The organism is Stenotrophomonas sp. SAU14A_NAIMI4_5 (assembly GCF_003086795.1).
In the GTDB taxonomy this organism is placed as follows: domain Bacteria; phylum Pseudomonadota; class Gammaproteobacteria; order Xanthomonadales; family Xanthomonadaceae; genus Stenotrophomonas.
In genome coordinates this window covers 972,428-1,083,836 of record NZ_CP026003.1, presented here as the reverse complement: position 1 = coordinate 1,083,836, position 111,409 = coordinate 972,428, and the positions used below count along the sequence as shown (strand labels likewise).

Below are 111,409 nucleotides of genomic sequence, written 5' to 3'. Positions count from 1 at the left end.
TGGCGATGGTAGATCCACGCCATGCGTGGATGCGCAGCTGCGGCGGATCGCTGGACCGTAGGCAAGAAAAAAGCCACTTGGCGGACCAAGTGGCTTTCGTCTGGTGGGCTGTCAAGGATTCGAACCTTGGACCTATTGATTAAGAGTCAACTGCTCTACCAACTGAGCTAACAGCCCGAAATCGGGGCGCGAATTATGACCCCATCCGCCTGGGGGATGCAAGCACTTCGTTCAACTATCGTCGACGTCCGCGCTGCTCCGGGTACCGCACTAGCTGAAGAAAAAAGCCACCTAGCATACCAGGTGGCTTCCGTCTTGGTGGGCTGTCAAGGATTCGAACCTTGGACCTATTGATTAAGAGTCAACTGCTCTACCAACTGAGCTAACAGCCCGTGAAACTCAGACGCACATTGTAGCGTGCATTCTGTTTATTGCAATACCGTGTCGGCGTTGCCGATGCGGTTGAAACAGTGGGGTGGCTGAGGGGATTCGAACCCCCGACCACCGGAATCACAATCCGGTACTCTAACCAACTGAGCTACAGCCACCACTGAAACGTTTGCTTCATCGCCGATGTTGCCGGCGCTGGAGCCTGATGCGTTGCCTTGAGTGGGCGGAAGCAGAAGTTCCGTCCCCCGAAGCGAGTCCGGCATTTTCCGGGAGTCGCGCGGGAATTGCAAGCACTTCTTCACATTGATGTGCAGGGGCCTGCCAGGATCCGACAGCACCCACCACTCAGGGATCGCTGGCCGAGATGACCCGGGTGGTTTCGCCTGCTTCATCCAGGAACGCCAGCGTCGCCTCGCCCTTCGGCGTGACCTGCAACTGCAGGCGCGGATTGCCCTTGGCGTCCAGCAACTGCAGCATCGCGTTGCGCGCATCGGACCGGCCGAGGAACACGCGACGGGTGATCGCCTCTTCGCCCGCCTTTGCCAGCCGCTCGTCATCGGCCGAGAAGATCGGCCGCTTCAGGCCATCGGCCACGTCATTGAACATCAAGCCTGCGATATTCCCATCGGGGCCATCCAGACCCAGCAACTGCAGCTGCTGGTCCTGCTGGTACCGATCAAAGGTGAGGCTCATCCCGCTGTCCGGGCGCCCATCCTTGCCCAGCGCGCCATTGAAGATCAGGCCACCGTTCTCGGTGCCCTCGTCATTCAGGAACAGCATGCCGGCCATGGGTCGCTTGTGTGCGGTGATCTCCTCGCCCTTCATGAAGCCACCCGGGAAACGCGTGCGGTTGGACACAACCAAGCGCAGGGTGCCGTCGGGCTCGCGGATGTTGATGCGCTGCGCGTCGATGACATCGAACGATGCATCGCGATGGGCACTGGCGCCCATCAGCAGACCGGCCAGTGCCAGGAGGGTGACACCGCCGCAGTACAGCGAAAGCCGCCGCTGGCTGGCGCGCAGGCGCTGCACTTCCGCAACGAGGTCCCTGTCCTGGACTGCCTGCTCCGTCATGCGTCTCACTCCTTTGATGGGGCAGGAAAAGCGGACAACGCGCTGCCCCGGACGACCTTGTCCGAGCAATGACTGTAATGGGTGGAGACGAAGAGGCCATGCGCCGGAAGTCAGGGAGCTTTCCCTGCGATGGCGCGCCCGACAGGAATCGAACCTGTAACCGCCGGCTTAGAAGTCTGCCTGACTCTGGACGCGAATCAAAGACTTGCATTGAATTGATTTCTGGAACCCGCTGGCCAGAGCCCTTGCGGCGCAATGGGGGCATGCCGAGTTTTCTGGAAGCAAAGCCGTCAGACGCGGGGGTGTTGCCGCCCGCTCGCGCTCAGCCGCCCCTTCCACGGATCCTTCGCCCTGGGCTTGGTCTCCGCCGGCGGCCGGATCGGCTCCAGCGCCGCCATCACCCGGGCCGACGCAGCCGCAGCCGCCTCGTCCAGTCGCTGGGCCTGCTGCAGCTGCTCGCGTGTCGGGGGAAGGCCAGGCAGCGGTGGTGCCGGCGCGTGCGGCGTGCTGTCGGTCAGGCGGGCCACTGCCTCGCGCAGCGGCAGGTCCGGATAGAGCCTGGCCGCGCACCACCGCTCGGCGAAGCGCTTCCCTTGGCGCAGGCTGACCACCCTCACACTCTTGGTCTGCCACATCTTCAGCGCATTGAGCGTCATGCGCAGGCCGCCCGCAGGGTCAGGGGTGAGGCTGGCCACCTCCCGGCCGTTCCACCAAAGCGCCCAGCGCTCGCTCATCTGCACCCACCCGGACGGGATGGGGGCAGTGCGGAACCCTTGGTAGCCGATGGAAGGGAGCATGCCGAGCAGCTTACGCCTGGTCGTCGCATAGCCTGCGATTCGGCCAACTCGCAGCTTTAAACGGTCACATATTGATTCGTGTCACAGCCCACGCGGCGGTGGGAATTCACCTACAGCCCCTTGAGCAATTTTCCGATTGCTCCCATGGAGGCCTGCTGCGACGGTGCATGAGCAGTGCAGCACTACCCTAATCATGGAGGAATGGAAGTGAATTCAGTGCAGAACGATTACAGAACTGCCCGCTCTACCCCGCGCCGCCTCATGCTGACCGTGTCACTCGCTCTGTTATCGGTTGGCTTCGCCCAGAGCGCCTCGGCAGGTCAGTGGGTGCCAACGGGGCGCGTGCTGTGGGTCGACTCCGAAACCATCCAGCCTTACCCGGTTGCCTACACCAACTTCTGCCAAGGGGGAGTGGATGGCCCCAGCGGCGTCTACACGTATGGCGACTGGGGTCCGGAAGGCTTTGAGTCGTGCCCAACCGACGCCTACACCGGCTTTCAAGAAATGAAGGGCTATGGCGGCACCTGCAGGACCGACCCCCAAGGCGTTGGTGGCGGCTACTCCTGCGAAGAGAAACACTACACCTTCGGCGGTCAAACCTACGTAGGCCCTATGCCGACGACCTGCAGCTCGCCCGGCATTTATGGCGTAAGCCACCTCTACCGCAGGGAACTTGTCTACTTCGGCACCGGCGACATGCCCAATGACTTCTACGACAGGTTCTACGACAGCTCCGAAGAGTACGTCTGCCAGTAGCTGTAGCCCCGTACACCGTCCCCGCGAAAGCGGGGACACTGCTTTAGATCTTCCCCAAGTCCCTCACGACAGCTTCTCCCTGCCGAAGAATGGCAGCAACTAGTCTTCCTCCAGCAACCGGCCTGCCGCTTTGCTTGTTCAACCAAGCTGCCTGAATCCGGCCAGCAGCCAATACCTCCTCCGGCGCGAAACTGTCTCTCCTGCCCCGCAGCGGCTCTCCGGGGGAAGCCAGTCCGCCGGTCAGCGGCTGTACCCTGGTCGGCTCTGCGCTGCCGCTTTTCGCATAGGCCGTGGCCACCAATCGGCCGGCTTGGGGTGACCAACCGCCAAGCAGGAGCTCAGTCCCTATCATCTCCCGAGCAATCCCTGCCTCCAGCGCGGCCTTCTCGTACGCTGGCCACAACCGGTCAATCACCAGCCCAAGCTCCCTGCCAAGCTGCTCCATGGTGAAGTCCGCGCGGAAGCTTGCCTGCAGGGCCAGCTCGTAGATCCGTAGGAAGAACTGGGCGCTGCCGCGGCTGGCCAGCACCAGGTTGTGCTGAGGGATCAGAAGCAGCTTCGCGCCGGCCGACTTGGCACCCGTCCGCGAGTCCTCAGCCAAGGTGTCTACAGCAACCAATAGTTGATCTGGCGACAGCAGAACGTTGAGGATGCTCATTGTCCGGGGCCATGTGGAATGCCCTGACTATTACCCTCATTTAGCGAGCTGTCTACGAGCGCCCATGCCTACCACTTCCGAGCTTTTGCACCGCCTCGAGAACTGCACGACAGAACTTGAGGCCCATCGGGGCTATCTCAAAGCGATGGAGTACTGCATCCGCGCGATCATCATCAGCCACCCCGATCCGGCGTCATTGACGAAGGTATGGGAAGGTATGGTTCCAGGAATCTTCGACAATCACCTCGACGATTCCGCCCTATCCGCCGCAGCAATGCGCCAAGGGCTGGCCCTGCTCACGGAGCAGATCGAAGCGGCATCGCATCCTGAGCGGTAACCGGCATGCCTGCACGAACCTGGACCAGATGGAGCAAACGGTCCATCGCTGTAGCATTCATCGCCTCAGCATCGCCGCGCCGGTTAAAGCGCGTCCAGTCTGCATGGGCAACGCTGGCCAAATCCTGGCGCTCTACAGGCAGCCAGCGCATCGGCCAGAAAGGCAGACGACGTTGCCCAACGCGGCCACGCTGAAGCTCGACAACCCCGGTGTGGCTCTCCGAGCCCAACACCCGCGAGTAAGCGACGGCCAAGCCGTCTTCAGGACCCTCCAGATACTGAAGAAATCGGGTCCCATCGAACAGCAGCACCCCGGTGACACCGGCGTCCCTGTTGAAGCGCGCTGCGTCCTGCACCAGTTCCTCGAGCTTCTGGCTAGGCACGCCCGAGCCGCTATTAGCCACGCCTGGAACGGCCTCGCTTACATACACCACAGCCCTGATAGGCATAGAAAAACCTCCCGGTCAGCCCCCCCCGGCCGTGAGGCTAGCACCGAGCTGAACAGGTGGCGTCATGGAGTCGTGAAACAGAGGATTGCATCCCAAATATTTCAGGCGCGGCCTCACAGGTCCGCTGCGCTGGGCGTTCTATGGTTCGCCCATGTGCGGAAGATTCGTCCAGCTCCCCGTCGTCGACTTTGGCCTGCCCGGCCTGGCGGACCTTGCCCCGGGCCTGGCTGAGATCCAGCCGAGCTTCAACCTGGCCCCTACCCAGCGGGCGTCGGTCATCCTCGACCGCGGCGAAGGCCGACAGGTCACCCGGCTGGCGTGGGGCCTGCTGCCCTTCTGGGCCAAGGCCAAGGGCCTGCAGGGCTCGACCATCAATGCCCGCATCGAGACGGTGGCCACCAAGCCGGCATTCCGCACGGCCTTCAAGAAGCGCCGCTGCGTCATCCCCATGGCCGGGTACTACGAATGGTCGGTGAGCCCAGAGGACGGGAAAAAGGATCCGTGGTTCATCCACGCCGCCGGCCCGCTGCTGGCGGCCGGCCTGTGGGAAGACACCAGCCCGCTGCTGCCCGATGGCAACCTCGGCACCTTCACGATCATCACCGGCGACAGCAGCGGTGTGTCGGCTGATATCCACGACCGCATGCCGGTCTGGTTGCAGGCCGGCCAGATCGATGACTGGATGGCAGCCGGCGCCGACGATGCAATGGCAATGCTCCTGGCCAGCGAGCCGCCGGCCATGGAGGCCTACCGCGTCAGCCGCGCGGTGAACACCCCGCGAAACAACATCGAGGCGCTGCTGCAGGCTGTGGCTTAGACCTGCGGCTGGGCGACGATCTCCTCCGCCCCCAGGTCGTACTCGGCCGCGGTCACGTACGGGGCCGCGGCCTGCGGTGACACGAAGAAGTTGAACATGGCACCAGAGCCATCGGTGGCGCGGAAGATCAGCTGCACCTTCCCCGGGTTGTCTGCGTTCTCGATCTTCTGGTACAGCTGTGCACGTGCAAGCATGGTCAATCTCCTGTAGAAAAAGCGGGGCAAGAGCCAGCCCCGCATGGCTTACTGCTCGATAGACACAATCGACAGGCTCTGCGTGATCGTCTGGCTGTCGAAGCCGCCCGACTGGTGGGTTACGGTCTGTTCGGTGAAGGCTACGATCTCGGCACGGTAGCTACGCCGTGTCGTGCCGTTGGCGTTGTCGTTCAAGGTCAGCGACGCCGTCCAAACCGAGTCGGCAGAGTCGGGGCCATCTGCCTGATTGAAGATGTTCACGCTGCCGGCGATCGGGATTTGCTGCCACAGCGTTTCGGCCTGGCCATCCAGCTGTCGATACAGGTTGATGGTGCCGCCATTGGTGCCCGCACCTGCGACGAAGCCCTGCGCGTTCTGTGCGTTCTTGATCCGGCGATGCCGACGATTGAACCCCACCACCACCTGCTTGTTCCGGCCGTTGGTGTCGAACGGGCCGACCAACACGCTGTTCCCCGTGGTGATGGTCTGCGTGCTCTGTGCAGCATTGCGCAGGATACCGGCAGCGATAGAACCGCCCCAATACGCGTTGCCGTCTCGGTCCATCCACATAGTGGCGTTGGCTTTGTTCGCGTTGCCGGCACCGACGTTGGGACCAAAGTAGTCCACCAACCCATCAGCACCGAAATTGTTGCCGATGATCCGCTGCGAGTTGCCGGACCAGACGCGGAGATAGCCGTTCGTCAGCTCAAAGCCATCAGCCCCACCAGGCGACAGGATGTTGACCGCGTTGGCCAGGATGTTGAGCGCCGAGGTCTGGCCTGTGACGCCCAGCTGCAGGCCAGCACTGATACCGTTGGCCTGCACTGCCAAGTTCCACTGCGCAGATGCCTGGTCACCGGCTTCATACGGCGGCGGCTGTGTTGCACCCTCAGCCACTACTGAAAGCATCGGATAGAACATCCAGAAGTACGGGTCATTCTCCCCCGTGTTCTTCAGGTTGACAGCAACACGCATGGACACCGCGCCTGCGGGGGGCTTGGCAATAACGAACGGACGCGGGTACGCCCGCAAATCCTCGCGACCGATTGCCGAAACCCCAGAGAACGCCGAATAGGGCGAACCAGCAATGATTTGCCCGGCACTGTTGTAGAAGTCGATTCCGATACGCGCTTGCGTTCTATGCGTGTTGAAGTACGCAGACAAGCAGTAGGTTTTTCCCTGCTCCACTGGCATGCGTTGTTCTGTCACGTAGTAGAAGTCAGGATTGGTTCCTGTCGCGCCTGGGCGCATGCTGCCAATCGCGCTAGGCATGCCATACGGGATGAAATCGGCATTGCCGGTAGGGTTGCCCAGTTCCTGATAGCCGATGCTAGACGCCCAACCCCAGCCAGTGCGCTGCCAGTTGGGAAAGGTGCTGTTTGCGATCAGGTTACCGCCGCCCCCCTGGTTGTTCACCTGCACGCGCATTTCCTGCACGACAGATGCATCAGCCTTACCCGCGACTGATGCCTGCACGCCGCTGATCAAACTGGCCTGAGCATTGATCTGCTCACCCTGCTGAGTGACGGTGGCGGTCAAGGAGTTGACGCCACTTGCCGCCGCGTTAGCAGTCAGAGCAGCGTTGTATCCCTCAGTCGCGTCCTGCAACACGATGTCATCGAACTCAATGTTCGCGCCATTGTTGGCTGTGCTGGAGACTGCAACCTGTAGGACTGCCTGATTCTTGCCCTCGGGAACGGTCAAGTAACCCGAGATCCTGACGTAAGAGCCGAACGGAATGTTCGCAGCACTGATCGTGGCGAAGTTGGGATAGCTCAACCCGGTGTTGTTCAAGCTCTGCGCCATACGCAGCTGCGCGCTGCCTGCCGTGTCGTTCACGCCAGATCGAGTAACCCATGCCTCGGCGTAGTACACCCGACCAGGCGTAATGTCGAATGTCTGCAGCGGCGCGGACCGCGTCCCACCACCATCCAACTTCATGCGGAGAGAGCGTGATCCTGTCCGGCCATTGGCGACAACGACCGCATAGTTGCCGACCGAAAAGCCTTCCGCCTTCGCTTCAAAGCTGCCGTCAAGGAACATGTTGTTCCCAGCCCGATTGGCTTGCTCCAGGTTCGCAGCGACGGTCGTGACTGCTTGTCCCTGTGCGCTAACTACTCCCTGCAGGTTTGCGACGGTTCCAGTCAGCGTTGCAGTTGCGGATGCGTTGGAAGCCCCTTGCGCTTGAATTTCATCAATAGACGGCTTGTAGCCACTGGCAACACTACCCGCCTCCAACTGGACGTTGTCCCATTCGACCCACTGGTCCGGAGCGTTCGTGCCATACGCGCGGATGTATACACGGGCGCTCACGGCCGCCGCCGGGGCATTTGCGGTCGTGAACGTACGACGCATCCACCCGCCAGCGGTAATGGTCTGATTCCCTGGCGTTCCGGTATACGAAATGACAGCGCCACTGCTGTCGCGCCAAGCCACCTGAAGGAACCAGCGCGTACCAACCGTGCCGCGCAAGTACGCCGACAAGGTCACTGGCTGACCAGGAATAATCTTCGATGGCAGGATCGTCTGGTTGGTCTGGAACTCCCAGTAGCCAGTGGTCGGTACGTTGGCCATGTCCCAGCGAGCCGCCTTTGAACTGCTGGGAAGCGCCGAATCCACGTAAGTACGTGTCACCACCCCGCTGCCGAGCCCAGCGCTTGAGCCTGCCCACCCCGCAGCGCCGCCACCTCCGCTCTCAAAACCGCTGTTACCCAGCAAGTTGTCTCCGCCGACACTGGCCAGAGACGCCGACACGTTGGTGATCGCATGGCCCATGCTGGCAATGTCGTTGCCTTGCAGCGTGACCTGGGACTGCAGCAACTGCAGCGCCGAGTTGCTCGCCTTTCCCTCAACGTCCGTGCGCAGCGCACTGATCAGATTGGCCTGGGCGCTGATCTGACCACCTTGGATCTGAACGGTGTTGCTCAGGGCCTGCAGCCCATCCGCATTGGCAAGTACGTCCGTCACCTCCTCAACCATCACGTCGTCAACGCGCAGCACACCTGCGGTGTGGTCGCAGACGATGTTCAGCCGAAGTGCCGAGATGGTAGTGGCGGTTACCACCGACTCAACCCTTGTCCAGTCGGTGCGCCCCGCGGCAAACGCTAGGCCCGCGACCAGACCACCGTCCTGGTTTCCAATTCGCACCTTGCCGTTTCCGGAGCTGCCGTTGTAGTCGGCGTCTGTCTGGTAGTAGGCGCTCACGCGGTACTTCTTGCCGGTGAACACCGGCATGTTGGCACCACTATTTGCATTGATAGTGCGGGTGCCCGACGCGCCAAGCACCCGCAGGCACTTCCCGGTGCGACCCTCAGCCACCACGGCCACTGTAGGCGTATTGGGGAATGTCCAGCTGCCGTCGTGCTCGAAGCTGCCGTCGAGCACCAAATTGCTTCCCTGAGCAATCAGCCCTGGCAACTTCGCATTGACCGCCGTCACGGCCTGACTGAGGGCCGCAACGTCGCTCACCCTGGCCAGTGCCTCTTCGGTCACCGACGCCGCGGTGGCAAGGCCGCCGGCGCCGGCGGGCATGCGGGCCTCCATCAAGCTGATGCGCTGCACCTGCGCGCTGTCAGCGGCCACTCGCGCTTTCAACTCTTCATAGGCGAGGCCAGCCGTCAGCTGTAGCGGATCCGTGCCGGTGTAGTTGCCCCGCATCTGCACAGCCAGGGTGTTGCGCTGGCTCGCCTCCGCAGCGATCGCGTTGGTGCGAGCAACTGTCTCGGCCTGCACCAGCGCCACAGACGCGCCCGGCGTCGGGCGGCCGACCGCCACCCAGTCCACCAGGTAGTAATTCGCCACCGCCTGCGCCACACCAGCTGCAGGCGGATCCGGTCGACGGCGCCCGGCCACCAGGCAATGTCCTGCACGTCCACCGTGGCCACGCCGTTGGCGTCCCACGCCGGTTCAGCGATGGCCACGCGCTTCTGCGTGTTCCAGTTCTGGTCGGTCGGCGTGATCCACTGCAGGAAGCCGGCCCACGTCGGCGAGCCAACGCGCCTCACGCGCAGCTTCACGAAGCGATAGGCGCTGCCGTCCACCGCCAGCGCCGCCGGCGACTGCACCCACGGGGTCGCCGCGGCGTTGGCCGGCCGCAGCCAGCCGTCCACCAGCGTGGGCGTGCCGTTGCCGGTCCAGCCCTCCACCGTCTGGTCGAAGTACCAGATGGCGCGGCTGTCGAACTGCGTGCCGCTGCCGGCCGCCACCTCGGCCACCTGGCGCGCGAGGGATTCGACCGCGCTCTGCCGGGTCTGCTGCTCCAGGCTGATGGCGGCCTCGCGTGCCAGCTTCTCGTTGAGCACCGCGTCTGCCCGGGCACGCGCCTCGTCGGCGATGCCCTGCATGGCCTCGGCGTACTGCTGCTGGCGCAGCGTCGCCTCGGCCAGCAGATCCTGCGCAGCCTGCGCCATGGCCGCCGCGCGGGCGGCAGCTTCGGCGGCGTCGGCACGCATGCGTGCCAGAGTCTCGGCTGCCAGCTGCTCCTGCTGCTCCACCAGGTCGGCGGTGGTGGTCGGCGGCGTGGCCTCCACCGTGCTGCCGCCGCCGGGCTTGCCGCGCACGGTCGGGGTGATCCGGAACCACCACTTCTGGCCGCTGCCGTCGCTGTAGAGGTAGCGGGTTTCGGCGGTCCGGTGGATCTCGGTCCACGGACCTCGCTCGGAAGGCCCGCGCTCGATCACGTAGACCACCCCCTCCTGGTCCACTGCCGCCCACTCAAGCAGCACGCCATCGGCCACCGGGGTCGGGGTAACCCCGTCCACCGGCGGCACGGCGGCTGCCTTGTACGGCATCGGAAACCAGTTGGCGTAGCGCGGCGCGGCCGGCGATGGAGACGGCAAAGCGCTCCCGCCGATATCCACCAGCGTGAGTTTCCGTTGCAGCATGAGTTACCTCACATGGCGTTGAGCGATTGACGCAATGCAGAGCTGGCCGACGAGCGGACGCCCTGCGTGGTGGTGGAAAGCAGGTCTTGGAGCAGGCCCTTCACGTCGACCAGCAGAGCGTTGCTCTGCTGCACCGCAGTCGTGGTCGCGGCCTGGCCGTCGTTGTTCACGACCAGGTCGAACACGGCGCGGCTGAAGTTGTCCGGCAGGGCCTCGATTGCATCGGCCAGGGCGCCCATGCTGGTGCCGTCCTCCATATCGAGGTCGCCCACCTTCATGCCACCGATCAGGCCGGTGACCTGGTCGTAGAGGCCGTTGTAGTCATTGCCGCTGGCGTAGAGGTTCCGACCAAAGCCCAGGGCGGCCTGAGCGGCCGCCTGCGCCGCGCTGGTGTCGCCGCCGGACACGGCGCGCTCCAGCTCCTTCATCGCCTCGCTGAGCTTCTCCTGATCCGTCAGGGGCGATAGGTCGCTGATCGACAGGCCGTACTGCATGGCCTTCTTGTCCTTGTCGATCTGCGCCTGCAGCTTGCCCATGTTCGTGGCGCGCAACGCCTCGATCTTGGCCAGGTCCTCCGCGCGTGCGCCGGACAAGCCCAGCGCCTTGGCGTAGTCGTTGGCCGACTTCACCTGCTGGCGATAGGTCCGCTCGATGCTGAGCGCCTGCTGCTGATAGCTCGACAGATCGCCGGTCAGGAGCTGGGTCGACACGTCGGCCATCAGCGTGGCGTAGTTGCCCAGCAGCCCGGTCACCTTCTGCACCTGGGTGGCCAGGTCCGTGCCGGCCACGCCGGCCAGATCCTGGAAGTAGTCAACGGCCTTGTTGACCTTCTCGATCTCCAGCGTGTTCAACGCGCGCCCGAGCTCGTCCGCATTGCCCACGGCCAGCTCGATGGAAGCGCCCAACGCCGTGAACACATCGGACGCTTCAAAGTAGCCGTCCAGCTGCCCGCCGAAGCCCGCCGCCTTCACCGCCTCGGTGAACAGGCGATCAGTCATGTCGGCCAGATAGGCCTCCAGCTGCGCCTTCGCCTCGGCCGAGTCCGCGGACAGCTGCAGCTTGCCCAGCGACACCTTGACGCCGGCCAGCTGCCCGGACAGGTCCACGCCGAGCTGCTTGGCCAGGTCCGTGGCTGCGCCGCGCACCTGTCGCGCCGCCATGTCGAACGTGCGATCAATGCCAGGATCAAGGGCCGCGTACTGCGTCCACTTCTTGTCGCTGCGGAACAGTCCGCCCTTGGCCTTGATATCGGCGTAGGACTGGCCGCTGAAACCACCGAACCCGTAATCGCCCGTAATGCCCTGGCCGGTCACCTTGGGCGCGCTGCGGCCGAACAGCTTCGCGTGGATGCTCGACCCCGACAGGATCGACGCCACCTTGTCGTTGAACCCGAGGCCGCGGAACCCCTTGTCGGCCAGCCCCACAGCAGCGGCCGTGGCAATCTTGCCCGCCCAGCTTTCGCCATTGGCAATGTCCCAGCCCTGGTCGAACAGTTCGGCGTTCTTCATCATGCCCGCGACGATCCAGCCGATGATCGGGACCGCCGCAGCCGCAGACGATGCGGCACCGGCGCCGGCGGCAGCCGTACCACCGGCCGCCGATGCGCCACCGCCGGCGAACGCGGCGATGTTGTTGCCGAAGCCCATCAGGCTGCCGGCGCTGACACCGCTGCTCGCGGCGCCAGTCACTGCACCGAACAGGCCCTGCCCCTGCGAAAGCAGCCCCGCCACATTGCTCAGGTTCTGGCCACCTGCTGCAGATCCATTGCCGCCGAACAGGCCCATGATGCTCTGCAGGCTCAATCCGCCGTCCTGCCCGTTGATCCCGTTCATGATCTGCGTCTGGATCGGGATCACCAGCTTCTGGCGGAGAAGCTCGCGAGCAATGTCACGCAGGCCCTGCTTCGCTACATCCTTCAGGTCGTCCCACAGACCGTTGAAGTCCCGCAGCCCACTGGCCACGAAGTCGGCCATTGCGTCGGCAGCGCCATCCACGCCATCGAGAACGACGTTTGCCCACGCCTCAGCGTTGGCTGCAGCCTCCTCCACCTGGATCGAAAGCGCAGCGGATGCATCGGCGGCGGCCAGCAGCGACCGCTCATAGGCCTCGTAGCTGTCCACACCCTTGGCCAAAGCCAGGGCTTCCTTGCTCCCTGCTGCCTCCACGGCCCGCTGCAGCTCCTGCCGCATATCGCGCTCGTTCATCATCTGCCGGCGCGACAATTCCCGAGCCCTGCCCACCTTGCCCAACATGGCAACTTCGGCGTCCATCGTCGCAAGCAACGATTCCGGACTGGACAACGCCTTCTGGATCTCAGCGCTGGACTGCTGCAGCGCCTTCTGCGATTCCAGCACGAGCACGTTGTACGCCGATCGCTCGATGCGGCCCTCCTTGAGGGCCTCCTTCAGTTGGTCCTCAAGCTGTTTCTGGCGCTCGGTAGCCTCAGCCAGCGGGCCAGCCATGGTCGCGGCGGCCATTGCCGCTTGCTCGCCATAGCGCTTGACCGCCTCGGCATCGGCCTTGCGATCCTTCGCGCCGGCGCGTTCTGCAGCGGATGCGGCCTTGCGGGACTCGGTGAACTTCTCTTGGGCGGACGCCAGCTCTGACTGCAAGCGGATGTACTTGGCGCCCTGCTCTATGTACTGCTTGACCTTGGGGTCGTCACGCTTGGAAAAGTCGACGCCACTAGCCTGGGCTTCCTTGAACCAGTCGCCCACATCCAGCTTTGCAACCTCGGCCGCACTCTTACCCACCCGGGCCAGTTGCCCAGGAAGAGACTGCATCGCTGAGGAAATCCGCTTGCCGGCCGCGCCGGCCGATTCCCCCAGCACGTCGAACGACCCCGACAGCGCGTCGGTTGCTCCCTTTGCCTGAGTGCTGCTGCCTGTAAAAGCGTCCAGAATTGCGCGCTTGCGGTCGACTTCCCTTCCTGCTGTCGCTGCGGCGGCGGTCTCCTCGGTGAGAGCCTTCGCCACCGATGCGGCAGCAGGCGAACCGTCGAGCATTGCCTTCCAGGCTGCGTCGAGTCCGCTGGCGAAGTCATCTGCGCTGATTTTGCCGGTCTTGAACGCCGCGTCCAAGCGCTCCGTTTCTTTAATGAAAGCTGACGCCTGGCCCGCAGTGGAGAAGTTCGTAGCCGCCGCAACCATCTCGGTGATGGAACCGGTGATGGTGCGATAGTTTGCGTCGATCTCCTTCTGGAGCCGCAGAATCTCGCCCGCCTGCTGTTGCCGATTGAGCGCGCGGAACTTCTCAATAGCAATGTCTGCAGCGCCACCAAAATCGATAAGCGCGGCGGATGCTTTATTGGTGTTGTCGCGGAAGATCAGCCACCCAGCGGCGGCAGTAGCCAGCATCGTCACGATCCCGGCCGGCCCACCCAACAGAGCAAGAGTCGATGCTCCAGCGCGCGCCACCCAGCTGGCATTCGCAACCGTCGCCTGGCCCTGCGCCTGCGCAAGTAGGAGGACTGCCTGTCGGTGTTCCAACGTCGCAGCAGCGGCCTTGGAACTGACAGATACGCTGCCACCAATGGCCCCAGCTCGGCGCACTTCGGCCTGGGCATCCAACATCGCAGCGCGCGTGCGGAGTTCAAGCTGTTGAGCGGCCGCTACGTTCTGTGCTGCGGCTGCCCGGTCAGCGGCAACCCCAGCGCTTGCGGCAGCTACACGCGCGAGAAGACTCTTGAGCAGTGGTCCGGACGCAAATGCAGCGCTTGCCACAGCAACAGTTTGGAGATTGCTACCCACAAGACCGATTCCTGCGGCGAGCGATTGCGATGCTCCCGTGGCCTCATCGGCACGACCGACCATCTCCGAGAGGTTGGTGTTGAGTTGGGTCATCGACTGCCCGACTGTCGCAGTCATCTTGCCGAAATCGTCGTCCACCGCAGCGGCCTGCTGCTGCAGAGCCTTCACGACCTGATCGGCGCTCAACTGTCCCGCCTGACCCAGCTCACGCAGCTTACCAATCGGAACGTTCAGCCCCTTGGCAATAGCCTGAGCAAGCGCCGGCGCGCCATCCAATACGGAATTCAGCTCTTCGCCCCGCAACGTGCCTGAGGCAAACGCTTGCCCCAACTGGATCAGTGCACCTTCTGCTGCGGCGGCGCTGCTTCCACTGATCACCATGGTCTTACTGATCGTTTCGACCACACGCGCCAAGCCAGCTCCGGAAAGCCCCAGCGCCTCTTGATTCATCGCGATGCGCTGATAGAGCTCAGCGGTGGCACTCAGGGGCTGACGGGTCGCCTTGGCGATCTGCAGAACATCCTGCTGGGCGGCGACGAAGGCAGCTTGGTCCTTGGTTACGAGACGAAGACGGTTGTTGAGATTCGTCCATTCGTCTGCCTTTCCGATGACCGCCTTTGCGGCAGCCAGAGCCGAGGTCATACCCACAGCCTCGGACGCAACCCTGCGAAAGCCAGACGCAACCTGATCGGCGCCGCGCTGTGCCGCATCCGACATAGACGATTGGATCGTCGCCATGTCGCGCCTGACGATCCTAGCGGCCTTACCACTGTCGCGCTCGAAAGAGCCCGACTTAAGCAAGAGATCGACTGTGAGGGTATAGAGGCTCATGGCTTCCTCAAATGAAAAAGCCCGCACTAGGCGGGCTTTAGATAAACGCGGCGTGGTCCTGCGCTACACGAGCTAGCGGCTGACTGCCGACTTGCAGCTGTTCAGCTTTTCGACCAAACCGGCGAGATTAAATTCGCGGATAACTTCCCAGTCGTGTGGCCACTGATAGGCGCCTACTAGCAGGACTCGCCCTCCGGATCGGATCTGTCCGGCAAGTGCTTGAGCTCTGTTGCCGCTAAGACCATCGACCTCTGAAATTGCCCGATTCTTGTCCACGCGGAACGTTGTGCTTTTGCCAGGAAAATCACCACCAACTACTCCTACCGAAAAACCTTCTTTTGAGTGATAGAAGAACATCGGATATGGCATGCGATCGGTTCTAGGGGTCACATGGCAGGACTTGGCGTCCGTCATCCGATCGGTTTCATTCACTACCGCCCAATCTGTCGCTGGCGCGACGGCGAACTCGATGCCGAAAGCCTTTGCATCCTCCGCTTCTATCTCTCCGGCGTTTCGCAGATAGACGGATGAGCAGTCCTCAACCAGCACCGCCCTGGAGCGGGTTCCTGCATCCGGGCCGATCTTACCCTTCTTCCCCGCGTATTCATCAAATGGAATACTCTCAAATCCATTCACGGTGTTTGAAAAGTGCTGGAACCCGTATTTTCGATAGATATCATCGCTGGAAAATGTGAATTCCAAACCGCTAAACGACTGGTAGTCGCAGTATTTCCCCGTGTAGGGCGCTGGACCTTCGTTCTGACTCTGTGCGCGCTTCCAGATAGGCTGCAATGTGCTTTCCTGGGCTAGTAGAGGATCCACTGGCGCGAGGGCACACGCAATGAGGAGGGGGATGCGGTACTTGTTCATGAACCGTCCTTGATGAAAAGTGCCGTCATTCCATCATCCTGCCGGTACTTCTTCAAATTCCATCGTACCGGAGAAGTAGTTCCGGCTGATGTTCTCGGCGCTCGGCAGCTGTGTCGGGTAGCCATAGATGGCCGAACGCGCAGCCAACGCTGGGTTGAACGCCTTCGTAGCAATGTCCCTGTACTGGGGAACCACGCACGACCGACGACGCCCGGCCATCGCCGCAGCGACAGTCTCCCAGTCCACACCACCAGCCAGACCGGCGGCGCGGACAATCTCGGTAGCCCTTCCGGACAGGTTGCACGTCATGCGCCGATACAGCGCACCATCCACCGTGTTCAACTGCCCGCCCTTGGTCCTGATGTGGGCGCTGCTGTCGACCAGCACCACGCCCCAGCCGTCGCTGATTCCAACATCGACCGCGCGGAAGATTGCGATCTCCCCTATGTCGACGTTAGTGTCCGTCGAGACGATCTCGACCGACACCACCGACACCGCCGCTGTTCCTTGAGGAAAGAGCCAGGCGCAGACACTGCCATCCGGTAGCTTGATGGTCGTACCGACTGCGCCGGCGGCACGCACCTGCACGCCGGCCGGCACGCTCAAGCCGAGGACAGCCACGATGCCCGGCACGATGGCCTGCGCTAGCGTGACCGTGATCGCGAGGGAGCCGGAGCGCCGGATGCGCGATGCGCGCCCCGGCTTACCGTCGAACAGCGCCGAGCCCTGATCGGACGTGAGCCAGGTTCCGCCGGTGAGGGTGGCAGTCGTAACCGCCGGCATTCCAAATCCAATAAGCACGCTGCTACCCCCACACCGTCATCACCACATCACCCGTGGCAGGGTTCCGCTCCACGCGGCGCACCAGCACCGGCTTGCCGTCGGCCAAGCCGTATCGGCCGTACGTCAGGCGGCCGACCTGTCCAGGCAGCGGCGCCAACTGCTGGTCACCGCGCACGGTGAACTGGTAGAAGAAGCGCTGCTGCCGGTAGATGCCCACCACCCGATCGATCTCGGCCTGGGCATCGAGAGAACGCCAGAACAGCGATATGACCGGGTCGGCCGCATCGGCCCTGCGGTAGTGCGCGTCCAACGGACCGGCCGCGTACACCTGCCCTCGGTACAGGGCGGTCAACTCGTCGCGCCGCGCCTGCGGCACGTCAACCACGTCGGTGACCAGGTCCGACGTCCCTAACGCCTGGGCATTGGGGCGATAGGCCATCCGCCGCGTCAGGTTCGGGGCATCATCGGGGACGCCAACCAGGTCCGTTGCCATGTCCGCCTCAGACAGCTCAAACGCCATCGGGCCGGTGAACGCCTCTGGCGCCACAACGCGGACAAACCGCAGCACACCGGTTGCGTCCTGATAGCAGCCAGTGCCGAAGCTCGGGAGCATCGCGTTTAACGCGTCGCGGCCGGTGACCGCCGAGCCTGCGTAGTAGCCGATCCCGGCATAGCCGGTGGCAGCATCCACCGCCTGGCAATCGGCCAGAGACCATGCCCCACTCCCTAGGCGGCCCATCACATCCGCGACAGCAGCAGCGAGCGTGGCCGGTGCCATGGCGGGCCCGATGCTGGACATGTCTACCACCACCGGCATTACCGGCGGCGACTTCATCAGAAGCTGCTGGCCATCCGGCGATACGCTGAACGTGCCCGCCTCCATCTGGTCGCCACGGTCCATCACCGCGTCGAGGTAGACGCGCCCATCCGCGACGAACATCGCCGTAGCGTCCGAGTTGCCGCCTGCCGCCGGAACACTGGCCACGGCGCCGATCACCACCGGCTGAGGCTTCCAGGCCAGCGACTCGACGTTGGGGAGGAATACCCCGCGGTTCAAGGTCAGCCCCAGGTAGTCGTGGGCATCCCGCAGGTGCAAGGTCTTGCTGCCGTCGTCGTTGATCTCGATCTGATCGATCGCGCAGCGGAACACCGGCGCCGCGTCGGCCAGCATCCCCGATTCATCCACCATCAGGATCCGCACCGGCTCGCCCGAGGCACCCGACAGCGCCATGGCGTCCAGAAGCCCCTCTGCGTCGGCAACGACGCACTGTGCCGCGGCCGTCTGCGACACCGGGTCGCCACCCCAAGGCCAGAAGCTCAGCTCCTGCACCAGGTTGACGCCCTCGGCAATCAGCCCCTCAAATCGTGCGTTGGCAGGGCTGTCGCCCGGCGCACTGAGCCAATCAGCGTCGGCCAGCCGGATTGGGGCGACGGTCACAGCATCCAGCCGCCAGCCGGCAGCTGCTGCCTCGCTTCGCGGTGCCCACTGGCCAGCGTTCACCGCCACGCACAAGCCCCCGGCCTTGGTGGCGGCCAACCCCGCAGCGAAGTGCAACGGACCGCTGAGCAATAGATCGCGCTGGTGGACCATTGCGCCGTTAACGTACAGCTGCAGGCGCGACGGGCTACCGAAAGCGATGCGCAGCCCGACGATATCGCCATGAAGTACGGCAGGCAGGCCGGTGGCGATGGCGCCGATACCCTGCAGCAGGCGCCCGGTAGCCAGCTCCCAGCCAATGCCGTTGGCGTTGGAACCCGGCGACTGGCTGAGCGATGCGGCCGGGGTTACAAACCCCACGACCGCGGCGAGCGCGTCATCGCCCCACACGGCGAACTCCACCCCTACCGTGCCGCTACCCAGCGCGAAGTCGGACCGCGCGCACCTGGCGCCGTTGGCGGCGGCTGTCGTGGCGAGTGTCAGGCCCCCGTCGCGCGCAGCGAGCAGAGGGCCAATGGGGAGCGCCGAGAAGCGCCCGAAGGTTTCGGCCATGGATCATCCAAGTGATTCAAACCAGTCATGCGCCTCGTCATCGTCGGAACGCGGCACCAGCGCATCCAGGTAATGCTGGAAATCTCGCTTGGTGCCGGCCTGGCTATGCGATGCAGTGATGTACGCGGCGAAGGCAGCGGGCTTGAGATGGAGGCTGACGGGGTCGATGGGGTTCCGCTTGTGGAACTCCCACCACTCCAGAAACTCGCGCCGGGACATGGTCGCCTGCAGGTCTGACACCGTGCGACGCAGGTGCCAGGCGAGGACTCTCCAGAACCAGTCCTCGCCACGCTGCCTTATCCGTTTCCCGCGTCTGCCTGGGCCTGGGCGGCCTCGTCACCGAACCCGGAGTGCTTCATGGCCACGCGCTGCAGCTCCGCAGCCACCAGCGGCTTGAGCTGGGCGGCCTGCGCCTCGTCCATGACGGGCTTGCCGTCCTCGTCGCAGATGGTTGCTGCGATCAGCTTGGCGCGATCCGCTTCACCCCACAGCTTTCGGAACTCGGCATCCGGCAGTTCGCGCACGTGGAACTGGGCCTTGTTGCCGTTGGGCAAGGTGATCGTGTCTGCATGCACGTCCTTGGAGGCGAACATTCCCAAGCTGGTGAACGATTGCAGAATGCTGGTGCGCTGCTCCGGCTGGGCTTCGGTGGTTTCGTTGGTCTTGCTCATTGGCCGTTTCCTTGAATGGCGACAGGACGCGCGGGCCGCGCACGGCTAACACACGGAGTTTCCGCGCGCCCCGTCAGAGAAATGGCCCGCCGCAGCGGGCCATTCGTTTGCAAGCCGTTGCCGACACTTACGGGCCGGCGGCGGGCCGGTTGGTCTTGACCGCACCCGAACCACGGATGGTGATCGTTGCCTTCCAGACATCGTTGTCCTGGCTGGTCACCGCGAAGTTCTGCACGAACCCATCGAACTGCTTGGAGAGCACCGTGGTCGGCGGCGTGATCTTGCCGGCCACCGCCACCGGCTTGGCGACGCCCTCCGTCTCACTCAGAGGTGCCGTCACCAGCCAGTTCACGTTCGCGCCGGTCTCATGCAGCTTCTCGATCTTCTCGTGATCGACGCTGTCGTAGATGATCTCGATGCTGGTGCTGCCGGTCTGCTTGCGGCCAGCAACGAACTGATCCCAGTCATCGTCGTAGTCGGAAATATCGATCTCCGACGCCTGGCCATCGGGGAAGCCGACCGAGCGCAGACGGGTCACCTTTATGACCTCGGTCAGGGCGATGGCGACGAACAGCTGCGAATGCTTCGACTTGATTACCTGTCCCATAGGGATTTCCTTGTGATGCGCCCGTCGCCGGGCATGAAAAAGGCCCCTTGCGGGGCCGCTGGGTTGCTATTGCGTGGATCAGCGCAGCTGCAGCAGACGCACGTCGAAGGAAATGCCCATCGCGTCGGTGTCATCGCTATCGGGCGTCGGGTTGTACGACTCGATGCTGCCCACGCGCTCGACCACGTCGCGAATGGCAACGGCCACGCCGTTGGCCTGACTGAGGCTGTCACCCCATACGGTCAGCCGGACACGCCATCCGTCGGCCGGTGGCGCTTCGGACAGCATCGCAGTGGGTGAGCCGCCGACCACATTCCACGTCGCGTAGGGAAGCTCCGTATCTTCGGGCGCACTGCCAGGCCATAGCCTGACGGGATCGCCGAGAAGCCGCCGGACCTCTTCAGCACCCTGCAGCAGCGATTGAACCAGAGGAACCATCATCGCCAGCCATCCTTCATCAGTTGCTTTTCGAGTGCCGACCACGTCTCGTCGATGACCACCTGTGCAGCCTCCGGGCCCTTGGATTCGCCAGCGGGCGTCAAGAACGGCGAGGCCCGCATCTTCTTCGTCCCAAACTCAACAAAGCGCCAGTAGTAAGCCCACCCCGTTTCCTGGTAGACCTTCCCAGCGCGGCCCTTACGCCGGTTTCGTTTGGTGTTGGCGAACTTGCGACGGCGGCCAGTCTTCACCCCAATGGTGAAATACTCTCCGCCCTGCCCGACGCCGGCTCGGTGCCGCGTCTTGGCATTGGCCCGGCGGGTGACGATCTGCGAGGCCATGAACCCCGATGCTCTCGGTGCCCTGCGCCTTGCGTCATCCCTGATGATGTTTCCGCCCTTGCGCATTCCGGATTGCACGGCCCGGCCTTGGATTGCCTTGGGTGCCTCGCGTAGCGAGCGCAAGAGCCCCTCCAGACCGCTGATAGTTACTTGCTCAGCCATTGGTCAACCCCGCCACGGCGATGATCGCCATCTCACTGCCGTCATTGCTAGGGGCGATACTCTTGATGTCGAAGTTCCGACCCCGGAATACGATTCGCCACTGCGGATCAACGTTTCTCGGCCGGATATCGAACCGCACCTGCTCCCTATAGCGCTCCGCACCTGCAGCCACAGCCTCCGTTGTCGCTGCAAGGTTGTTGATCGCCTTCGCCCAGATGGACACGACCTCAACCCATGTCGCTTTGTCCGGACCGCCCAGCTGGTCGCGCGTCACGGTCTTGCGCTCAAACCGGATGCGATGCTGCAGGTCCCCATCTTGAAGCGTCATGGCATCATCACCCTTCGATAAGGGCGCAGGAGACTCCTGGCGCCCAGGGGAAGCTCCACCGCCGTAGATCCAACGACCACGTCTGACCGATTCGCGTACAGATGGCCGATAGTGAGCAACACCGCCGAGACAATGCTGGGGTTGACGACCGCCCCGTGGACGCTTGCCTCAGCGGCCTGCACGGCCTCCTGATAGGCAACTTTCGCAATCCGAATGGTCGCGGCGCGCTCCTCGTCGCTTTCGATGAAAACCGCATCGGCCAGGGCCTGATTCCTGGCAACAGTTGCTTCCCTCACTGATGCCGGGTACAGCGCCCTCGCAGCTGCCAGGAGATCGGCACTCTCGTAGACTTTGCGATTGAGGTACGCCTGCGCGGCGTCGATTGCGCCGGCAATAGCATCCTCCAACTGCTCCACCGGATAGTCCGCCTCCACCCGCACATGCGAGCGGGCCTGTGCGATAGAGACGATGGCCATATCAGTCCTTCTTGCCCTCGGCCAGTGCAGCAGCCAACTTCTCCACGCCCCAGCGCTTGTCGAAGGGGATGCTCGCCGCTTCCAGCTTCACGATCAGAGCAGCCTTGTCGCCGGTCGGCGTCTCATCAGCGCCCGCCGCTGGAGCGACGGTCGCACCAGCGGCAGTGGCCTTCTTCTCGTCCGCCTCCGCCGAAAGGCGCTGCACCACTTCGGCGATTGCCGATTCGCGCGTGGCCACACTCAGAGCGTTCCAGTCCGCGGCAGAAAGGCCCGAGGCGCCATGCGCGAGCTCAACCACTTCGCCAAGCAGGACCTCGACACCCTCTTCGAAATGGAACTTTGCAGGCTGCAGATCCGATCCCAAGAGGATCGTCGCAGGCGCCGGGCTCAGCGTAATCGCGCCGACGGACAGCGCACCGGCTTCCAGCTCGGGCGGGCACGATTCACCGGCAACGAACTGGACAGGGTAGATCTCGCCTTCCGGCACTCCACGGAAGGGCTTGATGAATTTGGCCATTGCGGCTCCCAGATCAAAAAATGGAAACCGGGCGGCGCTATGCCGCCCGGTCGCTGTAGGCCCGATTACTCGGCGATCTTGAGGGCGCGCATCGGCTCGGGGTTGTGCACACCGCCGCCCACGCGCTTGGTGGTGTAGAACATCACGTACGGCTTGTTGGTGTACGGATCGCGCAGCACCCGCACGCCCTTGCGGTCGTACACGGTGTAGGTCTGCTTGAAGTCGCCGAACAGCACCGCGGTCGCGTTCGCGGCCACATCCGGGATGGCAGCCACGTCCTGCAGCGCGAAACCAGCCAGGGTGGACGGCTGACCCGCCACCAGCGACGGCTGCCACAGGTAGTTGCCCTGCGCGTCTTTCAGCTTGCGGACCATGCCCTGCGACTTTCGGTTCATCGCGAACCTGGCGCTGGCGGTGAATGCGGACGGCAGGTCGTAGACCAGGTCCAGGATGCTGTCACCGTTGATGCCCGCAGCGACGCCGCTGTTCACAGCCTTGATGGCGCCGAACGGATGCTTGGCCGAGTTGGCGCCGCCTTCCACGTAGGTCAGGATGCCGAACGGCTTGTTGACTCCGTTGCCCGAGAAGAAGGCATCACCTTCCTGGCGGGCAAACTCCAGCTCCACTTCGCCGGCCAGCCAGGCCTCCAGGTCGATCTCGGCATCATCCAGCAGCTGCTGGGTCGCGGCCGGATTGGCATAGATCTCGCCCCAGCCGAAACCGAGGGGACGCAGCTTGGACGTGCCGGTCTCCGGTCGGGCATCTTCCTCGCCCACCCAGCCCGAGGACGTGCCCCCGGTGTTGTAGAGCTTGGTCAGGCCCGAACCCGAGCAGGGCTGGACGTTCGCCAGCTGACGCATGTCCGAGACGATCACCAGACGGTCGGTGATCGAGCGGTCCCATTCAACCGGCGCCAGGTAGCCACCTTCGTCGGCGGCGCCCTTGTTGAGGGCGGACTGCACTTCACCCTTGCGGAAATGAGCGCGGAACGACTCGGTGTATTCGGCATCGGCAACACCACTGCCGGCGCTGCCGCCACCCATCTGGAACGCGGCCATCTGGGTGTTGGCCTGGTCCACGGCCGCCTGCAGGCGGGTGATATCGGCGTTGATGTTGTCGACCTTCAGGGCCTGCAGCGCGTCAGCGTTGCCCTTCTTGATCTCGTCCAGCTGCTTGTTGTGCTCGGCCTTGAAGTCGGCGAACGCCTTGTTCAGGCTCTCCACCAGCGCTTTGACGTCCGGCTGGTTGCCGCCGTCGGCGTGCACGGAAACGAGGCCGCGCGGGATGCGGCCGTGGGTCATCTTGGTCATGTGTCGGCCCTTTAGGCTCTGAGGTTGTCGAGAAGGCCCTGCAACAGGGCCGAGGTTTCGTTGTCGCTAGCGCTCGGCGTAGCGGATCCGGCAGCGCTCGGCTTGCCGTTGAACAGTGACTTCAGGGTGTCGCGTCGCATGGAACGGGAGTGCCCAGCCTTCGCCATTGCCGCCTCGACCAAGGCCAAGGCCTTGCGCCCACCAGATGCCTGCTTGGCATCCTTGGTCGCGGCTGCCCCGTCCAGAAGGCCATCGGCAAAGCCATCGTCTACCGCCTGGGCGGCGCCGATCCACGTCTCTTCGTCCATCATCCGGGCAGCTTCGGCTTCGGAGATGCCCGTGCGGGCGGCGTACACCTTGGCCATGGCCGCGTCGAACGGCTCCAGCAGCTTTGCTGCGTCAGCCATATCGTGGCGATTGCCGATGGCCACTGCCCAAGCGTTGTGGATCATCAGGAACGCCCCGTCGCCCATCAGGATCTCGTCGCCAGCCATCGCGATCACCGACGCGGCCGAGGCAGCCAGGCCCATGACCTGCACGGTCACACGGCCGGGGTGCTCACGCAGCAGGTTGTAGATCGCAACGCCTTCGAAGAAGTCGCCACCGGGCGAATTGACGTTCACCATCACGTCTTTATCGCCAATGGCTCGCAGGGCAGCACTGATCCGCTTGGCGGTGACGCCAGTACCCTCCCAGTTCTCGCCGATGGAGTCATAGATCGAGATGCTATTCGCGTCGTTGCCGGCGGCCCGTACTTCGGGCTCCCAGCGCTCCAGGGCGTCGGGACGCATGTCGAACTGGGCGGCGCCGAGTCGTCGCTCGGCTCGGATTTCAGGCAGCTGCCGAAGGCTCATTGCTCTTTCCCTTCTGTGTCATGGGGTTGACCAGGTCGTTGGCCCCGGGCTGATCCGATTCCGGATAGTCGAGAAGGTCGCGGACCTCGTTCTGCGTGTGGAACGGCGCCGTGCCGCCCGCGCCGAGAGCGGCCTTGAAGAACTCCGCCTGATCCTTGAGCGTGCCGCGCATCAGCGCCCGCACATTGAACTTCGGTTGGAAGCGTTCCAGGTCCCGCTCGGCGATCAGCGAACGCGCGACGGCCTGCTCCCAGTTGGTGAAGTGCTCCAACATCGTGTACTGCAGGAAGAAGATCCCCAGCTGCTCGATGCCTGTGCCCCAACTGGTGTCACTCAGGAAGAGCAGCGGGCGTGGAACGCCGTACAGCCTGGCCACTTCCTCCACCTGCGCGCTGCGGTTCTCGACGTGCTGGGCCTCTTGCGCGGTGCTGCCGAACTTGTTTGCCTTGGCGTTCTCTTCCAGCAGCATCCAGCGCTGCGCGGCAGCGGCACCGGAATACTCGGTGTCCAGGGAGTTGCGCATCCGGTCATACGCCACGTCACTGAGCGCATTCGGCACCTCGATGGCGCCGCCAGCCATGTTGCCGGTCTCAAAGATCCGGCTCGCCGCATGTTCCGCATCCAGTGCCAAGCGGATGGCCCGGTCTGCCAGTTTCATCCTGGACAGGCTGGTCACACCGTCCACGGACAGATCCCGGATGTGAAGCACTTCCTCCTGCTTGAGGATTACCTCGCCGCGCTTCTTGCTGTTGTACCGGTAGATCATCCGCCAGTCGTCGCCGAGCTCAGCGCGAACCGCGAGGGAGTCCAGCGGTATCAAGTGGATCGGCCTGCCGGCCGACCAGATGATTCTCGCGTAACCATCTCCGTGCCGTTGGCGGGCCAGCTCCATCTGCCGCTTGAACTCCAAGGGCGTCTGCCATGGATTCGGCTTGATCTTGAGCAGACGGTGCGCGGGGTGCTCGGTCGCAATCCGCTTCTTCCCGCCCGACTCAACCAGATTCAGCGGCAGCATGCCGATGGTCCCGCAGATCAGAGACAGGCACCTCAGCACCGCCATGTTGCGTAGCTGGAAGCTGCCACCGCCATGACCGCCACGGGACCGCATGAACTCCAGCAGGGCGGGATCATTCATCCCGGAGAAGTGACCGGCCTCAGCGCGCGCGCCAGGCGTCGAAGGTGACTCAGTGGCCGCTGGCGGGTTCCAGTACCGGTCCAGAGACGCCAGGGCTTCGGCGTTGAAACGAGACATGTGGTTCCTTATAGGAATCTGATGCCGCGGCTCTCGTACACGGAGGGGCCACGAGCAGATGGATTGAGTGCCATCAACGAAACCGCGTTGAACAGCGCCATCAGCGGGTCGATCTTTGCCGTGCCGCTGACCTGCTTGGTGATCGTGATGGCGTTCCCGGCAGGAACCACCTTTGCATTGCTAACGCACCACGCCATAAGCGGCTGGCCGGCGTGGATCAGGTCGCCACCGGCCAAGGCGCGCTCGGTCGTCTTGATGGCGCCATTGAGCTTCCAGCCCTGAGACACCGCTACGATCTGCTTTAGATCGACCCCGCGGGACTCCGTGGTCAGTTCGTCGACAATCGCACCGATGCCGGCCGGATCAACGCCGATGGCGTTCTCCTCCGGCATCAGTCCTGCTGCTTTCATCTTGCAGATCGCATCAGCGACCTGGTCAACATCCTGTCCCGGCAGCTTCACAATTGTCAGGTCGCCTGCCGCCTCAAACTCTTGAAGCTTGGTGACAATGTCCTTGCGGCGCTGCAGAACGATCTCATGCGCCCATGCGTGGGCCCAGGCCAACCACTTTCGCGTTCCGCGCTCACGTCCGACAGCAACCAGACCCAGAAGATCATCGAGGCCGCCGCCGTCGATTCCGCTGGTGACAACCTCGCAGCGCTGTAGCAGGTCATCCAGTGTTGCCACGCGTTCCGGCTTGGCCTGCTGCAGCCAGAAGTCAGCTCCGGCCCAGCGGTCCGAGCGCAGGTTCAGCCCTACCTCGACGTTGGCATGCTTGGCCAAGAAGCCCCGCAGGGAATGCTCGCCAGCTTGGTCGGCCTTCTCGTACTCACGTCGCAGGAACTCCGAGTCCACAGAGACCCCGAAATTGGGGTTCACCAGCGGCATGTTCTCCAGCTTCAGGTGATCACCTGCGCTGACCATTTCCGGCGGATGCTCGTACAGCACGGGCAGCGACTGGGGATCCAGGATCTTTCCGTCGCGCACGTCCCGCATACGCTGCAGGTCCTGTCTGAACACGCCAGCCGGTGGCTCGTCGGACTGAGTCGTCAGTTTGATGACGATCCCTTCAGGCCTTGAGGCCAACCCACCGACTGCCTCGCGAAACATCGCCTCAGCATTTGGCCGCTTGCCGAAAAGCCATTCCTCGTCGATCAGAACCCAGCTCGCCTTCTTGCCACCGACAGTTTCACTGTCTGCGGCAACCACCTTCAGGGTGGCTCCCATCGTTCTATGGGTGATGGTGCGCACATGGTCCTGCACATGGAATAGCTCGGACAGGTCGTCATCGACCTTGATCATGTCCCGCGCTGGAGCAAACGCGTTGTTCGCGATCTCCACCGTAGGCGCCAGGATGATCATCTCAGCCGACACGCGCCAGTTCAGGATCAGCGCGGTCACCATGATCCCCGCCGCCAGCGTGGACTTGCTGTTCTTCTTGGGGATAAGCATCAGCACTTCGCGAATCAGCCGACGCCCTGTCTCAGCGTCGTATGCGCCGAAGATGGCCGCGACGAAGTCGAAAACCCAGGACTCGCATGCCTCACCAAAGGTCGGGCTGCCGGGCGCATCGACGATACGCAGCTGCTTGAATACCGCCAGCGCCTCCTGGGCCTGAACGGGATAGATCGGTGGCGGGATGATCGACCGTCCGGCCACCAGCCTCTCGGCCCAGTCGGGGCATGCGGTCGTATAGAGCGGCACGCCCATATCAGTTCATCCTCGGCCGGGGTGGCGCAGAGGGGGCGAATCGGCCCGCCACCGCCTCGGCCTTCTTTTGCCGCTCCTCCTTCTTGCCGCCCTCACCCTTCTTCGCGTGGGTATAGGGCAACGCAGCAGAGGCAGCCTTAACCTGAATAGCCGTAGCCGCGACCTGGCCAAGGGCGATCCGCTGGAGCAGGGTGAGCATGTCCGTCTCTTCCTGCTCGACAGCGACAGCCTTGGTGCGCTTCAAGGCACCGCCTTTCGGCTGGACCTCCAGCTGGACCTCTACCGCAGCGGCCTTCTTGGCCGGCCCCGCGGCGGCCTTCGTATTTGCTGATTTCTTAGGCGGCGCGGGCGTTGAAAGCTTTGGCTTTCGACCGGCGCCAGGCCTTGCGCCACCTGCGTTCTTACGCGCGCCGCCGCTCTTGCCTTTGACACCTGCCATTTGCTGATTTCCATTCCTGCGGGATTTTTTTCCACGCGTGCGGGGGGACGCGGTCTAGGTCCGAATCGATCCCATACTTTTGGTGCCCCTCCCGTACGGAAACGACTAACCCTCGTGGAACGTCCGCCAGAGGCGGCTTGCTCAGGCTGGTTTCACGCTCGCGAAGCGCCCCGCTCGAGCCTCTGTTTGGCCCCGTCGTGGCAAGGCTTGCAGAGCGGCTGGTGGTTCTTCGGATCCCATAAGAGGCGGTGATCGCCCCGATGCGGGGTGATGTGGTCGACGACCGAGGCCGCCACCACTCGTCCCTGCGCTTCACACATCACGCACAGCGGATGCGCCTCAAGAAAGCTCGCTCGATATTTCTGCCAGCGGTATCCGTAGCCACGTTTGGTGCTGCTCGTCTCGGTGCCGCGCCAGCTTCCTGGGGTCACGCTCTTGATGCGCGTCGACACTGCGCTGATGCGCGGAGAGACCGTGCGTAGGCGAGCCATCAGTAGGGGTTCCCGTCCAGGTCGAGGCGCGGCGGCTCAGTCCCCTCGTCTTGGACTGGCACGCCGGCCTCTTCACCCAACAGCTGTGCAACTGCTTGGACCAGCAGGCCGACGTGCATGCCAAGCTCCGCGATCTGCTTACCCTGCTCCACGATGGTGGCGTGCTGTTTCTCTGCTAGAGACAGCAGTTTGTCGAGCCGGTCATCCCCCACGATCCACCTCGATCACGGCTTGGCAGGCACGAACCTGGTCGTCGGCGTCTCGTCCGACTTGAACAACAGCGCCCGCAACCTCTGCTCGTAGTTGGGCTGCCTGGTCACGTTCGACGGCGCCGGCGACGGCTTGGGACAGGAGGCTGGTGCTACAGGTGGCGAGGTCGTCGCGCAGCTGGAGACGACCATCGCGCAGGTCAGCAACAACAGCAGCAGGGACGGCCTGGGCCGCAGTGCGATCTTCTTCATGCTTCGCTCCGATGGCGGCCATTTCGTCGGCCTGCTGGTGTTCGACCGCGCGGGCCTGCTGTTCAACTTGTAAGGCTTGCTTACCGGTTGCCACCTGGCTCAGGGCCTCGCTGCCCTCGGCACGATCACCGCGCCACGCCCAGCCTGCACCGAACATGGCAGCGGACCAGAGGACGAACGCGGCGAGCACTGCTGCAGGATGCGTCATGACCGGTCCTCGCACATGGCGCGCTCAGCAGCACGGCGGTTGGCCAGCCCCTGCACGCGCTTGCCACCCGCGTAGACCCAGCGGTCCAGTTCGGCGCACCAGATCGCAGTCGGCTGACCGTCGTTGATCTTTCGCACCAGCGTCGAGTTGCAGGCTGCCGCCACGCCGACGTTGTAGGTCCAGCTCAGCACCGCCGCCCACTGGCGTTCGCCGAGCGGCACCTTGATGCATTGGCTGACTCCAGCCAGATACACACCGAGACGGCTGTTCAGCTTCGCTGCGCATTCCTGCTCGGTGTAGACCGGTTTGTCTGCACGGCTGGTGTCGCCGTAGCAGTGCGTGGCTACGCCCACAATGTCGATGTAGGGGGTGGGCGACCAGTTCTCCCAGGGCTTTACCAGCGAGGCCGCGGCCAAGCTGATGACTGCAGCGGCGCTTACGCCAATCAGTTTCGCCTTCATGCCTGAGCCCTCTGCCGCCACTCGCGGATCCAGCGCCACCCGAGGTAGCTGATCTGACCGACCAGGTAGATGATCGTCAGCACCACCACCACGCGGTCGAGGTTCGCACCTGCGGCAACCGCGCTGGCCACCGCTGCCGGCGGCGCAGCCTTCACTGCAGCACCCGCGGCAGTGCCAATGATTTCGTCCTTCATGGTGGCCCCGTTGCTTGTCCGGTTCGGCATATGCCCCTCCCGGTTGATAGGTGCCCGCCCCTAGCGCCGGCTGGGCACGAGAGTTAGTCCGGCTGGGACGCGGGCAAAGAAAAAGCCCCGGCTGGCCGGGGCTTGCGATTGGATGGTGGCAAGAATGCCCGCTTTTTCGATGACCTAGGAAGTCATCGTCACGCGGCCCTGGACAGGGCCTTGCTGAACTCAGCGGCAGCGCGCGACTCAGCAGCGCGGAAGTTGGCCAGCATCCATTCGTAGACCGGCCGCCAGAACCGGCTGTATGCCGAGCAATCCGCGCCTATGGACGTGCCGCGCTTGCGCCCACTGAACGGCTCGCGTCCGCTCCCGCCGCAGCGCGGGCATTTCAGCACCCCAGCAACTGCCGGATCACGAACCACCCTCTTACCCTCGCAGTCCTGGCATTCGCAGCTATCCACCATTTCACCGATGACGGCTCCCGCCAGCACGCCAAGCTGTTCCATGGTGTTGTTCGGCCACGCCGCAGCGCGCGCATCTTCCAAGGCCTGCTCCGTGCGCCGCAGTTCACGGCGCTGCACATCGGTGGTCTGGCCACCACCCCAACCGATGCTTGCCTTGGCGATGCCGAAGTTCGTCCTGGCATCTGCGAGGGCATGCATCTGGCGCGTAAACTCAGGCGCCACCAGGCCGATCACTTCCTGCCGCAGCTGCTCGCGGCGGCGCGCTCCACTCTCTGGCCACCACAGCGCCTCCAGCAGTTCGCGCCCAAGCCCGTGCTGGACGAACGCCAAGGCGGCCAGGATCTCCTGCGTGGACGGCCCCACAGCGCTGCCGTCATAACTCATTGCCTTCGGCCCCGTCCCGCTGGACAGCAGCTCGCGTGCGTCTTTCATCCCCTTCCCCTTAATCGATCTCGTCGGTTGATTTCGCGGCGCAGCGCGCGTGATCGGCGCAACGCCTGCTCGGCCTCCCCGCGCTGGTCCGGTGCCGTCCACGCCCGGTTCCATCGCATTTCGGCTATCTCCTGCTGGAGGCTGCTCAGCAGCTCCAGCGCCTTGTCGTCATAGCGGGTCAGGTCCATCCAGCCAGCTTGTTCCCCTTGCGTCGCACAGCCCGCGACCTATCCGCCAGGTGCAGGCCCTGCAGTGATCCGGACCACCACCTGCCCACCCTTGCGTACCTCGTCGGCCACCAGCGGATGGCTGATAAACCGGGTGTCATCGATCCCCAGCACCTGAGCTAACCCATCGCGGGACGGCTTGAACCGGCTCAGCAGGTTGTCGTCGTCCATTCGCCGGCGGCTGGGCCTGTAGAAGGTGACGTGCAGGTGCAGCCGCCCATCGGGCAGGCGCGCCCCCTTCCATCCGGCGTTGATGGCCGCGATCACCGCCACCTGTCGGGCGTACTGAACGGCGTCTGCCTTTCGTGCCCAGTGCAGGCGGCCGTTCGGCGACAGATCCTTGCTCGGCCAGGGAAGCACCAGCTCCAGCGCGCGGTCAGGCACCCGGAACCTCCGGGCGAGCGGCGAGCATGGCGGCATACCGCGCACGCAGCGCGTTCCCGGTGAAGTGCTCGACCAGCTGAATTTCTCCCAGCATCTCCACGGTCGGCTCTACCGGGACCAGCACGTAGCCCTCAGGCGGCGTGAGGCCGGCGATGATGGCGTTCAAACTGACCCGCTTCATCTTTTCCCACATCACGATTGAGCTTGTCGGTAGTGCGGCCCTAAGCCTCTCGGCGGCGACAGGCCAGTCAGCAGTCTCAAACTCCGCAGCCAACAGCTCCCGCGCCCGCTGCTCGATGGCGTCCATCAGGCCACCTCCGGGCCGGCCGGCTCGGCCGCATAGTGCGTGATCGCCGGGTTGTCACCGCGCCAGCTGGCAAACACCGGCCGTTTGCTCACCGAGTCCCACAGCATCAGCCGTGTCCCATCCTGTGGCGCCCAGGAAATAGGCCGCCACTCAATCGCCGGGGCTCGGCGCTCCCATGACGCGATAGCTGCCGGCCGGGCGTCGTCCATAAGCGGGATGTGCGGGGCTCCGTGGCTGCCGCACCCGCTGCATCCAACGGCGAACAGCCGGTCGCCTTCGCGGTCGAGGAACTCATGGACGCCCACGTCGCCGCTACCGCAAAAGGGGCATGGCTTCATACTGCCTGCTCCCAGCTGGCCGTCAGGCGCTGTACCTGCCCGCCCCGCGCCTGGAACTGCTCCACCGTCTCGGCCGGCCGCTGCCCGCTCTTCTCCTTGCCCCACGGTTTGGCCGGGGCCAGGTCGGCGCGCAGATCCACCCGCGCACGGTTGATCGTCATCTTGTCCGGCGCGCGTGGGGAGGTGCCGACGCGCTTCGATGCGCGGTAGGCCGCCTGCTTCTTGGCCTTGTCTGCCCTGCACTGCTCCCGCTGCTCGTCGGTGACCACGAACTTACGGGGCATGCCTTTGCCCGTGGCACTGAACTCCGCCTTCTTTCCCCTCCCTTCCTTGACCAGGTAGCCGGCCAGAACCAGATCGCGGGCGGCGCTGCTGATCCGCTCGCGGTGCCGCACGGTGCTCGCGTTGGCCCTCTCGTACATTTCGCACAGCTGCAGCCGCGCCTGCGGCGCAGCCTCGAACAGCGCGCGCACCTGGCCCGCGTAGCTCGTGCTTCGATCGATCATGCTGCTTTCCTCAGCTCGTTGATGTAGGTCTGCTGGTCAATCAGCTCGTCGTCCGAGCCGTAGGTCTCGTGGAAGGTCCGCGAGCCATCCATAAGGCTCGGGCCGTAGATCTGGCGCATCGTCGCGAAGGTGTTCCCCTCCATCGGGTAGCGCATGTGGTGCCATTTGCAGAGCGCGTAGCCGCACATGTGGCCGCGCCGCACGTTGCCGCTCTTGGCGTGGTTGTAGTCGCAGCCGTAGACCACCAGCACCGGCTCCAACAGACCCTGCAGCTGCAGCGCCAGGCACGCCATGCACGGGCCGGTCTTGGCCAACTCGATGCGGGCCGCTTCTTCCTTGGTCGGCGGCGGGGCTTTCGACCACATCAGCGCAGCTCCGGCACAGGGCCGGCATAGCGGGTGATCGGGATCTGGCGCATGCCGTCACGCCACACGGTCATGCCACGGGTCGCGTACAGCACCAGCGGCTTGATCCCGTAGCCATAGGCCAGATACCAGCCGGCCTCGGCCACCGGCTCCGACGCCGGCCGCACTTCCAGTTCGACGTGGTCCTGCCTCATGCCGCGGCGTCCTGGGCGGACCCGAACAGCTCGGCGATCTCCGCCAGCCGCTTCCGGGTACGCTCGTTCGCTTCCGGGCTGGCCTCCACTCGGCCGGCCAGCAGCGCCAAGGGGTTGAACGCGGGCGTGGGCGCCGGCAGCGCCAAGTGCTCGGCCACCTGCTGGTGCGCAAGGCGACCGGCGTCGACCGCCAGCTGCAGCGCTGCGGCACGGGCGCTCGCGTCGTGGCCTAGCGACGGCTGGTAGACGGCGCAACCACCCACGGCGCGCGCACTTTTCACCAACCGTGCGTACACCTCCAAGAACGCCTGCCGGGCTGCGATCTTGTCGCCCTCCTCGACCAGCGGCAGCGCCGCCGTCCATGCGTCCCGGGTCTGCTCGGTCCACACCAGGGTCACCGCCTCGTCAGTGGCGCGGATGGCCACGGCCCACGCTTCGTTCGGGGCCGGATGGCCGTCGTCGATGCGCTCCATGATCGCGGCCAAGCTCAGCCGGCCCTTTACCTCGCGGCGGCACGCCGTCAGCGCCTCGGCCAGCACCCGCAGCGGGTAGGCCGCCAAGTCGGTGACCATGTAGGCCGCAGCGGTCGGGCGGATCTGCTCGCCCATCACCTCGGCCGTGGCCACCAGCATTTCGACCAGCGTGTCCTGTTCGGCATCACTGAGCATCGGCGTTTCCCTTCAAGCGGCGCAGCAGCGCCTTGGCGTCGTCGGCGGCAGAGGCGTTGGCTTGGGTCTGGTCCTGCTGCTGGGCGCTGGTCGCCGTCATCTGCCGGCCGGTGGCCCACTGCGTGCGGTAGGCCTCGCACTTCGCCAACAGCGCGCCCAGGTCGTGCATGTTCTGCACCACGTAGCGCTCGTTGACGGTCAGGAACCACCCAGCCACAGCCGGGGCCTCATCGCGGCCCAGGCGCTGCACCAGCTGCTTCACGTTGGCGTTGACCTTGGCGTTGCGGACCGGCGCCACGCCGTGACGGTTCCGGTACGCCGTGGCATAGGCCACCCACGTGGCTCGGCATGCTGCCTGCACCTCGGTCTCCGCATCCACCACCGGCGGCGCGGCCGACAGGCCCGCCGGAAATGACGGTTCTCCTGACGGTTCATTGATGGTTATATGACGGTTAGGCGGCACGGGGCGCACCTCCAGACCTGCGCCCGGTGCATCCCCTCCTGCAGCGGGCGCATCCCCACCTGCAGCGGGCGCACCCCCTGCATGGGGCGCAGCACCTGCGTCCGATGCAGCACCCGATTTACCCGCCTTGCGAGAGCCCTTGGACGGCGATGCTGCGGTGTCGAAGTTCGCCGGAGTGACGTTGTAGACCGTGCTGCTGTTGAACCGATGGGCGCGGGTCAGCAGGCCAACGACCTCCAGATGATCCATGGCGGTGCGCACAGCGCGCGGCGACATGCAGCAGCGCGTGGCGATGGTCCCCACTGCCGGCCAGCACACGCCGTCGTCGTTCGCCTGGTCGGCCAGCGAGATCAGCACAGCCTTCTGCGTGACGCTCAGGCCCTGCAGCGGCCAGCACTGCGACATGATGATGGTCGACATGTCAGAGCCCCAGCGACAGGTTTTCGCCAGGTGCCACCGGGAACCACGTGCAGGCGCTCTTGCCCGTTGTGGCGCACGGCGCTGCAGGGCCGCGCCAGATCTTCCCCTGGCGGGCCAGCTCCGGCAGGCGACGGCCGAGCATGTGGCGGTCAAGGCCGGTCAGTGCGGCCAGATGCAGGCTGCTCTGGCCAGGGTGGCGACGCACCGCTGCTGCAGCGCGCGTCTGCTGGTCCAGCAGCTTGCCGGTGGCGACGAGGTCCGCCGCAGCCGCATGGCTGCTGTTGGGATCGTTGGATCGGGCCAGACTGGTCATCGGGCCGCCCTCCCCTTCGCTGCAGCGCGCGCGACGTTGCGCTCCAGGCGATTGGCCATGGTGCGCAGTGCGCGGATCTCGGCAATCATCTGCTCGGCCTCAGCGTTCGTGATGGTCGAGTCGGCGATGGCCTCCACGGCCGTGCCGGACAGCTTCCCCACCCGGCTGGTGATCTCCAGAAGCTTCATCTGGATGGCGCCGATCTCGTCGGACCAACCACCTTCCGGCGCCGGCGGCACCACGTCGGCGGCCATGCCGAAGCGCGCTACCAGCGACTGCAGCCAGCCCAGCGCGCGCTCACCGCCGCCGGCCTGTTCCTGCATCCACTCGGTCAACAGTTCGGCGATCTGGAGCGTCACCGACTCACCCTCCAGACCGCGCAGCTTCGCGCGCAGCGTCTCGGGGTGCATCGACTTGCCCCGGCGCTGGGCCAGGTACGCAGCTGCAGCTTCCACGCCGCCCGGCGTCTCGCGCACGGAGTTGTAGAGGTTGTCGAGCCAGTTGAGCGAGGAGGTACGGCAGGTCATCGGGTCACCTTGGGAGGGACTGTGTTTCAGGGTTTCGGGCTGGGCCCGGGCGGCGCACGATGGGCGCCATGGACAGAGACAACTCAGGGACGACGGCCAGGGATGGCCTTTCAGGCGGTGTCGACAGGGCCAATGCGGTCGGCATCGGGGTCGAGGCTGACCGGTGCGACCGGGGCCTGGTCGCCAATGCCGAGCAGACGCAGAACTTGCGGCAGCGCGGGTACGGCACCAGCGCTCGGCCAGAGCGCGACCTGCTCGACCGGCAGGGACAGCACGATGGCCAAGTGGGCGTCGGTGCTGAGGCCGAGCTTTTCCAGCAGCTGCTGCTTGGTGACCGGAGCAAGGTCGGCGGCGGCGCCGAAGATCTCCGGGCAGAGCTCATGCCGGGAAACTCCCGTGGCCCGCTCGATTCCCAGGACCTGGGCCGCGGGAATGCTGGACCGGGATTTCCAATTGCTGACGGCGCTCTGGCGAACACCAAGGGCAGCGGCGAGAGAAGTCACGCCACCAGCGGCTTTTACGGCTTTGTCGAGAGCGTCCATGCGAGGAGCATCACATATCGTGATCCTTCAAGCAACACAATTCGTGTTAGCGCCGCATCACATACCGTGAAGAATCCCGGTATGGCCTTCTCTGACAACCTCCGCGCCGCCCGGATCAATGCCGGCATGACCCAGGAAGCACTGGCGCTCGCCTGCGGCTGGTCTGGTCAAAGCCGTATCGCGAACTACGAATCATCAGCGGCCAGCGCGCGCGAGCCCAAGGTGTCAGAAGTGCCGCTACTGGCCAACGCCCTAGGCGTCAGCATCGCGTCCCTGTTCGGCGAAGCGCCGGCGTCTCAGTCCCCGCGACCCGCTCCTGCAATCCTTGCCGAAACCCACCGGTTCCTGGCCAAGGCGTTCGGAACACTCGGCAAGGCCTTCGATATCGAGACGGATGCTGATCTGTTCGCGGATGTGTACGAATGGATCTTGAACGACGAACGCCCCGCAGATCAGCGGAACCTGGTGGATTTCGCAGCATGGCGCGAGAAGCGCGATCTACACAGGGGAACTGCAACACATGAGCAAAACGGACGAGCTGCTGCACAAGCTGATGGAGCGGATAAGCGCCGCGCCTGACAAACAGCCTGCGCCCCGCCCGGCTAGAGGGAAGCGCTCCGCGCACTTCGATGCTGTCGCACGCGAGAGCCATCTGCGCATGATCCGAACGTTGGCCAAGGTCTATAGCCCGTTCGGCGTTCAACTCATCATCGACCAAGCAACGCTGGGGCACGCATCGATAGATGACCTCGGCGATGACGACCTAATCGAGCTGCACCGCAATCTGGACCGCGCCCGCGAGTGCATCCGCGACGACGTGTCCTTCGAAGACGCTGGGCTGATCCGGAACCAGTTCGACTAGCCCAACCCTCTTTTTCTGAACGGAACTACCGCCGTTCAGAAAATGCACGCCCAAACATCACGTTTCGTGTTGCATCAATAATCACATTGTGTGATCTTAGCCCCGTCGCCCAACGCAGCCCCATCCCGGGGCCGGGCGCAGGAGATCACACATGGCCAGCTTGTCCCTCGGCGCCGCCAGCATCGCGCCCACCGTCCTCTCCATGGACGCCCTCGGCAAGGTCGCCGTAAAGCTCGGCTTTGCCTCGCTCTACCTCGATCCGGCCGAAGCCGACCAGCTCGCGCTGGAGCTGCAGCGCGCGGCCCAAGCGCTGCGCATGAGCGGCACCACCGCCAAGCAGTACACCGACGCCCTGAGCGGCAAGGACGCGGCATGAGCGCCCGGGTCTTCGCTCGCGTGCATCCGGCCGGCCAGGTCATGCCGGTCACCGCCGACGAACACAACGTCGTCGTGGACCTCGGCAACAGCGCATGGCTGCTCACCACCGCCGACGCTCGCCAGCTCGCCATCGATCTGTTCCGGGCCGCCAGCCCGGCAGCCGGCGCGCCCATGGCCGCCGACCGCGCCGAAAAGCATCTGCAGGTGCAGGCATGAGCGTCGTCGCCATCCTGGTAGGCCCGCAGCAGCGCGGCCGCGCCGTCGCAGACGCCGTCCGCATCGCCGCCCTGCGCATCGGTCACCGCCCCGACTTCGCCAATACCGTCGCCGACCTGGCACGGCTCGACTTCCTGCGCGGCGGCAGCGCCGCGGCTGCCATCAGCCGCATGAAGCGGTCGCTGCGCCGCAAGCCGCAGCGCGCGTGGAGCCACGCCTAATGCACCACCTGGCCCTGCCCTTCTACTGCGCCGTGATCGTCGGCGCCCTGATGGCGCTGCTCGCGCGCGCCATCTACACCGGCGCCGCCTCCTTCGTCCTGATCGCCCTGGCCGGCATCGCCTACTTCGGCTGGCACGGCTGGAATGACGCCCGCCGCGGCTGGCCTGCCTTCCGCGTCGAAATGCAGCGCCGCACCGACGAGCGCCGCCGCCGGGCAATGCCCGCCGACGACACGCACTGAGCAACCGCCCGGCCGGCGCAACCGGCCTCCCACGCCGGCGGGACTTCCACGAAGCCGGCAACTCTCTGAGGAGCAGAAGCGTGCAGAACATCCGCTACGAACAATCAGCGCCGGCATGCCAAGCGCAGGAACCTTCGCTAACGGGCTTTCGGAAAGTACTGGGCAAGCTCGTCAGGCACCTCTTCCATCACAAAGCCCAACATCGATGCATGGTTCTCGTAGTACGGAGCGAGCAGGTTCACTACGCGCCCAAGCGCCAAGAGAATTTCATGCCCGGCTTCCGAGCGGTTGTCTGCCATCTTCCAGCGCCGCTCCTCCTCCAAGCTGATGAAAGCCTCTGCATTCATCCCTGGCCAGCGATTGAAGCTCTGCCAGCCCGCAAGGAGCGTGAGAATCGCGAACGCGTGCTCGTCCTCAAATCCATCGAGCTGATCGGCGAATCTGGCGATGAGCGCCAGGTCCGGCAGGGGCTTTTCGGAAAAGAACACTTCCAACATGAAGCGACTTGGGTTCGCCATTACGGGCGGGCGGATGTTTACCAGGAACACCATGAGATCACGCCGGGCGAGGACCAGCTCTCGACTGAATGCGTGCGCCAGACGCATCGCCCTCCTTCTATGGGCATTCACCAAGTCGCTCTGTGCTGCCTGTTGAAGCTCCAACGCGGTTGTTCGCTCGGACTGGGCTGCATCTTTGGCAACGTCAATCTGACGTTTGGAAACGTACAGCGCAACTATCACGGCGACACTCGTAGCGATTGCAGATGCCCACGCGGCGGCATCCGCAGCTCGGGTCTGCGGGGTCCAGAAGAAGGCGCCAGTGAACAAGCAGCCCGCAGCCAAACCGTACAGCCCAACCGCAACCGGACTGCTCCAAAACCTAGCTTTCTGGATCGACGATTCCATTTGAGGGTCCATGTAGGGCGAGCCGGCATTCTGGCACGGGGTCAAGGTGCCACGGCACATGCGTAACCAGCTCGACATCTTCAAGGACGACCCGGTTCGCATGGCCAAGGCCAACCGCGACGCCGCCGACCACGCGCTGACCGACAAGCAGTTCACCGAAAGCGAGCGCCAGGAGCGCGCCGCCTACTACACCCGCGAGGCGGAGCGTTGGGAATTCAGCGCCGCCCTCGGCGGCCAGCAGATCAACGGCGCAAAGGAGCCGCGAGCATGAGCAGCAGGAGGCCGAGGCTTGCCGTTGAAGCAGCCCACATTTCAAGCGAAGCGCGAGTAATCCTCCTTCGGAACCCCGACAAACTCTCGAAAGTCGTTCGCATATTCAATCGCGAGCGTCTTGAAGAACTGGATTTCATCTTCCAAAAGCTCAAAGTCTTGAGCTCGCCCGCGATATCCCACCAGTACGGGCGGGCTTACATTCGGGCGCTCGGTTGTGACCAGGCGCGACCGCATCCTTCGGACTACATCGTTCAGGGATCGACTATGGCTGATGAGCGTAGCCAGATCATCTCCAAGGCGATCTGGAAGCTCGTGAATTCGTGCCTCGACTCGCTCGGCGCTAGGAAGGACGGAAAATTGGCCCTCCTCAAGGAGATGCTCCAGCGCTGCGGCGCTGCGGATCCTTATCGCGTCGCCGGATATCTCTACAGCCACGGCAGGCACCTTGCCCAATGCGGCAAGCCGCGCTGGAAGGGCTGTGACTTCGCTGAGCAGAAGCCTGCCAAGGATTCGCGCGTGCGCATCTCGATCCTCCTGACGCTGATGCCTCGCGATCTCGGTCGCTGTCTGTGCGATCTCAGTTGCTCGCCTAGCCGTTCTCCATGCCAGGATCGCAACCACGACAGTGGCGCCTCCAACCAAGGCACCGACGATTGTCGACCAGTCGAGCACACAGCTCGGCCCAAGCCTCGTGCACTCGACAATTCCGCTCAAGTTCACCGATGGATCCCCTTTTGGATTCGCCGGCATTCTGCCACGGCTTCACTTTGCACGGAGGTTCCCCCCACCAAGGGCGTGCCTGTCGGCTCAGTACCAGTCTGCACCCATCAGATCGGACAGCAGCGCCTCGGTCTTGGCTGCAGCGTCCTCCCGGGACACTACGCGCACGTCCAGGCCGATCTGGCTGGGCCCGTACACCACATGGAAACCCGTAAGCGTGCCCTGCCCCACTCGGCCGATGCCGTCCAGCACCACCCGGACCGTCACGTCGCGGCCCCTGATTTTCAGATTCCAGTCTTCTTGCCTGTGCATCCCGTCGCCCTCGCACCTCCTCTAATCCGGGTGCGTCTGCGCGCGACTTTATCACCAGAAGCGGGCGCCCCGATTTGCACGGCAGTCGCCAGGGGAAAGGGTCTTTGCAATCGCGCGGGCAGCGTCGATACCACCGGCCAAGGCCGCCTCGCGGGTAGTAAACGCGGAGCCGGCATGCACCTGCTCAAGAAAGACGGCTTCCCCGGGCGCGTACACCAGGCCCATCGACTTCCACAGGTCCTGCGAGCAAATGTCCTGCCCCGCCACTGCCACCAGCTTAAAGACACCCTCGTGCTCGTCCATGCGGTCCCCCTCCCTGAGTCCAGCCGTCGACAGTACTCCATCCGTGGAGCGCAGCTGTGAAGGACAACCAAGCTAAGCACACCGCGCGCGTGTTCCTCTCGGAATGCCGTGCACGCCGGCACGGCCACGGCTTCTGGTTCTGCTTCAACGCTGCACAGCGCGCGCGCATGCGCGCCTCTGCACCTGCACCACTGCCGGCGCCGCCGGCCCAACGGGATCTGTTCGCATGACCAACATTCAGCATCTGGTGAACGTCTCCGGCGGCAAGGACAGCACCGCGGTATACCTGCGCGCCATCGAGCTGGGTCGCCCGTTCCGCGCCGTGTTCGCCGACACCGGCAACGAGGACCAGCGCGTCTACGACTACGTGGCCGACCTCCCGCGCCTGACGGGCGGCCCGGTTGTGGAGACCGTGCGCGCCGACTTCACCCGGCAGCTGGCCCAGCATCGTTCCTACATCCTGCAGCACTGGCCGCTGGAGGGCATTCCCGACAGCATCGTGCAGCGCGCGGCGGAGCTGCATGAGCCCACCGGTGTGCCGTTCTTGGATCTCTGCATCAGCAAGGGCCGATTCCCTTCCCGCATGGCTCAGTTCTGCACCGAGGAGCTGAAGACCATTCCCATCACCACCCAGGTGGTTGGCCCCATGCTCAAGGCTGGCCAGGTGCTGCAGTGGCTGGGGATCCGGGCGGAGGAATCCGCCAACCGTGCCAAGCAGCCGCGCTTCAACCGGCATGAATCTGGCTGCCACGTATGGCGCCCGATCTTCGAGTGGACTGTCCAGCAGGTTTGGGACCAGCACCGTAAGCACGGCATCCAGCCCAACCCGCTCTATGCCCTGGGCATGGGCCGCGTTGGCTGCATGCCCTGCATCAACTGCCGCAAGAGCGAGCTGCGGAACATCGCGGACCTGTTCCCCGACCACATCCAGCGGATCCGCGAATGGGAGGAGGTCGTCGCCTCGGCCAACAAGCGCCGCAGCGCCACGTTCTTCCCTGCCGTGACCGACCCTACCGACGTTGACCGGCCTGGCACCTATTCCCGAATCAACACCCTTGTGGAGTGGAGCCGCACCAGCCGCGGCGGCCGCCAGTTCGATCTGTTCTTCCAGCAGCAGGCCGGCGGCGGGTGCACCTCCGACCTCGGCCTGTGCGAAAGGAGTGCCGCATGACCGCTCTACGTTTTCCGCATGGCCTCAAGTTCGACCAGCACGCTGGCCAGGCCTTGGTTACTGCCGGTGGCCCGGTCATGCCGGGTCGCGCCCGGCTCGCCGGCCTGCAGCCACTCGCCCGCTCGCGTCCGCAGCACCAGGTTCGCCGCCTCAAGGACGACAAGACGCCGAGCATTCCGCTGCTCGCTGGCCAGCTTCGGCCCGAACACCGTCAGCAGGTTCGCACCCGGCGCCAGCAGCAGTTGAGCCGCATCGCCCTCAATGTGCACGCCGTGATGGACCTGCGTGGCCAGCGCCTCCAACAGGTCAGCCAGCGTCCGGTCGGCGCCAGGAGTCATCGCGCCGCGGATCTGCTGCCGCTGCCAAGGCGTCGTCGGCTTGTTCGCCAGGACCAGATCCTGCACCTCCGCGCTCTGCCGCAGAGCCCCCGCCAATGCCTTGGCGCGGCCCCACAACTCCGCATGCGTCGAATTAGCGAATTGACTCATGCACCCCAGTGTAGCGCCCGCCATTTCCCCCTTTCCAACGGAGCTGACTCATGACCCAGAAGCACATCAGCCATCCCGAAGGCCTGCCGAACTGCGCCGCCGGCCACCGCGCGCGCCACATCCACGACCTGCGCGGCCAGGCCGCTGGCGGCGGCCACCTGGTCGAGTGCGCATGCAGGGCGACCAGCAAGAGCCAGGATCCGGAGAAGGCGCTGGCCGAGTGGCGCCGCATCAATCGCCCGGCACGCAGCGCGCGCGCACCCGCGCCGGCAGTCGCCGACAACGTGGTGCAGTTCAACCTCACCCTGGCCGAGCCGGCCGCGAGGCGCACCCGCGCCAGGGCCAGTGCCCAAGGAGGCCGCCCGTGATCGGAGACGTTCTACAGTTCCGCGATCTGCAGGAGCTGTGCCGGCCCGGCAAGCGCCCGCGGCTCGCCACCGTCGAGCGCTGGGCCAAGCAGCGCAAGATCCGCGTGCAGTACGACGGCCAGGGCGGCGTCTGGACCACCACGGCCGCGCTCAATGAGGCCTTGGGCCTCACCAGCCCGACCACCTCGGCTTTCGAGAACGAGAGCTACCCCGCTTCGCTGATCTGAAAGGACGCACCACAGCACCATGGCTAGACCACGCAAGGCCGCACCCAACCTGCCATCGCACATCGATCCCAGACAGCTGCCGGTCGGGATCTACTGGGATCACACCGGACGTGGCAGGTGGTACGTGCGCGTGCCACATGAAGAAGGCCACGGATCCAGAACGAAGACGGTCGCCGGCCCCGGCGCGCGCATGTCGGACCTGCACGCGATCATGGAAGCACGCCAGGGCGAGGCACAGCGTGGCACCGTGGCGTTCGTCATCGACCGGCATGCGGAGAGCCTGGCGTTTGCCCAACTCAAGCCGTCGACGCAGGAGGGCTATAAGGACTATGCCCGCGCCATCAAGGCGTACCCGCTCAAGAACGGCACCAACCTGGGCGAAGCCGTAGTGGACAAGCTGACGCCGGGGTTCATTCGCCGCCTGATCGACGTAATTGCACAAGGCCGACCCGGCGCCAAACCGGGTGAACCTGCCATCCCCGGCTACCCCACAAAGGCGAACCACTGGCTGCGCTACCTGCGCCGCGTGTTCGGCTGGGCTCGCGAACACGATCACGTCACCACGAACCCGGCCACCGGCATCAAGCAGGTGAAGGAAAAGGGTGCCCACCGGATGCCGGCCGTGGACGTGTTCCGCCAGGTTCAGGAATATGCGAAGGAGTGCAGCGCGCGCGGGCCTCGCGCCAAGGGTGCAGTGCCGGCGTACCTGTGGGCTGCCATGGAGTTGGCCTACCAGGCGCGCCTGCGCGGCATCGAGGTGCTGACGCTGACCGATGCGCATGTTGATGGCGAGGTGCTGCGCACGAACCGCCGTAAGGGCAGCCGCGACAATCTGGTGCGCAAGGGCGCCGAAACCGAAGAGGCAATCGCCATGCTGCGGGCGCGGCGCGCGGCGATATGGGAGAAAAAGGGGGGAGTGATTCCGATCCGGGCCGAGGACCGCTATTTGTTCGTCAGCGAGGACGGTGAGCGGTTGACCGAGGATGGTTGGCAGACTGCCTGGGGGCGCATGATGCGCAACGCTGTCAAGGATGGAGTGTTGGGCCAAGACGAGCGCTTCGGGCTGCATAGTCTGAAGCACAGAGGAGTTACAGACACCAAGGGAGACAAGAAGGCTGCCAGTGGTCATAAGACCGACGCCATGATGCATCTCTACGACCATTCAATACCGACAGTCGAAGAGTCATCGGCTAACGGGCAAAAAACATAGTCGCTAGTCTCTAGAAACCAGAGCAGTCGGTTACTACGTCCACGCAAGAACTCTTCCACGCGGGCGGTGCACCCTCCGCTCCTTTCGATAGTTCTGTCGGCTTATGGAGGGCGTCGCTAAATTGCGCTTTTGCCAGCGGCTTTCTTAGCCGCCGCCTTCTTGGCCACAACCTTTTTTGCCGCAACCTTTTCTGCCGCAACCTTTTTAGCAGCAACCTTTTTAGCAGCAACCTTTTTAGCAGCAACTTTTTTAGCCTTGGTCTTCTTCGGCTTGGCTGCAGGAGCCCAGTTCAAAGGCACAGCGAAATGAGCCACGGTTTGAGGCAGGCCCGTTCGTGAGGAGTTGTGTTGAGAGTAAAACATCCCTGCGATAGGAAGCACTGGCCCGGCGGGGAAGAGCAAAGCCGAATCTTGCGACTTCATATAGCTCTGCCACTTAGCCATCTGCGCGGTGGTGTTTTGCTGGAAGCAATAGATCAGCATTCCACCATAGGAGCTGTACGGATCACCAGGCTGATAGCGAGTCGCCAACTGCTGGTAGCCCTGCCAAACCCAAGCATGGCTGGTATAAATCTTGGCTTCCGCTAGCCACTTGTAGTTGCCATTAAAGGTGACAACCATGTCGCAATGCCCGCCGACCATGGAATCCAGACGCGCATCGAATCCAAGTCCCAGCATGTGCGTAATGACGAACTCTGTCAGTTCATCCTCGCCTTTATTCTGCTGAAGCTTTGGGTTCGTCCCGAGCAGGTTGCAAGAAATCGCCGTTGCGAGCTGCACCTTCTCCACAAATTCGTCGTAATCAGGGGGGTCACCGGCCCCCCACTGCATGACGCGAAAGCGAAGCGCTCGCGTTGGCGATGATGCAGCATGCACCTCCAAGTCGCGCTGCGTGACCTCACCCACGAGCTTCAGCCTCAAGTCTGGCCGCCGGAACAAAGTAAGGAACGAGATGCTCTTTGTAATTGGGCACCTTCTGTCCGGAATCTCGATCTACGTAAAAGCCGTTAGAGCGCAGCGCAAACTTCTCCTCCTCTTCGCTCAACGGAGTACCGATGTCGCCCGCGATGTTGGGATTGAAAAAGAGAAGATGCATATCGAGCGCACGAATTCGCGGATGCACAACTAGGAGCTGAATGCCATCCTGGAACGTGGGATCAACCTCGCTGAAGCCAGACCAGTTAGCGAGCGTTCGATATGTCCAAACACCTCGCTGGGCGCATTCCATGCGCTTGTGAAGAACGTCGAGAACACTCAGGCACACTTTTCTTTCCGCTTCCGATATCGCCGGGAGCGCTTCGACGGTCTTACGCAGCGGGCTGACATGCTCCATGTCGAGTTGTTCAGATGTGTGGCGAGAGCTTGGATTTTATAAGAATCAGATCTCGTAGGCCGAGACTATTCCTTAACACACAGTCGTACAGACGGTTGTTCGTGCCATATATGGTGCGCGATGTACCCGGCAGCAGAACTTCAGGCTGAACCGTCAAAAGTCCATTCAGCTTGCGCTGCCATCTCACGGCAATACGGAACGGGAGCAAAGCATTGCCTACAAAGGTAGCTCCAGCAGTATGGTAGCCATCTTTTCGCAAGCACTTTTTTCCTTGCCGGGCTTTAAGGTGCTTGACGGAATCGTCGTCGGTGATGAACCCAAGCTCCACCACGTCTCCGTCCGGGGCATCGTAGAGTCCTTGCACAGCAGGGAACAGGTCGACGGGGGTAAGCGGCACACCCATGGTCTTAGTCAATCCCCGCTCCAGTGCGAGATGAGACTGCGCAGGAAAATCGGAGGTTGCGTCCTGAGGATAGTCTGCAAGCACGTACAAGTACCTACCCGTCTTGGGTAGCCACACCGCGTCATACGTCATCCGCCTGTCGTTAACCACGCCAATGACCGACTCGAAATCCATACTGGGAACGATCGCCTTGACCGCCTTGGCGTCAAGCTCAACCCTTCGGGTGTAGTTCCTAATTCCAGCGAAAACGAGAGCGCTACCATCCTTATCCGGAATACAAAGTCCAAACTTTGGCGACACGTCACCTATTTTCGCCATTTCGGCGTCTGAGAGCACCGCAGGGAAGCTGTGGACGACTGGGTGCGTGCTGGGCTTCTTACTTGCACTTGACGCTATAAGCGCATCGATATGCTGTCGACCCACATCGTAGATCCGTAGGGATTTCTCACCTACCACCAGGTGCTCAAGCACCATTCGCTCTAGTTGAGCATTTTGCGCAGCCGACAGCGCGTTCGCGGCAAGGAGGTCAGGGGCTGTGTCATCCCAGCCCATACCGGCCGGAAGCCCTAGATCCTTTAGGCCAACCCTCGCGACATTTCGCCACGGAGCGCGTGCGCGCAAAAGCGCGACCATAGTCTCAACTTTCATCCTGCCCCTGTTCAAGCTGTCCCTTAGCTAAACGGATGATTGCATCACGTGCCGTCAAGGGTCAATGAGATTTCGGGAGGCATTTCGGGAGGGACCGGGTGTAGCCCTCATAAGCCATTGAATCATATGGCGCGCCCGACAGGAATCGAACCTGTAACCGCCGGCTTAGAAGGCCGGTGCTCTATCCAGTTGAGCTACGGGCGCCCGAACCGGAACCGCGTCCAATCCGACGTAATGGGATTGGTCGGGGTAGAGGGATTCGAACCCCCGACATCCTGCTCCCAAAGCAGGCGCGCTACCAGACTGCGCTATACCCCGGTGTTTCAATCCCCTCGGGCAGGGCCCGGGGAGCTGGCCATTGTGAACAAGCGCAGCGCAGCCTGTCAACGCGGCGGGCCCGCCGGCGCGGCCCTGCCACACCGCCGTAGGCAGCTATCGGCTATGCTCGCTGCAATCGGCCGGATGGCCGTAACCACCTCTTTCGCACGGAGATTTCGCATGCGCAGCGGCAACCCGGCTCTTTCCGAGTCGACTTTCCTCGACCTGGCCAGCGGCTCGGTGGTGACCCACCCCGACCAGGCGATGACCCTCAACGGCACCGTCAACAAGACCGGCATCCTGTTGCTGCTGACCGTGCTGACCGCCGCCTTCGCCTGGAACCAGTCGATCAACGACTACGGCCAGGTGATGGCCAGCGCCAAGCTGTACGCCATGGGCGGCGCGATCGGCGGCCTCGTGCTGGCGCTGATCACCATCTTCAAGAAGGAATGGTCGCCGGTCACCGCGCCGATGTACGCGCTGGTGGAAGGCCTGTTCCTGGGCGCCATCTCGGCCGTGTTCAACATGAAGTTCCCGGGCATCGTGTTCCAGGCGGTGCTGCTGACCTTCGGCACCCTGTTCGCCCTGCTGTTCGCCTACCGCAGCGGCCTGATCAAGGCCACCGAGAACTTCAAGCTGGGCGTGGTCGCCGCCACCGGCGGCATCGCCCTGCTCTACCTGGCCTCGTTCGTGCTGGGCTTCTTCAACATCAACGTGCCGATGATCCATGACGCCAGCTGGCTGGGCATCGCCTTCAGCCTGTTCGTGGTGGTGGTGGCCGCGCTGAACCTGGTGCTGGATTTCGACTTCATCGAAACCGGCGTGGCCCAGCGCGCGCCGAAGTACATGGAGTGGTATGGCGCATTCGGCCTGATGGTGACCCTGGTCTGGCTGTACGTGGAGTTCCTGCGCCTGCTGTCGAAGATCCAGCAGCGCTGAGCCCGATCAAGCTGAAAACGACAAGCCGCGATCCGCGAGGGTCGCGGCTTTTCTGTGGGTTGCAGCCCCCCCCTTGCCGGATAATCGGGCGACAACCCAGTCGAGCAAGCTCGACGCTACGGAACCCCACTCCATGCCCGACACCTTCCACAGCTACCGTCCCGCCGACGGCCACCGCCTGCCGCACGACCCGTTCAACGCCATCATCGGCCCGCGCCCGATCGGCTGGATCTCCAGCTGCGCCGCCGACGGCGCCCTGAACCTGGCGCCTTACAGCTTCTTCAACGCCTTCAACTACACCCCGCCGATCATCGGCTTCTCCAGCCAGGGGCGGAAAGATTCACTGCACAACATCGAGGCCACCGGCGAATTCGTCTGGAACCTGGCCACGTTCGACCTGGCCGAGGCGATGAACGAAAGCTGCCGCGCGGTCGCGCCGGAGGTCGATGAGTTCAGCCTGGCCGGACTGACGCCGCTGGCGTCCACCCAGGTGCGGCCGCCGCGCGTGGCGCAGAGCCCGGTCAGCATGGAATGCCGCTGCACCCAGATCGTGCGCCTGCGCGATGCCGCCGGCCAGGACACCAACGGCTGGCTGGTGCTGGGCGAGGTGGTGGCGGTGCATATCGATGCGCGGCTGCTGGTCGATGGCATCTACGACACGGCCGCCGCCGATCCGATCCTGCGCGGTGGCGGCCCGGCTGATTACTTCCGGGTCAGCGCCGAGCAGCGCTTCCGCATGTTCCGCCCGGCCTGAACCTCAACGCGACAGCAGCACCGGCAGCGCCGAGCACAGCAGGGCGATGCCGGACGCGGTTAGCAAACCCAGCACGATCTGCCGGAAGCGCGCTTCACTGATGCCGATGTACAGGCGCGCGCCCAGCAGGGTCGGCACCAGCATGGCCGGGGCCACGATGGCGAAGTACGGCAGCATCTGCCGGGTGATCATGCCGTTGCCGACATAGGTGGCCATGGTCACCGCCAGCATGGCCAGGTTGAAGTTCTGGATGACCGCACGCTGCTCGTCCTTGGCGAAGCCGCGCAGCGTGCTCCACAGCGTCGGCACCGGCCCGGCGAAGCCGCCTATGCCACTGAGCACGCCGCCGGCCATGCCGGCCACGGCGTCGCCGATGCGGCCACCCACCGTGATCGGCGGCAGCCTGCGCACCATCAGCATCACCGGGCACCACACTGCCAGAAACCCACCCAGCAGCGCCTTGAACCAGGCCATGTCCAGCTGCGGCAGCACCAGCACGCCCAGCGGAATGCCGGCCAGCCCACCCAGCACGAACGGCAGCAGCAGGCGCAGGTTGAAGCCGCGGCGCACGGTGAACACCGCCAGCAGCTGGCCGGTCAGCGCGCCGAACACCGACAGCGCAGCGGCCAGCCGCGGATCCAGCCCCCAGGCCCAGAAGGACATCGCCACCATGCCGAAGGCGAAGCCGGAAAGGCCCTGTACGAAACCGGCGACGATCGCACCGACCGCCACCAGCAGATAAACCGGATCCATCACGCTCCTCGTTGCCGTGGCGTGGCTAGCCTGCCCCGCCCGTCCACCCAGCGTAGTGCGTGGCCAGGTGATCGACCAGCGCGCGCACTTTCGGCGCCAGGGCACGCGCGTGCGGATACAGCGCGAAGTAACGGCGCTGGCCGGCATTCCAGGCCGGCAGCACGCGGATCAGGCGACCACTGCGCAGATCCTCCTGCGCGGTCAACGCCGTGAACAGACTGATGCCCATGCCCGCCATCACCGCCGCATGCAGCGCCGGCGTGGCATCCACGCGCAGGCGCTGGCCGGCCTCGATGGTGGCGGCGGCGCCACGCGGCCCCTGCAGCTGCCACGGCGCACCGGCCCCGGTCGGGCTGAAGCCCAGCAGCGTGTGCTGCTGCAGGTCGGCGGCCTGCCGCGGCAGGCCGTGCCGGGCCAGATACGCGGGGGCGGCCACCAGGATGCGCGGGCAGCTGGCCAGCTCACGCGCCACCAGCTGGCTGTCCGGCAGGGACGGCGCGATGCGCAGGGCCAGATCGAAGCCGCCACCGACGACATCGACCAGCTGGTCGTCGGCCGACAGGTCCAGCGAGACCTGCGGGTAGCGGGCGAGGAATCCCGGCAGCCAGTGCGGCAGCTCCTGGCTGGCCACGACCTGCGGCACGCTGATGCGCAGGCGCCCGCTCGGCTGGGCCTGGCCGGCGCGTGCGCGGTCATCGGCAGCCTCCAGGCGATCCAGCAGGGCCACGGCCTCGCGGTAGTAATCGCGCCCGGCCTCGGTCAGCGACAGGCGCCGGCTGTTGCGGTCGAGCAGGCGCACCTGCAGGTGTTCTTCCAGTTGCCGCAGCTGCCGCGACATCGCCGAATGGGTGGTGCCCAGGCGCTCGGCGGCGGCGGTGAAACTGCCCGCTTCGACGATGGCGCGCAGCGCGCGCAGGGCGGCGAAGTGATCCATCGAAGGCAGCTCCCGGAAGCGGAGCCCGCGATCTGCGGGCCCCGCCAGCTTATCAAGCGCCGTCGCCGGCCTTGCGTACCGGCAGCGCCAGCATCGCCTCGGTGCTGATCACTTCACCGAAGGCATCTTCGATCTGCGCCAGCGAAGCTTCGTGCAGCGCGCGGTGACCGATGCGCTGGCCGCCGGCCAGGTCCAGATCGCGGCTGGCGGTGGCATCACCGGCCACGATCACGCGGTAGCCGCGCGGTGCGGCGGCCGCATCGCGGGCAGCACCGACCACGCAGGCATGAGTCTGCAGGCCGGTGAACAGCAGGGTGTCGATGCCAGCCTCCTTCAACACCTTGTCCAGCACCGCGGCCGAAGCACCGGCGAACACGCTGACGTTGTCCTTCTGCACCACCGTCTCGCCCTGGCGCGGCTGCAGGTCGCGATGGAAGGCGGCATTGACGCTGCCCTGCGCGAACAGCGGCGCGCCGGCCGGCAGCACGTGCTGCACGTGGATCACCCGGATGCCGTTGGCGTCGGCGAACTGCACCACACGCTTGGCCTGCTGCAATGCGGCCACGCCATCGGGAATGACCATGCGGCCACCGGCGAAGCCCGGCGCAGCGCTGGCGTCGAAGTACTCGTTCTGGAAATCGATGACCAGCACGGCAGTCTTCGCAGCATCCAGCGCGGTGACCGACGGTGCACCGGCCATGTGGCGGATGGTGGGATGGGCCGGCTCGGCAGCGGCGACCGGCGCGGCGGCGGCCATGCCGATCAGGCTGGCCAGGCCGAAGGCGGAAAGGTTCATGGGGCGATTCCTGTGCGGTGGGAAGTGGGCACAGGATGCGGAGCGGATGGCGCACGAACCAGCCGCCGGAAAACACATGATCTGTGCGATGCACGCACAGATCGCTTTTGTAGAGTCGAGCCATGCTCGACTGTTCCTGCGTAGTCGAGCATGGCTCGACGCTACTGGGCCAGCTTGACCCCATTGAGCCGCACGATCATCGCGTGGTCGCGACCCAGCACCACTTCGGCGGTATTGCTTCCCGCGCGCACGGCATGTGCGAGGCCCGCCGGATACTTCACCGGCACGCCAGCCAGCGTCTGCACATGCTGGGCCGGAGGGGATTTGCCCCTGACAACGAACGCCGCACAGCTGCCTTCAAGCAGATACACCGGCAACCCTGCAGGAAACTCGATCAACTGCAGGACGCGCGCCTCGCTCACGCGCAGGCTGCGGAGGGGCACTCCATGCCTGCGCAGGCGGCGCAGCGCACGCTGGGCGCGGGACCACGGCCAGTAGAAGATGGCGTAGATCGCCACGCCGATGGCATAGACAGCAACGGCCGCCACGACCCACACGGCCGCCTCAGGCATCGGGAAACATCCTGTCGGTGAAAACCCGCGGTTGAAAACGCAGACGGGCCGTACAAGGACGGCCCGTCTTCAACGCTGCGCGGCCCCGGCTGGACATCGCCCGAGGCGATTTCCAGCGGGAGCGCCGGCCGCTTACAGGCGGCTGGCGATGGCCTGGGCGAAGCTCATGGTGGTACCGGTGCCGCCGAGGTCGCCGGTCAGCGAATCCTTGGCTTCCATGGTGGCCACGATGGCCTTGCGCAGGCGCTCGGCGTTTTCCGGCTGGCCGACATGGTCCAGCATCTGTGCAGCTGCCAGCAGCAGCGCGCACGGGTTGGCCTTGCCCTGGCCGGCGATGTCCGGCGCGGTGCCGTGCACGGCTTCGAAGATCGCCGCGTCCTTGCCGATGTTGGCACCCGGGGCCAGGCCCAGGCCGCCGACGAGGCCGGCGCACAGGTCGGAGATGATGTCGCCGAACAGGTTGGTGGTCACGATCACGTCGAACTGTTCCGGACGCATCACCAGCTGCATGCAGCAGTTGTCGACGATCATTTCCTGGAACTCGATGTCCGGGTACTGCGCGGCCACTTCACGGGCGACGTTCAGGAACAGGCCCGAGGTCGACTTGATGATGTTGGCCTTGTGCACGGCGGTGACCTTCTTGCGGCCGACGCTGCGGGCCAGCTCGAAGGCGTAGCGCACGATGCGCTCGGAGCCCTTGCGGGTGATGCGGGTGCCGGAGAAGGCGGTCTCGCCATCAGCCGAGACTTCCTGGCCTTCGGCCAGGTACGCACCTTCGGTGTTCTCACGAACGGTGATCAGGTCGACGTTGTTGAAACGCGACTTGGTGTTCGGGAAGGTGTGGGCCGGACGCACGTTGGCGTACAGGTCGAAGTGGCGGCGCAGGCTGACGTTGATCGAGGTGAAGCCACCACCGACCGGGGTGGTCAGCGGGCTCTTCAGCGCGACCTTGTTGCGCGCGATCGATTCCAGGGTCACTGCCGGCATCAGGTCGCCGTGCTTTTCCAGGGCCACCAGGCCGGCGTCCGCATCTTCGTACTCCAGGCCAGCGTTGAGCTGGTCGAGGACGAACAGGGTAGCGTCCATGATTTCCGGGCCGATGCCGTCGCCGCGGATGACCGTAATTTTCTGCGTCATTGATCGATGTTCCGAACAGGGGGGAATACGCCGTCCGGACGTGCCCGGAAACGCCGGCGCTAAGGAAGTTTCACCCGCAATTATGCCTGAGCCGGGGCCGAGGTCCCAAATAGACCATGGTCCCACTCCCCGGCTCAGGCAGTGTGCCCGCGCGCATTGGCGGCTGGATCGCGGAAAAACCCGGTAGTGCCGGCCGCTGGCCGGCAACCTCGGTCATCCGGGGTTCAGGCAATGCCGGCCAGCGGCCGGCGCTACCTCAGTGCTCGTGCGCTTCCGGGGCGGCGGCGCCGCATTCGAGCTGGTCGAGGAAGTCGACCGCGCGGCGCAGGTGCGGGATCACGATCGAGCCGCCGACCACCAGGCCGACCGAGAAGGTCTCGAAGAACTCCTCACGGGTCACCCCGGCTTCCTTGCACTGGGCCACGTGGTAGCTGATGCAGTCGTCGCAGCGCAGCACCATCGAGGCCACCAGGCCCAGCAGCTCCTTGGTCTTCACGTCCAGCGCGCCGGCCTGGTAGGTCTGCGTGTCCAGCGCGAAGAAGCGCCGCACCACCTGGTTCGGCTCGCCCAGGATGCGTTCGTTCATGCGCTTGCGGAACGCGGTAAATTCGGCGATGCGGTCCTTGCTGCCGTCGTCGGCCGCGCTCATGCCTGGCCCTGCCCGGCCAGCAGCGGCTCGAGCTTGCCTTCGCGATGCAGGGCCATCATGTCGTCGTAGCCGCCGACATGGACGTCACCGACGAAGATCTGCGGCACGCTGGTGCGGCGGGTCAGGGACATCATCTTCTCGCGCTCGACCGGGTCCAGGTCGATGCGGACCTCGGTCCACTGCTGGCCCTTGCTCTTGAGGAAGTTCTTGGCCGCCACGCAGTACGGGCAGACGGCGGTGGAATAGATGGTGATGGCGGGCGAGGCGCCAGCGGGCTGGTCTGTCACGGGAAACTCCACGATGGATCGACGGTCCATATATGGTACCGGTGTGCTGGAATTTCCACGCCACGACCGCAACACTGTGGATTAACGAATGGTTGCCCCCTGCCCTGCCACGCTTGGCGCGCCCCGCCCGAGGACCTCCCGCTTGCGAGCCCTGCTGCTGACTACCGCCGTCACCCTGGCCCTGGCCATGCCGCTGGCCCAGGCCCAGGAGAAGCTGCCGGACATCGGGTCGTCGGCCGGCGAACTGCTGACCCCGGCACGGCAGGCCGAGTACGGCGCGATGATGCTGCGCGAGCTGCGCAACTACGGGTACCTGCTGGACGACCCGCTGGTCAACGACTGGCTGCAGACCATGGGCACCCGGCTGGGCTCCAACAGCGACCAGCCGCGCCAGTCCTACACGTTCTTCGTGATGAAGGACCGCCAGATCAACGCCTTCGCCACCCTTGGCGGCTACATCGGGGTCAACGCCGGCCTGGTGCTGACGGCCGAGCGCGAGGACGAGGTGGCGGCGGTGCTGTCCCATGAAATCGCCCACGTCACCCAGCAGCACGTGCTGCGCGGGGTCGAGCGGGCCCAGCGCGACCAGATCCCGATCCTGCTGGGCATGCTGGCGGCAGTGGTGGCCGCCCAGGCCAGCAACAGCTCCTCCTCCGGCAACGCGACCATGGCCGCGATCAGCTCCGGCATGGGCCTGATGCAGCAGCGGCAGATCAACTACACCCGGTCCAACGAATCCGAGGCCGACCGCCTGGGCATCCGCACTCTGTCGCGCAGCGGCTACGACGTGGACGCCATGGCCGGCTTCTTCGAGCGGATGTCGGCCGCCATGCGCGGCAACGACGGCGGTTACCAGGCCCCGGACTTCCTGCAGACCCACCCCGTCAACACCACCCGTATCAGCGAGGCCAAGGCCCGCGCCCAGCAGATGAAGAAGGACACGGTGCTGCTGACCACCAGCACCCCCAGCGGCGAGCGCAAGGAGCGGGTCAACCCGGCCGACCCCAGCCTGAGCGAGCCGCTGCTGCGCGGCAGCAACCCCCTGCTGCCCAGCAGCGTGCTGCGCCTGCCGATCGGCCAGCTCAGCCGGGGCGCGAGTGGCGACTTCGACTGGGCCCGCGAGCGCCTGCGGGTGCTCAGCGCCGACACCACGCCGGAGCTGGAACGCGAGTACGCCGACCTGGCCCGGCGCCAGAAGGACGGCCTGACCGATGCCCAGCGCTATGGCCAGGCCCTGGCCGCCATGCGCGGCGGCCGCGCCGGCGCCAACCAGGCCCGGCAGGCCCTGGCCAGCCTGCTGCAGACCCATCCGGACAGCCTGTTCGTGGCCCTGGCCCTGGGCGAGGCGGAATCCCGTGCCGGCCAGCCGGTCCAGGCCAACGCCCGCTTCGAACAGCTGCTGCGCGAACACCCCAACAGCCGCCCGGTGGCACTGACCTACGCCGAGATCCTGAATGAACAGGGCGGACGCGAGGCCGGCCAGCGCGCCCAGGCGATGCTGCGTCCGCTGCTGTCGCAAAGCGGTAACGATCCGGTTTTCCAGCAGCGCTACGCCCGTGCCAGCGAACTGGCCGGGGACAGCGTGCGGGCCAGCGAGGCCTATGCCGAGGCGGCCTTCCTCGGCGGCCGCCCGGAGCAGGCGCTGATGCAGCTGCAGGCGCTCAAGCGCAACCCCGAGCTGGACTATGTCGGCCGCGCGCGGGTGGATGCGCGCATCGAGACCATCACCCCCACCGTGCTGGAGCTGCGCCGCCAGGGCGTGCAGGACCCGGAGCTGGACCGGCGCTGAGCGCCGCATGACCGGGGGATGGCGATCGGCGCCGATCCCGGCTAGGTAGTCACAAACATGTCATCAAACCGTAGTCTACTGGCACCACTCCAGTAACCGAGCCCTACGGTGTCCTCGTGCAGAAACGCATCCTGATCGTCGATGACGAGCCCGCGATCCGCGAAATGGTCGCCTTCGCCCTCCGCAAGGGCGATTACGAACCCGTCCACGCCGGCGATGCCCGCGAGGCCCAGACCGCGATCGCCGACCGCGTCCCCGACCTGATCCTGCTGGACTGGATGCTGCCCGGCACCAGTGGCCTGGACCTGGCCCGTCGCTGGCGCAAGGAAACCCTGACCCGCGAAGTGCCGATCATCATGCTGACCGCGCGCGGCGAAGAGAATGATCGCGTCGGCGGCCTCGAAGCCGGTGTCGACGACTACGTGGTCAAGCCGTTCTCGGCCCGCGAACTGCTGGCCCGCATCCGCGCGGTCATGCGCCGCGCCCGTGACGACGACGAAGACGGCAGCGTGGCCGTCGGCCCGATCCGCATCGACGGCGCCGCCCACCGCGTGTTCGCCAACGAACAGCCGGTGCCGATCGGCCCGACCGAATACCGCCTGCTGCACTTCTTCATGACCCACCCCGAGCGCGTCTACACCCGCGCCCAGCTGCTGGACCATGTGTGGGGCGGCAGCGTGTACGTGGAAGAACGCACCATCGACGTGCACATCCGCCGCCTGCGCAAGACGCTGGAACCGTTCAACGCCGAGAACATGGTGCAGACCGTGCGCGGCGCTGGTTACCGCTTCTCCAACGCGACCTGAGCCTCGTCGTGCCGGCACCGCGCACCCGCGGGTGCCGGTGTCGGCAACTCTGCTATAACCCTCGGTTCACCGCGTGAACCGCCGCCTCCAACGACGAGACCGCAATGCCCCGCCACATCCGCTCCGCCTGGTTTAAGACGCTGGCCTCCGTGGCAGCGGTATTGGTGCTGGCCGGCGTGGTCGGGTGGTTCAGTGGGCATCTGTGGCTGTGCATCGCGCTGGCCGCACTGGCCACGCTGACCTGGCATTACTGGCGTCTGCGCAGCGTGCTGCGCAGGCTGACCGCGCGCCAGCGCTGGGAAACCGCCGAGGAAGGTACCGGCGTGTGGAACGAGCTGGACCGCCTGCTGTACCGCAACCAGGTGGAAATGCGCGTGCGCAAGCGCCGCCTGCTGGACATGCTGCGCAGCTACCGCGCCGCCGCTGCCGCCCTGCCCGATGCAGTGGTGGTGCTGGACCGCAACAGCCAGCGCGTGCAGTGGTTCAACGAAGCGGCCACCGCCCTGCTCGGCCTGCACCACCCCGGTGACCTCGGCGAAGCCCTGGTCGAGCGCCTGCAGCCGATGCCGCTGGCACACTGGCTGGCCGGTGGCCGCAATGCCGAACCGATCCTCGACGTGCCCTCGCCGGTCGATCCGGCGATCCGCCTCAACCTGCGCCTGATTCCGTATTCGTCGGACTACTGGCTGCTGATCGCCCGCGACGTCAGCAAGCTGCTGCGCCTGGAACAGGTGCGCCGCGACTTCGTCGCCAACGTGTCGCACGAACTGCGCACCCCGCTGACCGTGGTGCACGGCTACCTGGACATGATGGATCCGGAAGACTTCCCCGGCACCGGCCCGATGCTGGAAGAAATGCGCAAGCAGAGCCAGCGCATGGCCCAGCTGGTGGAAGACCTGCTGACCCTGTCGCGGCTGGAATCGCAGGAACACAGCGAAGCAGAGACCGTGGCCATGCAGCCGATGCTGGCCACCCTGCGCCGCGAAGCCGAGGCGCACAGCCAGGGCCGCCACCAGATCAGCATCGACGACCTGGCCGGCGTGGACCTGCTGGGCTCGACCAAGGAACTGCACAGCGCGTTCTCCAACCTGGTCACCAACGCCGTGCGCTACACCCCGGCCGATGGCCGCATCGCGGTGGAGTTCCGCCGCGAGGGCGATGGCGCCGTGCTGGCCGTGCGTGACAGCGGCTACGGCATCCCCGCCACCCACCTGCCGCGCCTGACCGAACGTTTCTACCGCGTGTCCAGCAGCCGCTCGCGCGAGAGCGGTGGCACCGGCCTGGGCCTGTCCATCGTCAAGCACATCCTCGGCCTGCACCACGCACGGCTGGAGATCGAAAGCGAAGTGGGCAAGGGCTCGGTGTTCTCCTGTCATTTCGATGCCGACCACGTGCGCCCGCGCGAGTCCGCCCCCCTGACCTCCATCGAAGAATGAAGCCATGAGCAGCCTCGGATCCCTCCCCCTCCCCGTGAGCCCGGACAACGATCCACTGCGTGACCCGGCGCTCTACATCAACCGCGAACTGTCCCAGCTGGATTTCAACTTCCGCGTGCTGGCGCAGGCGATGGACCCGCAGGTGCCGCTGCTGGAGCGCCTGCGCTTCATGTGCATCTCCTGCACCAACCTGGACGAGTTCTTCGAGATCCGCGCCGCGGCCGTGCGCCACGCGCAGGAATTCGGCCTGCCGCCGGCCCCGGACGGCATGAGCCCGCAGACCATCCTCAATGCCATCCATGACCGCGCGGCGGAACTGGTGGACCAGCAGTACCGCTGCTGGAACGAGACGCTGCGCCCGGCGCTGGCCGAGGCCGGCATCGGCGTGCTCGGCCGCCACTCCTGGAACCACCGGCAGAAGCGCTGGCTGCGCGCGTACTTCCGCAACGAGATCATGCCGGTGCTGTCGCCGCTGGGCCTGGACCCGGTGCACCCGTTCCCGAAGATCCTCAACAAGTCGCTGAACATCGTCGTCGTGCTGAAGGGCACCGATGCGTTCGGCCGCGCCGGCCACCTGGCCATCGTGCGCGCACCGCGTTCGCTGCCGCGCATCATCCAGCTGCCGGAAAGCCTGGGCGGCGGGCAGAACTTCGTGTTCCTGTCCTCGGTGCTGTCGGCCTTCGTCGACGAGCTGTTCCCGGGTCTGGAAGTCCAAGGTGCCTACCAGTTCCGCGTCACCCGCAATTCCGAGCTGGTGGTGGACGAGGAAGAAGTGGAGAACCTGGCGCTGGCCCTGCGCGATGAACTGGTCGACCGCGGCTACCGCCCTGCGGTGCGCCTGGAGATCGCCGAGGACACGCCGAAGGACATCGTGCGCACCCTGCTGCAGAACTTCGGCCTGACCGAAAACGCGGTGTACCGGATCGATGGCCCGGTCAACCTCAACCGCATCATCCAGCTCTATGACCTCGTGCCGCAGCCGGACCTGAAGTACCCGCCGATGAATCCGCGCACCCTGCGCGACAGCGACGGCATCTTCGAGATCGCCCGCCGCCAGGACCTGCTGCTGCACCACCCGTTCGATGCCTTCACCGCCGTGCTGGACCTGATCAAGCAGGCCGCGGTGGACCCGAACGTGCTGGCGATCAAGCAGACCCTGTACCGCACCGGCAAGGATTCGCTGATCGTCGATGCGCTGATCCAGGCCGCCCGCAACGGCAAGGACGTGACGGTGGTGGTCGAGCTGCGCGCGCGCTTCGACGAAGAAGCCAACCTGGGCCTGGCCGATCGCCTGCAGGAAGCCGGCGTGCAGGTGGTGTACGGCGTGGTCGGCTTCAAGACCCACGCCAAGATGCTGCTGATCGTGCGCCGCGAAGGCCGCAAGCTGCGCCGCTACGTGCACCTGGGCACCGGCAACTACCACAGCGGTACCGCCCGCGCATACACCGACATCAGCCTGATCACTGCCGATGCGGACATCGGCAATGATGTGCACCTGCTGTTCCAGCAGCTGTCCGGGCTGGCCTCGAAGATGAAGCTGAAGCGCCTGCTGCAGTCGCCCTTCACCCTGCACACCGGCATCCTCGCCCGCATCGAGCGCGAGACGCGCATCGCCGCGGCCGGTCGTCCGGCGCGCATCATCGCCAAGATGAACGCGTTGAACGAACCGCAGGTGGTGCGCGCGCTGTACGCGGCCTCGCAGGCCGGCGTGCAGATCGACCTGATCATCCGCGGCGCCTGCACCCTGCGCCCGGGCGTGCCGGGCGTGTCGGACAACATCCGCGTGCGCTCGATCGTCGGCCGCTTCCTGGAGCACAGCCGCGTCTACTGGTTCGGCAACGACGGCGCACCGGAGCTGTACTGCGCCAGCGCCGACTGGCTGGAGCGCAACCTGCTGCGCCGCGTCGAGACCTGCTTCCCGATCCTCGACCCGGACCTGGCCAAGCGCGTGTACCGCGAAGTGCTGCAGAACTACCTGGACGACAACCTCAACGCCTGGGAACTGGATGCCGAGGGCATCTACCACAAGCGCACCCCGGCCCACGACGAAGCGCCGCATTCGGCGCAGATGGCGTTGATGCAGGGTCTGTAAGCCTCCCGGTGGGTCCCGACCGTTGGTCGGGACACTGCAGGGTGTCTGATCCGGTAGGTGCCGACCGCTGGTCGGAACTCAAACAGTGCCGACCAACGGTCGGCACCCACCATCAACACCGGGGTCAGAGCCCGTTGCGCAGCAACGGGATCCGACCCCGTGCCGGCCAGCGGCCGGCACTACCGCACTCCCCCTACAAAATGTGAAGGCCGCGCGGTGACGAGCACACCGCCGCTTCGGCTAACATTCGCCCATGCCGCATACCACCACGACTCCGCCCGCATTGCAGGATGGCGACCTGCTGGCCGCCATCGACCTTGGCTCCAACAGCTTCCACATGGTCATCGCGCGCTACACGCTCGGCCAGCTGCGCGTCATCGACCGCCTGCGCGAAACGGTACGCATGGCCGATGGCCTTGATGGCAAGGGCGGCCTGTCCACCGCCGCACGGCAGCGCGCGCTGGAATGCCTGGCCCGCTTCGGCCAGCGCATCCGCAACGTGCCCCCGCACCGCGTGCGCGCCCTGGCCACCAACACCGTGCGCCAGCTGCGCTCTCCGCAGTCGTTCCTGGTGCCGGCCGAAACCGCGCTCGGCCATGCCATCGAAGTGGTCAGCGGCCGCGAAGAAGCGCGCCTGATCTACCTCGGCGTGGCCCATGCACAGCCGCCCAAGGCCGACCAGCGCCGCCTGGTGATCGACATCGGCGGCGGTTCCACCGAATTCATCATCGGCAAGGGCATGCAGACCCTCGAGCGCGAGAGCCTGCAGGCCGGCTGCATCGCCAGCACCCGTCGCTTCTTCCCCGGCGGCAAGCTCAGCCGCAAGCGCTGGAAGGACGCGCTGGCCGAGATCGGCCGTGAGTTCCAGCCGTTCGCCAGCAAGTACCGCGCGCTGGGCTGGCACGAAGCCCTGGGCTCGTCGGGCACGCACAAGGCGATCAGCGAGATCTGCGCCACGATGAAGCTGAGCAAGGGCGCGATCACTGCCGAAGCCCTGCCGCAGCTGCGCGACGAACTGCTGAAGGCCAAGAAGATCGACGACATCGTGCTGCCCGGGCTGTCCGCCGACCGCCGGCCGATCATCGCCGGCGGCATCCTGGTGCTGGAAGCCGCTTTCCAGGCGCTGGGCCTGGAGAAGCTGCTGGTCAGCAAGGCCGCCATGCGCGAAGGCATCCTGTACGACATCGTCGGCCGTGCCGGCGAGAACGATCCGCGCGACGAATCGGTGGCGGCGCTGACCCTGCGCTATGGCATCGACACCGTGCAGGCCGACCGCGTGCAGGACACCGCCCTGTCGCTGCTGGAGCAGGTGCAGGAGCGCTGGAAGCTGGATGCCGACGACGCCCGCATGCTCGGCTGGGCCGCGCGCCTGCACGAGCTGGGCCTGATGATCGCCCACAGTGGTTACCACGTGCATGGCAGCTACGTGCTGGAGAACTCCGACATCGCCGGCTTCTCGCGGCAGGAGCAGCAGATGCTGGCCGCCCTGGTGCGCAGCCACCGGCGCAGCGTCGGCAAGTCGGCCTTCGATGCCCTGCCCGAGCGCCTGCTGCTGACCGCGCGCCGCCTGACCGCCCTGCTGCGGCTGGCCGTGCTGCTCAACCGCGCCCACGAAGACGCGCCGCTGCCGAAGCTGGAACTGACCGCCGACGAGACCCGCCTGTCGCTGATCGTGCCGCAGGCCTTCATCGACCCGCGGCCGCTGCTGCGCGCCGACCTGATCGGCGAGACCGAGGGCCTGGCCGGACTGGGCATCCAGTTCCGCCCCTTCGTGGCCTGACCCCGGCGGCCTGGCATCGCCAGCCGCCGCGACGCCCCATCCCGACACGCCCCATCCCGACCTGACGACGGCCCCTGACGGGGCCGTTTTCGCGTGCGCGTTTGCGCACTTTTGAAGCTGAATGGGCATTCAGGCTGCCGGACTGTGCCGAATCTGGCGACAGCACCGTGACCCTAAGGCCTTGCTTTTATTAAGTTTAGATGAAAGCCTCGCGACAACCTTTGACACATTTGGCAACAACCCCTTTACATCTGGTTAACGAACGAGAATAAATCGAAGTCACCGGCTCAGTCGCTTCGACCCGAACCGCTATTTGCAGGGCCCCTTTGGCCCTACGCCCACAGCTTCACAGAGAGAGAGACGCGATGACTTCACGCACCACCGTGCTGGGCAAGGCGATCCGCCAGGCCCTGATCGTCGGCACCGCAACCATTGCGCTGCCCGCATTCGCCCAGGACGGCGCCCCCACGACCCTCGACCGCATCGAAATCACCGGCTCGCGCATCCGCCAGGTCGACGTGGAAAGCGCGAACCCGGTGCTGGCGATCTCGCGCACCGATATCGAGCGCCAGGGCTTCGCCTCGGTGTCCGACATCCTGCAGAACGTCACCGCGATGGGCAGCCCGACCATCAGCCGCGCCAACGTGCTGACCGCCGGTGAGAACGCCGGTGGTACCTACATCGACATGCGCAACCTGGGTACCCAGCGCACCCTGGTGCTGGTCAACGGCAAGCGTCTGGGCATCAGCACCTCCGGCTACCAGGACATCTCGACCCTGCCGGTGTCGGCCGTCGAGCGCATCGAAGTGCTGAAGGACGGCGCCTCGGCCATCTACGGCTCCGACGCCATGGCCGGCGTGGTCAACATCATCACCCGCCATGACGTGACCGGCGTGACCGCCAACGTCTACCACGGCCAGTACAGCCAGGGCGACGGCGGCCGTGACCGCATCGACGTGGTCGCCGGCTGGTCCAACGACCGCGGCTCGATCACCATCTCGGCCGAACACGCCGAAGAAAAGGCCGTGTGGGCCAAGGACCGCTGGTTCAGCGCCTTCGGCAACACCGACCGCCATCCGACCGAAGGCTGGACCACCGTCAGCCAGTACGGCCAGATCACCGGCCTGAAGGGCCCGGGCTGCGCCGCCACCAGCTGCGGCTACTCGCTCAACCGCGGCAGTGACCCGCTGAACCCGGCCAACTACCACATCACCAATCCGAATGCCCCGGACGGCGATGTCAGCAACACCAACGAGCAGATGCACCTGAACTATCCGCTGAAGCGGGATTCGGTGTTCGTCGATGGCCGCCTGAACATCACCGATGCGATCCACTTCAGCACGCAGCTGGGCTACAACAAGCGTGACTCGAGCCGCCAGATCGCCGGTTATCCGCTGCAGTCGTCCACCGCCGGCATCGGCGCGATGTCGGTCAACAGCTACTTCAACCCGTTCGGCAGCCAGCACGGTTACGCCACCCCGACCGCCGTGGCCTGGAACCACCGCACCTGGGAAGTGCCGCGCGTCAGCGACAGCTCGCTGAAGACCTACCGTGCCGTGGCCGCCTTCGGTGGTTCGTTCGATATCGGTGAGCGCTTCTTCGACTGGGAAGTGGGCTACCAGTACAACAAGAACGAGCTGCGCCAGCACGCCACCGGCAACCTGCACAAGGAACGCGTGAAGAACGCGGTCGGCCCGTCGTACTACAACGCTGCCACCGGCAAGGTCGAGTGCGGCACCGCTGCCGCGCCGATCGCCAACTGCATGGTCTGGAATCCGCTGGTCGCCGCAGGCGTGGTCAGTCCGTACGGCCTGACCGGCAACCAGGCGCTGATCGACTACCTGATGCCGGCCGAAGATTCCTCCGGCAAGACCGTCGGCAAGAACTTCTTCGCCTCCATCGCGGGCAGCATCGTGACCCTGCCGGGCGGTGACCTGGGCTTTGCATTCGGCCTGGAAAACCGCAAGGAAACCGGTGAGTTCATTCCCGATGCCCTGGCCCAGACCGGCGCCACCACCAACCTGGCCTCGGGCCCGACCGGTGGCGGCTACCGCGTCAACGAAGCCTACCTGGAGCTGAATGCGCCGCTGCTGGCCGACCTGCCGGGCGCGAAGGAGCTGTCGCTGAACGCAGCGACCCGCTTCTCCGACTACGACACCTTCGGCAACACGCTCAACAGCAAGTTCGGCTTCAAGTGGAAGCCGCTGGACCAGCTGCTGGTCCGTGGTACCTGGGCCGAAGGCTTCCGCGCGCCGACCATCAATGACCTGTACGGTGGCGGTTCGGAAACCTTCACCACCGGTTACGCCGATCCCTGCGACACCGTGTACGGCGCTTCGCGCACCAGCGCCGAAGTGCGTGCCCGCTGCGCCCGCGACATCGCCGATGCCAACAACTACCGCCAGCTGAAGCAGGGCCTGGTGCCGATCACCAGCAGCACCGACCAGACCCCGGTGCCGTTCACCAGCGGCTCCAACCCGCTGCTGCAGCCGGAAACCTCCAAGAGCAAGACGCTGGGCCTGGTGTGGAGCCCGAGCTTCATCCCGAACTTCAACGCCTCGCTGGACTGGTGGAAGATCCGCATCGACAACACCATCGTTGCCGACAGCCCGAACCAGATCCTGATCGACTGCTATGAGCAGGGCGTGACCTCGCGCTGCGCACAGTTCACCCGTGATCCGGTCAACGGCATCGTCAACAAGCTGACCTACGGCAACCGTAACGCCGGCTTCCTGGAAACCGAAGGTTACGACATGGACGTGACCTATCGCTGGGATACCGATTCGTACGGCAAGTTCAGCAGCGCCTGGTCGACCACCTACGTCAGCTCGAACATCTTCCGCTCGACCAACGACACCACCGTGGTGCCGACCCCGACCAACGGCATCGGCAGCGGCTTCCGCGTGCGCTCCAACCTGACCGTGGGCTGGGACCTGGGCAACTTCGGCGTCACCTGGACCGCGCGTTACTACTCCGGCGTCAAGGAGCAGTGCCTGAGCGTCAGCGCGCATCCGGACGAGTGCTCCGATCCGGGCGTGCGCGCACCGTGGTACGCCGGTACCCGCAACTACAACGAACGTGGTTCGGTCACCTTCCACGACGTGCAGTTCCGCTACAGCCTGCCGTGGGATGCCACCGTGTCGGTCGGCGCCAACAACGTGTTCGAGAAGTACGGCCCGGTGATGTACACCAAGCCGAACTCGGTGTTCTCGTACTACGGTGGCTACGACATCGGCCGCTTCGTCTACATGAAGTACCAGCAGCGCTTCTGATCCATCGCGCCGCCGCAACACCACGACCACGGCCCTTCGGGGCCGTGGTTTTTTTTGTCGCCAATGAACTGCTCTGCGCTGCACTGGCGAGGCGGCTTCGTGCTCTTCCCGGGCCTGTCTTTCTGCGCTGCAGCGCGCGCAAGGCATTGAACGTGCGCAGGTAACGCGGAACACGACACTCCTGGTGCGGTGTGTGGTCGCTTTCCGCCTTTACGGAATTTGAACCCTGCGCGTTAGTGGGATGCCGTCGCGACGCAGGTCGTGGCGGCCGGACAGGCCCGCGCTTCGGGTGTCCGTTTCCACACATAGAGAGAGAGACTGCATGACGCCGAGCACCTCCCCGTTGGGTTGGGCGATCCGCTGTGCGCTGGCCACGGCCGGCACCGCCGCCACCCTGCCCGCACTGGCCCAGGATTCCGCCGCCCCGACCACGCTGGACCGCATCGAGATCACCGGTTCGCGCATCCGCCAGGTCGACCTGGAAACCGCGCAGCCGGTGCTGACCATCAGCCGCGCCGACATCGAACGCCAGGGCTTCAACTCGGTGGCCGACATCCTGCAGAACCTGACCGCGATGGGCAGCCCCGCCGCCAGCCGCGCCAGTCCGTTGTCGGCGGGCGAGGCCGCCGGCGGCAGCTTCGTGGACATGCGCGGGCTGGGCGCACAACGCACCCTGGTGCTGGTCAACGGCAAGCGCATGGGCATGACCACCGGCGGCCTGCAGGATATTTCCACCCTGCCTGCTGCGGCCGTCGAACGCATGGAAGTGCTCAAGGACGGCGCATCGGCCATCTATGGTTCCGATGCGATGGCCGGCGTGGTCAACATCATCACCCGCCGCAACGTGGAAGGCCTCCGCGCCAGCATCTACCAGGGCCAGTACAGCCAGGGCGACGGCGCCCGCACGCAGTACGACGTGGTGGGCGGGTGGTCCAACGACCGCGCCTCGATCAGCTTCGCCGCCGAGCACGTCGAGGAGAAAGGCGTGTGGGCCCGCGATCGCTGGTTCAGCGCCTACACCAACACCGACCGCCATCCTGCCGATGGCTGGACCTCGGTCGGCCAGTGGGGCCGCATCACCGGCTTCAATGGCCCGGGCTGCGCCAGCAGCCGTGGCTGCAGCTACTCGCTGGATCGTGGTGCTGCGCCCGGTGGCCCGGGCAGCTTCCACCTGAGCGACGACACGCCGTTCACCGGCGATGTCAGCAACAGCAACGAGCAGATGCATGTGCAGACGCCGATCAAGCGCGATTCGATCTTCGTCGATGGCCGCGTGGCGCTGACCGATGCGCTGCACTTCAACACCCAGCTGGCCTACAACCGACGCGAGACCACCCGGCAGATCGCCGGCTACCCGTTCCAGTCCGGCGCCGCGGGCATCAATCCGATGTCGAAGGACAGCTGGTTCAATCCGTTCGGCAGCCACCACGGCTACCAGGCACCCAGCGACGTGAACTGGAACCGGCGCCTCTGGGAAGTCCCGCGCGTGAGCGTCAGCGACCTCACCACCTGGCAGGGCGTGGCCGCGTTCGAGGGCAGCTTCGAAGTGGGCGCGCACGGCTTCGACTGGGAAGCGGGCTACCAGTACAACCGCAGCGAACTGACCCAGCGCGCGACCGGCAACCTGCACAAGCAGCGCGTCGAGGATGCCACCGGCCCGTCGTTCTACAACGCCGCGACCGGCAAGGTCGAATGCGGTACGCCGGGCGCACCGGTGGCCGGCTGCATGCCGTGGAATCCGCTGGTGCCCCATGGCCAGCATGACGCCAATGGCCTGGCGGGCAACCAGGCCCTGATGGACTGGCTGTTCCCCGAGGAGATCAGCCGCGGCCGCACCACCAGCCGCAACCTGTTCGCCACCCTGAGCGGCACCGTGCTGACCCTGCCGGCCGGCGACCTCGGCATGGCCGTGGGCCTGGAGAGCCGCCGCGAGGACGGCCGCTTCATTCCCGACCCGCTGGCCCAGACCGGCGCCACCACCAACCTCGCCGCGGGGCCGACCGGCGGCGGCTACCGGGTGGATGAGGCCTACCTGGAGCTGAGCGTGCCGCTGCTGCGCGACCTGCCCGCGGCGCACGAGCTCACCGTCAATGCCGCCACCCGCTATTCGGATTACAGCACCTTCGGCGACACCCTCAACAGCAAGTTCGGCTTCACCTGGAAACCCATCGAGCAGGTGCTGCTGCGCGGCACCTGGGCACAGGGCTTCCGCTCGCCGACGATCGCCAATCTGTATGGCGGCGGTTCGCAGACTTTCACCACCGGCTTCCGCGATCCCTGCGACACGGTGCACGGCGCCGCCGCCAGCAGCCCGGCCGTGCGTGCGCGCTGCGCGGCCGACATCGCCAACGCCGACAGCTACCGCCAGCTGGGCCAGGGCAACGTGCCGATTGAAAGCAGCAGTGGCCAGACCCCGCTGCCGTTCACCAACGGCTCCAACCCCGACCTGCAGCCGGAAACCGCCACCAGCCGCACCCTTGGCGTGGTCTGGAGCCCGGGCTTCGCGCCCGGCCTGAACGTCGCGCTGGACTGGTGGAGGATCCGCATCGACAACACCATCGTCGCCGACCACCCCAACGACATGCTGCGCGACTGCTATGAACTGGGCATCTCCGAGCGCTGTGCCGGCTTCACCCGCGACCCGGTGCTGGGCATCGTCGACAGGCTGACTTACGGCGTGCGCAACAGCGGCTTCCGCGAAACCGAAGGCTACGACCTGGAACTGAGCCATCGCTGGGAAACCGACTGGGGCACCCTGCGCACCGACTGGAAGAGCACCTACGTGGTGTCGGCGCTGGAACGCAGCACCAATGACGCGGACGTCGTGCCGACACCCGGCAATGGTCTGGCCGGCGCGAGCGGCATCGGCTTCCGTACCCGTTCCAACCTGTCGCTGGACTGGGAGCGCGGCAACTTCGGCATCAACTGGGGCCTGCGCTACTACTCGGCGGTGAAGGAACAGTGCTTCAGCCCGCGCCTGCATGCCGATGAATGCTCGCACCCGGGCCAGCAGGCCCCGTGGTACAGCGGCGTGCGCGACTACAACCGCCGCGGCTCGACCACCTTCCACGACGTGCAGGTCCGCTACTCGCTGCCGTGGGACGCCACCGTCTCGGTCGGTGCCAACAACGTGTTCGAGAAGTACGGCCCGATCATGTACACCCAGCCGAGCGCCAACTTCTCCTACTACGGTGGCTATGACATCGGCCGCTTCATCTACATGAAGTACCAGCAGCGCTTCTGATCCACGGCACGGCCCTTCGGGGCCGTGCTCCGCCGGCCGGCGCGGCCGTCATACGACGGTCGCAATGTGGTCACAACCACTACATGGGCAGGGCCGAGCATGCCGGAAAACCGGAGGCCCGCCATGCGCCATGCCATTGTCACCGAGACCTATCCGCCGGAAGTCAACGGCGTCGCGCTCACCGTGCAGGGCCTGGAGCAGGGCCTGCGCGCGTCCGGGCATGAGGTCGACCTGATCCGTCCACGACAGGCCAGTGAAGCACTGGACGCGGCGCCCGGCACGCTGCTGGTGCCGGGCGCCGCCCTGCCCCGCTACCCCGGCCTGCGCTTCGGCCTGCCCGCGCCGATCCGGCTTGGCCGGCACTGGCAGCAGCAGCGCCCCGATGCGGTCTATATCGCCACCGAAGGCCCGCTGGGCTGGTCGGCGCTGCGCACCGCCCGCCGCCTCGGCATCCCGGTGGCGACCGGCTTCCACACCCGCTTCGACGAGTACCTGCCCGACTATGGCGTGGCCTGGCTGCAGACGGCGGCGATGCGCTGGATGCGTCGCTTCCACAACCAGGCCGATGCCACCCTGGTGCCGACCCGCGAACTGCAGCAGTTCCTTACCGACCAGGGCTTCGAGCGGGTGCGCCTGCTGGCCCGCGCCGTCGACAGCCAGCAGTTCGAACCCAGCCGGCGCGATCCCGCCCTGCGCGAGGAATGGGGCGTCGACGGCAACGGCCTGGTCGCCATCTACGTCGGCCGCATCGCCGCCGAGAAGAACCTCGGCCTGGCGGTGAAGGCCTTCCGCCGCCTGCAGCAGGTGCGGCCGAAAGCGCGCTTCGTGTTCGTCGGCGAAGGCCCGGCGCGCGAGAAGCTGGCCCACGAGAATCCGGATTTCATCTTCTGCGGCATCCAGCGCGGCGACGCCCTGGCCCGCCACTTCGCCAGCGGCGACCTGTTCCTGTTCCCCAGCCGCAGCGAGACGTTCGGCAACGTGACTCTGGAAAGCATGGCCTGCGGCCTGGCCACGGTGGCCTTCGATTACGGCGCCGCGCGCGAGTACCTGCGCAATGGTGAAAACGGCGCGGCGGTGGATACCGACGAGGCGTTCGTCGAGGCAGCCGTGCAGCTGGCCAGCGACGATGTGCTACGCCGCGAGCTGGGCAGCAACGCCGCCCGCGCGATGAAGCGCCTGCACCCGCAGCAGGTGGTGGCCGAATTCGAAACGCTGCTGGCCGAACTGGCCCAGGCACGGAGGACCGGACATGCGCACAACGCCGCTTGAAGGACTGGCCGGCCGCGAAGCACGGCTGTGCCGCCGGGCAAACCACTACTGCCGGCGCCGCCGCGTGCGCCGCCTGTTCTCGGTCATCAGCCGGCTGGGTGATGGCGTGTTCTGGTACGTGCTGATGGGCGCACTGGTGCTGGTCGATGGCTTCGACGGCCTGCGCGCGTCGGTGCACATGGCCGCCACCGGCCTGGCCGCCCTGCTGCTGTACAAGGGCCTGAAGCGCTGGACCCGGCGCCCGCGCCCGTACGCGGCCGACCTGCGCATCCGCGCCTGGGTGGCACCGCTGGACGAGTTCAGCTTCCCTTCCGGGCACACCCTGCACGCGGTGTCGTTCACCATCGTGGCGCTGGCCTACTACCCGTGGCTGGCGCCGTTGCTGGTGCCCTTCACCTTCGGCGTGGGCCTGTCGCGCGTGGTGCTGGGCCTGCACTACCCGAGCGACGTGCTGGCCGCCACCGGCATCGCCGCGCTGCTGGCCGCGGCCAGCCTGGCCTGGCTGCCGCTGCCGGTGTAGCCCCCAGGGGTCAGAGCCCTTTCCGCAGGAAAGGGATCTGACCCCGACGCGGCGAGCCGATGCCCTAGAATGACTGCATGACGACGCTGTTCATTTCCGATCTGCACCTGGACCCCAGCCGTCCAGCCATCACCGACCTGTTCCTGCGCTTCCTGCGCGAGGACGCGCCCGGCGCGGACGCGCTGTACATCCTGGGCGACCTGTTCGAAGCCTGGATCGGCGATGACACGCCTTCGCCGGCCGCCGATGCGGTGGCCGATGCGCTGAAGGTGCTGTCCGACAGCGGCGTGCCGGTGTTCTTCATGCGTGGCAACCGCGATTTCCTGCTGGGCGAAGACTACGCCCGCCGCGCCGGCCTGCGCATCCTGCCCGACCCGTGCGTGATCGAGCTGTACGGCCGTGCGGTGATGCTGCAGCACGGCGACCTGCTGTGCACCGATGACATCCCCTATCAGCAGTTCCGCGCGCAGACCCGCGACCCGATGTTCCAGGCGCAGTTCCTGTCGCAGCCGCTGGCCGCGCGCATCGCGTTCGCGCAGAAGGCGCGCGATGCCAGCCAGGCACGCCAGTCGGAAATGAAGCAGGGTGACCGCGCGCAGTTCGAGACGGTCACCGACGTGGCCCCGGCCGAAGTCGAGGCGACTTTCGTGCGCCATGGCGTGGACACGATGATCCACGGCCACACCCATCGCCCGGCCATCCACACGCTGCAGGCCGGCGGCCGCAGCTGCACCCGCATCGTGCTGGGCGACTGGTACGAACAGGGTTCGGTCCTGCGCGTGGATGCCGACGGCTGGCGCCTGGATTCGCTCAAGCGCGAATGACGGATTGCCGGGTGCCCACCAAGGTTGGCATCTACCAGAGCGCGCAGGCCGGTAGACGCCGACCTTGGTCGGCGGGTGCCATCCGGTAGCCGCCTCAGCGGAAGCCGGCCACCGTCTGCTTGGTGGTGACCAGTACGCGCTGGTTGTCGGCCGAACTGGCAATGCCCATCGGGATGCCGTTGTAGCTGATGTTCGGGTTGGACCAGTAGTTCAGGCGCGGGCAGCCACGGGTGCAGTCATAGGCCATGATCGTGCGCCAGCCGGTACCGCTGGCCGGCTCGTAACGGTAGCCGTGGCCGAACGCATACGGCGAGGTGCTCGGATCGTTGGCGATGTCATGCCGGGCACTCTGCAGGTGGCCGATCTCGTGCGCGAAGGAGTAGTAGCCCGTCGCGCAGTCCCAGTACACCGCCGCGAACGCCGTCGCCGCGGTTGAACCAATGCCCGAGGCCAGGCCGCAGTAGCTGGTGTTGTTGATCAGCAGCACGCCGACATCCGCCGTGGTGGCGTTGCGGCTGGCATGGATGCTGTCCATGTAACCGTCGCTGGTGTTGCGGAAGCGGGTGAGGTCGGTGGTGAAGTTGCCCGACTCGGTGTAGCTGGTGGTTTCATAACCGGCCAGCTGCATGGTGATGCCGACGTTGCTGTTGGCATACCCCTGGTTGGATTCGGCCACTGCCAGCTGCACCAGCGACTGCATGTTGCCGCCGTAGGCCGCCACCGCCGCATTGGTGGCCACCACCAGCACGCGGATGGTGGCCGGCGTGCCCGACGAGGCCTGGGCGATGCCGAGGCGTTCACTGTCCCCCATCGGAATCTTCGGCAGCTGGTTGTAGTCGGCCGGATGATCGGCCGGCATCCGGGTTTCATCCACCGCCACCAGGATATGGCGGTCGCCCAGTGGACGCAGGCGGTACAGCTTGCCGTCCTTGCGGATCGAGCCGGTGAGGGTGTTGCCCGAGCGCACCACGATCAGCGAATTGCCCGGGTCGTCCTGGCCGTTGGAGGTGGCCTTCTGCAGACGGTCGGAGGGCGTGCGGATCTGCCCGTACCAGACGCTGCCGCCATCGGGCAGTGACTCGACCTTGCTGCGGATCGCCTGCACCTTCTGTCCCAGCAGCTCGAATTCCAGCTGCGGCTGCGAGGTGGCGGCCGCATCGATGCGTACTTCCTGCACGGTGGCGGTGGACGGCGTGGACAGCAGCCGGGCCAGCGCGGGATCACTGCCGGCCGAAACGCGGCTGAGGATGGTCACCGGTTCAAACAACGGCGCGGCACTGGCCGCCGCCGCCACCGAAAGGCCCAACAACACGCCAACCGCCGTTCTACCCATCGATCTGGACATCATTCTGGTCGCTCCTGAAGTGAGGTGGACAGCCTTGATGCATCACGACCCGGTTTGCCGGGTCTGGCCATTCGACCCGTCCGGCGCATGTGAATTCAATAGAAGATGCCTGTGGGAATCCGGATCTGTGATGGAGCGCAGCAGCGTTCAGTCAGGTAAAAAGCGGCAGTACACTTCGCCAACACGCAGCTTTCGCGCCACCGTGACGTGGCCACGACGGGGAATGCACATGGCACCAGGCCAGCACCAGGCAGACACCGACGCCGATCCCGGCGTGCGGCGCATCGGCGTGCTGCACATCGGCATGTTCTTCGACGGCACCCGCAACAACGCGCACAACCTCGCACGCGGGCGTCCGCAGGCCCCGCAGCCGCGCCCTGCCCTGCTGCGTGCCGACGACGACTCGACCTACCAGAGCCGGCTGACCAGCAGCTACGACAACGGCACCACCAACATCACCCGGCTGTACCAGCTGTACCCGGACAGCCGGCGCTCGCCCGGGGTCGGCGCATCGCTGGCGATCTACATCGAAGGCGTCGGCACCCGCGACGATGCCGAGGATGACCTGATCGGGCTTGCGTTCGGCGTGGGCGCCAGCGGCGTGCGCGCGAAGGTGCAGCGCGCGTTGCAGGTCCTGCTGCCGGCTGCCCTGGCCGCACTCGCGGCCAAGGCGCACACCCCGCTGCACAGCGTGCAGGTGGATCTGTTCGGCTACTCGCGGGGCGCAGCGGCGGCGCGCGATGTCGCCAACCAGCTGCGCGGGTGGGACGGCGCGCGCTGGCGTCAGCTGCTCCTGCAGGCAGGCCTGGCATGCGCGGCGGATTTCGCAGTGCAGCGCCCGGCGCTGCGCTTCATCGGCCTGTTCGACACGGTGGTGGCGGTCAGCGGCGGCCGCGCCGACGAGCAGCCGCAGCTGGCCCTGCCTGTGGGCATCGCCGGCCGCGTGGTGCAGCTGGTGGCCCGCGATGAACACCGCCAGCACTACCCGCTGACCACGGTGGCACCGGCGCATGCCGAGATCGTGCTGCCCGGCGTGCACGCCAACATCGGCGGTGGCTACGACCAGACCGAGGAAGGTCCGAAGCTGTTGAGCCGTCCGCGCCGGCAGCAGCTGCGCCGCCCGCCGGTGCCCGACTACCAGACACCTTCACTGGCGCAGCTGCAGGCGACCACGGTGTACGCCGAAGCACAGGCCGATGCCGAGCGCTGGCGGCAGCAGCTGGGCGTGGATGAGAAGGAGGTGTGGGTGGATGTCTGGCACCAGTGGCAGCAGCAGCGCCGTGCCGGCAGCCGCAGCGTGCTGCTGGCCCCGGTGCTGTACGTGACCGCAGCGGTGGTGCTGCGCCGGCCCATCGACTGGCGTTACCAGCTGGTCGCCCTGCAGGTGATGCAGCGGCAGGCCCACGACGCCGGCGTGCAGTGGACCGCCGAGGCCGCCGACGTGGCGGACTGGGCGCTGCCCGCTGCACTGCAGCCGATCGCGCGGCGGCTGCTGGAGGGCCAGGCACTGACCCCGACGCAGGAAGCGCTGCTGCGCCGCCGCTACCTGATGCAGTCGGCGCACTGGAACTTCGATGCACTGGGCGACACCGCGCTGACCTATGCCGCCGATGCCGGGGTGAGCGAGTTGCCGTATCGACCCGGGCCGGGGTTGTTCTACATCAACCGGCCGACCGTGGATGGCAGGCGCGTGGTGTTGCCCAACGCCTGAAAAGCATCCACGCATGGCGTGGATCTACTGGTGCAGCCTGATGAAGTAGATCCACGGCATGCGTGGCGCGGATCAACCCGCCTGTTCGATCAGATTGGCCAGTTCGTCGGCATCGAAACCGGCCAGCAGGCGGGCTTCGAGGTTGAACGGGCCGTGCAGGTAGCCGCCGGCGTATTCCAGCAGCAGTTCCTTGAAGCGTGCGCGCGGTTCGACGCCGGCACGTTCGCAGTACCAGCGGTACCAGCGCGAGCCGGCAGCGACGTGCGCCACTTCCTCGCGCAGGATCACTTCCAGCACATCGGCAGTTTCAGCGTCGCCGACATTGCGCAGCTTCTCGATCATGCCCGGCGTCACGTCCAGCCCGCGGGCTTCCAGCACGCGCGGCACCAGCGCCATGCGCGCCAGGCCATCGTGCGCGGTCTTCTCGCACATTTCCCACAGGCCGTTGTGCGCGGGGAAATCGGCGTACTCGTGGCCATGCACCTGCAGCCGCTCGCGCAGCAGCAGGAAGTGCCGGGACTCATCATCGGCGCAGCTGACCCAGTCGGCATGGAACGCCGCCGGCAGGCCACGGAAGCGATACACCGCATCCCAGGCCAGGTCGATCGCGTTCAGTTCGATATGGGCGATGGCGTGGATGAAGGCAGCGCGGCCTTCCACCCCGCCCAGCCCGCGACGCGGCACCTGCCGCGGGTGCACCAATACCAGCTGCGCGGGACGGCCGGGCATGCGGATCGCGTCGGGCGGCGGCGCGTCGGCGGGCACCTTCAGGCGCCCGGCACGGAACGCGGCCGCATAGGCCTGGGTCAGCGCGACCTTGCGCAGCGGGTCGGCTTCGGCGAGGCACTGCTGCGCAGCGCGCAGCAGGTCGCCACCGACGTTGGGTACATCCACCACGGCCTGGGCCTCAGGCGCGGCGCTTGTGCTTGGCGTCGTCCGAACGCAGCTGCTGGATGCGCTCGAAGTAGCCCGGCTCGATGCCCGTCGGGTAATGGCCGTTGAAGCACGACGAATCGAAGCTGCGCAGCGCCGTGTTGCCTTCGCTCACCGCCGCTTCCATGTCCTCGATGTCCTGGTAGATCAGCCAGTCGCAGCCCAGGTGGGCTTCGATCTCTTCCACCGTGCGGTTGTGCGCGACCAGTTCCTCGGCCGCCGGCATGTCGATGCCGTAGATGTTCGGGAAACGCACCGGTGGCGCGGCGCTGGCCAGGTAGACCTTGCGCGCGCCTGCGTCACGGGCCATCTGCACGATCTGCTGGCTGGTGGTGCCGCGCACGATCGAGTCGTCCACCAGCAGCACCACGCGGTTGCGGAATTCCAGGTGGATCGGGTTGAGCTTGCGGCGCACCGACTTCACCCGCTCACCCTGCCCCGGCATGATGAAGGTACGGCCGATGTAGCGGTTCTTGATGAAGCCTTCGCGGTACTTCACGCCGAGCACGTTGGAGATTTCCAGCGCGGCGTCGCGCGAGGTGTCCGGGATCGGGATGATGGTGTCGATGTCGTGGTCCGGGCGCAGGCGCAGGATCTTCTCGCCCAGCTTGATGCCCATGCGCATGCGCGCCTTGTGCACCGACACGTTGTCGATCATCGAATCGGGGCGTGCGAAGTACACGTACTCGAAGATGCACGGGGTGTGCTCGGCCGGCTCGGCGCAGATCTCCGAGAACAGCTCGCCACGCGCGGTGATCACCAGCGCTTCGCCCGGCTGCACGTCGCGCACGCGCTGGAAGCCCAGCACGTCCAGCGCGGCCGATTCGGAGGCCACGATGTACTCATCGCCTTCGGCGTGGCTGCGCTTGCCCAGCACCAGCGGACGGATGCCATGCGGATCGCGGAAGGCCACCAGGCCCAGGCCCAGCACTACGCTGACCACCGCATAGCCGCCCTTGCAGCGGCGGTGCACGCCGGCGACGGCACGGATGGCTGCTTCCGGGCTGAGCTGGCGCTGCTGTTCCAGTTCGTAGGCAAACACGTTCAGCAGCACTTCGCTGTCCGAATCGGTGTTGACGTTGCGGCGGTCCTGCTCGAACACCTGGCGACGCAGGTCTTCGGTGTTGATCAGGTTGCCGTTGTGGGCCAGCGCGATGCCGTACGGCGAATTGACGTAGAACGGCTGCGCCTCGTCCATGCCTTCCGAACCGGCAGTCGGGTAACGCACGTGGGCGATGCCGATGTTGCCTTCCAGGGTGGACATGGTGCGGGCGTCGAACACGTCGCGGACCAGGCCGGTGGCCTTCTGTACCCGCAGGCGGCTGCCGCTGGCGGTGGCGATGCCTGCCGCGTCCTGGCCGCGATGCTGGAGGACGGTCAAGCCGTCATACAACTGCCCGGCGACGTTCTGGTTGCCGACGATTCCGACGATGCCACACATGGTGCGAGGTCTCCGCTGGGCATGCGCCCAGTTACAGGGAAGGTGGCCATGCCTGGCCTTCAGTGATCGCCGCGCCTGCGGTCGACGTTGGCCGGATCGTCCGGCTCGATGTTGCCTGGCAGTGCTGGGGCATCCGGGCGCACTTCGGCCGGATCATGTTCGCTGCCCTGTTCCGCTTTCGCAGGCCGCAGCCATCCGCTGCCCGCCACTACCTGGTTGAGGATGCCATTATCGCCTGTCGCGCCCGGCTTGCCCAACCCGCCGCCCGCGTTCTTGCCCATTTCCATCAACGCAGATGGGGACAAAGTGTCCACTGGCAAGGCCTTGGGCAGCAGATCGGCGCCCGGCACCTCCCAGTGCGGCAGCTTGCTGTTCATCCAGGCCACGGCCGGGTTCAGTACCGGGCGCAGGCTGGAGTTGCGCCAGGACGACTCGGCGGTCAACGGGGTAAAGCTGCCCACCAGCAACAGGATGGCCGCGATCAGCCCGCCACGCACGGTGCCCAGCACCCCGCCCAGCAGGCGGTCCAGGCTGCCCAGCATGTTGCGATGGACGATGTGCTTGATGACCATGCCGATGACCGCGACCACCAGCATCACGCCGATGCCGACGCTCAGGTAGCCACCGATGAAGTGCTCGCCGCCCGGTGCGGCCGGGGCCGACCACCAGCGCGCAGCATCACCGCCGAAGGCAAAGGCCGCCCAGGCGGCGACCAGCCATGAGACGGTGCCGATGACGATGCTCACGAAGCCGCGCAGCAGCCCGAGCAGGGCCGAAGCGGCGATCACGATCAGCAGCACCACGTCGATCATGGCGCCCCGCTCCTTCGGCGGCGCTGGCAACGGGGCTGCGGGCAGGTCATGGGTGTGGTCGCACCATGCCGGCCACGCCGACCTTGGCGGCGACCTGCGCCTTCAGCTGTTCGGCGTCGGCGCGGTTGGCCACCGGCCCGACCCGCACGCGGTGCAGGGTGCCCTTCTCGGTGCGGACCTGCTCGACGAAGGCGCTGAAACCGGCGGCGCGGACCTTGTCGCGCAGCGCATTGGCATCGTTGGCCTGGCCGAACGCGCCCAGCTGTACAGCGAAGCCGACACCGCTGGCAGCCGGAGCGGCCGGCGTGGCCGGGGCCTCGGGCTTGCTGGCCGTGGCTTCCGGCTTCGGCTTGGTCGGTTCCGGCTTGGGCTGCGGCTTGGGCGCTTCCGGCTTCGGGGCCGGCGGCGCTGCGGCGGTCGGGGTGCTGGCCGGCAGGCTTTCACTGCGCACCGGGTTGCTGGCCGCCGTCGGCGACGGCGCAGCAACCGGAGTACTGGCACTGGGTGCGGCCGGAGTGGCCGCCACGGCCGAAGACGGCGCGGTGCTGGCGTCCAGGGTGATCACTTCAGCCTTCACGTCGCCGCGGACCTTCACGGCCTGCAGGCGCGCGGCTTCGGCCTGCGCGCGGTCGGCATACGGCCCCACGCGCACGCGCCAGGCCGGGCGACCATTGATCGATGCGGTTTCGGTGAAGCCCGGCAGCTGGGAACGCTTCAGGTAGGCGATGACGGCATCGGCATCGGCCTGGCTGCCGTAGGCACCGAAGGTGACCGCGTAGTTGCCGGCAGCGACGGCCGGCGAGGTATCGACGGTGGGCGGGGTGGCCGGCGCGGCAGCCTCTTCGACTGGCTTGGCCTGGCCGCTCTGCAGGCCGGTGGCGCCACCGGCCGGGGCGACCAGCGGCAGCTCACGGGTTTCGAACTGGCCATCGCCCGGCGCGTCGGGCGCGGCGATCGGCACATTGGCCACGCCACTGTCCGGGGCAGGCCCCTTGACCAGCATCGGCAGGAAAATCACGGCCAAGGCCACCAGGACGATGGCACCAATCAGACGCTGTTTCAGGGGCGTATCCACGTGAGGCAGGCGACAGGGCGGAGATGGGTCGATTATACGGGTGCCGGAGCGGACGGCGTCGGCGCTGGCTGAACGCGGATCAGGGGTGGTCCTGCAGCCACTGCAGCGCGGCGGCAGCAGTGTGGAACGAGCCGAACACCAGCACCCGGTCACCGCGCCCGGCCTGGGCCAGCACCTGCTGCAGCGCCTGTTCGACGCTGTCGGCCAGTGCGGCGGTGGCGGCCGGCGTATCGGCCAGGCGCGCCTGCAGCTGCTGCGCGGTCTGCCCACGCGGGCCTTCCAGGCCGGCCAGGGTCCACTGCGCGACGCTGTCCTGCAGCGCCTGCACCACGCCTACGGCGTCCTTGTCCTGCAGCGCCGCGTACACCGCCAGGGTGCGGCCGGGTGCCACTTCGGCGTTCAGCGCGCGCGCCAGCTGGCCTGCGGCCTGCGGGTTGTGGCCGACGTCCACGCGGATCTGCACGCCATCGCGCTCGAAGGCCTGCATGCGGCCGGCAATGCGCGCGGCAGCGATGCCCGCGGCCCAGGCGGCACGCGGCACCGGCTTGTCCAGCGCGCGCAACGCGGCAATGGCGGCACCGGCATTGGCCAGCTGGATGGGGCCGGCCAGCGCCGGGTTCGGCAGTTCCATGCGCAGGCCGACATCGCGCCAGCGCCAGCGCTGGGCGTCGATCGGCTCGTAGAAATAATCACTGCCGCCGCGGATGGCATTGGCGCCCACCAGGTAGGCGCGCGCCAGCACGCTGGACGGCGGATCGGTCTCGCCCAGGATCACCGGCTTCCAGCCGCGGATGATGCCGGCCTTCTCGGTGCCGATCGCCTCGCGGTCCTCGCCCAGCCACTCGGCATGGTCGATGTCCACGGTGGTGATGACCGAGACGTCGGCATCGATGATGTTGACCGCATCCAGGCGGCCGCCCAGACCTACTTCCAGCACGGCCAGGTCCAGCCCGGCATCGGCGAACAGCTGCAACGCGGCCAGCGTGCCGTACTCGAAATAGGTCAGGGTGATGTCACCGCGCGCCGCTTCCACCGTATTGAACGCCGCGACGAGCGCGGCGTCGTCCACGTCCTGGCCATCGATGCGCACCCGCTCGTTGTAACGCAGCAGGTGCGGCGAGGTGTACGCGCCGACCTTCCAGCCGGCGGCACGGCCGATGGCCTCGATGAAAGCAACCGTGGAGCCCTTGCCGTTGGTGCCACCGACCACGATGGTGTGCCCGGCCGGTGCGCCTAGGCCCATCGCGGTGGCCACGGCGCGCACGCGCTCCAGGCCCATGTCGATGGTCGCCGGGTGCTGGCGTTCAATGTAGTCCAGCCAGTTGGCCAGGGTGGTCGGGATGTTCGTCACGGCAGGGGTTCCAGCAGAAGCAGGTGGTTCGGGAATCAGAGGGCGCGGTGCTTGGCTTCGCCGAAGAACGGCGTGTGGTGGGCGCAGTCGTTCAGGCGCACCACTTCCAGGCTGTCCAGGTCGGCGCCTTCGAGCAGGTTCAGGGTGGTCGGCGCCTGGCGGAAGGTCCACAGGCGGGAAATCGGCAGGCCGAGGATCCTGCACAGGATCACCCGGTTGACCGCGTCATGGGCGACCACCAGCAGGGTGTCGTCCTCGCCGAGGCCTTCGGCGGCACGGGCGAGGCCACGCCAGCTGCGCTCGAGCACCAAGCGCAGCGATTCGCCGCCGGGCATCAGCACGGTATCGGGCTCTTCGCGCCAGGCCTTCAGGCGCGACGGGTCTTTTTCGTTGATCTCGCTGGCCAGCAGGCCTTCCCACTCACCGTGGGCGATTTCCTGCAGGTCCGGCTCGGTCTGCAGCATGGCGGCGCGGTCGGCACCAAGGGCGAGCTGGGCGGTCAGCTGGGCGCGCGACAGCGGCGAGGCCACCGCACGGGTGATGTCCACCGAAGCGAGACGGGCGCCCAAAGCCTGGGCCTGGGCTTCGCCGATGGGCGAAAGCGGGATGTCGATCTGGCCCTGGTAGCGGCCTTCGGCGTTCCACGGCGTTTCGCCGTGACGGGCAAGCAGGATGCGCATGCGAACAAGGGGTCCTGGGGGGAGGAGGTTTCCGCGTTTCGTTCACATCCTGTGAAGTACGCGGAACAGGGATGATACCTGTTCGGCGCACCGGGCCGGTCGGGGCATGAAAAAACCCCGCGACCAGGGTCGCGGGGCTTGAGGTTTGCGCACCGATTGCGCCGGGCGCGGCCTGGCATTGCCGGCCAGCGGCCGGCACTACCTTGTTGGCCCGGTCAGTAGATCCACGCCATGCGTGGATGATCCGCCCGGTTTGGCCCGGTCAATAGATCCACGCCATGCGTGGATGATCTGCCCGGTTTGGCCCGGTCAGTAGATCCACGCCATGCGTGGATGATCTGCCCGGGGGCGTTACCGGCCCGCGGCCGGCACTACCTTATTTGGCCAGGTTCAGTTCCTTCAGCAGCTGCGGCGCCGGCGCCACTTCCTGCATGATCCACTGCATGTAGCGGCTGTCCACGGCGATCATGCGGGTCATCACCGGGTCGAACACCCAGTTGGAGCTGACCGATTCCCAGTTGCCGTCGAAGGCCAGGCCGACCAGCTTGCCGTGCGCGTCCAGCACCGGCGAACCGGAGTTGCCGCCGGTGATGTCCAGGTTGGACAGGAAGTTCACCGGCACCGAACCGATGCGCTTGTCTTCCAGGCCGCCGTAACGCTTGGCCTTGACCGCATCCAGCAGCGCCTTCGGCGAATCGAACGGATCTTCGCCGGTTTCCTTGGCGGCCACGCCTTCCAGGGTGGTGAACGGGGTGTACTGCACGCCGTCCTTGCCATACCCCATGACGTTGCCGAAGGTGATGCGCAGCGACAGGTTGGCGTCCGGATAGACGAACTCGCCCTGGCTCTTCTTGTAGTCGGCCACCGCCTGCAGGTACAGCGGACGCGCGGTCAGCGATTCGCCTTCGCGGATCTTGCGCTGTTCTTCCTGCTTCAGCAGCGCCGGCATGACGGCCACGGCGTACTGGATGGCCGGATCGGTGCTGGCTTCGAAGGCGGCGCGGTCGGCGGTGAACCACTTCAGGCGCGTATCGAGGCTGCCCAGCTGGGTGCCCGACAGCTTGCCGACCATCGACTTCACGGCGGCCTCGTCGCTGCCACCCAGCCACTTGTTCAGGACTTCGTTGTCACGCTGCGCAGCCGGCAGGGCGACGTACTGGTCCAGCCAGTAGGTCTGCAGCTGCTGGTCCATCTTCGCCACGTAGCGGCGGTCCATCTGCTTCAGGCTACCTTCGATGGTGGTCAGGTCGCGCTGCTGGTAGCCGGCTTCGCGCTCGGCGTCCGGCTTGCTGCGCTCGATCGACAGGCGGTACAGGGTGATGGCGGCGCTGACGGCCGAGGTGTTATTGAACTGCGACACGAACAGGTCGCGCTCACGCGTGGCCTTGCTGGTGTCCAGGTGCTTGAGCAGCTGCGCGTGCGCGGCCAGGGCCGGCTTGCCGGCGGCGCCCTGCTTCTTCAGCCAGGCCAGCACGGCGGCTTCTTCGGCCTGCTTCTGGCCGGCCGCGTCGATGCGCTTGAAGCCTTCCAGCTGGCCCAGGTAGTTCTTTGCCACGTTGTTCATGCTGGCGGCGGTGGCGGCGTACTTCACCTTCACGTCCGGGTCGGCCTTGCCAGCCTCGTCGATCATCTTCAGCACCGCGTTGTAGTGGCGGGCGATGGTCGGGTAGGTGAAGCTGGCGGTCTCGTTGAACTCACCGGCCAGGGCGTAGCGGTTGGTGCGGCCCGGGTAGCCGGCCACCATCACGAAGTCGTCGGCACCCAGCGGCTGGTCGGCGAACTTCAGGAAGTGCTTGGGCTGGTAGGGCACGTTGTCGGCCGAGAATGCCGCCGGCTTGCCGTCCTTGCCGACGTAGGCGCGGTAGAACGAGAAATCGCCGGTGTGGCGCGGCCACATCCAGTTGTCGATGTCGCCGCCGAACTTGCCGACGCTGCCCGGGGGCGCGTAGACCAGGCGCACGTCCTTGATTTCCATGTTGCGGAACAGGCGGTAGGTGTTGCCGCCGCTGAACGAGTACAGGCGGCAGCGGAAGCCGGCATCGGCTTCACAGGCGGCGACCTGGGCCTTGTCGAAGGCATCCAGGGCGCGGCTGCGGGCCAGCGGATCCTTGCCGGCGGCAGCGATGGCGGCCTTGGCCTGGGCGGTGACGTCGGTGATCTGGTCGAGCACGAAGACGCGGGCGTTCGGGCCGGCACTCAGTTCATCGCTGAGCTTGGGCGCGTTGAAGCCGTCCTTGATCAGGTTCTTCTGCGCGGTCGAGTTCAGCTGGATGGCGCCGTAGGCACAGTGGTGGTTGGTGACCACCAGGCCCTGCGGGGAGACGAAGCTGGCGGTGCAGCCGCCGAGCGCGACCACCGCGCCCATCGGGTCGCCGGTCAGGTCGGCCAGCTGTTCAGGGGACAGCTTCAGGCCGGCCTTCTGCAGCGGGCCGGCGATTTCCGGCAGCTGCTGCGGCACCCACATGCCTTCGGCGGCATGGGCGACCTGGACCAGCCCGAGGCTGGCGACGACGGAGAATGCAAGCAGGTTCGAGCGCATCGAGCGGCCCCTGGTGAAAGAACCGCCGAGTGTAGCCCAGCCCCCTGCCCCGCCCCGATCCCCGGAAGTCATGGGCCGACCCACTGCCCTCCGCCGGGCATGGCCCGGCGCTACCGGGAGCGCAAAAGCACCCGCAGCGCAACATGGGAATTCCGCGCGGGCCTCTATAATCCGCGTTTTCCCCCTGATGAGTTCCACCCGATGGCGCAGCAAACGATGAAGGCCCTGGTCAAGCGCGAAGCAGCCAAGGGCATCTGGCTCGAAGAGGTTCCGGTGCCGACCCCGGGTCCGAACGAGGTCCTGATCAAGCTGGAAAAGACCGCCATCTGCGGCACCGACCTGCACATCTACCTGTGGGACGAGTGGAGCCAGCGCACCATCAAGCCGGGCCTGACCATCGGCCATGAGTTCGTCGGCCGCGTCGCCGAACTCGGCTCGGCCGTCACCGGCTATGAAATCGGCCAGCGCGTCTCGGCCGAAGGCCACATCGTCTGCGGCCACTGCCGCAACTGCCGCGGCGGCCGCCCGCACCTGTGCCCGAACACCGTCGGCATCGGCGTCAACGTCAACGGTGCCTTCGCCGAATACATGGTGATGCCGGCCAGCAACCTGTGGCCGATCCCCGACCAGATCCCGTCCGAGCTGGCCGCCTTCTTCGACCCGTACGGCAATGCCGCGCACTGCGCGGTGGAATTCGACGTCATCGGTGAAGACGTGCTGATCACCGGCGCAGGCCCGATCGGCATCATCGCCGCCGGCATCTGCAAGCACATCGGTGCGCGCAACGTGGTGGTCACCGACGTCAACGACTTCCGCCTGAAGCTGGCTGCCGACATGGGTGCCACCCGCGTGGTCAACGTTGCCAACCAGTCGCTGAAGGACGTGATGAAGGAACTGCACATGGAGGGCTTCGACGTGGGCCTGGAAATGAGCGGCAATCCGCGCGCCTTCAACGACATGCTCGACTGCATGTACCACGGCGGCAAGATCGCCATGCTCGGCATCATGCCCAAGGGCGCCGGCTGCGACTGGGACAAGATCATCTTCAAGGGCCTGACCGTGCAGGGCATCTACGGCCGCAAGATGTACGAGACCTGGTACAAGATGACCCAGCTGGTGCTGTCCGGTTTCCCGCTGGGCAAGGTGATGACCCACCAGCTGCCGATCGACGATTTCCAGAAGGGCTTCGACCTGATGGAAGAAGGCAAGGCCGGCAAGGTCGTGTTGAGCTGGAACTGACCGGCATACGGTAGCGCCGGGCCATGCCCGGCGTTGCGGCAAAGAAAAAGGCGCCCATCGGGCGCCTTTTTCGTGGTCAACAGCAGCGTCGGATCAGTTGCCGATCGCGACGGTCAGCACGACGCGGTTGTCGGCCAGCTTGCCGTTGTTGTCGCGGCCTGCGCCATCGGTGCCGTGGTAGGCCACGCCCAGGTTGAACATGCCGAACTGGCGGGACACGCCGACGTTGAAATCGGTGTAATCCTTGCCGTAAGCCGTTTCAAGCGTGGTGCGGCCGACGTTGGCGCTCAGCGTGAAGTCCTGCGGCAGGCCCCACTCGCCGCCGACGGCGTAATACCAGCTCTTGGTATCCGAACCGGACAGGTCGTTGGTGTAGGCCACGGTGAGCTTGTACTGCTCGGCAAACGTGGTGGTGGTGATCAGCTCGTTGTAGTTCAGTTCGCTGGCACCGGGGTAGGTGTAGCGGTTGAGCAGCACGTCGAAGTTGACCTTGTCGCTGACGTCGATGCCGTAGCCGATCAGGTAATCCAGCTCGACGCTCGGGTCGCCCGGCCCGAAATCGACACCCGACCCCCACACACCGGCGTAAAGGCCAACCGGGCTGGTATAAGTGAAGCCGGCCTGCAGGGTGGGATCTTCGTCGGTCTGGGAGACGCCACGGAACACGTAGTCGGACACGCCGGTCACGTTCCAGCTGTACGGCGATGCGGCCTCATCCTGGGCACTGGCGGCGAAGGGGGCGAGACAGAGGGCGGCGGCGAGGGCGAGGCAGCTGCGGGCAGGCTTCATGTGCATCTCCGGATGGCGGTGGCGGGGGAGGCGGGTGGCGCGGCCGGCGGAATCGCTACCGGTTCACGGTTTTTTAACCTGTTTGATATTGCGATGCAACATGTGCCGGCCATGGCGATGGCCCGCCGCAGGCGGCTCCCGGCCACAGTTGCCCGGTAGAATCAGCGGTTTCCCGTGCTGAGCCGTGCCCACGCCATGACCGAGACCTCCTCTGCCCTGACCCGCCACTACGCCGAGGAACTGGACGCCATCCGCGCCCAGGGCCTGTTCAAGTCCGAGCGGATCATCACCAGCCCGCAGTCGGCCGAGATCACCCTCGACGATGGCCGCACCGTGCTCAACTTCTGCGCCAACAACTACCTGGGCCTGGCCGACCACCCGGACCTGATCCAGGCGGCCAAGGATGCCCTGGACACCCACGGCTTCGGCATGGCCTCGGTGCGCTTCATCTGCGGCACCCAGGACCTGCACAAGCAGCTGGAAAAGCAGATCGCCGACTTCTTCGGCAAGGAGGACACCATCCTGTACGCGGCCTGCTTCGACGCCAACGGCGGCCTGTTCGAGCCGCTGCTCGGTGAGAACGACGCGATCATCTCCGATGCACTGAACCACGCCTCGATCATCGACGGCGTGCGCCTGTGCAAGGCCAAGCGCTTCCGCTACGCAAACTGCGACATGGCCGACCTGGAAGCGCAGCTGCAGGCCGCCGATGCCGCCGGCTGCAAGACCAAGCTGATCACCACCGACGGCGTGTTCTCGATGGACGGCTTCATCGCCCCGCTGGACGAGATCACCGCGCTGGCGAAGAAGTACAACGCGCTGGTGCACATCGACGAATGCCATGCCACCGGCTTCCTCGGTGCCAGCGGCCGCGGCTCGGCCGAAGTGAAGGGCGTGCTCGAGAAGATCGACATCATCACCGGCACCCTGGGCAAGGCCATGGGCGGCGCCCTGGGCGGCTTCACCTGCGCCAGCGCCGAGGTGATCGAGCTGCTGCGCCAGCGCTCGCGCCCGTACCTGTTCTCCAACTCGCTGCCGCCGCACGTGGTCGCCGCCGGCATCAAGGCCTTCGAGATGCTGTCCGCCGCTGACGACCTGCGCGACACGCTGGCGCAGAACACCGCCTACTTCCGCGAGAAGATGACCGCTGCAGGTTTCGACGTGAAGCCGGGCGTGCACCCGATCAGCCCGGTGATGCTGTACGACGCCCCGCTGGCGCAGAAGTTCGCCGAGCGCCTGCTGGAAGAAGGCATCTACGCGATCGGCTTCTTCTTCCCGGTGGTGCCCAAGGGCCAGGCCCGCATCCGCACCCAGATCAGCGCCGCGCACACGCGTGAGCATCTGGACCGCGCGATCGATGCATTCACCCGCATCGGCCTGGAACTGGGCGTGATCAAGGGCTGATGATGCACCGGGGTCGGATCCCTTTCCGCAGGAAAGGGCTCTGACCCCAGCAACAGCGTCCGCGCTAGGCGTTCGCCGGGCATGGCACGGCGCTACCGGGGCGCAGCGGCATCAGCTCCCGGGGTCGGATCCCTTTCCGCAGAAAAGGGCTCTGACCCCAGCAACAGCGTCCGCGCTACGCGCTCGCCGGGCACGGCCCGGCGCTACCGGGGCGCAGCGGCATCAGCTCCCGGGGTCGGATCCCTTTCCGCAGGAAAGGGCTCTGACCCCAGCAACAGCGTCCGCGCTACGCGCTCGCCGGGCACGGCCCGGCGCTACCGGGGCGCAGCGGCATCAGCTCCCGGGGGCCGGATCCCTTTCCGCAGGAAAGGGCCCTGACCCCAGCAACAGCGTCCGCGCTACGCGCTCGCCGGGCATGGCCCGGCGCTACCGGGGCGCAGCGGCATCAGCTCCCGGGGTCGGATCCCTTTCCGCAGGAAAGGGCTCTGACCCCAGCAACAGCGTCTGCGCTACGCGCTCGCCGGGCACGGCCCGGCGCTACCGGGGCGCAGCGGCATCAGCTCCCGGGGTCGGATCCCTTTCCGCAGGAAAGGGCTCTGACCCCAGCAACAGCGTCCGCGCTACGCGCTCGCCGGGCACGGCCCGGCGCTACCGGGGCGCAGCGGCATCAGCTCCCGGGGTCGGATGCCTTTCCGCAGGAAAGGGCTCTGACCCCAGCAACAGCGTCCGCGCTAGGCGCTCGCCGGGCATGGCCCGGCGCTACCGGCGCTACGCGCAACGCGCGTCACTTCTTCTTTTTCTTCTTGTCCTTGGGCTCGTCTTTGCTGGCCACCACCACCGCCGGCTTGGCGGCGGCGTCCTGCGCGTTGCCCTTGGCCACGCGGATGCCGTTGGCCTTCATCCAGGCATCGAACTCATCGGCGGTCATCTTGTGGTCGCCGTCGCTCATCATGAAGCGGTAACTGCCGCGGCCGTCCAGTTCCGGGGTCTTCACTTCCACCACCGGCGTTTCCACCGGGGTTTCTGCCTTGGCCACTTTCTTGTGGCCGCCGCAGGCGGTCAGCAGTGCGAGCGGCAGCAACAGGCCGGCGCAGCGCAGGGTTCGGTCGAGGGTCGGGTACATGGGCACGCTCCGTTCAAATGAATCGAAAGCCAGGCGCCCCCTACGCCTGGAACGGTGGCCGGCGGCTGCCAGCCGTGGGCCGGACTTCAGCCCGGTGCAGCGGCCCCCAGCCGCTGCTGGTCGCTGACCTCCAGTACCCGCCACTGGCCCTTGCCGAGATCGCCGAGCGCCAGCCCGCCGATCGCAACCCGGACCAGGCGCAGCACCTGCAGGTCGAAGGCCGCCAACAGGCGGCGGATATGGCGGTTGCGCCCCTCTTCGAGGACGACCTCCAGCCATGCGGTCTTGTCACCGCTGCGCAGCACGCGCACGGCCCGGGCGACTAGGAACTCGCCCTCGTCGTCGATGCCGGCCTGCAGCGCGGCCAGCGTGGCCTCGTCCGGCAGGCGGTCGATCTGTACGTGGTAGGTCTTGTCCGGCCCGGTCTGCGGATCGGTGAGGCGCGCGGCCCACTGCGGGTCGTTGCTGAACAGCAGCAGGCCTTCGCTGGCCTTGTCCAGCCGCCCGACGGGCGCGATCCAGGGCAGCCCGGCGCCATCGAAGCAGCGGTAGACGGTGTCGCGGCCACGCTCATCCTGCGCGGTGGTCACCACACCGCGCGGCTTGTTGAGCATCAGGTACAGGCGCTGCGGCGCGCCCAGCGGCTGGCCGTCCACTTCGATGGGCGGTGCCGGCTGCGCAATCGGGAACTCGGGATCGCGGACGATGCGCCCGGACACCCGCACGCGACCGTCAGCGATCCAGCGCGCGGCTTCGGTACGCGAACAGACGCCCGCCTTGGACAGCACGCGCGCCAGGCCATGGCGGACACCGGCGGGTGCGGCAGCGGGCTTCGCACGCCCACGCGGAGCGTGGGAGCGGGCGGCGGGGGTGGCAGGAGGGCGGCGCGTGCGCAAGCCTCTGCTCCCCGCGCGGCTTACTTCTTCTCGCCCGGCTTGGTCTCAGCCGGTGCTTCGGTGGTAGCCGGGGCAGCGGCAGCAGCCGGCGCCGGACGCGCCTTGACCACGCGCACACCGCGCGCCTTCATCCAGGCGTCGAACTCTTCGGCGGTCATGCGCTTGCCGTTCTGGCTCATGTCAAAGCGCCACGGCGTGTTGTCGAACTCGGTCTGCGGCTTGTAGGCCGCCGGATCGTTCGGCTTCACCGCCGGTGCGCTGGGAATGGCCTTGGCGATGTTCTGGCAGCCATCGATGCGCAGGCGCTGCAGCACCTGGTCCAGCGACTGCGAGGGATCGTAGCTGCTGCCCAGCACGCCGCTGGACATGCCCAGCTGGGTGCCGCGGATGTACAGCTCATCGGCCACCGGCGCGATGGCCGTGGCCGGCAGGGGCAGCGGCGAGGCGCTGGTGTTGACCGAGCAATCAACCGCCGCGTGGGCGACGGGAACCAGGGCCAGCGCCAGGACGGCGGCCGATGCAGAGCGCAGCATGAGGTGCATCCACGAAAGGAAGTGACGCGGCGAGTTTAGCAATGCCGCGACAGCTTTCAAGCGCCACTTTCAATGAATACGGCAACTCATTGGTTTTGCGGGCAAAATGCCGACGAACGGTCGTTCAGAGGGCGTGACGGCTGTGTTTCCTGGGCCCACAAACAACAAGACCCGGCCGAAGCCGGGTCCTGCTGTGTCTTACTGGCAGAGCGTCAGAACTTAGTTCTGGACGTTCAGCTCGGTACGACGGTTCTTGGCGCGACCTTCCGGGTTATCCGAACCATCCGGGTTGGTGTTCGGGGCAATCGGACGGCTCTCGCCGTAGCCGATCGGGCCCTGCAGACGGCCAGCGTCCACACCGTTCTGGGTCAGGTAGTTGTACACGGCGGTGGCGCGACGCTCGGACAGCTTCTGGTTGTAAGCGTCGGTACCCTTCGAGTCGGTGTGACCGGCGACTTCAACGCGCAGGTCCGGGTAACGCTTCAGGATTTCCGAAGCTTCCGACAGGATGGCCACAGCGTCCGGACGCAGGTTCGACTTGTCGAAGTCGAAGTTCACGCCCTTCAGGTCGATCGAGACCGGCACCGGGCAACCGTCCGGACCGATGGTCTGACCCGGCTGCGAGTTCGGGCACTTGTCGTCGCAGTTGTTGACGCCGTCACCGTCGTCATCCAGGTCGGCGCAGCTCGGGGCAACCGGAGCCGGAGCCGGGGCAACAGCGGCCACCGGGGCCGGGCCCAGCGGGATCACGACGCCGACCGAAGCCAGCACGTCGCCGAACCAGCTTTCGTCGCGCGCGGCAACGCTCTGGTCGTCGAAGTCAGCGCGGTAGGCCACTTCGGCGCGGACAGCAACGCGCTTTTCGAAGGTGGTCTGCAGGCCGACGCCCAGCTTGGCCGACAGGTTGCCGTCCTTGCGCTCACGCGGACCGTTATTGTTGACGGCAGCGTACTCTTCTTCCGACTTCTGGTAGCCCAGGCCACCGACGATGTACGGGTTCCAGCCGCGGCCTTCCTGGATGAAGTGGCGACGCACGTCGAACGACACGCCGTACTGCGACCAGTTCAGGTCCTGGTTGGCGTCGAAGTTCGGGTTCTGGTAGTTCAGCTCACCGTCCAGCGACCAGTTCGGGCTGATGAACTTACCCAGGCCCAGGGTCACGAACGGAGCGTCATTGGTCAGACGGTCGCTGTCCTGGAAGTTGAAGCCGGCCGAACCGGTCAGGTACCAGCGGTCATCGAACTCCTGCGCGGACGCAGCCTGGGCGAAAGCCAGACCACCCAGCAGCGCGGCAGTAAGGATCTTCTTGTTCATTGAGTACAGCTCCTATTTCGGGGGTATGAAACCGGTAGAGGCATGGGCCAGCACTACTGCGTCGATGTTCGACAGCCGATTCAGCACGCCACCGCCGCGAACATTATGCTCAGGCGGGTGAAGGTCATGTTAACAGTCCCGTAACATGTGAAGCGTCGCAGCCGACCAGCCAACGGTCCGACGTTGAAACCCTATACAGGATCATGAAAATCCGCAAGACCCCCGTGCGACAAGGGTTTGGAGGGGATTAAGGGGAACAGGCGACAGGTTTTGCGAAGGGCTTCGTGGCGGGATTCAGCGCGCGCCCATTGAAGTGAGGAACCTTATGACAGGAACCGCTCCCCCGGCCGTAGAAGTGGTGAAACCGTCATTCGATGTCGTGGTTTCAGTTCCGCACCGACCGATATTCTGCCGCGCCCGCCCGTCATTACCGTTGATGCGGTACGGCCCGTTGGCGGCAACACCGCTGTACGCGCGCATTGCCTGGCATCTGTATCTATAACGATGGCCAAAGCGGGACTACGGTGGGAACAGATCTTCTCTCCCCCGGAACTCCCCATGCCCACCACCCTGCCCCTGCGCCTGCTGCAACTTGTCACCGGCCTGTTCCTGTACGGATTCGGCATTGCCCTGATGGTGCGCGCAGCCATCGGCGTGGCGCCGTGGGACGTGCTGTCACAGGGCATCACCCTGCACTCGCCGCTGTCGTTCGGCCTGGTCACAAACCTGGTGGGCCTGGTGGTGCTGCTGCTGTGGTTGCCACTGCGGCAGAAGCCCGGCGTGGGCACCGTGCTCAACGTGCTGCTGATCGGGCCGTCCGCGCAGTTCGGCCTGTGGCTGCTGCCGCCCGCCGTCGGCCTGGCGTGGCAACTGCTGCTGTTCTGCGCCGGCCTGCTGCTGATCGCGCTGGCCACCGGCCTGTACATCGGCGCACGGCTCGGCCCCGGTCCGCGCGATGGGCTGATGACCGGCCTGCATGCACGCACCGGCTGGCCGATCTGGAAGGTCCGCACCCTCATCGAGGGCAGCGCGCTGGCGGTGGGCTGGTGGCTGGGCGGCAACATCGGCCTGGGCACGCTGGCCTTCGCCGTGCTGATCGGCCCGCTGTGCGGATTCACCCTGGGCTGGTTCGGCATCGGCCGCCCGGCCGTTGGTAGCGCCGGGCCACGCCCGGCGAGCGCGCAGCGCGGCCACGGGTGACCGCGTCGCCGGGCATGGCCCGGCGCTACCGGGCGCTGCACCAGCCCTTGCCCCGGCCGCGGTTTCGCGGCACGCTGCGCGCTTCCGTACGCAAGCGTATCGACCATGTCGCCAGCCAACGAAACCGCCTATCCGCACCTGTTCTCCCCGCTGGACCTGGGCTTCACCCAGCTGCGCAACCGGGTGCTGATGGGCTCGATGCACACCGGCCTGGAAGATCGCGCCCGCGACTTCCCGCGCCTGGCCGCCTACTTCGCCGAACGCGCCGAGGGCGGCGTCGGCCTGATCGTCACCGGTGGCTTCGCGCCGAACGTGGTGGGCTGGCTGAAGCCGTTCGGCGGCAAGCTGTCCTGGCCCTGGGAAGTGCGCCCGCACCGCCAGCTCACCGCCGCCGCGCACCAGCACGGCGCAAAGATCTGCCTGCAGCTGCTGCACGCCGGTCGCTACGCCTATCACCCGCTGTCGGTGGCGCCGTCGAAGCTGAAGGCGCCGATCAATCCGTTCACCCCGCGCGCGCTGTCGGCCAGCGGCGTCGAACGCCATATCGCCGACTACGCGCGCAGTGCGAAGCTGGCCCGCGAGGCCGGCTACGACGGCGTCGAAGTGATGGGCTCGGAGGGCTACCTCATCAACGAGTTCATCGCCCCGCGCACCAACACGCGCACCGATGCCTGGGGTGGCGACGCAAAGCAGCGCATGCGCTTCGCGGTGGAGATCGTGCGCCGCATCCGCGAGGCTTGCGGGCCGGACTTCATCATCATCTACCGGCTGTCGCTGGTCGACCTGGTCGATGACGGCAGCAACTGGGAAGAGATCGTGCAGCAGGCGCAGGCCATCGAGGCCGCCGGCGCGACGATCATCAATTCCGGCATCGGCTGGCACGAGGCGCGCATTCCGACCATCGCCACCTCGGTGCCGCGCGGGGCCTTCGCCGGGGTCACCGCCAAGCTCAAGCCGCATGTGAAGGTGCCGCTGGTGGCGACCAACCGCATCAACATGCCCGACGTGGCCGAGCGCATCCTCGCCGGCGGCGGCGCCGACATGGTGTCGCTGGCACGCCCGCTGCTGGCCGACCCGCAGTGGCCGAACAAGGCCCGCGCCGGCCGCGCCGAGGCGATCAACACCTGCATCGCCTGCAACCAGGCCTGCCTGGACCACGTGTTCGAGAACAAGCTGGCCAGCTGCCTGGTCAACCCGCGTGCCGCGCACGAAACCGAGCTGGTCTACCACCCGACCACCGCACCGAAGAAGATCGCCGTGGTCGGTGCCGGCCCGGCCGGCCTGGCCTGTGCCACGGTGGCCGCCGAACGTGGCCATCAGGTCACCCTGTTCGATGCCGGCGGGGAGATCGGCGGCCAGTTCAACGTGGCAAAGCGCATCCCGGGCAAGGAGGAGTTCCACGAGACCCTGCGCTACTTCCGCCACAAGCTGGCCGAAACCGGCGTGCAGCTGCGCCTGGACACCCGCGCCGACGCGGCGGCCCTGGCCGGATTCGACGCGGTGGTGCTGGCCACCGGCATCACCCCGCGCAAGGTCGATTTTCCCGGTGCCGACCACGCCAAGGTGGTCAGCTACCTGGACGTGCTGCTGGGCCGGGTCGAGGTCGGTGCCAACGCGGCGATCATCGGCGCCGGCGGCATCGGCTTCGATGTCGGCGAGTTCCTCAGCCATGCCGGCCCCTCGCCGTCGCTGGACCCGCAGCGCTGGATGGCCGAATGGGGCGTGGACAGCCGCTTCGAGGCCCGCGGCGCCCTCGCCACCCCGCAGGTGGAGGCGTCGCCGCGTCGCCTCTGGCTGCTGCAGCGCAGTGCCGGCAAACCCGGTGCGCGGCTGGGCAAGACCACCGGCTGGATCCACCGCGCCACGCTGAAGGCCAAGGGCGTGCGCATGCTCGGCGGCGTGGAGTACCTGGGAGTGGACGACGACGGCCTGCGCATCCGCGTCGAGGGCAGCGAACAGCTGCTGCCGGTCGACCATGTGGTGGTCTGCGCCGGGCAGGAACCGAACCGTGCGTTGCTGGCCGAACTGCAGGCCGCGGGCATCGCCGCGCAGCTGATCGGCGGTGCCGATGTGGCAGCCGAACTCGACGCAAAACGAGCAATCGATCAGGGCAGCCGGATGGCTGCCGCGCTGTAGTTCGAGCCTGAATGGGGGACGGAATGTGATTTCCGTCACCCGGCCCGAACCTGAATGTCAAGCGAGCCGATTCAGGATGCGTTCGGCAATCCCCCCCTACCTTGCGCCAACTTTCCGCTCACCAGCCAGTTTCCGGTGAGCCGGCGCGACCCCCTCGATCGGATTGATCGTTTCTTTTGGGGTCGCCCACGGGGCGGCCCCGATGGCCGCCTCCCCATGACGCCAAGTCGTACCCCGGCCCGCAGCCCCCGCTGCGGGAATCCAGAGGTGCGGCCCACACGGAGCAAGGAGTTATATGAAACTGGCCTGGATTCTCTGGCTGTCGCAGTTGTTGCCGCAGCCGGCCGCTGATTCATTGTGTTTGAGCACCACCGTTTACCTGGAAGCCCGCGACCAGACCCTGCGCGGCCAGCAGGCCGTCGCCGAAGTCGCACTGCGCCGCCTCGACAGCGGCCTGTGGGGTGATTCGATGTGCCAGGTGGTCACCGCGCGCAAGCAGTTCGCCCCGACCATCGTCTCCCCCGGCACCCAGCTGGGCAACGACGCGGCCTGGAGCGAGGCAATGAACGTGGCCTTCGACGCCGAGCGCAACTGGGCGCTGCCGGCCGGCGAACGCCGCGAGATCGTGCCCGGCGCCAGCCACTTCGCCGCGCTGTCCATCGCCAGCCCGAACTGGCGCAATGCCTACCAGGTGGCGACCATCGGCGACCACACCTTCTATAAGGTGCAGAACCTCAAGCCTCGCCAGTCGTAACGATCTGTTGCCGGCGGCAGCGTTGCCGCACGCCGGCAGGCTCTGGGATAGTGGGCGTTTCCCGCCCCGCCTGGAGTTCCCATGAAGCTGTACAGCAAGCCCGGTGCCTGTTCCACCGCCGACCACATCGCCCTGCAGTGGACCGGCCAGCCCTATGACGTGGAACTGCTGGACAAGGACACCCTGAAGGGTCCGGAATTCCTCAAGATCAACCCGGCCGGTGCGGTGCCCGCCCTGGTCGATGGCGATTTCATCCTGCTGCAGAACGCGGCCATCATGGGCTACATCGCCGACAGCTTCCCGCAGGCTGGCCTGGCCGGTGATGGCAGTGCGCAGCAGCGCGCCGAAGCCACCCGCTGGCTGTCCTTCGTCAATTCGGACGTGCACCCGGCGTTCTCGCCGCTGTTCGGGCCGGCCAAGTTCATCGCCGATGAAGGCCAGTTCGACGCCATCCGCGCCGCCGCGCGCAAGCGCCTGCGTGGCCTGTTCGAGACCGCCGACAAGCAGCTGGCCGACAAGCCGTGGCTGGCCGGTTTCCGCAGCTTCGCCGATCCCTACTTCTACATCACCCTGCGCTGGGCCGCGGCCGCCAAGGTCGACCTGGTCGGCCTGGACAACGTGGCGGCGTTCAAGACCCGCATGGAAGCCGACGCCGGCGTGCAGGCCGTGCTGAAGGCCGAAGGCCTGGCCTGACGCCTGGGACGGGGTCAGAACCCGGGGTCGGATCCGTCTGCGCAGCAGGCGGCTCTGCCCCCACCCCGCGCGCTCACCGCGCTCAGCCGATCTCGCGGATGACCTCGCCCTTGCCGTCGCGCAGCTGGGTCGGCACCACTTCAATGCGCAGCGAATCCGCCACCGGGTACAGCCCGCGTTCGGCCGGCACCACCGCCATCGCCCGCAGCCCAGCCTCATCCAGGGCCCAGCGCGCGCTATCGCTTCCAACATCATTTGCAGGCTCACCAGCGGCAGGCACGAACGTCCACTGACGCTCACGGCTGACCAGCTCCAGCGGCTTGCCGTGGCGCAGGCGCAGGCCCAGCAGCTCGCTCACGCTCGACACCTGGCCGGCGCCCAGCACCAGCGTGGTCACCCCCGCCTCCTGACGCCACTGCAGCGTTTCAATGAACAGCATGCCGGTGCTGGAGCCTTCGCGTTCACTGCCCTCCCGCACCTGTGCCGCCAGCGCGGGATCGTCGAGCAGGTTGCCGCGGTGCAGGTCGGTGATCCACAGCGGCATCGCCGGCTGCAGGGCCAGCAGCACGTCGCGGGTCGACCAGCGCTTGACCGCTTCCATCTCCTCGTCGGTCAGGCCGACCAGCTGCAGGAACTGCAGGTGGCCGTTGGCGGTGTCACGCGCCGGCAGCTGCGGGTCGGCGATGAAGGCCAGATGGCACAGGCGGGTGTCGGTCTCCAGTGCGATCGGTCCGTTGGCATTGAGATGGTGGCCATCCTCGAACACGTTGCCGCTGCCGAACACATAGCGCGCCAGGTTCTGCAGCAGGTTCAGCGGCCACACCGGCGGCGTGCTGGTGGCGCCCTCGCCGGGCGCTGCCGCCAGCCGGAAGGTCAGCTCGAAGCCATAGCCACTGGCGTCGGCATCGCTGCTTTCCTTGGCATACAGTTCGGAAAAGCCGTAGGTGACGTAGTGCCAATGCGGCAGCGGCGCGTCGGCCCAGTAAACGCTGATGCCATCCAGCGGATCCTGGCCGCCCAGCGTGTACGGCAACGCGGTGCCGTAATGGCGCGGCTCCTGGCCGGCATACAGCGGTGCCAGCGCGGCGTTGATGGCGTCCCAACCGGGCGTGTCGGTGGTGTCGTGTTCGTCCTGCACGCAGGTCTCCTCGGGGGCAGTGGAATCCACCGCCCACTTTACCCGCCGCGTCAGGCCTGCACGACCTCGCTTGTGGCCGGCGACAGCAGCGCCTGGGTTTCCTGCCACCAGCGCTGGGCCAGCGCCGGACTGCGCGCTTTCGCCACGGCCTCCTGCAGTTCCGGGCACAGCCGTTCCAGCGACAACGCGTCCTTGCAGCGCTCGATCTTGAGCTGCATGAAGTAGCCCTTCAGGCCCAGATGGCGACGGACCGCTTCGCTCATCGCGTCGTACAGCTGCTGGTACAGCGCCGGGTCCTGCTCGCGGCCGCTGCTGAGGCCGCGCGCGGCGACCGGCTCGACCGAGCCGCCAACCACCTCGATCAGTTCCAGCGCCGCCAGTTGCTGCAATGCATCCTGCGGTGCGCGCAGGCCTTCCAGCAGGCCGCGCAGTTCGTTGTCATCGCGCCGGCCATCGACCATCAACAGGATCGAACGCAGTCCCGCCGGCAGGCGACGGCCACGGTCTTCGATTTCCTGGCGGCCAGCGGCCGTCTTGGCGTGCAGCAGTGCCATGCATCCCCCCCGATCCTTGATGCGCTTCATCTGCGCGCCCGGACGGACGCGCCCCCTTGCCCGCCATCGTCGGAGCCTGCGCAGCTTCCCCGAAGCGCAGGCCCTGTTGCAGATCGATGACAGGCCGAGCTTAGCGCATGTGCGGTAGTTGGGTAGCGCCAGGCCATGCCTGGCGGCTTTTCCGCGCTTCGCGCTCGCCGGGCATGGCCCGGCGCTACCAGACCGGTTTACCGCCCCAGCGCGCGGCGGATCTCTTCCAGCGCCCCGGGGTCATCCAGGGTCGACAGGTCGCCCGGGTCGCGCTGTTCGGCCAGCGCCTGCAGCGAACGCCGCAGCAGCTTGCCCGAGCGGGTCTTGGGCAGCGCGTTGACCACGTGCACATGCGCCGGCCGCGCCACCGCGCCGAGCGAGGCGGTCACCGCCGCCATCATCTCGGCCACCACCGGTGCCGGATCCTCGCCGTTGAGTCCCTGCTTGAGGGTGACGAACACCAGCGGCACCTGCCCCTTCAGCTCGTCCTTGACCCCGATCACCGCCGCCTCGGCCACCCGCGGGTGGCCAGAGATGGCTTCCTCGATCTCGCGCGTGCCCAGGCGATGGCCGGCCACGTTGATCACATCGTCGGTGCGGCCAAGGATGAAGGTGTAGCCGTCGTCATCGCGGATGGCCCAGTCCAGCGAGCTGTACAGCAGTTCCTTGAAGTGGCTGAAGTAGCTCTGCATGAAGCGCGCATCGTCGTTCCACACCGTGCTCATGCAGCCCGGCGGCAGCGGCGGCGTCACCACCAGCACGCCCTTCTGCCCGGCGGCGACCTCCTCGCCGGTGTTCTCGTCGATCACCTTCATGCGATAGCCGAGATTGGGGAAGCCCGGCGAACCGAAGCGCACCGGCTTCATGTCCAGCCCCGGCAGCAGGGTCAGCGCCGGCCAGCCGGTTTCGGTCTGCCAGTAGTTGTCGATGATCGGCTTGCCCAGCGCCTCGCTGATCCAGTGCGCGGTGGGTTCATCCAGCGGCTCGCCGGCCAGGAACAGATACTTCAGCGCATCCAGGTCGTGGCGGTGGATGAAGTCCGCATCGTGCTTCTTCAGCACGCGGATGGCCGTGGGCGAGGAGAACATCGTGCGCACGTTGTACTGCTCGCACAGCGCCCACCAGATGCCCGGGTCCGGGTTGGTCGGCAGGCCTTCGTACAGCAGCGAGGTGCAGCCGCCGATCAACGGCCCGTACACGTTGTAGGAATGGCCGACGGCCCAGCCCACGTCCGAGGTGGAGAACATCACCTGGCCGGGCTTGCAGTCGAACACGGTCTGCATCGACTGCGCCATGGCCACCGCATAGCCGCCGACATCGCGCTGCACGCCCTTGGGCTTGCCGGTGGTGCCGGAGGTGTAGAGCAGGTAGCTGGGTTCGCTGGATTCGAGCCATTTCACCGGCACGTCCACTTCGCCCACCTGCGCACGCAGTTCGGCGTAGTCGACATCGCGCCCCTGCACGCGCGGCTCGGCCGGATCCAGCCCGCGCGAAACGATCAGCACGTGCGGCGGCGGGTTGGCCGCTTCGGCACAGGCCGCGTCGACCATGGCCTTGTACGGTATGACCTTGCCACCGCGCATGCCGGCATCGGCGGCGATCAGCAGCTTCGGCTTGGCATCGTCGATGCGCAGCGCCAGGTTGTGCGCGGCGAAGCCACCGAACACCACCGAGTGCACGGCGCCGATGCGCGCGCAGGCGAGCATCGCGAACACGGCTTCGGCCATGTTGGGCATGTAGATGACCACGCGGTCGCCATGGCCGACACCGAGGCGCTGCAGCACCGCGGCGAAGTCATTCACTTCGCGGTACAGCTGGCGATAGGTGATTTCGCGGGTGACGTTGGTTTCGGTGGAGACCGCGACCAGCGCGAGCTGGTCGGCGCGATCAACGAGGTGGCGGTCGACGGCGTTGTAGCAGAGGTTGGTTTCGCCGCCGACATACCAGCGGCGGAACGGCGGGTTGCTGTAGTCCAGCACCTGCTTCGGCGGCACATGCCAGTAGATGCGCTTGGCTTCCTCGCCCCAGAAGGCCTCCGGCTCGTCGATCGAGCGGCGGTAGGTTTCCTCGTAGTTCATGACGCAGCCCTCCCAGACAAAGTCATGCAATCGAGGATAGTCCGGCGGTGGCATGCGGGCCGCCCTACCTTGGTAGGGGGTGGGGTGTGTTCTGCAGGGCTGCCGCCCTGCACCCGCAGAAGCAACGTCAACGTCAAAAGCGGGGCCGCTGAGGGATGGCGGGGCGGGTCCGGTCGAGGGGGACGCTGCAAGTACGTCCCTGTAAGCTCGGTCGCCGCATCCATGCGGCTCACGCCCCCTCAACCGGACCCACCCGCCTTCGACACATTTCTGCGGCTGTTGGTGGGTGCCGACCGTTGGTCGGCACGGGGTCGGATATCGATGTCTGACAGATGTGTCGACCAACGGTCGACACCTACCAGCAGCCTGTCGGAGTCGACACAGTAGAGCCACGCCATGCGTGGATGATTTATTCGATATCTGACAGATGTGCCGACCAACGGTCGGCACCCACCAACAGCCGCGGAAATCTGTCGGGGGTGGGGCGGTGTGGGTGGGCAGGACCGCAGGCGCCATGGATGGCGCCTACGAGCCCCCATGGAAGGGTTTACGGCGTGTCCTGCCCACCCACACCGCCCCGCCCAACACACAGAAAACCAGCGCCGCTTTTGACGTTGACGTTGACGTTGACGCTGCTTCGGCAGGTGCAGGGCGCAGCCCTGCCGAACCACCTAGAACGGAGCCGGGGACTCGAACGCCAGCGCCGCCCCCGTCACCGGATGCGTGAACGCCAGCGCGCATGCATGCAGGTGCACCCGCTGCGCCGGCGCGGCGTCATACAACACATCTCCCACGATCGGATGGCCAAGACTGGCCATGTGCAGCCGCAGCTGATGGCTGCGCCCCGTCACCGGTTCCAGCGCCACCCGCGTGCGCTGCGCCTGCGCATCCCGCGCCAGCACCTGCCAGCGGGTCAGCGCCGGTTTGCCACGCTCATGGTCGACCATCTGCTTCGGCCGGTTCGGCCAGTCCACGATCAACGGCAGGTCCACTTCACCGGCGTCGGTCTCAAGCAGCCCCTGCACCACCGCCTCGTAGCGCTTGCTCACCTGGCGTTGCTCGAACTGCATCGACAGCGCCGCCTGCATCGCCTTGCCGCGTGCATGCAGCAGCAGGCCCGAGGTCACCTGGTCCAGGCGGTGCACGGTCAGCGCGTCCGGGTACAGCGCCTGCAGACGCGCCACCACGCAGTCCTGGTTCTCCTCGCTGCGGCCAGGCACGGACAGCAGGCCGGCCGGCTTCTCGGCCACCAGCAGTGCGTCATCGATGTAGTGCAGATGGATCATCAGGTTCCGTATTCCTCAAACAGAAACGGGGAAGCCGAAGCCTCCCCGTTCATGCGTACCGACCAACGGTCGGTACCTACCTTCTGGATGACGTACCGACCAACGGTCGGTACCTACCGGTCAACGCCGGTATCAGCCCAGCAGGTGGGCGACGCCGGAGCGCTCTTCTTCCAGCTCGGCCAGGGTCTTGTCGATGTACTTCTGGCTGAAGTCATCGATCGGCAGATCCTTGACCAGGGTGTACTTGCCGTTTTCGGTGGTCACGGCGAAGCCGAAGATCACGCCTTCCGGAATGCCGTAGGAACCGTCGGACGGCACGCCCATGGTGACCCACTTGCCGTTGCTGCCCAGCACCCAGTCACGCACGTGGTCGATGGCAGCGTTGGCGGCCGAAGCAGCCGAGGACGAACCGCGGGCTTCGATGATCGCCGCGCCGCGCTTGCCGACGGTCGGGATGAAGGTGTTGGCGTTCCATTCCTGGTCGTTGATCGCATCGGCGATGGAGGCACCATCGGCGGTGGCGAAACGGTAGTCCGGGTACATGGTCGGGCTGTGGTTGCCCCACACGACCAGCTTCTCCATGCCACCGACCGGCTTGCCGAGCTTGTTCGACAGCTGGCTCAGCGCGCGGTTGTGGTCCAGGCGCAGCATGGCGGTGAAGTTTTCCGGCTTCAGGTCCGGGGCCGACTTCATGGCGATGTAGGCATTGGTGTTGGCCGGGTTGCCGACCACCAGCACCTTCACGTCACGGCTGGCGACCTTGTTCAGCGCCGCGCCCTGGGCGGTGAAGATCTTGGCGTTTTCCAGCAGCAGGTCCTTGCGCTCCATGCCCGGGCCGCGCGGACGCGCGCCGACCAGCAGGGCGATGTCGGCGTCCTTGAAGGCCACTTCGGCGTCGTCGGTGCCGACCATGCCGGCCAGCAGCGGGAAGGCGCAGTCTTCCAGCTCCATCATCACGCCCTTCAGGGCGGCCTGGGCCTTGTCGACCGGCAGTTCCAGCAGCTGCAGGATGACCGGCTGGTCCTTGCCCAGCATTTCGCCGGAGGCGATGCGGAACAGCAGGGCGTAACCGATCTGGCCGGCAGCGCCGGTCACGGCAACACGAACGGGTGCTTTCATGGGGGTTTCCTCTTGCTTGCAAGCGTTGGATGGAACGCCGCGGGCGTGGCTCGCAGGCCTGGCGGGCGGCGGGGAACAGGGAAACGGCCACCGAGGGGTGGCCGTTTCGAAGGGGGATCAGGCGGCGAGGATCTTGTTCCACTCGGCGACGCGGTCGGCCTGTGCGGCCAGCGCGGCGTCGACGTCGCCTTCCAGGGTGATCGAATGGATCACGTCGCCCTGCTTGACCGAATCGACGATGGCCTGGCCTTCCAGGACCTTGCCGAAGACGGTGTGGCGGCCGTCCAGCCAGTCGGTCTTGATGTGGGTGATGAAGAACTGGCTGCCGTTGGTGTTCGGGCCGGCGTTGGCCATCGACAGCGAGCCGACCTCGTGCTTCACGCCATTCTTCTCGTCCTCGAACTTGTAGCCCGGGCCACCGGTGCCACGACCCTGCGGGCAGCCGCCCTGGATCATGAAGTCGGCGATGACGCGGTGGAAGATCAGGCCGTCATAGAAGCCCTGCTTGACCAGGTTGACGAAGTTGGCAACCGTCAGCGGCGCCTTGTCGGCGAACAGCTCGACCTTGATCGGGCCCTGGGTGGTGTCGAAAGTGGCGATGAGGGACATGGAGATCCTTGCTGCAGATGGGAATGCGTCTAGCCACCTAGTTTACACCCGGCTCGTGGCAGCGGCGCCTTCGACCATGGGCCAACGGGGCCGGCCCGACCGGCCGGGGGCCACCGTTCAGGCAGCCCCGACAGGCGCCTGAATGGGCATCCGACCGGGCCTGAAATGAAGGTTTTCGCCAATCGTCAACTTCGACGTATAATGTTGGACTTCTTTTTCCAAATCCGGCGCCGACTGGCCCCCTTTCGTATGTCCATCGAAAACCTTCGCAACATCGCCATCGTCGCTCACGTCGACCATGGCAAGACCACCCTGGTCGACCAGCTGCTGAAGCAGTCCGGCACCCTGTCCGAGCGTACCGTCCTCGCCGAGCGCGTGATGGACAGCAACGACCAGGAAAAGGAACGCGGCATCACCATCCTGGCCAAGAACACCGCCATCACCTGGGAAGACAAGAAGACCGGCATCAAGAACCGGATCAACATCGTCGATACCCCGGGGCATGCCGACTTCGGCGGCGAAGTGGAGCGCGTGCTGTCGATGGTCGACACCGTGCTGATCCTCGTCGACGCGATGGACGGCCCGATGCCGCAGACCCGCTTCGTCACCCAGAAGGCCTTCGCGATGGGCTTCAAGCCGATCGTCGTGGTCAACAAGGTTGACCGTCCGGGCTCGCGTCCGGAGTGGGTGATCGACCAGGTCTTCGACCTGTTCGACAAGCTCGGCGCCACCAACGAGCAGCTCGACTTCCCGATCGTCTACGCCTCGGCCCTGAACGGCTACGCCGGTCTGGAAGACACCGTGCGCGACGGCGACATGACCCCGCTGTACGAAGCAATCATGCAGCACGCGCCGAAGCCGGAAGTCGATCCGGAAGGCGCCTTCCAGATGCGCATCAGCCAGCTGGACTACAACAACTTCGTGGGCGTCATCGGCATCGGCCGCATCCAGCGCGGCACCCTGAAGAAGAACATGCAGGTCGCGGTCATCGACCGTGAAGGCAAGAAGCGCAACGGCAAGGTCGCGCAGGTGCTGGGCTTCCTGGGCCTGGAGCGCATCGAGCAGGACACCGCCGAAGCCGGTGACATCGTCGCCATCTCCGGTATCCCGGAGCTGACCATCTCCGACACCCTGTGCCACCCGGATACCCCGGAAGCGCTGCCGGCACTGACCGTCGACGAGCCGACCATCTCGATGACCTTCCAGGTCAACAACTCGCCGTTCGCCGGCAACAAGGACCTGTCCGGTGGCAAGTTCCTGACCAGCCGCCAGATCAAGGACCGCCTGGACCGTGAAAAGGTCCACAACGTGGCCCTGAAGGTCGAGCAGCTGGAAGACGCTGACAAGTTCCTGGTCTCCGGCCGCGGCGAACTGCACCTGTCGGTGCTGATCGAGAACATGCGTCGCGAAGGCTACGAGCTGGCCGTGTCGCGCCCGGAAGTCATCATCAAGGAAATCGACGGCCAGATGATGGAGCCGATCGAACAGCTGGTGGTGGACATCGAAGAAATCCACCAGGGCGGCGTCATGGAAAAGCTGGGCACCCGCAAGGGCCAGCTGAAGAACATGGAGCCGGACGGCAAGGGCCGCGTGCGCCTGGAATACTCGATCCCGGCCCGTGGCCTGATCGGTTTCCAGAACGAGTTCAAGACCCTGACCCAGGGTTCGGGCCTGCTGTTCCACGTGTTCGACCACTACGGTCCGAAGGAACAGGGCGCGATCGCCAAGCGCATCAACGGCGTGATGATCGCCAATGCGCCGGGCACCACGCCGGCCTACTCGCTTGGCCCGCTGCAGGAACGCGGCAAGCTGTTCGCTGCTGAAGGCGACAACGTGTATGAAGGTCAGCTGGTCGGTATCCACTCCAAGGACAACGACCTGACCGTCAACGCGATCAAGACCAAGCCGCTGACCAACATGCGCGCTTCGGGCAAGGACGATGCGATCCAGCTGACCCCGGCGATCAAGTACTCGCTGGAACAGGCCCTGGACTTCATCGAGGACGACGAGCTGGTCGAGATCACCCCGAAGGAGATCCGCCTGCGCAAGAAGTTCCTGACCGAAAGCGACCGCAAGAAGGCTTCGCGCGGCGGCTGAGCCTGACCCGTGAGCCAGAACGGCTACAACCCGGATCCGCACCGGCATCCGGGTCTCCACGTCATCGCCCTGCTCGAAGCGAGCAAGGCGATGCTGGCGCTGTTGGCTGCGACCGGGCTGGAAATGCTCGGTCCGCAGCCGCTTCGCGATGGGGTCAATGCCCTGATCCGGCGTTTCAGCCTGGACCCGGATCACGGCACCCTGCCCTCGCTGTTGAACATGATCAGTCCCGACGCGGTGCACCTGGCCGCGGCGGCGATGATCGGCTACGGCCTGCTGCACTTGGTCGAAGCCTGGGGCCTGTGGAAGGCCAAGGCCTGGGCCTCCTGGCTGGGCTGCCTGACTGCCTCCATCTACCTGCCCTTCGATATCTACGCGGTGCTCCGCCACCCCGGCTGGGCCTCCTGGAGCGTGCTGGCGATCAACCTGATCGTCGTCTACGTGCTCGCCCGCGACCTGCGCAAGCGCCGCCACTGAGCAGCCGCTACACTGACGATTGGAGCCGACCCAGCCGTCCGATGCGCCCGTTCCTGTCTTCCCTGCTGACCTGCCTGACCGCGGCCCTGCCCGCGCTGTTTGCCGTGGGCTGCAGTCCGGCGACACCGGCCGCGCACGCCGCCGCGCCCAACAGCAGCAACGTGCCCTTCCCCTACGCCGAAACCGACGTGGCCGATCTGCAGGCGCGGATGGTCAGCGGTGAGCTGGACAGCACCACCCTCACCGCCGCCTACCTCAAGCGCATCGCCGCCCTGGACCGCACCGGGCCCCGCCTGCGCGCGGTGCTGGAACTCAACCCCGATGCCCTGAAGGAAGCGGCCGAACGTGACCGCGAGCGCCGTGCAGGCCGCCTGCGTGGCCCGCTGCACGGCATCCCGGTGCTGCTGAAGGACAACATCAACGCCGCACCGATGGCCACCACCGCCGGTTCGCTGGCGCTGCAGGGCTTCAAGCCCGGCGATGCCTACCTGGTGCGGCGCCTGCGCGAGGCCGGCGCAGTGGTGCTGGGCAAGACCAACCTCAGCGAATGGGCCAACTTCCGCGGCAATGATTCGGTGTCCGGCTGGAGCGCGCGCGGCGGCCAGACCCGCAACCCCTACCGCCTGAGCCATTCGCCGTGCGGCTCCAGCAGCGGCAGCGCGGTGGCCGTGGCCGCCAACCTGGCCAGCGTGGCGATCGGCACCGAGACCGACGGCAGCATCGTCTGCCCGGCGGCGATCAACGGCGTGGTCGGGCTGAAGCCCACCGTCGGCCTGGTCAGCCGCGAAGGCATCATCCCGATCTCCTTCAGCCAGGACACCGCCGGGCCGATGACCCGCAGCGTGGCCGATGCGGCCGCCGTGCTGACCGCCATCGCCGGCCGTGATGCGGCCGACCCGGCGACCGCGACCATGCCCGGCCGGGCGGTCTACGACTACACCGCGCGGCTGGATCCGCAGGGCCTGCGCGGCAAACGCCTGGGCCTGCTGCAGACGCCGCTGCTGAAGTACCGCGGCATGTCGCCGCTGATGGACCAGGCCGTGGCCGAGCTGCGCCGCGCCGGCGCGGTGGTGGTGCCGGTGGCGATGCCCAACCAGGGCGCCTGGGAAGAGGCCGAGCGCACCGTGCTGCTGTACGAGTTCAAGGCGGGGCTGGAGCGCTACCTGGTCACCTACAAGGCGCCGCTGCGCAGCCTGGCCGCGCTGATCGCCTTCAACCAGGCCCATGCGAAGCAGGAACTGGGGCTGTTCGGCCAGCAGCTGCTGCAGGAGGCCGACGCCACCCCCGGCCTGGCCGACCCCGTCTACATCCGTGCGCGCAGCGATGCGCGCCGCCTGGCGGGGCCTGAGGGCATTGATGCGGTGCTGGCCGCGCACCAGCTCGACGGCCTGATCGCACCGACCACCGGCATTGCCTGGCCGTTGCGCAGCAGCGGCGATGATTTCCCCGGCGAGAGCTACAGCGCCGCTGCGGTGGCTGGCTACCCCAGCCTGAGCGTGCCGATGGGCCAGATCGACGGCCTTCCCGCCGGCCTGCTGTTCATGGGCACCGCCTGGAGCGAGCCGAAGCTGATCGAGATGGCCTACGCCTACGAACAGCGCACCCGCGCACGGCAGCCGCCGCGGTTCGCCACCGACGCATTGATCGACGCCGGCGATCCGTAACGTCCCGGTAGCGCCGGGCCATGCCCGGCGGATGGGACGATGCCGCTGCGCTCGCCGGGCATGGCTTGGCGCTACCGTTCGGGCTCTGGCTCCACAGGCACGATCGCGGCCTCCCCATCCTCCGCACCCGGCGACCGCACGTCCGCCGTGCGCGCACGCGGCCCGCGCGGCATGTCCAGTTCGTCCTCGTGCTGCAGCCGCGCACGCACCTGCGGCAGCGACTGCGGATGTTCGCGGGCAAGGAAATCGAGCATCCGTTCACGCACCAGGCAGCGCAGGTCGAACGCATCGCCGGAACTGCGCGCACTGACCAGCAGGCGAACCTGGATCGCACGCTCGCTGGTGTCGGTCACCTGGGTCACGCACACGCGGCCATCCCACAGCGGCTCGCCCCGGCAGATGCGCTCGAGTTCGGCACGGATGGCTGCGATGGGTGCGCGGTAATCCAGCCAGAAAAACGCGGTACCCAACAGGTCGGCGCTGCGCCGCGTCCAGTTCTGGAAGGGGTTCTCGATGAACCAGGTCAACGGCACCACCATGCGCCGCTCATCCCAGATGCGCACGACCACGTAGCTGCTGCCGATCTCCTCGATGCGGCCCCACTCGCCTTCGACGATCACCACGTCATCCAGGCGGATCGGCTGGGTCACCGCGATCTGCAGGCCTGCAATGAGGTTGCCGAACACCGGCTTGGCCGCGATACCGGCAACGAGGCCGATCAGACCCGCCGACGCCAGCAGCGCCGAACCGATCTTGGCCACCATGTCGAACTGCAGCAGCACCAGCGAGGCGCCGAGCACGATGATGCCGCCCATGATCACCCGGCTGAGCACACGTGTCTGGGTCTGGATGCGGCGCGCTTCCAGGTTGTCGGCCACGTCGATGGGATTGCTGCGCAGGATCGCGCGCTCGATGGCGCCGACACCGCGCACCAGCAACCAGATGAAGCAGGCCACCAGGCTGATGTGCAGGATGCGCTGCAGATTGCCCAGCAGCGGATCCTGCAACGGCGTCGCCTGCAGTGCGGGAATCAGCAACAGAAGCGGCAACGCCGTCGCCAGCGGCAGGCCAAGCACGCGGCCGATGCGCGCACGGCGCCGGTCGCGCCCCTTCAACCGGTGATAGACCCACAGGATCACCCATGCACCGATGCCGCCGATCACCAGCGCCAACCCCAACGGCCATGCATAGGCCTGCATGTGCTCCCAATGCACCCTTGCCACCTCCACTCGAACACGCGGATGGACAGGGTCGCGCATGGGGCATGAGCGTGTTGTATGCAGGGTTTGCACCCTGCACCCGCAGAGGCGACGTCAACGTCAACGTCAAAAGCTGGTTTCCTGAGGGTAGGCGGGGTGGGTCCGGTTGAGGGGGACGCTGCAAGTACGTCCATGTAAGCTCGGTCGCCGCATCCATGCGGCTCACGCCCCCTCAACCGGACCCACCCCGCCTTCGACAGTTTTCCGCGATCTGTCGGAACCTGCTGCTGATGGTGGGTGCCGACCGTTGGTCGGCACGGTGTCGGATCCCATTTTGAATATTGATATCTGACAGAAAAATCGTGTCGACCAACGGTCGACACCTACCAACAGCCGCCGTTACCAGTAGATCCACGCCATGCGTGGATGAATTCATTCGATATCCGACAGATGTGCCGACCAACGGTCGGCACCCACCAACCGTCGCGGGAATCTGTCAGAGGTGGGGCGGTGTGGGTGGGCAGGACCGTTGGCGCCATGGATGGCGCCATCGAGCCCCCATGGATGGGTTTACGGCGTGTCCTGCCCACCCACACCGCCCCGCCAACCCACGGACACCCAGCATTTGATGTTGACGTTGCAGTTGCAGTTGATTGCAGCAGGTGCAGGGCTGCAAGCCCTGCAGAAAAACCTACCTCGCCTGCTCCTGCTTGCGCACGATCGCCATCGCAATCTCCAGCGACTGCTCGTAGTTCAACCGCGGGTCCACCGTCGACCGGTACGCACGCTCCAGGTCACGCTCGGTCAGCTCACGCGCACCGCCGGTGCATTCGGTCACGTCCTCACCGGTCAGCTCCAGGTGCACGCCACCCAGCCGCGTGCCCGCCGCTGCATGCAGGTCGAAGGACATCTCCACTTCGCCGCGCACGTTGTCGAAGCGACGCGTCTTGAAGCCGTTCGCCGTGCTCTCTGTGTTGCCGTGCATCGCATCGCACACCCACAGCACGCGGCGGCCATCGCGCTTCACCGCGTCCAGCAGTGGCGGCAGCTTCTCGGCAATCTGCGCCGCCCCCATGCGGTGGATGAAACTCAGGCGGCCCGGTTCGTCGTCCGGGTTCAGCACGTCGATCAAGCGCAACAGCTGGTCCGGCTGCACCGACGGCCCCACCTTGATCGCGATCGGATTGCGCACGCCCCGCAGGTACTCCACGTGCGCGCCATCCAGCGCGGCGGTGCGCATGCCGATCCACGGGAAATGCGTGCTCAGGTTCAACCAGCCCTGCTGGCGCGGCACCTGCCGGGTCAGCGCCTGCTCGTACGGCAGCAGCAGCGCTTCGTGCGAGGTGTAGAAGTCGATGCGGTTGAGGTTGTGCACGCGGGCCCCGGCCAGGGTCTCCATGAAGTGCACCGCGTCGCCGATCGAGGCCACCATCTTCTGGTACTCGGCGGCCAGCGGCGAATGCCGCACCCACTCCAGGTTCCAGTATTCGGGATGGTGCAGGTCGGCGAAGCCACCGTCGATCAGCGCCCGCACGAAGTTCATCGTCATCGCCGAATGCGCGTGGGCCTGCAGCATCCGCTTCGGGTCCGGCAGGCGCGCGGCCTCGGTGAACGCCGGCGCATTGATCACGTCGCCGCGGTAGCTGGGCAGGGTCACGCCGTCGCGGGTCTCGGTGTCGGCCGAGCGCGGCTTGGCGTACTGGCCGGCGAAACGGCCGACGCGGATCACCGGCTGGCGCAGGCCGTGCACCAGCACCAGGCTCATCTGCAGCAGCACCTTCAGCCGGTTGGAGATCGTGCCGGATTCGCAGTCGCTGAAATTCTCCGCGCAATCACCGCCCTGCAGCAGGAAGCGCTTGCCTTCCTGCGCGTCGGCCAGCTGCTGCTTCAGCGCCAGGATCTCCCACGAGGTCACCAGCGGCGGCAGCCGCTTCAGCTCGTGCAGGGCGGCGTCCAGCGCGATGGGATCGGGATAGGTCGGCATCTGCAGGGCAGTCTTGCCACGCCAGCTCTCCGGCGACCAGCCAGCGCCGGCGGCGGTCGCAGCGGGATCGGAGACGGGCGGAATGGCGGACAGGCTCATTGCAGGATTCCGGGGTGGGGGACGTTCATGGTCGCAGAGCCGGCCGCTGTCGCAAAGGCCCGGCCGCCATCTGCACATGCCTGAACATCGGGGAAAGGGCAACGCGATCGGCCACAAACCGCATGACCACACCCGCCCGGACAGGCGCATGATTCGCCTCGCAGTGTTACGAAGTAACAATCCCATCTCCTCTTCCGGCCCCTTCCACAGCCCATCGCCATGAAGCCCTCCCTGCTCGCAACCGGCATCACCTTCGCCCTGGCCCTGGCCAGCCTGCCCTCCCTCGCCCTGGCCGCCGATGCCACCACGGACGCCGCGCCAGTGAAGGACCTCGACACGGTCACCGTCAGCGCCCAGCTCGACCAGGCGCGCAACGCGCTGTCGCCCGACATCGGCAGCAGCCAGTACCAGATCACCGCCGAGGACATCCAGAAGCAGCCGCTGGGCGCGTCCGCGCCGCTCAGCCAGGTGCTGCTGCAGGCGCCGGGCGTGGTCCAGGATTCCTACGGTGGCGTGCACGTGCGCGGCGACCACGCCAACCTGCAGTACCGCATCAACGGCGTGCTGCTGCCCGAGTCGATCTCCGGTTTCGGCCAGACCCTGGACGCGCGCACGATCAAGAGCATCCGCCTGATGGACGGCGCGCTGCCGGCACAGTTCGGCGAGCGCACCGCCGCGGTGGTCGACATCACCACCCGCAGTGGCGCCGAGCTCGGCAATGGCGGCAGCGTCGGCATCACCACCGGCTCGTTCGGCAAGGTCAACCCGAACGCCTCGTGGTGGGGCTCGCAGGGACGCTGGAGCTGGTTCCTGACCGGCAACTACGACCAGAACGACGTCGGCCTGGAAAACCCGACCAGCTCGCGCAAGCCGGAGCATGACGATACCCACCAGGGCAAGGCGTTCGCCGACCTGACCTACCTGGTCAACGACACCACGCGCCTGAGCGTGTTCGCCGGCTTCGCCAACAACCGCTTCCAGATTCCGGTCAACCCGGGCCAGACCCCGCAGTTCGGCTACCTGGACACCACCACCTTCGATTCCAGCCAGCTGGATGAGACGCAGCGCGAGACCACCCGCTTCGGCATGCTGGTGCTGCAGGGCACGCTGGGCGAGACCGCCTACCAGGTCTCTGCCGGGCAGCGTTACAGCGATGTCGGCTTCAATCCCGATGTGGCCGGCGATCTGGTGTTCAGTGGCGTCGCCTCGCAGGTCCAGCGCAGCAACCGCGCCAACACGCTGCAGGCGGACTTCTCCACGCCGCTGGGCGACAACCACACGCTGCGCTATGGCGTGTACGGCAACCAGGAGCGTGCCCGCGCCAGCAACAACAGCTGGGTGTTCCCGGTCGACGACGACGGCGCACAGACCAGCACCACGCCGCTGCGGATTGCCGACAGCAGCGCGTTCAAGGCCACCACGATGGCGGTCTACGTGCAGGACGAGTGGAAGATCGGCGAGGACTGGACGGTCAACTACGGCCTGCGCGGTGACCGCTACAAGGCCTTCGGCCAGACCGAGGGCCAGCTCAGCCCGCGCCTGGGCGTGGTCTGGAATGCCAGCGACAGCACCACCGTGCACGCCGGCTATTCGCGCTACTTCACCCCGCCGGCGAGCGAGCTGATCGCCACCAGCGACATCAGCCTGTATGACGGCACCACCAACGCGCAGCCGTCCGGTGGCAACAACATTCCGCTGGCCGAGCGCAGCGACTACTACGACATCGGCGTCTCCCAGCAGGTCGGCGAGCACCTGACCCTGGGCCTGGATGCCTATGATCGCCGCGTCTCGCGCCTGCAGGACGAAGGCCAGTTCGGCGCTGCCTACATCTACTCGACGTTCAACTACCGTCGCGGCCACATCCGCGGCCTGGAATTCAGCGCCGACTACAGCAACGGTCCCTTCAGCGCCTACTTCAATGCAGCCCTGAACAAGGCCATCGGCACCGACGTCATCACCAGCCAGTACAACCTCGACCCGGAGGCCCTGGCCTACGTGGCTGACCACTGGATCCACCTGGACCACGACCAGAAGCTGACCTCGTCGGGTGGCTTCAGCTACGCCTTCGCCGGCCACAACCGCATCGGTGCGAACTACGTATTCGGCAGCGGCCTGCGCTCGGATACCGACACGGTGCCCAACGGTGGCGAGCTGCCGTCCTACCTGCAGGTGAACCTGAGTGCCGGCCACGACTTCAACGCCGACAGCGGGCATCCGCTGCACGTGCAGGTGGCGGTGATCAATGCACTGGATCGCAGCTACCAGCTGCGTGATGGCGGCGGCGTCGGCGTGTTCGCGCCGCAATGGGGCCCGCGCCGCGGTGCCTACCTGAGCCTGCAGCAGGACTTCTGATCGGGCTGGGGTCGGATCCCTGATTCACAGTAGAGCCACGCCACGCGTGGCTGCCAATGGGGTCAGAGCCCTTTGCTGCGCAAAGGGATCTGACCCCGTTCTGCTTTCAGCGCTTGACCTTGCGCAGCGACACCACCAGCGCCCACAGCGCCAGCAGCGCGAACCACACGCCGGACCACATCGGCATGGTCATGCCCAGGAAGGTCCAGTCGATGTTGCCGCAGTTGCCGGTACCGGTCAGCACGGTGCGGAACACTTCCAGCGGGCCCATCGTCTCGCTCAGGAAGGCCAGCGGCGGGCCACAGGTGGAGCCCATTTCCGGCGGCAGCATCTGCACGTACACGTGGCGCGCGGCAATGCCGAAGCCGACAGCGGCGGCGATGAAGGCAAGGATGCCGTAGGTCGCGCGACCCGGGCGGTTGGACGGGCCGTGCACGGCACCAATCAGGAACAGCAGGCCCAGCGCGGCGAACGCCAGGCGCTGGAAGATGCACAACGGACAGGGCTCCAGGCCCATCTTCAGCTGCAGGAAGATGGCGAAGCCGAGCAGGCCCACGCAGATCAGGAAGCCCAACAGGAACTGGGCGCGGAAGGGCCAGCGCAAAGGATTCATCGTCAACGCTCGAACGGATCAGGCGCCAAGCGTAACCGAGAGCGCGCCCCGTTCG

Annotated in this window: 114 protein-coding genes and 5 tRNA genes; 37 read left to right on the top strand and 82 right to left on the bottom strand. The window is 66.1% G+C overall.

Annotated elements, in window-relative coordinates; all coding sequences use genetic code 11:
* Positions 1 to 101: 101 nt before the first annotated feature.
* The 5 genes from C1925_RS05095 to C1925_RS05075 all read right to left on the bottom strand — a co-directional run bounded on the left by C1925_RS05095 (position 102) and on the right by C1925_RS05075 (position 2,261).
* A tRNA-Lys gene (locus C1925_RS05095) sits at positions 102 to 177 on the bottom strand.
* 139 nt (positions 178 to 316) lie between these two features.
* A tRNA-Lys gene (locus C1925_RS05090) sits at positions 317 to 392 on the bottom strand.
* Between the two features lie 79 nt (positions 393 to 471).
* A tRNA-His gene (locus C1925_RS05085) sits at positions 472 to 548 on the bottom strand.
* Between the two features lie 187 nt (positions 549 to 735).
* A complete protein-coding gene (locus C1925_RS05080) occupies positions 736 to 1,464 on the bottom strand; it encodes a hypothetical protein (protein ID WP_216821992.1) in 729 nt (242 codons plus the stop codon).
* 290 nt (positions 1,465 to 1,754) lie between these two features.
* Positions 1,755 to 2,261: a hypothetical protein gene (locus tag C1925_RS05075; RefSeq protein ID WP_108767952.1), complete on the bottom strand. Its 507-nt coding sequence runs from the start codon at positions 2,259 to 2,261 to the stop codon at positions 1,755 to 1,757.
* A gap of 216 nt (positions 2,262 to 2,477) precedes the next feature.
* Here C1925_RS05075 and C1925_RS05070 point away from each other — a divergent pair, with 216 nt between their 5' ends.
* Complete coding sequence (locus tag C1925_RS05070) at positions 2,478 to 3,017, top strand: hypothetical protein (RefSeq protein WP_254051390.1); 540 nt, start codon at positions 2,478 to 2,480, stop codon at positions 3,015 to 3,017.
* 43 nt (positions 3,018 to 3,060) lie between these two features.
* Here the strand turns inward: C1925_RS05070 and C1925_RS05065 are convergent, their stop codons facing one another.
* On the bottom strand, positions 3,061 to 3,675 hold the full coding sequence (locus tag C1925_RS05065) for a hypothetical protein (protein WP_108767950.1): 615 nt from the start codon (positions 3,673 to 3,675) through the stop codon (positions 3,061 to 3,063).
* A gap of 64 nt (positions 3,676 to 3,739) precedes the next feature.
* Between C1925_RS05065 and C1925_RS05060 the strand changes: the two genes are divergently transcribed.
* Positions 3,740 to 4,012 carry a hypothetical protein gene (locus tag C1925_RS05060; RefSeq protein WP_108767949.1) on the top strand — a complete coding sequence of 91 codons (273 nt, stop codon included), beginning with the start codon at positions 3,740 to 3,742 and terminating at the stop codon, positions 4,010 to 4,012.
* Here the strand turns inward: C1925_RS05060 and C1925_RS05055 are convergent.
* Complete coding sequence (locus tag C1925_RS05055; protein WP_108767948.1) at positions 3,972 to 4,460, bottom strand: BLUF domain-containing protein; 489 nt, start codon at positions 4,458 to 4,460, stop codon at positions 3,972 to 3,974. The genes C1925_RS05060 and C1925_RS05055 overlap by 41 nt on opposite strands.
* A gap of 151 nt (positions 4,461 to 4,611) precedes the next feature.
* Here C1925_RS05055 and C1925_RS05050 point away from each other — a divergent pair, with 151 nt between their 5' ends.
* Positions 4,612 to 5,277 carry an SOS response-associated peptidase gene (locus tag C1925_RS05050; protein WP_108767947.1) on the top strand — a complete coding sequence of 222 codons (666 nt, stop codon included), beginning with the start codon at positions 4,612 to 4,614 and terminating at the stop codon, positions 5,275 to 5,277.
* Here the strand turns inward: C1925_RS05050 and C1925_RS05045 are convergent.
* The 36 genes from C1925_RS05045 to C1925_RS04870 form a co-directional block, all read right to left on the bottom strand.
* On the bottom strand, positions 5,274 to 5,471 hold the full coding sequence (locus C1925_RS05045) for a hypothetical protein (RefSeq protein WP_108767946.1): 198 nt from the start codon (positions 5,469 to 5,471) through the stop codon (positions 5,274 to 5,276). The two genes, C1925_RS05050 and C1925_RS05045, sit on opposite strands and share 4 nt — an antisense overlap.
* 48 nt (positions 5,472 to 5,519) lie before the next feature.
* Entirely contained in the window at positions 5,520 to 9,272 is a 3,753-nt protein-coding gene (locus tag C1925_RS05040) for a hypothetical protein (protein WP_159097486.1), read from the bottom strand.
* 1,090 nt (positions 9,273 to 10,362) lie between these two features.
* Entirely contained in the window at positions 10,363 to 14,934 is a 4,572-nt protein-coding gene (locus C1925_RS05030) for a tape measure protein (protein WP_108767943.1), read from the bottom strand.
* A gap of 72 nt (positions 14,935 to 15,006) precedes the next feature.
* Positions 15,007 to 15,804 (bottom strand): hypothetical protein, encoded by a 798-nt coding sequence (locus C1925_RS20900; protein WP_159097485.1) that lies wholly within the window; start codon positions 15,802 to 15,804, stop codon positions 15,007 to 15,009.
* A 33-nt stretch (positions 15,805 to 15,837) separates the two neighbouring features.
* Positions 15,838 to 16,587 carry a hypothetical protein gene (locus C1925_RS05025; RefSeq protein WP_108767942.1) on the bottom strand — a complete coding sequence of 250 codons (750 nt, stop codon included), beginning with the start codon at positions 16,585 to 16,587 and terminating at the stop codon, positions 15,838 to 15,840.
* A gap of 22 nt (positions 16,588 to 16,609) precedes the next feature.
* On the bottom strand, positions 16,610 to 18,577 hold the full coding sequence (locus C1925_RS05020; RefSeq protein ID WP_108767941.1) for a hypothetical protein: 1,968 nt from the start codon (positions 18,575 to 18,577) through the stop codon (positions 16,610 to 16,612).
* A gap of 3 nt (positions 18,578 to 18,580) precedes the next feature.
* Positions 18,581 to 18,796: a hypothetical protein gene (locus C1925_RS05015; protein ID WP_108770621.1), complete on the bottom strand. Its 216-nt coding sequence runs from the start codon at positions 18,794 to 18,796 to the stop codon at positions 18,581 to 18,583.
* Between the two features lie 77 nt (positions 18,797 to 18,873).
* A complete protein-coding gene (locus tag C1925_RS05010; protein WP_108767940.1) occupies positions 18,874 to 19,248 on the bottom strand; it encodes a hypothetical protein in 375 nt (124 codons plus the stop codon).
* 127 nt (positions 19,249 to 19,375) lie between these two features.
* Entirely contained in the window at positions 19,376 to 19,855 is a 480-nt protein-coding gene (locus C1925_RS05005) for a phage tail tube protein (RefSeq protein ID WP_108767939.1), read from the bottom strand.
* 78 nt (positions 19,856 to 19,933) lie between these two features.
* Positions 19,934 to 20,296: a DUF3168 domain-containing protein gene (locus tag C1925_RS05000; protein WP_108767938.1), complete on the bottom strand. Its 363-nt coding sequence runs from the start codon at positions 20,294 to 20,296 to the stop codon at positions 19,934 to 19,936.
* A complete protein-coding gene (locus C1925_RS04995; protein ID WP_108767937.1) occupies positions 20,293 to 20,796 on the bottom strand; it encodes an HK97-gp10 family putative phage morphogenesis protein in 504 nt (167 codons plus the stop codon). Before C1925_RS04995 ends, C1925_RS05000 begins: the two co-directional genes overlap by 4 nt.
* Entirely contained in the window at positions 20,789 to 21,124 is a 336-nt protein-coding gene (locus C1925_RS04990) for a phage head closure protein (protein ID WP_108767936.1), read from the bottom strand. Before C1925_RS04990 ends, C1925_RS04995 begins: the two co-directional genes overlap by 8 nt.
* A complete protein-coding gene (locus C1925_RS04985; protein ID WP_108767935.1) occupies positions 21,121 to 21,600 on the bottom strand; it encodes a head-tail connector protein in 480 nt (159 codons plus the stop codon). Before C1925_RS04985 ends, C1925_RS04990 begins: the two co-directional genes overlap by 4 nt.
* Position 21,601: 1 nt before the next feature.
* Complete coding sequence (locus C1925_RS04980; protein WP_108767934.1) at positions 21,602 to 22,117, bottom strand: hypothetical protein; 516 nt, start codon at positions 22,115 to 22,117, stop codon at positions 21,602 to 21,604.
* A gap of 65 nt (positions 22,118 to 22,182) precedes the next feature.
* Complete coding sequence (locus C1925_RS04975; protein WP_108767933.1) at positions 22,183 to 23,427, bottom strand: phage major capsid protein; 1,245 nt, start codon at positions 23,425 to 23,427, stop codon at positions 22,183 to 22,185.
* 11 nt (positions 23,428 to 23,438) lie between these two features.
* The gene (locus tag C1925_RS04970) at positions 23,439 to 24,281 is read right to left on the bottom strand and encodes a head maturation protease, ClpP-related (RefSeq protein ID WP_108767932.1); all 843 of its coding nucleotides are present in this window, start codon (positions 24,279 to 24,281) and stop codon (positions 23,439 to 23,441) included.
* Entirely contained in the window at positions 24,259 to 25,533 is a 1,275-nt protein-coding gene (locus tag C1925_RS04965) for a phage portal protein (RefSeq protein WP_108767931.1), read from the bottom strand. Before C1925_RS04965 ends, C1925_RS04970 begins: the two co-directional genes overlap by 23 nt.
* 8 nt (positions 25,534 to 25,541) lie before the next feature.
* Positions 25,542 to 27,242 (bottom strand): terminase large subunit, encoded by a 1,701-nt coding sequence (locus C1925_RS04960; protein WP_108767930.1) that lies wholly within the window; start codon positions 27,240 to 27,242, stop codon positions 25,542 to 25,544.
* Position 27,243: 1 nt separating this feature from the next.
* Positions 27,244 to 27,681: a hypothetical protein gene (locus C1925_RS20895; RefSeq protein ID WP_159097484.1), complete on the bottom strand. Its 438-nt coding sequence runs from the start codon at positions 27,679 to 27,681 to the stop codon at positions 27,244 to 27,246.
* Positions 27,682 to 27,833: 152 nt separating this feature from the next.
* Positions 27,834 to 28,133, bottom strand: coding sequence for an HNH endonuclease signature motif containing protein (locus C1925_RS04950; RefSeq protein ID WP_254051389.1), 300 nt, complete (start codon positions 28,131 to 28,133; stop codon positions 27,834 to 27,836).
* Positions 28,134 to 28,171: 38 nt separating this feature from the next.
* Entirely contained in the window at positions 28,172 to 28,384 is a 213-nt protein-coding gene (locus C1925_RS04945) for a hypothetical protein (RefSeq protein WP_108767927.1), read from the bottom strand.
* Complete coding sequence (locus tag C1925_RS04940) at positions 28,374 to 28,841, bottom strand: lysis system i-spanin subunit Rz (protein ID WP_108767926.1); 468 nt, start codon at positions 28,839 to 28,841, stop codon at positions 28,374 to 28,376. The genes C1925_RS04945 and C1925_RS04940 overlap by 11 nt, the downstream gene beginning before the upstream one ends.
* Positions 28,838 to 29,302 (bottom strand): lysozyme, encoded by a 465-nt coding sequence (locus tag C1925_RS04935; RefSeq protein ID WP_108767925.1) that lies wholly within the window; start codon positions 29,300 to 29,302, stop codon positions 28,838 to 28,840. Before C1925_RS04935 ends, C1925_RS04940 begins: the two co-directional genes overlap by 4 nt.
* Positions 29,299 to 29,496 (bottom strand): hypothetical protein, encoded by a 198-nt coding sequence (locus C1925_RS04930; RefSeq protein ID WP_108767924.1) that lies wholly within the window; start codon positions 29,494 to 29,496, stop codon positions 29,299 to 29,301. Before C1925_RS04930 ends, C1925_RS04935 begins: the two co-directional genes overlap by 4 nt.
* A 188-nt stretch (positions 29,497 to 29,684) precedes the next feature.
* Positions 29,685 to 30,383: a hypothetical protein gene (locus tag C1925_RS04925; protein WP_108767923.1), complete on the bottom strand. Its 699-nt coding sequence runs from the start codon at positions 30,381 to 30,383 to the stop codon at positions 29,685 to 29,687.
* Positions 30,380 to 30,571: a hypothetical protein gene (locus C1925_RS20890; protein ID WP_159097483.1), complete on the bottom strand. Its 192-nt coding sequence runs from the start codon at positions 30,569 to 30,571 to the stop codon at positions 30,380 to 30,382. Before C1925_RS20890 ends, C1925_RS04925 begins: the two co-directional genes overlap by 4 nt.
* 39 nt (positions 30,572 to 30,610) lie before the next feature.
* Positions 30,611 to 30,994, bottom strand: a complete 384-nt coding sequence (locus C1925_RS04920) for a hypothetical protein (RefSeq protein WP_254051388.1) — start codon at positions 30,992 to 30,994, stop codon at positions 30,611 to 30,613.
* The gene (locus C1925_RS04915; protein WP_108767921.1) at positions 30,987 to 31,301 is read right to left on the bottom strand and encodes a hypothetical protein; all 315 of its coding nucleotides are present in this window, start codon (positions 31,299 to 31,301) and stop codon (positions 30,987 to 30,989) included. The genes C1925_RS04920 and C1925_RS04915 overlap by 8 nt, the downstream gene beginning before the upstream one ends.
* Before the next feature lie 334 nt (positions 31,302 to 31,635).
* On the bottom strand, positions 31,636 to 32,145 hold the full coding sequence (locus C1925_RS04905) for a hypothetical protein (RefSeq protein WP_108767919.1): 510 nt from the start codon (positions 32,143 to 32,145) through the stop codon (positions 31,636 to 31,638).
* A complete protein-coding gene (locus tag C1925_RS04900) occupies positions 32,142 to 32,510 on the bottom strand; it encodes a Ref family recombination enhancement nuclease (RefSeq protein ID WP_108767918.1) in 369 nt (122 codons plus the stop codon). The genes C1925_RS04905 and C1925_RS04900 overlap by 4 nt, the downstream gene beginning before the upstream one ends.
* The gene (locus tag C1925_RS04895) at positions 32,510 to 32,704 is read right to left on the bottom strand and encodes a hypothetical protein (protein WP_108762330.1); all 195 of its coding nucleotides are present in this window, start codon (positions 32,702 to 32,704) and stop codon (positions 32,510 to 32,512) included. The genes C1925_RS04900 and C1925_RS04895 overlap by 1 nt, the downstream gene beginning before the upstream one ends.
* Positions 32,701 to 33,372 carry a hypothetical protein gene (locus tag C1925_RS04890; protein ID WP_108767917.1) on the bottom strand — a complete coding sequence of 224 codons (672 nt, stop codon included), beginning with the start codon at positions 33,370 to 33,372 and terminating at the stop codon, positions 32,701 to 32,703. The genes C1925_RS04895 and C1925_RS04890 overlap by 4 nt, the downstream gene beginning before the upstream one ends.
* Positions 33,362 to 34,255 (bottom strand): helix-turn-helix domain-containing protein, encoded by an 894-nt coding sequence (locus tag C1925_RS04885; protein ID WP_108767916.1) that lies wholly within the window; start codon positions 34,253 to 34,255, stop codon positions 33,362 to 33,364. Before C1925_RS04885 ends, C1925_RS04890 begins: the two co-directional genes overlap by 11 nt.
* 1 nt (position 34,256) lies before the next feature.
* Entirely contained in the window at positions 34,257 to 34,568 is a 312-nt protein-coding gene (locus C1925_RS04880) for a winged helix-turn-helix domain-containing protein (protein ID WP_108767915.1), read from the bottom strand.
* On the bottom strand, positions 34,565 to 35,095 hold the full coding sequence (locus C1925_RS04875) for a phage regulatory CII family protein (RefSeq protein ID WP_108767914.1): 531 nt from the start codon (positions 35,093 to 35,095) through the stop codon (positions 34,565 to 34,567). The genes C1925_RS04880 and C1925_RS04875 overlap by 4 nt, the downstream gene beginning before the upstream one ends.
* Positions 35,096 to 35,205: 110 nt before the next feature.
* Positions 35,206 to 35,637 (bottom strand): Cro/CI family transcriptional regulator, encoded by a 432-nt coding sequence (locus C1925_RS04870; protein WP_108767913.1) that lies wholly within the window; start codon positions 35,635 to 35,637, stop codon positions 35,206 to 35,208.
* Positions 35,638 to 35,718: 81 nt separating this feature from the next.
* On the opposite strand from C1925_RS04870, the gene C1925_RS04865 reads away from it, so the two are divergent.
* From C1925_RS04865 to C1925_RS04840, 6 genes are all read left to right on the top strand, one after another.
* Positions 35,719 to 36,216, top strand: coding sequence for a helix-turn-helix transcriptional regulator (locus C1925_RS04865; RefSeq protein ID WP_108767912.1), 498 nt, complete (start codon positions 35,719 to 35,721; stop codon positions 36,214 to 36,216).
* Positions 36,158 to 36,499 (top strand): hypothetical protein, encoded by a 342-nt coding sequence (locus tag C1925_RS21270; RefSeq protein WP_254051387.1) that lies wholly within the window; start codon positions 36,158 to 36,160, stop codon positions 36,497 to 36,499. Before C1925_RS04865 ends, C1925_RS21270 begins: the two co-directional genes overlap by 59 nt.
* Positions 36,500 to 36,650: 151 nt before the next feature.
* On the top strand, positions 36,651 to 36,875 hold the full coding sequence (locus tag C1925_RS04855) for a hypothetical protein (RefSeq protein ID WP_108767911.1): 225 nt from the start codon (positions 36,651 to 36,653) through the stop codon (positions 36,873 to 36,875).
* Positions 36,872 to 37,093, top strand: a complete 222-nt coding sequence (locus tag C1925_RS04850; RefSeq protein WP_108767910.1) for a hypothetical protein — start codon at positions 36,872 to 36,874, stop codon at positions 37,091 to 37,093. Before C1925_RS04855 ends, C1925_RS04850 begins: the two co-directional genes overlap by 4 nt.
* Complete coding sequence (locus C1925_RS04845) at positions 37,090 to 37,314, top strand: hypothetical protein (protein ID WP_108767909.1); 225 nt, start codon at positions 37,090 to 37,092, stop codon at positions 37,312 to 37,314. Before C1925_RS04850 ends, C1925_RS04845 begins: the two co-directional genes overlap by 4 nt.
* Entirely contained in the window at positions 37,314 to 37,556 is a 243-nt protein-coding gene (locus C1925_RS04840; RefSeq protein WP_108767908.1) for a hypothetical protein, read from the top strand. The genes C1925_RS04845 and C1925_RS04840 overlap by 1 nt, the downstream gene beginning before the upstream one ends.
* 137 nt (positions 37,557 to 37,693) lie before the next feature.
* Here C1925_RS04840 and C1925_RS04835 read toward each other — a convergent pair whose 3' ends face one another.
* Positions 37,694 to 38,461: a hypothetical protein gene (locus C1925_RS04835; protein WP_159097481.1), complete on the bottom strand. Its 768-nt coding sequence runs from the start codon at positions 38,459 to 38,461 to the stop codon at positions 37,694 to 37,696.
* 58 nt (positions 38,462 to 38,519) lie between these two features.
* Here C1925_RS04835 and C1925_RS04830 point away from each other — a divergent pair, with 58 nt between their 5' ends.
* A complete protein-coding gene (locus C1925_RS04830) occupies positions 38,520 to 38,732 on the top strand; it encodes a hypothetical protein (protein WP_108767906.1) in 213 nt (70 codons plus the stop codon).
* A 41-nt stretch (positions 38,733 to 38,773) separates the two neighbouring features.
* Here the strand turns inward: C1925_RS04830 and C1925_RS04825 are convergent, their stop codons facing one another.
* From C1925_RS04825 to C1925_RS04815, 3 genes are all read right to left on the bottom strand, one after another.
* Entirely contained in the window at positions 38,774 to 39,355 is a 582-nt protein-coding gene (locus C1925_RS04825) for a hypothetical protein (protein ID WP_159097480.1), read from the bottom strand.
* 186 nt (positions 39,356 to 39,541) lie between these two features.
* Positions 39,542 to 39,721 carry a hypothetical protein gene (locus C1925_RS04820; RefSeq protein ID WP_254051386.1) on the bottom strand — a complete coding sequence of 60 codons (180 nt, stop codon included), beginning with the start codon at positions 39,719 to 39,721 and terminating at the stop codon, positions 39,542 to 39,544.
* 96 nt (positions 39,722 to 39,817) lie between these two features.
* Complete coding sequence (locus tag C1925_RS04815; RefSeq protein WP_108767903.1) at positions 39,818 to 40,069, bottom strand: hypothetical protein; 252 nt, start codon at positions 40,067 to 40,069, stop codon at positions 39,818 to 39,820.
* A gap of 103 nt (positions 40,070 to 40,172) precedes the next feature.
* Here C1925_RS04815 and C1925_RS04810 point away from each other — a divergent pair, with 103 nt between their 5' ends.
* Positions 40,173 to 41,240, top strand: coding sequence for a phosphoadenosine phosphosulfate reductase family protein (locus C1925_RS04810; protein WP_254051385.1), 1,068 nt, complete (start codon positions 40,173 to 40,175; stop codon positions 41,238 to 41,240).
* 5 nt (positions 41,241 to 41,245) lie between these two features.
* Here C1925_RS04810 and C1925_RS04805 read toward each other — a convergent pair whose 3' ends face one another.
* Complete coding sequence (locus tag C1925_RS04805; RefSeq protein ID WP_159097479.1) at positions 41,246 to 41,728, bottom strand: hypothetical protein; 483 nt, start codon at positions 41,726 to 41,728, stop codon at positions 41,246 to 41,248.
* A gap of 50 nt (positions 41,729 to 41,778) precedes the next feature.
* On the opposite strand from C1925_RS04805, the gene C1925_RS04800 reads away from it, so the two are divergent.
* The 3 genes from C1925_RS04800 (at position 41,779) to C1925_RS04790 (ending at position 43,533) form a co-directional block, all read left to right on the top strand.
* Positions 41,779 to 42,096 carry a hypothetical protein gene (locus tag C1925_RS04800; RefSeq protein WP_108767900.1) on the top strand — a complete coding sequence of 106 codons (318 nt, stop codon included), beginning with the start codon at positions 41,779 to 41,781 and terminating at the stop codon, positions 42,094 to 42,096.
* Positions 42,093 to 42,323, top strand: a complete 231-nt coding sequence (locus C1925_RS04795; RefSeq protein WP_108767899.1) for a hypothetical protein — start codon at positions 42,093 to 42,095, stop codon at positions 42,321 to 42,323. Before C1925_RS04800 ends, C1925_RS04795 begins: the two co-directional genes overlap by 4 nt.
* A 190-nt stretch (positions 42,324 to 42,513) precedes the next feature.
* A complete protein-coding gene (locus C1925_RS04790; RefSeq protein WP_254051384.1) occupies positions 42,514 to 43,533 on the top strand; it encodes an integrase in 1,020 nt (339 codons plus the stop codon).
* A 116-nt stretch (positions 43,534 to 43,649) separates the two neighbouring features.
* Here the strand turns inward: C1925_RS04790 and C1925_RS21190 are convergent, their stop codons facing one another.
* The 5 genes from C1925_RS21190 to C1925_RS04770 all read right to left on the bottom strand — a co-directional run bounded on the left by C1925_RS21190 (position 43,650) and on the right by C1925_RS04770 (position 46,234).
* Positions 43,650 to 44,453, bottom strand: a complete 804-nt coding sequence (locus tag C1925_RS21190) for a hypothetical protein (RefSeq protein ID WP_216821991.1) — start codon at positions 44,451 to 44,453, stop codon at positions 43,650 to 43,652.
* The gene (locus C1925_RS20885) at positions 44,431 to 44,865 is read right to left on the bottom strand and encodes a hypothetical protein (protein WP_159097478.1); all 435 of its coding nucleotides are present in this window, start codon (positions 44,863 to 44,865) and stop codon (positions 44,431 to 44,433) included. The genes C1925_RS21190 and C1925_RS20885 overlap by 23 nt, the downstream gene beginning before the upstream one ends.
* Before the next feature lie 10 nt (positions 44,866 to 44,875).
* A complete protein-coding gene (locus C1925_RS04780; RefSeq protein WP_159097477.1) occupies positions 44,876 to 45,916 on the bottom strand; it encodes a hypothetical protein in 1,041 nt (346 codons plus the stop codon).
* A 127-nt stretch (positions 45,917 to 46,043) separates the two neighbouring features.
* A tRNA-Arg gene (locus tag C1925_RS04775) sits at positions 46,044 to 46,120 on the bottom strand.
* A gap of 37 nt (positions 46,121 to 46,157) precedes the next feature.
* Positions 46,158 to 46,234, bottom strand: a tRNA-Pro gene (locus tag C1925_RS04770).
* Positions 46,235 to 46,414: 180 nt separating this feature from the next.
* Between C1925_RS04770 and C1925_RS04765 the strand changes: the two genes are divergently transcribed.
* Both C1925_RS04765 and C1925_RS04760 read left to right on the top strand, forming a co-directional pair.
* Positions 46,415 to 47,173 (top strand): Bax inhibitor-1/YccA family protein, encoded by a 759-nt coding sequence (locus tag C1925_RS04765; protein ID WP_159097476.1) that lies wholly within the window; start codon positions 46,415 to 46,417, stop codon positions 47,171 to 47,173.
* 133 nt (positions 47,174 to 47,306) lie between these two features.
* Entirely contained in the window at positions 47,307 to 47,927 is a 621-nt protein-coding gene (locus C1925_RS04760) for a flavin reductase family protein (protein ID WP_108767896.1), read from the top strand.
* 3 nt (positions 47,928 to 47,930) lie between these two features.
* On the opposite strand, the gene C1925_RS04755 is transcribed toward C1925_RS04760, so the two are convergent.
* From C1925_RS04755 to grxC, 7 genes are all read right to left on the bottom strand, one after another.
* Positions 47,931 to 48,680 carry a sulfite exporter TauE/SafE family protein gene (locus C1925_RS04755; protein ID WP_108767895.1) on the bottom strand — a complete coding sequence of 250 codons (750 nt, stop codon included), beginning with the start codon at positions 48,678 to 48,680 and terminating at the stop codon, positions 47,931 to 47,933.
* A gap of 25 nt (positions 48,681 to 48,705) precedes the next feature.
* Positions 48,706 to 49,614 (bottom strand): LysR family transcriptional regulator, encoded by a 909-nt coding sequence (locus C1925_RS04750; RefSeq protein ID WP_108767894.1) that lies wholly within the window; start codon positions 49,612 to 49,614, stop codon positions 48,706 to 48,708.
* Between the two features lie 52 nt (positions 49,615 to 49,666).
* On the bottom strand, positions 49,667 to 50,410 hold the full coding sequence (locus C1925_RS04745; RefSeq protein WP_108767893.1) for a cysteine hydrolase: 744 nt from the start codon (positions 50,408 to 50,410) through the stop codon (positions 49,667 to 49,669).
* A 161-nt stretch (positions 50,411 to 50,571) separates the two neighbouring features.
* A complete protein-coding gene (locus tag C1925_RS04740) occupies positions 50,572 to 50,982 on the bottom strand; it encodes a hypothetical protein (RefSeq protein ID WP_108767892.1) in 411 nt (136 codons plus the stop codon).
* Positions 50,983 to 51,114: 132 nt separating this feature from the next.
* A complete protein-coding gene (locus tag C1925_RS04735; protein WP_108767891.1) occupies positions 51,115 to 52,119 on the bottom strand; it encodes an isocitrate dehydrogenase in 1,005 nt (334 codons plus the stop codon).
* 256 nt (positions 52,120 to 52,375) lie between these two features.
* On the bottom strand, positions 52,376 to 52,768 hold the full coding sequence (locus C1925_RS04730; RefSeq protein ID WP_108767890.1) for a carboxymuconolactone decarboxylase family protein: 393 nt from the start codon (positions 52,766 to 52,768) through the stop codon (positions 52,376 to 52,378).
* Entirely contained in the window at positions 52,765 to 53,055 is a 291-nt protein-coding gene (gene grxC, locus C1925_RS04725) for a glutaredoxin 3 (protein ID WP_108770618.1), read from the bottom strand. The genes C1925_RS04730 and grxC overlap by 4 nt, the downstream gene beginning before the upstream one ends.
* Before the next feature lie 88 nt (positions 53,056 to 53,143).
* Here grxC and C1925_RS04720 point away from each other — a divergent pair, with 88 nt between their 5' ends.
* The 10 genes from C1925_RS04720 to lpxH all read left to right on the top strand — a co-directional run bounded on the left by C1925_RS04720 (position 53,144) and on the right by lpxH (position 70,087).
* Entirely contained in the window at positions 53,144 to 54,844 is a 1,701-nt protein-coding gene (locus C1925_RS04720; RefSeq protein WP_174213487.1) for a M48 family metalloprotease, read from the top strand.
* A 116-nt stretch (positions 54,845 to 54,960) separates the two neighbouring features.
* Positions 54,961 to 55,650: a phosphate regulon transcriptional regulator PhoB gene (phoB, locus tag C1925_RS04715; protein WP_108767888.1), complete on the top strand. Its 690-nt coding sequence runs from the start codon at positions 54,961 to 54,963 to the stop codon at positions 55,648 to 55,650.
* 104 nt (positions 55,651 to 55,754) lie between these two features.
* The gene (gene phoR / locus C1925_RS04710) at positions 55,755 to 57,086 is read left to right on the top strand and encodes a phosphate regulon sensor histidine kinase PhoR (RefSeq protein WP_108767887.1); all 1,332 of its coding nucleotides are present in this window, start codon (positions 55,755 to 55,757) and stop codon (positions 57,084 to 57,086) included.
* Positions 57,087 to 57,090: 4 nt separating this feature from the next.
* Positions 57,091 to 59,178: a polyphosphate kinase 1 gene (ppk1, locus tag C1925_RS04705; protein WP_108767886.1), complete on the top strand. Its 2,088-nt coding sequence runs from the start codon at positions 57,091 to 57,093 to the stop codon at positions 59,176 to 59,178.
* A gap of 253 nt (positions 59,179 to 59,431) precedes the next feature.
* Positions 59,432 to 60,958 (top strand): exopolyphosphatase, encoded by a 1,527-nt coding sequence (ppx, locus tag C1925_RS04700; protein ID WP_108767885.1) that lies wholly within the window; start codon positions 59,432 to 59,434, stop codon positions 60,956 to 60,958.
* A 365-nt stretch (positions 60,959 to 61,323) separates the two neighbouring features.
* A complete protein-coding gene (locus tag C1925_RS04695) occupies positions 61,324 to 64,230 on the top strand; it encodes a TonB-dependent receptor (protein ID WP_108767884.1) in 2,907 nt (968 codons plus the stop codon).
* A 322-nt stretch (positions 64,231 to 64,552) separates the two neighbouring features.
* Positions 64,553 to 67,474, top strand: a complete 2,922-nt coding sequence (locus C1925_RS04690) for a TonB-dependent receptor (protein ID WP_108767883.1) — start codon at positions 64,553 to 64,555, stop codon at positions 67,472 to 67,474.
* A 123-nt stretch (positions 67,475 to 67,597) separates the two neighbouring features.
* The gene (locus C1925_RS04685; RefSeq protein WP_108767882.1) at positions 67,598 to 68,743 is read left to right on the top strand and encodes a glycosyltransferase family 1 protein; all 1,146 of its coding nucleotides are present in this window, start codon (positions 67,598 to 67,600) and stop codon (positions 68,741 to 68,743) included.
* On the top strand, positions 68,724 to 69,263 hold the full coding sequence (locus tag C1925_RS04680; protein ID WP_108767881.1) for a phosphatase PAP2 family protein: 540 nt from the start codon (positions 68,724 to 68,726) through the stop codon (positions 69,261 to 69,263). Before C1925_RS04685 ends, C1925_RS04680 begins: the two co-directional genes overlap by 20 nt.
* Positions 69,264 to 69,340: 77 nt before the next feature.
* Positions 69,341 to 70,087: a UDP-2,3-diacylglucosamine diphosphatase gene (gene lpxH, locus C1925_RS04675; RefSeq protein ID WP_108767880.1), complete on the top strand. Its 747-nt coding sequence runs from the start codon at positions 69,341 to 69,343 to the stop codon at positions 70,085 to 70,087.
* 94 nt (positions 70,088 to 70,181) lie between these two features.
* Here lpxH and C1925_RS04670 read toward each other — a convergent pair whose 3' ends face one another.
* On the bottom strand, positions 70,182 to 71,435 hold the full coding sequence (locus C1925_RS04670; protein ID WP_108767879.1) for a zinc-dependent metalloprotease: 1,254 nt from the start codon (positions 71,433 to 71,435) through the stop codon (positions 70,182 to 70,184).
* A 226-nt stretch (positions 71,436 to 71,661) separates the two neighbouring features.
* Between C1925_RS04670 and C1925_RS04665 the strand changes: the two genes are divergently transcribed.
* Positions 71,662 to 73,143, top strand: a complete 1,482-nt coding sequence (locus C1925_RS04665) for a DUF2235 domain-containing protein (protein WP_108767878.1) — start codon at positions 71,662 to 71,664, stop codon at positions 73,141 to 73,143.
* Positions 73,144 to 73,215: 72 nt separating this feature from the next.
* Here the strand turns inward: C1925_RS04665 and C1925_RS04660 are convergent, their stop codons facing one another.
* The 7 genes from C1925_RS04660 to C1925_RS04630 all read right to left on the bottom strand — a co-directional run bounded on the left by C1925_RS04660 (position 73,216) and on the right by C1925_RS04630 (position 81,974).
* Positions 73,216 to 74,040, bottom strand: a complete 825-nt coding sequence (locus C1925_RS04660; RefSeq protein WP_108767877.1) for a ferritin-like domain-containing protein — start codon at positions 74,038 to 74,040, stop codon at positions 73,216 to 73,218.
* 10 nt (positions 74,041 to 74,050) lie between these two features.
* Entirely contained in the window at positions 74,051 to 75,517 is a 1,467-nt protein-coding gene (purF, locus tag C1925_RS04655) for an amidophosphoribosyltransferase (RefSeq protein WP_108767876.1), read from the bottom strand.
* A 59-nt stretch (positions 75,518 to 75,576) separates the two neighbouring features.
* On the bottom strand, positions 75,577 to 76,329 hold the full coding sequence (locus C1925_RS04650) for a CvpA family protein (protein ID WP_254051383.1): 753 nt from the start codon (positions 76,327 to 76,329) through the stop codon (positions 75,577 to 75,579).
* 46 nt (positions 76,330 to 76,375) lie between these two features.
* Positions 76,376 to 77,404, bottom strand: coding sequence for an SPOR domain-containing protein (locus C1925_RS04645; protein ID WP_108767875.1), 1,029 nt, complete (start codon positions 77,402 to 77,404; stop codon positions 76,376 to 76,378).
* Between the two features lie 79 nt (positions 77,405 to 77,483).
* Positions 77,484 to 78,755, bottom strand: coding sequence for a bifunctional tetrahydrofolate synthase/dihydrofolate synthase (gene folC / locus C1925_RS04640; RefSeq protein WP_108767874.1), 1,272 nt, complete (start codon positions 78,753 to 78,755; stop codon positions 77,484 to 77,486).
* Positions 78,756 to 78,790: 35 nt separating this feature from the next.
* Positions 78,791 to 79,435: a histidine phosphatase family protein gene (locus C1925_RS04635; protein WP_108767873.1), complete on the bottom strand. Its 645-nt coding sequence runs from the start codon at positions 79,433 to 79,435 to the stop codon at positions 78,791 to 78,793.
* 376 nt (positions 79,436 to 79,811) lie between these two features.
* Positions 79,812 to 81,974, bottom strand: a complete 2,163-nt coding sequence (locus C1925_RS04630) for a S46 family peptidase (protein ID WP_108767872.1) — start codon at positions 81,972 to 81,974, stop codon at positions 79,812 to 79,814.
* A gap of 216 nt (positions 81,975 to 82,190) precedes the next feature.
* Between C1925_RS04630 and tdh the strand changes: the two genes are divergently transcribed.
* Positions 82,191 to 83,213, top strand: coding sequence for an L-threonine 3-dehydrogenase (tdh, locus tag C1925_RS04625; protein ID WP_108770617.1), 1,023 nt, complete (start codon positions 82,191 to 82,193; stop codon positions 83,211 to 83,213).
* Between the two features lie 93 nt (positions 83,214 to 83,306).
* Here the strand turns inward: tdh and C1925_RS04620 are convergent, their stop codons facing one another.
* A complete protein-coding gene (locus C1925_RS04620; RefSeq protein WP_108767871.1) occupies positions 83,307 to 84,002 on the bottom strand; it encodes a TorF family putative porin in 696 nt (231 codons plus the stop codon).
* Between the two features lie 195 nt (positions 84,003 to 84,197).
* Between C1925_RS04620 and kbl the strand changes: the two genes are divergently transcribed.
* Entirely contained in the window at positions 84,198 to 85,406 is a 1,209-nt protein-coding gene (gene kbl / locus C1925_RS04615; RefSeq protein ID WP_108767870.1) for a glycine C-acetyltransferase, read from the top strand.
* A 784-nt stretch (positions 85,407 to 86,190) separates the two neighbouring features.
* Here kbl and C1925_RS04610 read toward each other — a convergent pair.
* From C1925_RS04610 to C1925_RS04595, 4 genes are all read right to left on the bottom strand, one after another.
* Entirely contained in the window at positions 86,191 to 86,529 is a 339-nt protein-coding gene (locus C1925_RS04610) for a hypothetical protein (protein ID WP_108767869.1), read from the bottom strand.
* 86 nt (positions 86,530 to 86,615) lie between these two features.
* Positions 86,616 to 87,425 (bottom strand): pseudouridine synthase, encoded by an 810-nt coding sequence (locus C1925_RS04605; RefSeq protein ID WP_174213486.1) that lies wholly within the window; start codon positions 87,423 to 87,425, stop codon positions 86,616 to 86,618.
* A gap of 20 nt (positions 87,426 to 87,445) precedes the next feature.
* Positions 87,446 to 87,958: a hypothetical protein gene (locus tag C1925_RS04600; RefSeq protein WP_108767867.1), complete on the bottom strand. Its 513-nt coding sequence runs from the start codon at positions 87,956 to 87,958 to the stop codon at positions 87,446 to 87,448.
* Between the two features lie 219 nt (positions 87,959 to 88,177).
* Complete coding sequence (locus C1925_RS04595) at positions 88,178 to 89,272, bottom strand: OmpA family protein (RefSeq protein ID WP_108767866.1); 1,095 nt, start codon at positions 89,270 to 89,272, stop codon at positions 88,178 to 88,180.
* Between the two features lie 558 nt (positions 89,273 to 89,830).
* Between C1925_RS04595 and C1925_RS04590 the strand changes: the two genes are divergently transcribed.
* The 4 genes from C1925_RS04590 (at position 89,831) to C1925_RS04575 (ending at position 94,055) form a co-directional block, all read left to right on the top strand.
* Positions 89,831 to 90,472, top strand: coding sequence for a hypothetical protein (locus C1925_RS04590; RefSeq protein WP_108767865.1), 642 nt, complete (start codon positions 89,831 to 89,833; stop codon positions 90,470 to 90,472).
* Positions 90,473 to 90,577: 105 nt separating this feature from the next.
* Positions 90,578 to 92,608 (top strand): NADPH-dependent 2,4-dienoyl-CoA reductase, encoded by a 2,031-nt coding sequence (locus tag C1925_RS04585; protein WP_108767864.1) that lies wholly within the window; start codon positions 90,578 to 90,580, stop codon positions 92,606 to 92,608.
* Between the two features lie 295 nt (positions 92,609 to 92,903).
* A complete protein-coding gene (locus C1925_RS04580; RefSeq protein WP_004154513.1) occupies positions 92,904 to 93,362 on the top strand; it encodes a cell wall hydrolase in 459 nt (152 codons plus the stop codon).
* Between the two features lie 81 nt (positions 93,363 to 93,443).
* The gene (locus tag C1925_RS04575) at positions 93,444 to 94,055 is read left to right on the top strand and encodes a glutathione S-transferase N-terminal domain-containing protein (RefSeq protein WP_108767863.1); all 612 of its coding nucleotides are present in this window, start codon (positions 93,444 to 93,446) and stop codon (positions 94,053 to 94,055) included.
* Between the two features lie 82 nt (positions 94,056 to 94,137).
* Here the strand turns inward: C1925_RS04575 and C1925_RS04570 are convergent, their stop codons facing one another.
* From C1925_RS04570 to C1925_RS04545, 6 genes are all read right to left on the bottom strand, one after another.
* Entirely contained in the window at positions 94,138 to 95,193 is a 1,056-nt protein-coding gene (locus C1925_RS04570; protein ID WP_108767862.1) for a suppressor of fused domain protein, read from the bottom strand.
* Between the two features lie 50 nt (positions 95,194 to 95,243).
* Positions 95,244 to 95,747: a hypothetical protein gene (locus C1925_RS04565; RefSeq protein WP_108767861.1), complete on the bottom strand. Its 504-nt coding sequence runs from the start codon at positions 95,745 to 95,747 to the stop codon at positions 95,244 to 95,246.
* A 227-nt stretch (positions 95,748 to 95,974) separates the two neighbouring features.
* Positions 95,975 to 97,855 carry a propionate--CoA ligase gene (prpE, locus tag C1925_RS04560; protein WP_108767860.1) on the bottom strand — a complete coding sequence of 627 codons (1,881 nt, stop codon included), beginning with the start codon at positions 97,853 to 97,855 and terminating at the stop codon, positions 95,975 to 95,977.
* 671 nt (positions 97,856 to 98,526) lie between these two features.
* Positions 98,527 to 99,141 (bottom strand): RluA family pseudouridine synthase, encoded by a 615-nt coding sequence (locus C1925_RS04555; RefSeq protein WP_108767859.1) that lies wholly within the window; start codon positions 99,139 to 99,141, stop codon positions 98,527 to 98,529.
* A gap of 132 nt (positions 99,142 to 99,273) precedes the next feature.
* On the bottom strand, positions 99,274 to 100,260 hold the full coding sequence (locus C1925_RS04550; protein WP_108748672.1) for a malate dehydrogenase: 987 nt from the start codon (positions 100,258 to 100,260) through the stop codon (positions 99,274 to 99,276).
* Between the two features lie 117 nt (positions 100,261 to 100,377).
* Complete coding sequence (locus C1925_RS04545) at positions 100,378 to 100,869, bottom strand: peptidylprolyl isomerase (protein WP_079220769.1); 492 nt, start codon at positions 100,867 to 100,869, stop codon at positions 100,378 to 100,380.
* Between the two features lie 249 nt (positions 100,870 to 101,118).
* Between C1925_RS04545 and typA the strand changes: the two genes are divergently transcribed.
* From typA to C1925_RS04530, 3 genes are read left to right on the top strand one after another with little or no spacing between them, the layout of a single operon-like run.
* Complete coding sequence (gene typA, locus C1925_RS04540; protein ID WP_049456418.1) at positions 101,119 to 102,966, top strand: translational GTPase TypA; 1,848 nt, start codon at positions 101,119 to 101,121, stop codon at positions 102,964 to 102,966.
* Positions 102,967 to 102,975: 9 nt separating this feature from the next.
* Complete coding sequence (locus C1925_RS04535) at positions 102,976 to 103,443, top strand: DUF2127 domain-containing protein (RefSeq protein WP_079220768.1); 468 nt, start codon at positions 102,976 to 102,978, stop codon at positions 103,441 to 103,443.
* 41 nt (positions 103,444 to 103,484) lie between these two features.
* Positions 103,485 to 105,107 (top strand): amidase, encoded by a 1,623-nt coding sequence (locus C1925_RS04530; protein ID WP_108767858.1) that lies wholly within the window; start codon positions 103,485 to 103,487, stop codon positions 105,105 to 105,107.
* A gap of 71 nt (positions 105,108 to 105,178) precedes the next feature.
* On the opposite strand, the gene C1925_RS04525 is transcribed toward C1925_RS04530, so the two are convergent.
* Positions 105,179 to 106,306, bottom strand: a complete 1,128-nt coding sequence (locus C1925_RS04525) for a mechanosensitive ion channel family protein (protein WP_325167190.1) — start codon at positions 106,304 to 106,306, stop codon at positions 105,179 to 105,181.
* A 691-nt stretch (positions 106,307 to 106,997) separates the two neighbouring features.
* On the bottom strand, positions 106,998 to 108,389 hold the full coding sequence (locus C1925_RS04515) for a 3-deoxy-7-phosphoheptulonate synthase class II (RefSeq protein ID WP_108767856.1): 1,392 nt from the start codon (positions 108,387 to 108,389) through the stop codon (positions 106,998 to 107,000).
* Between the two features lie 219 nt (positions 108,390 to 108,608).
* Here C1925_RS04515 and C1925_RS04510 point away from each other — a divergent pair, with 219 nt between their 5' ends.
* A complete protein-coding gene (locus tag C1925_RS04510) occupies positions 108,609 to 110,741 on the top strand; it encodes a TonB-dependent receptor (protein WP_108767855.1) in 2,133 nt (710 codons plus the stop codon).
* 106 nt (positions 110,742 to 110,847) lie between these two features.
* Here C1925_RS04510 and C1925_RS04505 read toward each other — a convergent pair whose 3' ends face one another.
* On the bottom strand, positions 110,848 to 111,354 hold the full coding sequence (locus C1925_RS04505; protein ID WP_108767854.1) for a disulfide bond formation protein B: 507 nt from the start codon (positions 111,352 to 111,354) through the stop codon (positions 110,848 to 110,850).
* Positions 111,355 to 111,409: the final 55 nt, after the last annotated feature.

Excerpts from the sequence above, each read along its gene's own strand:
- C1925_RS05080 (WP_216821992.1), bottom strand. The coding sequence starts at position 1,464 with ATGACGGAGCAGGCAGTCCAGGACAGGGACCTCGTTGCGGAAGTGCAG.
- C1925_RS05075 (WP_108767952.1), bottom strand. The coding sequence starts at position 2,261 with ATGCTCCCTTCCATCGGCTACCAAGGGTTCCGCACTGCCCCCATCCCG.
- C1925_RS05065 (WP_108767950.1), bottom strand. The coding sequence starts at position 3,675 with ATGAGCATCCTCAACGTTCTGCTGTCGCCAGATCAACTATTGGTTGCT.
- C1925_RS05060 (WP_108767949.1), top strand. The coding sequence starts at position 3,740 with ATGCCTACCACTTCCGAGCTTTTGCACCGCCTCGAGAACTGCACGACA.
- C1925_RS05055 (WP_108767948.1), bottom strand. The coding sequence starts at position 4,460 with ATGCCTATCAGGGCTGTGGTGTATGTAAGCGAGGCCGTTCCAGGCGTG.
- C1925_RS05050 (WP_108767947.1), top strand. The coding sequence starts at position 4,612 with ATGTGCGGAAGATTCGTCCAGCTCCCCGTCGTCGACTTTGGCCTGCCC.
- C1925_RS05045 (WP_108767946.1), bottom strand. The coding sequence starts at position 5,471 with ATGCTTGCACGTGCACAGCTGTACCAGAAGATCGAGAACGCAGACAAC.
- C1925_RS05030 (WP_108767943.1), bottom strand. The coding sequence starts at position 14,934 with ATGAGCCTCTATACCCTCACAGTCGATCTCTTGCTTAAGTCGGGCTCT.
- C1925_RS20900 (WP_159097485.1), bottom strand. The coding sequence starts at position 15,804 with ATGAACAAGTACCGCATCCCCCTCCTCATTGCGTGTGCCCTCGCGCCA.
- C1925_RS05025 (WP_108767942.1), bottom strand. The coding sequence starts at position 16,587 with ATGCCGGCGGTTACGACTGCCACCCTCACCGGCGGAACCTGGCTCACG.
- C1925_RS05020 (WP_108767941.1), bottom strand. The coding sequence starts at position 18,577 with ATGGCCGAAACCTTCGGGCGCTTCTCGGCGCTCCCCATTGGCCCTCTG.
- C1925_RS05015 (WP_108770621.1), bottom strand. The coding sequence starts at position 18,796 with ATGTCCCGGCGCGAGTTTCTGGAGTGGTGGGAGTTCCACAAGCGGAAC.
- C1925_RS05010 (WP_108767940.1), bottom strand. The coding sequence starts at position 19,248 with ATGAGCAAGACCAACGAAACCACCGAAGCCCAGCCGGAGCAGCGCACC.
- C1925_RS05005 (WP_108767939.1), bottom strand. The coding sequence starts at position 19,855 with ATGGGACAGGTAATCAAGTCGAAGCATTCGCAGCTGTTCGTCGCCATC.
- C1925_RS05000 (WP_108767938.1), bottom strand. The coding sequence starts at position 20,296 with ATGATGGTTCCTCTGGTTCAATCGCTGCTGCAGGGTGCTGAAGAGGTC.
- C1925_RS04995 (WP_108767937.1), bottom strand. The coding sequence starts at position 20,796 with ATGGCTGAGCAAGTAACTATCAGCGGTCTGGAGGGGCTCTTGCGCTCG.
- C1925_RS04990 (WP_108767936.1), bottom strand. The coding sequence starts at position 21,124 with ATGACGCTTCAAGATGGGGACCTGCAGCATCGCATCCGGTTTGAGCGC.
- C1925_RS04985 (WP_108767935.1), bottom strand. The coding sequence starts at position 21,600 with ATGGCCATCGTCTCTATCGCACAGGCCCGCTCGCATGTGCGGGTGGAG.
- C1925_RS04980 (WP_108767934.1), bottom strand. The coding sequence starts at position 22,117 with ATGGCCAAATTCATCAAGCCCTTCCGTGGAGTGCCGGAAGGCGAGATC.
- C1925_RS04975 (WP_108767933.1), bottom strand. The coding sequence starts at position 23,427 with ATGACCAAGATGACCCACGGCCGCATCCCGCGCGGCCTCGTTTCCGTG.
- C1925_RS04970 (WP_108767932.1), bottom strand. The coding sequence starts at position 24,281 with ATGAGCCTTCGGCAGCTGCCTGAAATCCGAGCCGAGCGACGACTCGGC.
- C1925_RS04965 (WP_108767931.1), bottom strand. The coding sequence starts at position 25,533 with ATGTCTCGTTTCAACGCCGAAGCCCTGGCGTCTCTGGACCGGTACTGG.
- C1925_RS04960 (WP_108767930.1), bottom strand. The coding sequence starts at position 27,242 with ATGGGCGTGCCGCTCTATACGACCGCATGCCCCGACTGGGCCGAGAGG.
- C1925_RS20895 (WP_159097484.1), bottom strand. The coding sequence starts at position 27,681 with ATGGCAGGTGTCAAAGGCAAGAGCGGCGGCGCGCGTAAGAACGCAGGT.
- C1925_RS04940 (WP_108767926.1), bottom strand. The coding sequence starts at position 28,841 with ATGACGCATCCTGCAGCAGTGCTCGCCGCGTTCGTCCTCTGGTCCGCT.
- C1925_RS04935 (WP_108767925.1), bottom strand. The coding sequence starts at position 29,302 with ATGAAGGCGAAACTGATTGGCGTAAGCGCCGCTGCAGTCATCAGCTTG.
- C1925_RS04930 (WP_108767924.1), bottom strand. The coding sequence starts at position 29,496 with ATGAAGGACGAAATCATTGGCACTGCCGCGGGTGCTGCAGTGAAGGCT.
- C1925_RS04925 (WP_108767923.1), bottom strand. The coding sequence starts at position 30,383 with ATGAAAGACGCACGCGAGCTGCTGTCCAGCGGGACGGGGCCGAAGGCA.
- C1925_RS20890 (WP_159097483.1), bottom strand. The coding sequence starts at position 30,571 with ATGGACCTGACCCGCTATGACGACAAGGCGCTGGAGCTGCTGAGCAGC.
- C1925_RS04915 (WP_108767921.1), bottom strand. The coding sequence starts at position 31,301 with ATGGACGCCATCGAGCAGCGGGCGCGGGAGCTGTTGGCTGCGGAGTTT.
- C1925_RS04905 (WP_108767919.1), bottom strand. The coding sequence starts at position 32,145 with ATGATCGATCGAAGCACGAGCTACGCGGGCCAGGTGCGCGCGCTGTTC.
- C1925_RS04900 (WP_108767918.1), bottom strand. The coding sequence starts at position 32,510 with ATGTGGTCGAAAGCCCCGCCGCCGACCAAGGAAGAAGCGGCCCGCATC.
- C1925_RS04895 (WP_108762330.1), bottom strand. The coding sequence starts at position 32,704 with ATGAGGCAGGACCACGTCGAACTGGAAGTGCGGCCGGCGTCGGAGCCG.
- C1925_RS04890 (WP_108767917.1), bottom strand. The coding sequence starts at position 33,372 with ATGCTCAGTGATGCCGAACAGGACACGCTGGTCGAAATGCTGGTGGCC.
- C1925_RS04885 (WP_108767916.1), bottom strand. The coding sequence starts at position 34,255 with ATGTCGACCATCATCATGTCGCAGTGCTGGCCGCTGCAGGGCCTGAGC.
- C1925_RS04880 (WP_108767915.1), bottom strand. The coding sequence starts at position 34,568 with ATGACCAGTCTGGCCCGATCCAACGATCCCAACAGCAGCCATGCGGCT.
- C1925_RS04875 (WP_108767914.1), bottom strand. The coding sequence starts at position 35,095 with ATGACCTGCCGTACCTCCTCGCTCAACTGGCTCGACAACCTCTACAAC.
- C1925_RS04870 (WP_108767913.1), bottom strand. The coding sequence starts at position 35,637 with ATGGACGCTCTCGACAAAGCCGTAAAAGCCGCTGGTGGCGTGACTTCT.
- C1925_RS04865 (WP_108767912.1), top strand. The coding sequence starts at position 35,719 with ATGGCCTTCTCTGACAACCTCCGCGCCGCCCGGATCAATGCCGGCATG.
- C1925_RS21270 (WP_254051387.1), top strand. The coding sequence starts at position 36,158 with ATGAGCAAAACGGACGAGCTGCTGCACAAGCTGATGGAGCGGATAAGC.
- C1925_RS04855 (WP_108767911.1), top strand. The coding sequence starts at position 36,651 with ATGGCCAGCTTGTCCCTCGGCGCCGCCAGCATCGCGCCCACCGTCCTC.
- C1925_RS04850 (WP_108767910.1), top strand. The coding sequence starts at position 36,872 with ATGAGCGCCCGGGTCTTCGCTCGCGTGCATCCGGCCGGCCAGGTCATG.
- C1925_RS04845 (WP_108767909.1), top strand. The coding sequence starts at position 37,090 with ATGAGCGTCGTCGCCATCCTGGTAGGCCCGCAGCAGCGCGGCCGCGCC.
- C1925_RS04840 (WP_108767908.1), top strand. The coding sequence starts at position 37,314 with ATGCACCACCTGGCCCTGCCCTTCTACTGCGCCGTGATCGTCGGCGCC.
- C1925_RS04835 (WP_159097481.1), bottom strand. The coding sequence starts at position 38,461 with ATGGAATCGTCGATCCAGAAAGCTAGGTTTTGGAGCAGTCCGGTTGCG.
- C1925_RS04830 (WP_108767906.1), top strand. The coding sequence starts at position 38,520 with ATGCGTAACCAGCTCGACATCTTCAAGGACGACCCGGTTCGCATGGCC.
- C1925_RS04815 (WP_108767903.1), bottom strand. The coding sequence starts at position 40,069 with ATGGACGAGCACGAGGGTGTCTTTAAGCTGGTGGCAGTGGCGGGGCAG.
- C1925_RS04810 (WP_254051385.1), top strand. The coding sequence starts at position 40,173 with ATGCCGTGCACGCCGGCACGGCCACGGCTTCTGGTTCTGCTTCAACGC.
- C1925_RS04805 (WP_159097479.1), bottom strand. The coding sequence starts at position 41,728 with ATGAGTCAATTCGCTAATTCGACGCATGCGGAGTTGTGGGGCCGCGCC.
- C1925_RS04800 (WP_108767900.1), top strand. The coding sequence starts at position 41,779 with ATGACCCAGAAGCACATCAGCCATCCCGAAGGCCTGCCGAACTGCGCC.
- C1925_RS04790 (WP_254051384.1), top strand. The coding sequence starts at position 42,514 with ATGTCGGACCTGCACGCGATCATGGAAGCACGCCAGGGCGAGGCACAG.
- C1925_RS20885 (WP_159097478.1), bottom strand. The coding sequence starts at position 44,865 with ATGGAGCATGTCAGCCCGCTGCGTAAGACCGTCGAAGCGCTCCCGGCG.
- C1925_RS04780 (WP_159097477.1), bottom strand. The coding sequence starts at position 45,916 with ATGAAAGTTGAGACTATGGTCGCGCTTTTGCGCGCACGCGCTCCGTGG.
- C1925_RS04765 (WP_159097476.1), top strand. The coding sequence starts at position 46,415 with ATGCGCAGCGGCAACCCGGCTCTTTCCGAGTCGACTTTCCTCGACCTG.
- C1925_RS04760 (WP_108767896.1), top strand. The coding sequence starts at position 47,307 with ATGCCCGACACCTTCCACAGCTACCGTCCCGCCGACGGCCACCGCCTG.
- C1925_RS04755 (WP_108767895.1), bottom strand. The coding sequence starts at position 48,680 with ATGGATCCGGTTTATCTGCTGGTGGCGGTCGGTGCGATCGTCGCCGGT.
- C1925_RS04750 (WP_108767894.1), bottom strand. The coding sequence starts at position 49,614 with ATGGATCACTTCGCCGCCCTGCGCGCGCTGCGCGCCATCGTCGAAGCG.
- C1925_RS04745 (WP_108767893.1), bottom strand. The coding sequence starts at position 50,410 with ATGAACCTTTCCGCCTTCGGCCTGGCCAGCCTGATCGGCATGGCCGCC.
- C1925_RS04740 (WP_108767892.1), bottom strand. The coding sequence starts at position 50,982 with ATGCCTGAGGCGGCCGTGTGGGTCGTGGCGGCCGTTGCTGTCTATGCC.
- C1925_RS04735 (WP_108767891.1), bottom strand. The coding sequence starts at position 52,119 with ATGACGCAGAAAATTACGGTCATCCGCGGCGACGGCATCGGCCCGGAA.
- C1925_RS04730 (WP_108767890.1), bottom strand. The coding sequence starts at position 52,768 with ATGAGCGCGGCCGACGACGGCAGCAAGGACCGCATCGCCGAATTTACC.
- C1925_RS04720 (WP_174213487.1), top strand. The coding sequence starts at position 53,144 with ATGGTTGCCCCCTGCCCTGCCACGCTTGGCGCGCCCCGCCCGAGGACC.
- phoR (WP_108767887.1), top strand. The coding sequence starts at position 55,755 with ATGCCCCGCCACATCCGCTCCGCCTGGTTTAAGACGCTGGCCTCCGTG.
- ppk1 (WP_108767886.1), top strand. The coding sequence starts at position 57,091 with ATGAGCAGCCTCGGATCCCTCCCCCTCCCCGTGAGCCCGGACAACGAT.
- ppx (WP_108767885.1), top strand. The coding sequence starts at position 59,432 with ATGCCGCATACCACCACGACTCCGCCCGCATTGCAGGATGGCGACCTG.
- C1925_RS04695 (WP_108767884.1), top strand. The coding sequence starts at position 61,324 with ATGACTTCACGCACCACCGTGCTGGGCAAGGCGATCCGCCAGGCCCTG.
- C1925_RS04690 (WP_108767883.1), top strand. The coding sequence starts at position 64,553 with ATGACGCCGAGCACCTCCCCGTTGGGTTGGGCGATCCGCTGTGCGCTG.
- C1925_RS04685 (WP_108767882.1), top strand. The coding sequence starts at position 67,598 with ATGCGCCATGCCATTGTCACCGAGACCTATCCGCCGGAAGTCAACGGC.
- C1925_RS04680 (WP_108767881.1), top strand. The coding sequence starts at position 68,724 with ATGCGCACAACGCCGCTTGAAGGACTGGCCGGCCGCGAAGCACGGCTG.
- lpxH (WP_108767880.1), top strand. The coding sequence starts at position 69,341 with ATGACGACGCTGTTCATTTCCGATCTGCACCTGGACCCCAGCCGTCCA.
- C1925_RS04670 (WP_108767879.1), bottom strand. The coding sequence starts at position 71,435 with ATGATGTCCAGATCGATGGGTAGAACGGCGGTTGGCGTGTTGTTGGGC.
- C1925_RS04665 (WP_108767878.1), top strand. The coding sequence starts at position 71,662 with ATGGCACCAGGCCAGCACCAGGCAGACACCGACGCCGATCCCGGCGTG.
- purF (WP_108767876.1), bottom strand. The coding sequence starts at position 75,517 with ATGTGTGGCATCGTCGGAATCGTCGGCAACCAGAACGTCGCCGGGCAG.
- C1925_RS04650 (WP_254051383.1), bottom strand. The coding sequence starts at position 76,329 with ATGATCGACGTGGTGCTGCTGATCGTGATCGCCGCTTCGGCCCTGCTC.
- C1925_RS04635 (WP_108767873.1), bottom strand. The coding sequence starts at position 79,435 with ATGCGCATCCTGCTTGCCCGTCACGGCGAAACGCCGTGGAACGCCGAA.
- C1925_RS04630 (WP_108767872.1), bottom strand. The coding sequence starts at position 81,974 with ATGCGCTCGAACCTGCTTGCATTCTCCGTCGTCGCCAGCCTCGGGCTG.
- tdh (WP_108770617.1), top strand. The coding sequence starts at position 82,191 with ATGAAGGCCCTGGTCAAGCGCGAAGCAGCCAAGGGCATCTGGCTCGAA.
- C1925_RS04620 (WP_108767871.1), bottom strand. The coding sequence starts at position 84,002 with ATGAAGCCTGCCCGCAGCTGCCTCGCCCTCGCCGCCGCCCTCTGTCTC.
- kbl (WP_108767870.1), top strand. The coding sequence starts at position 84,198 with ATGACCGAGACCTCCTCTGCCCTGACCCGCCACTACGCCGAGGAACTG.
- C1925_RS04610 (WP_108767869.1), bottom strand. The coding sequence starts at position 86,529 with ATGTACCCGACCCTCGACCGAACCCTGCGCTGCGCCGGCCTGTTGCTG.
- C1925_RS04600 (WP_108767867.1), bottom strand. The coding sequence starts at position 87,958 with ATGCTGCGCTCTGCATCGGCCGCCGTCCTGGCGCTGGCCCTGGTTCCC.
- C1925_RS04595 (WP_108767866.1), bottom strand. The coding sequence starts at position 89,272 with ATGAACAAGAAGATCCTTACTGCCGCGCTGCTGGGTGGTCTGGCTTTC.
- C1925_RS04590 (WP_108767865.1), top strand. The coding sequence starts at position 89,831 with ATGCCCACCACCCTGCCCCTGCGCCTGCTGCAACTTGTCACCGGCCTG.
- C1925_RS04585 (WP_108767864.1), top strand. The coding sequence starts at position 90,578 with ATGTCGCCAGCCAACGAAACCGCCTATCCGCACCTGTTCTCCCCGCTG.
- C1925_RS04580 (WP_004154513.1), top strand. The coding sequence starts at position 92,904 with ATGAAACTGGCCTGGATTCTCTGGCTGTCGCAGTTGTTGCCGCAGCCG.
- C1925_RS04575 (WP_108767863.1), top strand. The coding sequence starts at position 93,444 with ATGAAGCTGTACAGCAAGCCCGGTGCCTGTTCCACCGCCGACCACATC.
- C1925_RS04565 (WP_108767861.1), bottom strand. The coding sequence starts at position 95,747 with ATGGCACTGCTGCACGCCAAGACGGCCGCTGGCCGCCAGGAAATCGAA.
- prpE (WP_108767860.1), bottom strand. The coding sequence starts at position 97,855 with ATGAACTACGAGGAAACCTACCGCCGCTCGATCGACGAGCCGGAGGCC.
- C1925_RS04555 (WP_108767859.1), bottom strand. The coding sequence starts at position 99,141 with ATGATCCATCTGCACTACATCGATGACGCACTGCTGGTGGCCGAGAAG.
- C1925_RS04550 (WP_108748672.1), bottom strand. The coding sequence starts at position 100,260 with ATGAAAGCACCCGTTCGTGTTGCCGTGACCGGCGCTGCCGGCCAGATC.
- C1925_RS04545 (WP_079220769.1), bottom strand. The coding sequence starts at position 100,869 with ATGTCCCTCATCGCCACTTTCGACACCACCCAGGGCCCGATCAAGGTC.
- typA (WP_049456418.1), top strand. The coding sequence starts at position 101,119 with ATGTCCATCGAAAACCTTCGCAACATCGCCATCGTCGCTCACGTCGAC.
- C1925_RS04530 (WP_108767858.1), top strand. The coding sequence starts at position 103,485 with ATGCGCCCGTTCCTGTCTTCCCTGCTGACCTGCCTGACCGCGGCCCTG.
- C1925_RS04525 (WP_325167190.1), bottom strand. The coding sequence starts at position 106,306 with ATGCAGGCCTATGCATGGCCGTTGGGGTTGGCGCTGGTGATCGGCGGC.
- C1925_RS04515 (WP_108767856.1), bottom strand. The coding sequence starts at position 108,389 with ATGAGCCTGTCCGCCATTCCGCCCGTCTCCGATCCCGCTGCGACCGCC.
- C1925_RS04510 (WP_108767855.1), top strand. The coding sequence starts at position 108,609 with ATGAAGCCCTCCCTGCTCGCAACCGGCATCACCTTCGCCCTGGCCCTG.
- C1925_RS04505 (WP_108767854.1), bottom strand. The coding sequence starts at position 111,354 with ATGAATCCTTTGCGCTGGCCCTTCCGCGCCCAGTTCCTGTTGGGCTTC.